This window comes from Pseudomonas sp. C6002, from assembly GCF_013385805.1.
In the GTDB taxonomy this organism is placed as follows: Bacteria; Pseudomonadota; Gammaproteobacteria; order Pseudomonadales; family Pseudomonadaceae; genus Aquipseudomonas.
Map to the genome: position 1 here is coordinate 1 of NZ_JACAPH010000024.1, position 111,456 is coordinate 111,456.

Consider the following 111,456-nt stretch of genomic DNA (forward strand, 5'->3'; position numbering starts at 1 on the left):
GCGGATGCGTCTGCTGACGCTGACGCTGATGCGGATGCGGATGCGGATGCGGATGCTGATGCGGACGCCGATGCTGATGCCGATGCCGATGCCGATGCCGATGCCGATGCTGACGCTGACGCTGACGCTGACGCTGACGCTGACGCTGACGCGGATGCGGATGCGGATGCGGATGCGGACGCCGACGCCGACGCCGACGCCGACGCCGACGCCGACCTCGAAGCCTTCGACGACCTCGCCACCGGCGAAGTAACCATCAAACCCGTAACATCCAACACCGGCCTGGCCGATATGCGCGTGTTCACCCTGTTGGGTGTCGGCGGCATCATTCTGGGCGATCACACCAAGCAGCAGGAGTTCTCGGTTGCCGAGGGTTCCAGCGGAACGCTGAACCTGCAGTTTGCCCAGGCCGACCTGGTCTCGCTGTTGGGCGGTGGCTTCACTGCCACGCTGGAAGTGAGCGACGGTGCCGGTGGATGGTTGCCGGTGCAACAAGGCAGCAACGGTTCGGGCTTGCTCGACCTGTTGGGGCTGTTCGGACAAAGCTCCAGCGCCAAAATCGAAGGCCTGGAAGCCGGGCAGTATCGCTTTACCCTCAAGCTCGACCCCAACCTGGTCAGCGTTGGTGCAGGGGCCACGGCCAAGTTGAGCGTCACCAATGACAGCCTCACCGACTTCATCGGGGAAGCAGGGCCGGATGTCACCGGCAACGTCATCACCGACCCGGGCATTGGCGGTAAACCGGATGAACCGGGAACCGGCGGGCCAGTGAAGGTGCAGGTCGAGGTCAACGGCGAATTCGTCGATGCCGACGCCACCACCGGCACGGTGCTGCAGGGCCAATATGGTCAGCTGACCATCTTCGCCAACGGCGAGTACAAGTACACCCCGAACGGCGATGTCGCCAGCATCGGCAAGGTGGATGCCTTCGAGTATCACCTGGTCAATGGTGCCGGTGCTTCGGCCTCGGCAACCTTGTATGTGCGTATCGACAGCCCGAGTGTCAACGTGGACTGGAGCGCTACCGATCCATCTGCGCCCGGCGTGATCAACACGGTTGCCAATGATGACCTGGGTTCGGCGCAGATCGACATCGTCAACCTGGTCACCCAGGCCGACCTGGCGACCCTGAGCTACAACTTGGCACTGCTCGGCAGCAGTACGGGTACGGGTGCAGCGATCAACGTTGCCACGGGTACGACCGCAGAGCTTGCGATCAACGTCACCGTCACCGGCATTGCGTTGTTGCCAGGCACGACCGTCAATCTGCAGAAGTTCATCGGTAACGAATGGGTCACGCAGCAGACCACTACCCAGGCGAACCACACGTTCCAAGGGTTGGATGCCGGGACCTATCGCGTGACCGGGACGACCGGTGCCGTGCTGTCGCTGAGTGCGCTGCACATTGCGCAGAAGCTCACTACCACCTCCCTCACGGAGTTCGTGACCGGTGCAATGAGCAATGCGACTGGCAACCTGCTGTCCGACAGCTTGTCCGGGCCGGATGTCCTCGGTTCGCCGCTGACGGTACTCAGTGTGCTGGTCAACGGGGTCTATGTGATTCCTGGGCAAACGGGGACGAAAATCAACGGTGACCACGGCACATTGACCGTTTTTGCCGATGGTAAGTACGTCTACACCCCGCATGCCGGGCTGACGCTGGACGAGATTGGCCAGGTGGATAAATTCACCTACAAGCTCACCACGCCAACCGGCCAGGAAGACACCGCCGACCTCTACGTGCGCATCGACTCGCCGGATCGCGACCTGGTCTGGGACGACGCCAACCCGGGTGCGCCAGCCACTGAAGGTGCCGGCATTGCTGCTGCCCACAGTGCGGTGGACCAGGCGGCGGATGACGGCGCCAACGTTGACGGCGATCACCACGATGCCGTGGTGGCCGACGACACCGACTTCACCCATGTCGATGCTGGCGCGGGTGCAGACGGGTTGTTGTGGGAAGGCGGCGATGCAGCCATCAACCTCACCGACCTGATTGGCACAGTCAGCGGGGTGCACAGCATCGACCTGAACGATGTCAGCGCCGTCGACCTGACCCTGAGCCTCGAAGACCTGGTGTCCATCACCGGGCCTGAGTCGGATCGCTTGATGATCCAGGGCGACGATCAGGACAGCGTGCACCTGACAGGTGACTGGAGCGCCGGTGCGACCCAGGTAGAGAACGGTCTTGAGTACGTGATCTACACCAGTCCGGAAGATGAAACCCATCAGCTCTGGGTACAGAGCGGCATCAGCGTGGTGTAACGCCACCCCTGCCGGCCGGGCCGCAAGGCCCGGTTTTCCCTACCAACGGTAATGCAGCGATGGGCCGTGACGTCAGTCACGGTCCGTTGTTGTACTCATCAGGTTTGACAACAGTCAGGTGACTAGCAGTGAGGCAAAAGAGTTTGGCCAAGCAGCTGTCTGCCGTAATTCTGGCAGTCGCAATGATCGCGCCCGAGCGTGCGCCGGTCATGGCAGCGTCGTATATCGACGATGAAGAACGCGTCAACATCATCAGCCCGAGCAACCTGGGCACACATTTACCCGGCGGGCCAACGGGCGTCAGCGCACCGGTGGCACCCGAGCACGTCATACCGAGCAACCTTGACCTGACACGCGCCATTCAACTGGCGGTGGAATGGCACCCGGCAATTTCCGAGGCGATCGGCCAGCTGTACCAACAAAACGAGAACGTGAACATCGCCCGTTCCGGTTATTACCCGCAAGTCAGCGGTGGCTTCAACTCCGGCTACGACAGCGGCCTGAGGGGCAACGGCCAGAGCCGTGCGTTTTCGTTGTCGGCGTCGCAGATGCTCTATGACTTCGGCAAGGTCTCAAGTTCTGTCGACAGTGCGCTGGCGCGGGTCAGTGCCAGCCAGGCGTCGGTGTTGCTGTCGATCGATCAGGTGGCGCGCGATACCTCGTTCGCCGTGATCGAACTGCAGCGCTCGCAGTTGCTGGTGCAACTGGCTCGCGAGCAAATCGACGGCATTTCGGCGATTGCAGAGCTGGCCAAAAAGCGCAGCGACATGGGCGCCAGCACCCGTTCGGACCTGATCCAGGCCCGCTCGCGGGTCGAGGCCTCGGTGGCGACGCAATTGCAATTCACCGCGCAATTCAATCGCTGGCGCAGCACGTTGAGCAGTCTGCTTGGGTCGCAGGCGCCAGTGAGCGTGGCGAATGGTTTTCCGGCAAGCCTGGAGCAATCCTGCGTGGGCGTGGTACCCGATGCGGCAGTCACGCCGACCCTGCTGATCGCCCAGGCGCAGCGTGTCGATGCGCTGGCGCTGATTGCGCAAGCCCGTGCCGAGGCGTTGCCGACCGTGTCGCTGGACCCGTCCATCACGCACTACCTGGACAACAACGACGACAGCAACGTCCCCGGCGGCCGCGACCGTACCCGTTATGGCGTATTTCTCAACGTGAAAATGCCGCTGTACCAGGGCGGCGCAATCACCGCCCGCAAATCCGCCGCGCAACAGGCCCTGCGTTCCGCCGATGCCGCCAACGACGCCGCGCGCCTTGCGGTTCGCCAGGGGTTGCTGGAGGCGCGGGATCAAATCTCAAGCCTCAGCCAGCGGCTATCCACCCTGGATTTTCGTGAGCGCAGCATCTCCGAAACCCGCGACCTGTATCGCCAGCAGTACCTCGAACTGGGCACACGGCCGTTGCTCGACCTGCTGAATGCCGAGCAGGAAATTCACCAGGCACGCATGGACCGGGAAAACACCGCCGCTGACCTGCGCCGCCTGAAAATCGATTGCCTCTACAACACGGGCGCACTGCGCACGGCGTTCCACCTGGACAACAGCACCCTGCAAGGTGTGGAGATTCGGCCATGAATGATGCTGTGATGCTTGCGGACGAAACCAACGCAGTACAAACCCCGCTGAACCCGGCGCCCGCAGTGGATTATGAAGTGTGGCTGGAGGCCGTCCTGAGCGTGGCCCGGCATTACCGCCTGGAATGCTCGGCCCAAAGCGTGCGCATCGCCGCACAATGGACCGAAGGCGCTTCGGTGGAAGAGGTGGTACGGCAGATGGCCCGCCAGGCGGGGTTGAACTGCGTGATTGCCGACTTCAGCGAAACCACGCTGATGCAGCGCCAATTACCGGTGGTGCTGCAATTTGCCGACGGCCAGGTGGGTGTGCTCGAAACCCTTGGCGACGGCGACAACCTGGGCATCGCCTACAGCGGCGACGGCGGCCTGCAAAGCCGGCTCACCCGCCAGGACCTGTTGGAGCAAGCGCGCAAGAGCGTGATTCTGCGACCCATGGCGGCAGTGCGTGACCGGCGTGTCGACGACTACATCAAGCCTTACGAGAAGGCGTGGTTCAAAAACATCGTGCTGCGCGACCTGCGGCCCTATGGCTATGTGATGCTCGCTTCGCTGGTCACCAGCGTGCTGGGGTTGGCCGGGGTACTGTTTTCGATGCAGGTGTACGACCGGGTGATCCCGGCCGAATCCATGCCCACCCTGTATGTGCTGTTTGGCGGGGTGATGCTGGCGCTGGTGTTTGATTTCATCATGCGCATCACCCGTGTGCGCATCACCGACATGCTCGGCAAACGCGCGGATCTGCGCGTTTCCGACCTGGTGTTCGGGCATGCCATTCGCTTGCGTAACAGCGCCCGGCCGAAGTCCACCGGCTCGTTCATTTCGCAGCTCAAGGAACTGGAGCAACTGCGTGAGCTGATCACCTCCAGCACCGCCACGGCGCTGGCCGATCTGCCGTTCTTCCTGCTGTTTCTGGTGATCTACTGGTTGATCGCCGGCCCGCTGGTGGCGGTGCCAATGGTGGCTGTGCTGTTCCTGATAGTGCCCGGGCTGTTGGCGCAGAAAAAACTCGCGGCACTGGCGAATGAGTCGATGCGTGAAAGCTCGTTGCGCAGCGCCATGCTGGTGGAGACCATACAAGGCCTGGACGACATCAAGGCGTTGCAGGCCGAACAGCGCTTCCAGCAACAATGGAATCACTACAACGCCACCTGCGGCGACGCCAGCCTGCGCCTGCGCCTGCTCACCAACAAACTGGTGGCCTGGAGCAACAATGTGCAGGGCTCGGTGTTTGCCGTGGTGGTGGTGTTCGGTGCGCCGATGGTCATGGCCAGCGACATGACCACCGGTAGCCTTGTCGCGGCGTCGATCCTGGCGTCGCGGATGATGGCGCCGATGTCCCAGATCACCCAGGTGCTGACGCGCTGGCAGCAGGCCAAGGTTGCGCTGCAAGGCCTGAACCGGATCATGGAATTGCCGGTGGACCATCCCGAGGGCAGCAAGCGCGTGCACCTGCCGGTGATCAAAGGCCAATACGCGCTGAGCCAGGCCACATTCCAGTATTCCGACGATGCCCCCGTGCCGGCGCTGCGTGTGGCCGACCTGAAGATCCAGCCGGGCGAGCGCATCGCGATTCTGGGGCGTAACGGCGCGGGTAAATCCACGCTGTTGCAGGCATTGGCCGGGATGCTCGACCTCAAGGCTGGCACCATCAGCCTGGATAGCGTTGCCCTCAGCCACATCGACCCCGCCGACGTGCGCCGCGACGTGGGGCTGATGACACAAAACTCGCGGCTGTTTCACGGCACGCTGCGCGACAACCTGATCATGGGGGCGCCGCATGCCAGCGATCAGGAAATCCTCCAGGCCCTGGCGCTGACCGGTGCGGGCGACTTCATCGGCAAGTTCGCCGACGGCCTGGACCACATGATCCTGGAAGGTGGCCTGGGCCTGTCGGGCGGGCAGCGTCAGTCGCTGCTGCTGTCGCGGCTGATGATTCGCCAACCGCATATCGTGTTGCTCGACGAGCCCACCGCGTCCCTGGATGAAGCGACCGAGCGCCAGTTGATCCACAACCTCGACCGCTGGGCGGCCCATCGCACGCTGATTATCGCCACGCACCGCATGAGTGTATTGAGCCTGGTGAATCGGGTGATCGTGGTCGACAACGGCCAGATCATCGTCGATGACAGCAAAGCCAACGCGATTGCGCGCCTGTCCAAACCGAAGGGGAAAACCCAGTGAAAAGCCCTGCGCCGAAAACCATACCCCTGCTCGCCACCGAAGACGAAGGCGCCCGGCATACCCACGACGGCGTGGATGAACGCACCGTGGTGCGCGCCACGCGCGTGGTGGGCTGGGTGTTTGTCATGCTGATTGCATTTGGTGCCTGGGCCTACTTTTTTGAAGTGGACGAAGTCTCGACGGGCAGCGGCAAAGTCATCCCGACCTCGCGTGAGCAAATCATCCAGTCGCTGGAAGGCGGCATCGTCACGGAGTTGAATGTGGGGGAGGGCGATATCGTCAAAAATGGCCAGACGTTGGCCAGGCTTGACCCGACCAAGACCGAATCCAACTTTGATGAAAGTGCCGCCAAGTACCGGGCGTCGCTGGCCAGCGTCGCGCGTTTGCAGGCCGAGGTAGACGGTAAACCGTTACTGTTCCCCCCGGAACTTGAGCGTTACCCCGCACTGGTGCGCGCCGAAACCGACCTGTTCAACACTCGGCGCAAGGGCCTCGAAGAATCGTTGGCCGGCGTGCGATCGTCGCTCGGGCTGGTGCGTAGCGAGCTGGAAATCACCGAAAACCTGGCCAAGGTCGGCGCCGCCAGCAACGTTGAGGTGTTGCGCCTCAAGCGCCAAAAGGCCGAGCTGGAGTTGAAACTGACCCAGGCCCGCTCCGAGTATATGGTGCGGGCCGGTGAGGACCTGGCGAAGGTCAATGCCGACGTCGAGACGCTGTCGTCAGTCATGCGCGGGCGCTCCGACTCGGTGACCCGCCTGACCCTGCGCTCGCCGGTGCGCGGTATTGTCAAGGGGATCGAGGTCACCACCATCGGCGGGGTTATCCCGCCCAACGGGCGCCTGATGCAGATTGTGCCCCTGGATGAGCAGTTGTTGATCGAGGCGCGTATCTCCCCGCGAGACATCGCCTTTATCCATCCCGACCAGGTGGCCAAGGTCAAGATCACCGCCTACGACTACGCCATTTATGGCGGCATGGACGGCAAGGTCGTGACCATTTCTCCGGACACTATCCAGGACGAGGTCAAGCCAGAAGTTTTTTACTACCGAGTGTTCATCCGCACCGACGCTGACACCTTGAAAAACAAGGCCGGCAAGTCGTTTTCGATTGTGCCTGGGATGATTGCCTCGGTGGATATCAAGACCGGCCAGAAAACCGTGCTCGACTATTTGATCAAGCCCATGAACCGTGCGCGGGAGGCCTTGCGCGAGCGTTAGGCGAGGTGGCTGTGGCCAGGTTTGCGTTGTGGTGGATGCTGTTGTGGGCCGGCGTGCCGGGCGCGTGGGCCCTGAGTGAGGGGTCGACACCGTTGCTTTGGAACACCCCGGCCGACCAGTCGACCTGCAACCAGGTCGACTCTGCACTCTGGGTCGAGTTGGCCGGGGGCGATGAGTGCATTCGCTATTTTTCCGGGGCGGTGCTGAGCCGTGCGCCCGTGGTGATCGTGATGTTTCATGGCGACCGCAACGTGGAAATGCACCGCTCGCCCGAGTCGATCCGTGGCAATACCCTGGCCGCCAAGGCCAGGCAGGCCAAGGCCCTGAGCCGGCGTGCGGGCGTACCGGTGGTGATTGTGGCGCGACCTGGCACCTACGGTTCCAGCGGCAACCATGGGCAGCGGCGCCAGGCGCGGGAATTCATTGTGCTGGACGCTGCGCTCAACGAGCTGCGCAAGCGTTACGGCATCGGGCAGTTTGTGTTGCTGGGGCACAGCGGCGGCGCCACGGTGGCCGCGGCGTTGTTGACCTTGGGGCGTACCGATGTGAAGTGTGCAGTGATGACTTCCGGCGCGTTTGCCCTGATGCAGCGCGCGCAGATGTTGCGTCAAAGCAAAGGCCTGCCTTCGCGTCCGGGACGCGACACCAATGGTTTATTGCACCCCTACGATCCCCTGGAGCACATGGCCGGCATTGCCGTTGCGCCTGCGCGGCAGTTGTTCGTGATTGGCAGCGTGGACGACCAGGTAACCCCATTTATGTTGCAGGAGCGTTTTTACCAGGCGTTGATTCGCGCCGGGCATCAGGCGCAGTTGGTCAAGGCGCAGGGTGTGCCTGCGATGTTTCACCAACTGCGCAATGACATTGGCCTGAAGACAGCAGCGGGCTGCGCGGGCTAACCCGCCGGCACCGCCTGTTCGGTCGTGTTCAGCCAATCACAGATCTGCGACAACCCGGTACCACCGGAGCTTTTCACCAGTACCCAATCCCCCGCCTGGAACCACTGGCCGGGGTGGCGCGCCAACGCCTGGCCTAATGCCGTGGCATCCTCGAACCACTGCACTGACAGCTCACTGCGCAGCACCCGGTACACCTCACGCATCAGCGGTCCGCACAGCACCAAATGCCGGGGCGCCGCCGCGCGCAGCGAGTCAGCCAATTCCAGGTGGTAGCGCTGGGCGTCGGGGCCCAGCTCCAGCATGTCGCCCAACACTACTACTCGGTGTCGCGAGGCCACGGGCAGGTCGGCCATCGAGCGCAAGGCCGCAGCCATCGAGCCGGGGTTGGCGTTGTACGCATCGTTGATCAGCTGGAAATGCCCGTCGGTGCATTTGATCGAGCGGATATTGCCGCGACCTTCCACCGGTTGGAAGCCGGTCAGCACTTCCAGTGCCTGGTCGGCGTCAAGCCCGGCGGCGAACAGCGACGCCAGCACCCCCAGTGCGTTGAGCACCATGTGTCGGCCGCGAGCACTCAGGCTGAAATCCAGCCGTTGCGTGTCACGTTGCGCGGTGACGTAGACCCGGTCGGCCTCGCTGCACACGTCGAGCAGGCGCACATCGGCATCAGCGTGTTCGCCATAGCTGGTCACGTGCAAGCGCGCGACTTCGGCGGCCTGGGCGAACACCTCGTAGTGCGGCATATCGCGGCACAGCACCGCGTGCCCACCCGGTGCCATCGAGCGGAAGATCGCGCTCTTTTTACGCGCCAGGTTTTCCAGGGTGCCATGGTATTCCAGGTGCGCCGGAGCCAGCCCGGTCACGATAGCAATGTGTGGGCGCACCAGCTCCGAGTTAATCGGCATGCGGCCCACGGCCATTTCCAGTACCCAGAATTTGGCCGGCCGGGGCATGCTCGCCAGGTTCCAGGCGATCCCATGGGGCAGGTTGGCGTTGGCCTCGGTGTGGCCCACTTCGCCCCAGTGTTTCAGGGCGTGGCCGAGCATGGCGACCACGGTGGTTTTACCGAAGCTGCCGGTGACGCCGAACACCTGGCCAGTGAATTGCTGCCTGGCGTATCGACCCATTTGCAGCATGGCCTCGCTGGTATCGGCGACCTGTAACACCGGCAGGCCGCTGTCCAGGTAGGGCGTCGGGTCTACACACAAGAACGCCGAGGGGCGTCGCTCAGGAATGGCCTGGGCCCAGCGCAGCGCCGACTGCACTTCGTTCGGTCCCACCTTGCTGGGGTGCCGATTGAGCATGCGCCGGGGTTTGAAAAACTGCATGGACGGCGTCAAACCCGACGTGTACCAACCGGGTGGTGGCTGTTTGGCCCAGGTGCCGTGTGTCACCCGAGCCAGGGTGTTGGCGTCCCAGACCCAGCCGAGGGGCGCTGCGTCCTGGGCCAGGCTCACTTGCGGCGCGCCGTCGAGCAGGTAGCGGTGGTAGGCAATCAGCCCCGAGAGGTAATGCTCCACGTCGTCGATGCGCACCCTGAACGCGTGGTGACGGATAAAAAACGAACCGGCAATGCGCGCAGGATTGGCGAAATACATCGCCGTTTCCGGCCAGAAATACCCGTTGAACAGATAGCGCGCACGATGATGCAGGGCGCGGTAAAACGCGTGCAGGTCGATCTCGGTGAGCAGGTGGCGCAATTGCGCTTGCTGGGCGATGCGTTCGAGCATCTGCTGCGCAGCCATCATCAATTCCAGTAGCGTCGGAAAGGTGGTGATGCGCTGTTGCACGAACCCCAGATAACCGGCGACGTTATTCAGGCCGAAGCGGAAATACTTTTCGTCAGGTCGGTAGCGGGTCAGTTCGTTCACGCAATAGCTGAGCCAGTGATCGTGCTCGCGCCAGTGCTGTTTTTCGATGAAGTAGTCGAAGGCTTTTTCCACCACGGTTAACCAGCGCTCATCGCCGGTGAGGCCGTAGAGGCGGATCAACCCGAACGCGGCCTCGCCGTCGTAGTAGATGATCCGGAACGCCTCTTTGACGGTAAGGTCACGGCCATGCAAGACGTGCACGAAGGCGCCGGTGGTCGCGTCCTGCATCCAGGCCATGCCATTGGCCAGGGCTTCCAGCACGGGTAGGTAGTGGCGGGTGCCGGTGACTTCGCTGTATTTGACCAGCGCCAACAAACACACGGCATTGCCGCCCAGTTTGATCTCGTCACCGGTGTCCAGCAGATACGCCGCCACACTGCCGTCGGGCAGCGCGTAGGACTTGATCAGTTCCTGGGTAAGGTAGGCCAGCGAGCGGTCGATGGCGGATTTAAGCGCCTCGTCGCCGGTCAGTGCCCAGGCCTCGATCATCGAATAGGTGGTACTGGCGTGGCGCAGGGTGTTGTAGTTTTTTATCGCCCGGTCAAAGCACGGGAAGTAGCCGTAGACGAACTGGCCGCTGCCCTGCACCTGAGTGCTCAGGTAGCTTGCGGCGCTGATGATGCTCGCCTTTACCATGCCGGGCTCCAGCGCTGCGAGGGTGCGCCAGCCGGTTTCTGTCGGGCCAGGGTTCAGCGGGTGGGGCACGCCGTCTTCGGCACAAAAAACGCCCTTGGTGTCGAACAGGAACACGGGGGTCTCGGGTTCAAGTGTGGCGATCAGGTCGGCTGTATTGAGCCCGGTAAAACGGCGCCTGGCGTACACCGAAAAATTGCCGGCATTGAAGCTCGCGTGATTGATAGCGTTGCCGCCATACAGGATCGCGTTGGCGTTCAGTTCCTGTTCGGTGATCGCGATGTGCAGCGCCGCATCGAAGGCGATGCCGCGCCGGAAGTAATTACGCTTGTGGCGCTTGAAGCGCGCATTGAGTTCGGCCCAGGTGATGGCGGTTACGTTGATCGCGCATTCGACGCGTATCCATGAACGTTCGACGATGTTGCCTGACTGCGCACGGTCTCGTTCGTAGGCTCCCTGCAAGCGCTGCACACCGGTTTGCCAGGCGGCTTCGAAGTTATCTGCCGTGATATGAAAAACATGCGCGCGCTGGGTGCCGTCGCTCATGGAGAAAAACAAGGTACAGGGCTGCGCGGTGTCTGATGATACAGCAGGCCCATTCATTTCTTTGCTTAGATGAGCATAACAAGCAAGCCATTGCTGTTTCACAGGCATAGTTCATCACCAGTTTTTAACTTGGAGAGGGGTGGCGCGCAGTGTTCATGATTAAACTGCGCGCCAGCTGATAAATAAGCAGAAAGTTATGCCGCACAGTTTTATAAAGGCAAATTAACCAGGCTTATATATCAAGAGCAGAGCGATGAATCCTCTTTCTCCGGCTCCAGCACGGAGGGCGGGACTTGGCTCTCGTATTGCTGGAGATGGTCACGAATCAGCTTGCGAATAACCTGAGAAATAGTAAGGTCAACTTCCTCGGACAGCGACTCCAGACGCTGCTTGGTCGGGAAGTCGATGAGAATGGTCAGACGTGTTGTTTTTTCAGGCATTTTCTTGATCCTTTTACAAAAGCGCGGTCTCGACTGCCGCGTGCAGTAAGTGCTGGAAGACGTGTGGAGTCCTTAGAACAAACCAATGGGGTAATCAACTGATTCATTGGAGTCTAATTCAAATCGCTGCGCGTTTTCCATCAATGTGCAGTGAAGGTTGCGATTATGTGAAGTTCTGCACCTTCTCCGTACCTCTTATTATCATCGGGTTATAATGCTATGAGATTCGAGTATAGACCGGTTGCAAGAAAGCTATCTCAAAGTGTAGGGGGTGTCAAAAGTCAATCTTATCTATAACTAAAGTAGTGGTTGTACTGTTTGGTGAGTTTGATTATGTATTTTGCGCATTACGTCATGAGATTTTTTCAAGAACTTGGTGCTCACAATATTCTGTCACAAAATACTAATTGATTGTTTTCGAATATCAAGGGTTGTTGTCACGAATAACAGCGATTGTTATTGGAAGAGGGGCAGGGAGGTGCTGCTTTTATCAGAAGGGCGCGACGGTCGTCGTTGAGGTAAAAGGGGCCAGGGCGACCCCTTTCCAGGAGGTGGGGTCAGGCAAACACAAAATACTTACGCACCGTCTCGACCACTTCCCACGTCCCCTTCATCCCCGGCTCCACCACAAAGATATCCCCAGCCCGCAAATGGATCGGCTCCAGGCCGTCCGGGGTGATCACGCAGTAGCCTTCCTGGAAGTGACAGTATTCCCACTTCACATACTCCACCCGCCATTTGCCCGGGGTGCAGATCCAGGTGCCCATGATCTTGCTGCCGTCCTCGCTGGTGTAGGCGTTGAGGTTGACGGTGTGCGGGTCGCCTTCGAGTTTTTCCCATTTGCAGGCGTCCAGCACCGGCAGTGGATGGGTGTCGCGCAGTACGGTGATTGGCTTGGACATAATGATTCCGAGGCAGTGGAAGGGAAGTCCGAACCCTATCGCCTTGGGCGGCCCGCCAGTGGTCTGGACTCGACATCGGGATGCCCAGAAGCGCAGTCATTTGCACAGCCGTGAGTCACCGCCAACCCCTGTGGGAGCCGGGCTTGCCCGCGATGGCGGAGTGTCAGGCGATGGAAGGGCACGCTGTGCCGACCTCATCGCGGGCAAGCCCGGCTCCCACAGGGAATATTTGTTGTTTGAAGGATTGAGTCGATACGAAATATCTGTGCGCCAATCAGCCATTTCCTCGCAGTAAGTGCGAAAGATTTCCCGCTTTGCGCTGGAATTCGCAAGAATATTTACAGCCGGCCCTCGTATCATTCACCCCAGTAACGACCGAGAGCCTTGAAATGAATCCAATAAAAACGTGGTGGGACATCAGCCCGCCCTTGAGCACCGCGACCCCGACCTGGCCGGGTGATACGCCGTTTCAGGAAGAGCGGGTCTGGCAGTTCGGCCCCGAGTGCCCGGTGAATGTCGGACGCATCACCCTGTCGCCCCACACCGGCGCCCATGTGGACGCGCCGTTGCACTACAGCGCGGACGGCGCGCCGATTGGCGAAGTGTCCCTGGATGTGTACATGGGCCCGTGCCGGGTGCTGCATTGCCTGGGCAGCGGCGCGCTGGTGCAGCCGCATCAGTTGGAAGGCCGCCTGGAAAACCTGCCGGAGCGTGTACTGTTGCGCACTTATCAACAGGCGCCGGTGGATGCCTGGGATTCGAATTTCACCGCCGTCGCCCCGCAAACGGTCGAGTTGCTGTTCAGCCTCGGTGTGCGCCTGATCGGTATCGACACACCGTCCCTGGACCCGCAGCAGTCCAAGACCATGGACTCCCACAACGCCGTCGCCCGGCATGGCATGGCGATTCTCGAAGGCATCGTCCTCGACGACGTGCCGGAGGGCGATTACGAGTTGATCGCGCTGCCGCTGCGTTTTGCCAACCTCGATGCCAGCCCGGTACGAGCCATTCTCCGCCCGCTCAAGGAGCCCACGCGATGAGCCAGTGTCCTTTCTCCCCTGACTACCAGCCGCCGGAAGAATGGCATAACGCCGAGCTGAATTTTTCCGAGTCCATGAGCTACGGCGACTACCTGGACCTGGGCAAAGTGCTCAGCGCCCAGCACCCGCTGTCGCCGGACCACAACGAGATGCTGTTCATCATCCAGCACCAGACCTCGGAGCTGTGGATGAAGTTGATGCTCCACGAACTCAAGGCCGCCCGCGAACACGTGCGCCTGGGTGAGCTGCCGCCGGCGTTCAAGATGCTGGCGCGGGTGTCGCGGATCTTTGACCAGTTGGTGCACGCCTGGGCGGTACTGGCGACCATGACGCCGTCGGAGTACAAGTCGATCCGCCCGTACCTGGGGCAGTCGTCGGGTTTCCAGTCGTTCCAGTACCGGGAAATCGAATTCATCCTCGGCAACAAAAGCGCGGCGCTGTTGCGGCCTCACGCCCACCGGCCGGAGTTGTTGAAGGAGCTGCAGGTGGCGATTGCCACGCCGTCGCTGTATGACGAGGCGATCAACCTGATGACCAAGGCCGGGCTGGCGATCGACCCCAAGCGCGCCGAACGCGACCCGACGGCGCCGACGGTTCACGATGATTCCGTGGAGGCGGCGTGGCGCGAGGTTTATCGCGATCCGAGCCGGTATTGGGACCTGTACCAATTGGCCGAAAAGTTTATCGACCTGGAGGATTCGTTCCGCCAATGGCGCTTCCGCCATGTCACCACGGTGGAGCGAATCATTGGCTTCCAGCCTGGTACGGGCGGCACCGAAGGCGTGGGTTACCTGCGCAAGATGCTCGACACCGTATTGTTCCCCGAGCTGTGGCGAGTGCGTTCCACGCTGTAATCAAGGCCCAACAAAAAGCCCCGGTACTCATCAGTACCGGGGCTTTTCATTTGGAATACGATCAAAATGTGGGAGCGGGCTTGCTCGCGAAAGCGGTGGGTCAGTCAATACATCAGGTGACTGACACGACGCCTTCGCGAGCAAGCCCGCTCCCACACAAGCCCGCTCCCACATGGGTTATTGCGCTGTTACTGCCTTCGCGTTGTTCAACCGCAACCGGTACGCCACATAGATGATCCCGACCCAGACCGGAATCGCATACACCGACGCCCGCACACCCGGAATCGCCAGCATCACGCAGATGATCATCAGCATGAACGCCAGGCACAGGTAGTTGCTGAACGGGAACCAGAAGGTCTTGAACGACGGCACCACGCCTTGCTCGCCCATGGCCTTGCGGAACTTGATGTGGGTCAGGCTGATCAGCGCCCAGTTGATCATCAGCGAGGCAACCACCAGCGCAAACAACAGCTCCAGTGCGTCATGCGGCGCGACGTAGTTGATCACCACACACAGCAGCGTCACCAGGGCCGAGATGCCCAGGGCACGCAGCGGCACGCCTTGCTTGTTCAACTTCATCAGCGCTTTCGGCGCATCGCCTTGCTCGGCCAGGCCGAACAGCATGCGGCTGTTGCAGTACACGCCGCTGTTGTACACCGACAGTGCCGCGGTCAGGACCACGAAGTTGAGGATGTGGGCGGCGGTGTCGTTACCGATCAAGGAAAAGATCTGCACGAACGGACTGCCGCTGTAGGCATCGCCCGACGCGCCGAGGGTTTGCAGCAGTTGGTCCCATGGGTACAACGACAGCAGCACGGTAAGGGCGCCGACGTAGAAAATCAGGATCCGGTACACCACCTGGTTGATCGCCTTCGGGATCACCTTGCGGGGTTCGCTGGCTTCGGCGGCGGTAATACCCACCAGCTCCAGGCCGCCGAACGAGAACATGATGAACGCCATGGACATCAACAGCCCCATGCCGCCATTCGGGAAGAACCCGCCGTGGCTCCACAGGTTGCTCACCGAGGCTTGCGGGCCGCCGGTGCCGCTGAACAGCAGGTAGCAGCCGAGCACGATCATGCCGACAATCGCCACCACCTTGATGATCGCGAACCAGAACTCGGTCTCACCGAAGAACTTCACGTTGAGGGTGTTGATCAGGTTGACCAGCACAAAGAACACCACCGCACTGACCCAGGTCGGAATTTCCGGCCACCAGAACTGGATGTACTTGCCCACCGCTGTCAGCTCGGCCATGCCCACCAGCACGTAGAGTACCCAGTAGTTCCAGCCGGCGAGGAAGCCTGCGTAACCGCCCCAGTACTTGTGGGCGAAGTGGCTGAAGGAGCCGGCCACCGGTTCCTCGACGATCATTTCGCCCAGCTGGCGCATGATCAGGAACGCGATGAACCCGGCTACCGCATAGCCCAGGATCATCGACGGCCCCGCCGACTTGAGCACGCCCGCCGAGCCGAGGAACAGCCCGGTCCCGATCGCCCCTCCCAAGGCAATCAGCTGAATATGCCGGTTCTTCAGGCCACGCTTGAGGCCCACCGGGTTAACCATGTCATCCGCCATTAACATTCCCTTCTACTTGTTTTTTTCAGGGTTGATCGCACACCGAACCAGCCCCTCAAACCGCTGAGGGGTCAGATATTACTCTCGGTAAACTTTTCGTAATACAGCTGAACGCCATCAAGTGCCTGATCCAGCAGCCATTGTTTGATGGATTCGACCATCGGAGGGGGGCCGCAGACGTACATATCTGCCGATTGATCCCGCAATTCGGCCAGGTCGAAATGCTCGGTGAGGTAGCCGCGTTTGCCGGCCCAGTCCGAAGGTGGGTCGCTGAGTACCTCGGTGTAGCGAAACCCCGGGATTGTATCGGCGTAGGCTTTTATGCGTGTTGCCTCGCATAAATCGGCCGCACCCCGCACGCCGTAATACAGGTGCACCGGCTGTTGGCAGCCGCTGGCGGCCAGGTCATCGAGCATGCCCAGCAGCGCCGATAAACCAGTGCCACCGGCCACCAACACCAGCGGTCGGGTGACATGCCGAAGGTAGAAGGCACCCAATGGCGCTTCCAGCAGCAACTCATCACCGACCTGGCAGCGTTCGCGGATGTAGTTGCTCATCACGCCATCGGGCAGCAGGCGGATCAGGAACTGCAACTGATTGCCCGGGCGGTTGGCGAAAGAGTAGGAGCGCCAACTGTCGGTGCCGGGAATCGACAGGCGGGCGTACTGGCCCGGCAGGAAATCCAATGGTGCTTCAAGCTGCAGGTGCAGGATCGCGGTGCTGGCCGAGACCTGTTGCACTTGGCTCACCGTACTGCGGATTTGTACTGGCCCCGGCGCGTTGCACAGGCTGGAATCAAAATCGAAATAAAACGCCGCATCGGATTGGACCCGGGTCTGGCAGCTGAGCATTTTGCGTTGTTGCAGGTCGAGGCTGGAGAGGGCTTCCTCGTCCACGTAGTCCTGGCTGTAGTCGCCGGACTCGCAGCGGCCCTGGCAGGTGCCGCATACGCCTTCGCGGCAGTCGAGCGGGATCTTGATGCCATTGCGCAGGGCTGCATCCAACAGGATCTCATTGGCGCCCACCGGGAAAAACAGGGTCTTGCCGTCGGCAAAACTGAAGGCCACTTTGTGATTCATTCGCAGAACTCCGCGAGTTTGATTTTCTATGCCTGCGATTTACCTGTGGCGAGGGAGCTTGCTCCCGCTGGGCTGCGCAGCAGCCCCAAAAAGCCGGGAGCGCTACGCACTGGAGCGCCAACCCGGTCCAGCGGGAGCAAGCTCCCTCGCCACAGGTGTAATGCATCAGGTCACAGGTGATAGAAATCCAGCACCGAGTTGATGGTGTCGTTGAGCAGCAGCGCATGCTTGCGGGTGATCAACCAACTGTCGCCATCGGGCTTGAGGCTGTAAGTGGCGCTGCCGTAGAACTGCTCCGACGTCGCCAGCCGATAGAACAACGTATGCCAGTTCAACTTCACCTCCAGCAGCCCGTCCGGTTGCTCGGCAATCCGCACGTTGTTGATCAAATGCAGCGTCCTTGGCATCGGCGTGGCCGACGCAGCCTTGCCCGTACGCAGGCGAAACACCCGATCCTCCAGCCCCGAGCGGTTGGCGTAATAGATCAACGACATTTCGCGCTTGGGATCGCGGGTGTAGACATGTTCCGAATCCCACTGCGGCAGGTGGAATTCACTCTGCGGGTCGAACAACTGCACGTAGGCGTCCCAGTCCTGGGCATCGCACAGCTCGGATTTACGGTAAAAAAACTGCTCGATCCGGTACTGCAATTGCGCATTCATCATTCCACCTCCCGCAGTTTCAGGGCTTGCTGGTCGAGCCCGTCCAGCAGGAATTTCTGCCAGTTGCGGTGCTGGTTGACGTACAGCCCTTCGTGGGTGAATTCGGTGCCGGTCATCGCCGGCTGGATACCGATGGATTCGCTATTGGGGGTCGGCCCGGTTTCCCAGCGGTGGCTGCCACGGGAAATATCGCTCCAGCGCTCCAGGCGGCCCTGGAAGCCGCGCTGGGCTTCGCGGAACTCCACCAGGTCATCCGGCGTGCCCATGCCCGAGACGTTGAAGAAATCCTCGAACTGGCGAATACGGTTTTCACGGTCGGCGTCAGACTCGTTCTTCACCCCCAGGCACTGGCTGATGATTTCGGTCTTGTTCCATGCGATAGGGCGGATGATCCGCAGCTGCGAGCTGATCTGGTCGAGGAAGAACAGGCTCGGGTAGATATTCAGGTTGCGTAGGCGGTGCATCATCCATTCGGCTTTTTGCTGGCCGTGTTCTTCGATCAGGCGCGGCATGATGGTGGCGTAGCCCGAACGCACGGTGGGGTTGGGCATGTCGCTGAACAACAGGCTGTGACCATTGTTGAAGGCGAACCAGCCGTCATCGGTGTTCGCGTCGCCGGCGCCGAGTTTGCTGTAGTCCAGTGTCGTGCCCGAGCCGGTGCCGTTTTCCGTATTGACCTGCTGGCGATGCTGCACCGTGGCCACGTAGTTGTAGTGCACGGTGCTGACGTGATAACCGTCCAGGCCGTTCTCGTTTTGCAGTTTCCAGTTGCCGTCGTAGGTGTAGGCGGATTTGCCCGGCAGCACTTCCAGCTCACCGGTGGCCGATTGGGCGACCATCATGTCGAAGAACACTTTGGCGTCGCCGAGGAAATCTTCCAGGCTGTTGGTGCCGTTCACGTCGAGGCTGATGAAGACGAAACCCTTGTAGCTCTCGATCCGCGCTTTTTTCAGGCCGCGAGTGGCCTTGTCGAAGCCTTCCGGGTATTCCCCCGGCGCCTTGACCTTCACCAGCCGGCCATCGCTCTTGTAGCACCAGGCATGGAACGGGCAGGTAAACGTGGACTGGTTGCCCTTGCCAACCCGGGTCAGGGTGGTGCCGCGATGCTGGCAAGCGTTGATCAGCGCGTTGAGCTGGCCTTCGCCGTCGCGGGTGATGATCATCGGCTGGCGCCCGGCGCGCATCGTCACGAAGTCGTGCTTGTTGGCCAGTTCGCTCTCGTGACAGGCATAGATCCAGTTTTTTTCGAAGATCAGCTCCATTTCCAGCTCGAACAACTCCGGCTCGGTGAACATGTCCCGGGCGATGCGGAACACCTCATCCACCGGACGGAAGTCCAGGCAGCCTTCGATAAAGCTTTTCCACTGCTCGACGCTTCTTGCACCACTCATGGGAGGCACCTTTTTGATAATGGCTAGACGGGTAAGCCATTAAGAGGCTGCGGCGGGGCACCGGGCTATCCGGTTAATGGGGGAAGGTGGGCCACTTAGTTGGGCACGAAATACCCACGGCGGTGCAGGGCGGTGGCGGAATGCGCTACTGTCTTGCAAGGCGATTGTCGGAAAAGTCTGCTTGTTATCCACTTAGTCGACGGTTGCTATCCACCCAGTGGCGATCCCGCTGGCGTGGCGCAAAACTTGCTGTCGATCTACCAGGACGCGCCGTCAGAGCGCGCCGGCCACAATTGCCGTGGGTGCCCCGTGATGAGTAGCAATACACGCGATATACGTATCGAGCGCTTCGACCTTGAAGGCGCCTGCAGCTGGATGTCCGGCATTTGCGGGCCGCACCGCCTGCAAACCGCGACGCCGGAGCGCATCCGCTTTCACCACAGCGCCAATGTGTTCAAGTCCCGCGCCACGACGCTGGGGATTATCGAATACGGCACCGATGTCACCATCGACATCGAAGACGCCGAGCACTTCAGCAGCTACAGCCTGACCTTGCCGCTGGTGGGCGAGCAGGAACTGAGCAAGAACGGCGTACGGCTCAGCTCCAACCGTGACCAGGGGGTGATCATTTCGCCCAACGAACATCAGGTGCTGGAGATCTCGGGCGACTGCCGCAAGTTGCAGGTGGTGATCACCCGCGCGGCGATGAGCGAATCCCTGGAAGGCCTGCTGCAGCGGCCGATTGAAGCGCCGCTGCGCTTCGAATCGGCGATGGACGCGGTGGACGGCGCTTCCGCGTCGTGGTGGCGCATGGCGCGGTATTTCATCGCCGAACTGGAGCGCAGCAGCGAGCTGTATGACCAGGTGGCGTTTACCCGGGACCTGGAAAGCTCGCTGATCAAGGGCCTGATCCTGGCCCAGCCGAACAACTATTCCGAAGAGCTGCGGGACGTGCTGGGGGTGAAGCTGCCGCACTATTTGATTCGTGCCCGACAGTACATCCACGACAACGCCCGGGAAGCGGTGCACCTGGAGGATTTGGAGGCGGCGGCGGGCGTGTCGCGCTTCAAGCTGTTCGATGCCTTCCGCAAATACTTCGCCCTGTCGCCCATGGCCTATCTGAAGAAATACCGCCTGGGTGCCGTGCGCCAGCAAATCCTCGAACATGGCTCCACGCGCACCATCTCCGAAATCGCCCTGGGCTGGGGCTTTACTCATCTGGGGCGATTCTCGGCCGAATACCGCAAGCTGTTCGACGAATCCCCCAGCCAGACCCTGCAACGCAACGACGCCCGGCGCATGCGTGGATGAACACCTTACGCAAAAACAACGGAGATCAACTGTGGGAGCGGGCTTGCTCGCGAATGCGGTGCATCAGCCAACTCACTCGGTGACTGACACTGCGCATTCGCGAGCAAGCCCGCTCCCACATTGGATGTGTGGTGTTCTTTTAAATCAACTCTTCCACCAGTTGCAGGCAATGACTGAGCCCCGGCGACTGGTCATTGATCCGCCGGCTGAGAATGATCGGCGACGTGGCGGTGGCCTCCACCACCGGCGTGTAGCCAATGTCTGCGCGGTGCAGCACCTGCACCGAGGCGGGTACCAGGGTCACGCCCATGCCTGCGCCGACCAGACCAATGGCGGTCTGCAATTCGTTGGTCCACTGCGAAACCTTCAGGCTCAAGCCATGGGCATCGAACAGCGCGATCACATGGTCGGCGTAGCTCGGCCGCGGGTTGCCGGGATACAGCACGAAGGGTTCAGCGGCCAATTGCGCCAGGGTGGCCGGGGCGCCCAGCAGGGGATGCCCGGCGGGCAACACCGCCACCAACCGGTCCTCCACCAACACCCGCTGCACAATGGCCGGGTCGTCGATGCGAATCCGCCCGAAGCCCACGTCAATCCGCCCGGCCTTGAGAGCTTCAACCTGTTGCAGCGTGGTCATCTCCGACAGGCCCAACTCCAGCTCCAGGCCATCGTGGCTGCGCAGCCGGCGAATCAACTCCGGCAGCACGCCGTACAGCGTCGACGGCGCAAAACCGATGCCCAGCCAGGTTTTCTGCCCAAGGCCGATGCGCCGGGTGTTGTCACACACCTTGCCCAGTTGCTCCAGCAGCACATTGGCGTGCTCATAGAAAAACCGCCCGGCTTCGGTCAGGCGCAACGGGCGCCCACGCTCCAGCAGGACCACACCCAGTTCGTCCTCCAATTGCTGGATCTGCCGGCTCAACGGCGGCTGGGCAATGTGCAGGCGTTCGGCGGCGCGGGTGAAGTTGAGGGTTTCCCCCAGCACCTGGAAGTAACGCAGATGGCGCAGTTCCATAAAGACTCCATTCATACCTTAAGGGTATTGTTCGAGACTCATTCTATATTGGAAGCCAGCAGAGATCCGGAACAGAATCAGGCCAAATCTATAAAGAACCCAACGGGTATTGCCATGCCGATTTGCGCCATCGAGTCGATCGAGACCATCATCGTCGATCTCCCTACCATCCGCCCGCACAAACTGGCGATGCACACGATGCAGAACCAGACCCTGGTGATCATCCGCGTGCGCTGCGCCGACGGTATCGAAGGCATTGGTGAATCCACCACCATCGGCGGCCTGAGCTACGGCAATGAAAGCCCCGACAGCATCAAGATCAACATCGACCGGCACTTCGCGCCGCTGCTGCTCGGCCAGGACGCGAGCAACATCAATGCCGCCATGTTGCGCCTGGAGCGCAGCATCCGGGGCAACACCTTTGCCAAGTCGGGTATCGAAAGCGCCTTGCTCGACGCCCTCGGCAAACGCCTGAACCTGCCGGTCAGCGAATTGCTCGGCGGCCGTGTGCGGGACGCCTTGCCGGTGGCCTGGACCCTGGCCAGCGGCAACACCGAAAAAGACATCGCCGAGGCCGAGAAGATGCTCGACCTGCGCCGCCACCGCATTTTCAAATTGAAGATCGGCGCCGGTGAAGTCAGCCAGGACCTGGCCCACGTCATCGCGATCAAAAAAGCTCTGGGCGACCGCGCCAGTGTGCGGGTCGACGTCAACCAGGCCTGGGACGAAGCCGTGGCCCTGCGCGCCTGCAAGGTGCTGGGGGACAACGGTATCGACCTGATCGAACAACCGATCTCGCGCAACAACCGCGGCGGCATGGTGCGGCTCAACCTGTCGAGCCCGGCGCCGATCATGGCCGACGAGTCCATCGAATGCGTGGAAGATGCCTTCAACCTGGCCCGCGAAGGCGCGGCCTCGGTGTTCGCCCTGAAGATCGCCAAAAACGGCGGGCCGCGTGCGGTATTGCGCACCGCAGCGATTGCCGAAGCGGCGGGTATCGGCCTGTACGGCGGCACCATGCTTGAAGGCGGTATCGGCACCCTGGCGTCGGCCCACGCGTTCCTCACCTTGAACAAACTGGCGTGGGACACCGAGCTGTTCGGCCCGCTGCTGCTCACCGAAGACATCCTCGCCGAGCCGTTGGTGTACCGCGATTTCCACCTGCATGTCTCCACCGCTCCGGGCCTGGGCCTGGCCATCGATGAAGAGCGCCTGGCGTTCTTCCGTCGCGATAAATAACAAGAGGACACCTGCGATGTTGTTCCACGTAAAAATGACCGTGAACCTGCCCGTCGACATGAACCCCGAGCGCGCTGCCGGCCTCAAGGCTGAAGAAAAAGCCTTCTCCCAGCGGCTGCAGGAGCAAGGCAAATGGCGCCACCTGTGGCGCATCGCCGGGCTGTACGCCAACTACAGCGTGTTCGATGTCGACAGCGTGCAGGAACTGCATGACCTGTTGATGCAACTGCCGCTTTATCCTTACATGGCCATCGAAGTGAATGCCCTGTGCCGGCATCCATCGTCGATCCGTGAGGATGATCGCTGAGTCTGTTTTTTCACCTAATAATTACAAGATGAGGATTGCACCATGTCCATCCGACTTTCCCAGACTGCTCACGCCCAACAGTTTCTCGAAGAAGCCAGCGGCAACCTTAACGACGGCGGCAACCCACGGGCCAAGGCGCTGATCTACCGGATCCTGCGGGACACGGTGAACATCATCGAAGACCTGGAAGTGACTCCGGAAGAGTTCTGGAAGGCGGTCAACTACCTCAACGAACTGGGCAAGAACCAGGAAGCCGGCTTGCTCGCGGCAGGCCTGGGCCTGGAGCATTACCTGGACATGCTGATGGACGCGGCGGACGAGGAAGCCGGCAAGTCCGGCGGCACCCCGCGCACCATCGAAGGCCCGCTGTACGTGGCCGGTGCGCCGCTGTCCAAGTTCGAGGCGCGGCTGGACGACGGGCAGGACCCGGGCGTGCCGCTGTTCATGCAGGGCCAGGTGCGCGACACCAATGGCAAGCCGTTGGCGGGGGCGATTGTCGATGTATGGCAGGCCAATACCGGTGGTACGTATTCGTGGTTTGACAGCACGCAGTCGGAGTTCAACCTGCGTCGGCGAATCGAGACCGATGCCCAGGGCAACTACCGTTTTCGCAGCATCGTGCCGTCGGGGTATGGCTGCCCGCCGACCGGCCCGACCCAGCAGTTGCTGGACCAGTTGGGGCGCCATGGCCAGCGGCCGGCGCATATCCACTTCTTCATCTCGGCGCCGGGCCATCGGCACCTGACCACGCAGATCAACCTGTCGGATGACCCGTACCTGCATGATGATTTTGCCTATGCGACGCGGGATGAGTTGATCGCCGAAATTCGCTTCAGCGAGGACGCAAACCTGGCGAAGGAATTTGGTGTGGAAGGGCCGTTTGCGCAGATTGATTTTGACTTTGAGTTGCAGCCTGCGGCGGCGCCGGTAGAACAAAAGCGTATGCAGCGAGTGCGCGCCCTCGAAGACTGAACGCGGTAAAAAAAATGTGGGAGCGGGCTTGCTCGCGAATGCGGTGGATCAGTCAATATTTCCGGTGACTGACACTCCGCCTTCGCGAGCAAGCCCGCTCCCACATTGGCTCTGTATCGTTTGGCCTACTTGCGAACAACCAGGTCGAGCAGATCATCCCGATCCTTGATCTTCTGCAGCACGATCTCCGACCGAATATCCATCACCCCCGCCGTGCGGTTCAGGTGGTTCACAATGAAATCCGAAAAGTGCTTGAGGTTGCGCGCCTGCACCCGCAGCACATAATTGCTCGCCCCGGTAATCACATACGCACTGGCCACCTCCGGCCACCCTTGCACCTTCTTGATAAACGTCTCGTGCCAATCCTCCACATCCTGGCGTAACGACAGGTGGACGATGGCCTCCAGCTCGATCCCCAGTTGCTCGGCGTTCAACACCGCCCGATAACCACTGATGATTCCCTCGCTTTCCAGCAGGCGCAAACGCCGCAGGCAGGCCGACGGCGACAGGGCGACTTTCTCCGCCAGTTCCTGGTTACTGATACGGCCATCCTGTTGCAGGAAATGCAGAAGGCGCAGGTCGGTGGCGTCGAGAATCATGGTTAGAATAAATCCGCGTGTTTGGGGGTTAAATTCGAATTTCCTACAGCTTAATTAGCCTGTTGCCCACCACTTTGCACGAAAATTCTCTAAAGCTTCGTTCATTATTTGGCTCATTGTTACTACAACAACAGGACTGACCATGACCACCCGCACCCATTGCCTGACCCTCGACGCCCAGGATCCGCTGGCGCCATTGCGCAACCAATTCGCCTTGCCGGCCGGGGTCATCTACCTCGACGGCAACTCCCTCGGTGCGCGCCCGGTAGCGGCACTGGAACGGGCGCAAGCGGTGATCGCCGAGGAGTGGGGCAATGGCCTGATTCGCAGTTGGAACAGTGCCGGCTGGGCCGACCTGTCCCAGCGCCTGGGCAATCGCCTCACACCGCTGATCGGTGCCCGCGACGGTGAAGTGGTGATCACCGATACCACCTCCATCAACCTGTTCAAAGTGCTCAGCGCCGCGCTGACCGTGCAACGCGAACGCGCGCCAAGCCGCAAGGTGATCGTCAGCGAAGCGAGCAATTTCCCCACCGACCTGTACATCGCCGAAGGCCTCACCGAACTGCTGCAACAGGGCTACTCCCTGCGCCTGGTCAACAGCCCGGACGAACTGCCGAAAGCCATCGACCAGGATACGGCCGTGGTGATGCTCACCCACGTCAACTACAAGACCGGCTACATGTACGACATGCAGGCCCAGACTGCCTTGAGCCATGAATGTGGCGCGCTGGCGATCTGGGACCTGGCGCATTCGGCGGGCGCGGTGCCGATCGACCTGCATCAGGCCGGTGCCGATTATGCGATTGGTTGCACTTACAAATACCTCAACGGCGGGCCCGGCTCCCAGGCGTTTGTGTGGGTCAACCCGGCGCTGGTGGATGTGGTTACGCAGCCGCTGTCGGGCTGGTTCGGGCATACCCGACAGTTCGCCATGGAATCGCGTTATGCGCCGAGCCAGGGCATCGCCCGCTACCTGTGCGGCACCCAGCCGATTACCTCGCTGGCGATGGTGGAGTGTGGCCTGGATATTTTCGCCCAGACCGATATGGCCAGCTTGCGCTCTAAATCCCTGGCGTTGACCGACCTGTTTATCGAGTTGGTGGAAAGCCGTTGCGCCGCCCACGACCTGACCCTGATCACCCCGCGTGAGCATGCCCGACGGGGTAGCCACGTCAGCTTCGAACACCCGGAAGGCTATGCGGTTATCCAGGCCTTGATCGCTCGTGGCGTGATTGGTGATTATCGCGAGCCGCGCATCATGCGGTTCGGGTTTACCCCGCTGTACACCAGCTTTGCTGAAGTGTGGGATGCGGTGGAAATCCTGGGTGAGATTCTCGATCAAAAAACCTGGGACCAGCCGCAGTTCAAGGTTCGTCACAGCGTCACCTGAGTAAACGCAGAGCAAAAAATGTGGGAGCGGGCTTGCTCGCGAATGCGGTCTATCAGTCTCTGATGTATTGACTGGCACACCGCATTCGCGAGCAAGCCCGCTCCCACAGGGGACAGTGTTTCAACCAGAAAGCAGTGCAATCACAATAATAAAGGGGCACGCCACGTGACCACGCCAGACCAAGGCTTTGCCGAAATCACCAATCGCGAACTGGGCCTCAGGCGCCAGCTCACTTCCGGCCAGATGAGCATGATCGCCATCGGTGGCGCAATCGGCACCGGGCTGTTCATGGGCAGCGCCTACGCCATCGGCTATGCCGGGCCCAGCGTGCTGGTGAGCTATGCCATCGGCGCGCTGATCACTTTGCTGTTGATGGGCTGCCTGGCGGAGATGACCGTGGCGCATTCCACCTCGGGCTCGTTCGGCGCGTATGCGGAGTTTTACGTCAGCCCGCTGGCCGGTTTCCTGGTGCGCTATGCGTACTGGGCGGCGATTGTGCTGGCGGTGGGCGCCGAGGTCACGGCGGTGGCGATGTACATGAAGTACTGGTTTGCCAACGTGCCGGAATGGGTGTGGATCGTCTCGTTCTCCAGCGTGTTGATCGTGCTCAACGCCATCAGCGTCAAGACCTTCGGCAACTTCGAGTACTGGTTCTCCACGATCAAGATCAGCGCCATCGTTGGCTTCATCATCCTCGCGGTGTACGTGGTGTTCGGCTCCGGCAATCCGGATTACGGTGTGCAGAACTACACGGCCCACGGCGGCTTTTTCCCGAACGGGTTGAGCGGCATGTGGATCGCGGTGATCGTCTCGATCTTCAGTTACTTGAGTGTGGAAATGATCGCGGTGGCCGCCGGTGAAGCGGCCGACCCGGAGCAGGCGGTGAAAAAAGCCTTCCGCGCGACCATCGTGCGGCTGGTGGTGTTCTACCTGCTGACCCTGGCGCTGATGTTGGCCATCGTGCCGTGGAACCAGGCCGGCCACGCCCAGAGCCCGTTCGTCACGGTGATGCAGACCATCGGCATTCCCGGCGCCACCGGGGTGATGAACTTCGTGATCCTGATCGCTGCGCTGTCGGCGATGAACAGCCAGCTCTACATCACCACCCGCATGATGTTCAGCCTGTCCCGCGCCGGTTTTGCGCCCAAGTCCATGGGCGCCTTGAGCAAGAGCGGGATCCCGTTGAACGCCTTGTTGCTGTCCAGCTCGGGCATTGCCCTGGCGACCCTGCTGAACGTGGTGTACCCGGAAAGCTCGTTCACCCTGATGATGGCGATCTCGATGTTTGGCGCGATCTTCACCTGGTTCATGATCTTCCTCACGCACCTGTTTTTCCGCCGCTACCGCAAGCGTCACGGCGGGGCGAAGCTGTCGTTCCAGCTGGCGCTGTTTCCCTACAGCACGCTGCTGGGCCTGGTGCTGATGGGCGCGGTGATGATCACCACGTTTTTCACCGATGCGTTCAAGATGACGCTGGTGTTCGGGGTGCCGTTCCTGCTGATTCTGTCGGCGGTGTACTACGTATTTTTCCGCAAGGGCGCGGCCAAGGCATCGAACAAGGCTTTGGCATAACCTGGCAATTGCTCGAACTCGCGGGCGCATAACAGCAGTTTGCGACAGGCCCAATCCTCGCTCAGGGGTTGGGCCTTGAAGCGCCGCTCAAACGGCCAGCGTTCCAGCGCCGCCAGGGGCACGATCCCCAGCCCGGCGCCCCGGGCGACCATGCGAATCAGCCCGTCAAACCCATCTGCGCGGATGCGTGTCTGCAAGCGAAAGCCTGCGTGCAATGCCTGTTCCTCCAGGTACACCGCCAGCGCGCTGTCGGCGGCCAGGCCCACATAGTCGTGCTGCAGGCTGTCGATAAAACTCACGGTGCGCCCGGCCAGCGGGTGGTCCAGCGGCATGATCAGCACCAGCGGGTCGTCGCGAAAGGGCAGGGTTTGCAGGCCGTGGGTGTCTACTGCGTCGGAAATAATCCCCAGGTCTGCCGCGCCCTGGCGCAAGGCGTGGGTGATGCGCAGGCTTGGCAGTTCCTGCAGGTCGATGTCGAGGTTGGGGTGCTCGTGCAGAAAGTCCGCCAACAGTTCCGGCAGGTATTCGCTCAGGGCGGTGGTGTTGCACAGCAGGCGCACCTGGCCCTTGACGCCGTTGGCGTATTCCGCGAGGTCTTGTTGCAGGTACTCGACTTGCTGCAACAGCAGGCGGGCGTGCTGGGCGAGGGCTTTACCCGCAGCAGTCGGGGTGACGCCACGGCGGCCACGTTCAAGAAACTCGATGCCCAGGGAGGCTTCCATCGCCCGGATCCGTGCACTGGCCGCCGCCAGGGACAAATGGCTGCGGCTGGCGCCGGCGGTGATGTTGCCGGTGTCGAGGATGTGCAGGTACAGGCGCAGGTCGATCAGGTCAAAGTGCATGGGCTGGGGATCTCAGTGTCTGGACGGGCCTCTTCGCGAGCAAGCCCGCTCCCACATTTAGATCTGTGAACCCTTTCAAAATGTGGGAGCGGGCTTGCTCGCGAAGAGGCCATCTGCCTCATGCAAAACAAGAGGCTGCCTCAGTATATGGCGAATTTTCAGACATCACCCAAACCTGCAAAATCGACCCATGAATACCTTACTCGCGTTCTACCAAAACCTCGGCCCGGCCCTGACATGGCTGGTGATCGGCACCTTCCTGTTGGCCGGTACGGTCAAGGGCGTCATCGGCCTGGGCCTGCCCACCGTCGCCATGGGCATGCTCGGCCTGGCTATGTTGCCGGCGCAGGCTGCGGCGTTGCTGATCATCCCGTCCACCGTCACCAACCTCTGGCAACTGGCCTTCGGCGGTCACCTGAGCGCGTTGATCAAACGCCTGTGGCCGATGCTCCTGCTGATTTTCCTCGGCACCGGGCTGGGCTCGGTGTGGCTGGGCATGGATGGCGGGCATTGGGTGGTGCGGGCGTTGGGCGGCGCGCTGCTGGTGTATGCCTTGAGCGGGCTGTTGCTGCCGACGTTCAAGGTAAGCCCGGCCACCGAGCGTTGGCTGGGCCCGCTGTGCGGCGTGCTGACCGGGGTGATCACCTCGGCCACCGGGGTGTTCGTGATACCGGCGGTGCCGTATCTGCAAGCGTTGGGCTTGAACCGCGATCAGCTGGTGCAGGCATTGGGGCTGTCGTTCACCGTGTCGACGCTGGCGCTGGCAGCCGGGCTGTTCTGGCGTGGCAGCCTGGGCGGCGGTGAATTGAACGCCTCGTTGTTGGCGCTGGTTCCCGCGCTGCTCGGGATGTGGCTGGGCCAGGCCCTGCGCCAGCGCATCAGTGCCGTGCTGTTCAAGCGGGTGTTCTTTATCGGCATGGCCGCGCTGGGAGGTCATCTGCTGATCAGTGGTTAACAATATGCCGTTGATTCGTGCGTTTTGGTCAAATGTATTTTGCGGCTGGGACGCTTATTCCAAAGCACCGACCCCGTTACCCTGCCTTCAGACATTTTTAATCTTTAGGCACCCCCTATGAAAAAAGTACTCCTGCTCAACGGCGGTAAGAAATTCGCCCATTCCGACGGTCGCTACAACAGCACCCTGCATGAAGCCGCCCTGGCGGTACTGGACCGTGGCGGCATCGACGTCAAGGAAACCCACATCGACGCCGGCTACGACGTGGCCGAAGAAGTCGCCAAATTCCTCTGGGCCGACGTGATCATCTACCAGATGCCCGGCTGGTGGATGGGCGCTCCGTGGATCGTCAAGAAGTACATTGATGAAGTCTTCACCGAAGGCCATGGCAGCCTGTACGCCAGCGACGGCCGCACCCGCTCCGACTCGTCGCAGAAATACGGCAGCGGCGGCCTGATCCAGGGCAAGCAATACATGCTGTCCCTGACCTGGAACGCTCCCCAGCAAGCGTTCGACGACCCCACCGATTTCTTCGAAGCCAAGGGCGTGGACGCGGTGTATTTCCCGTTCCACAAGGCCAACGAGTTCCTCGGCATGACCGGCCTGCCGACCTTCCTGTGCGTGGACGTGATGAAACGCCCGGCCATCGAAGCCGACGTGGCGCGTTATGAACAGCATCTGGCACAGGTGTTTAACCTGAGTCTGTAATGCGGCTAGTATCCGTGCAGCCGCTATAAAGAGGATTCACGTTGAAAGCCCGATCCGATGAGCTACAGATCTTCGTCTGCGTGATTGAATGCGGGTCGATTTCCGCCGCAGCCGAGCAGGTCGGGCAGACGCCGTCGGCGGTCAGCCGCACCTTGTCGCGCCTCGAAGCCAAGCTCGACACCACCCTGATCAATCGCACCACCCGACGCATGGACCTGACCGAAGAGGGCAAGTATTTCTTCGAGCGGGCCAAGGTGATCCTCGAGCAGATGGACGACCTGGAAGAACGCCTGTCGTCGCGCCAGCAAACCCCGTCGGGGCGCCTGCGGATCAACGCGGCGTCGCCGTTCATGCTGCATGCGATCGTGCCGTACATCGCCGAGTTTCGTGACCTGTACCCGGATATCCAGTTGGAACTGAACAGTAACGACCTGATCATCGACCTGCTGGAACAGAGCACCGACATCGCGATCCGTATCGGTGCCCTGGCCGACTCGACGTTGCACGCCCGCTCACTGGGTTGCAGCCCGCTGCATATCCTCGCCAGCCCGGCGTACCTGGAACAGCACGGCACGCCCACCACCGTTGCCGAACTGGCCGAACACACTTTGCTCGGCTTCACCCAGACCGAAACCCTCAACCACTGGCCGTTGCGCCATGTGCACGGCGATCGCTGGCAAATCCAGCCGGGCGTTGCTGCTTCCAGCGGTGAAACCTTGCGCCAGCTGGCGCTGGAAGGGCAGGGCATCACCTGTCTATCGGACTTCATGACCGCCCAGGACATCAAGACCGGGCGCCTGATACCGGTGCTGGCCGAGTTCAACAGCGGCTATCGTCAACCGATCAATGCGGTGTACTACCGCAACTCGCAATTGGCCTTGCGCATCCAGTGCTTCCTGGACTTTATCCAGGGCAAGCTGGCCAGCTACGCCAGCTGATTCGTGACCTCTGCGCAAGATTGAATTGGGCAATACGGACTTATTCGGAATGGATAGGTCCGCAATACTGAGTCCATCAATTACTCACGCAGGGAGACACCTCCATGAACGTATTCATCACCGGCGCTGCCGGTTATATCGGCGGTTCCATCGCCACTGGCCTGGTCAAGGCCGGCCATAACGTCACCGGCCTGGTGCGCAGCACCGAACAGGCTGCGGAAATGACGGCACTGGGTATCACGCCGGTGATCGGTACGCTGGATGACAGCGCGCTGTTGACCGAGCAGGCGAAGAAAGCTGACGCGGTGATCAACGCCGCCAGCAGCGACCATCGCGGCGCCGTGGAAACCTTGTTGGCCGCGCTGCGCGGCTCCAACAAAACCTTCCTGCACACCAGCGGTTCGAGCATCGTCGGTGATGCGTCGGGCGGTAAGTCCAGCGATGTCATCTACTTTGAAGACAACCTGCCGGCGCCGACTGTCGACAAGGCTGCTCGCGTGGCCATCGACAACCTGATCCTGGCTGCCGCCAAAGATGGCGTGAACTCGGCAGTGATCTGCAACACCCTGATCTACGGTCACAGCCTGGGCGTCAAGCGCGACAGCGTGCAGTTGCCACGCTTGCTCAAGCAGGCACGCAAAAGCGGTGTAGTGCGGCATGTGGGCACCGGGCAGAACATCTGGTCCAACGTGCACATTGAAGACGTGGTTGCGTTGTACCTGCTGGCGCTGGAAAAGAATGTGCCGGGCACTTTCTACTTTGTGGAGAGTGGCGAAGCGGCGTTTGTCGACATGACCACCGCGATTGCCGAAGCGCTGAAGCTGGGTGAACCACAGGATTGGCCATTGGCGGATGCCGAGGCCGAGTGGGGTTATGAAATGGCCAACTATGGCCTGGGCTCCAACAGCCGGGTGCGCGGCAAGCATGCGCGGGAATTGCTGGGGTGGGCGCCGAAGCGGACCTCCGTAGTGGAGTGGATTCGCAACGAGATGGTGTGATGTTCGCTTGAGACCGAGGCGAGCCCTTCGCGAGCAAGCCCGCTCCCACACTTAACCGAGTTCCAACTTTGGAATGCGGTCAAATGTGGGAGCGGGCTTGCTCGCGAAAGGGGCGACTCGGTCCAACGGTCTTACCCAACACTAGCCCCACCCCGCCCAATTCCGTACCATCCCCAGCCTTATCCCCCGCAACTCCCCGGTACTTCAATGAACCTCACCCGTCTGCGCGCCGACGCCCTGGCCGGACTCACCACGTCTTTTGCCTTGCTGCCCGAATGCATCGCCTTTGCCCTGGTGGCTCATCTCAACCCGCTGATGGGCCTTTACGGCGCATTCATCATCTGCACCCTCACCGCGCTGTTCGGCGGCCGGCCTGGCATGGTCTCTGGGGCCGCCGGCTCGATGGCGGTGGTGATCGTCGCGCTGGTGGTGCAGCACGGCGTGCAGTACCTGCTGGCCACGGTGTTGCTGGGCGGGTTGATCATGGTCGCCTTCGGCCTGTTGCGCCTGGGCAAGCTGGTGCGCATGGTGCCGCACCCGGTGATGCTCGGGTTCGTCAACGGCCTGGCGATCATCATTGCCCTGGCGCAGCTGGAGCATTTCAAGAGCGGTGACACCTGGCTCAGCGGCACGCCGCTGTACGTAATGACCGGGCTGGTCGCGGCCACCATGGCCATCGTCTACCTGCTGCCGCGCCTGACCCGCGCCGTACCGCCAGCCCTGGTGGCGATCCTCGGCGTAGGCCTGGCGGTGTACCTGCTCGGCCTGCCGACCCGCACCCTGGGCGACATGGCCCACATCGCCGGCGGCCTGCCGACCTTCGCGCTGCCACAGATTCCCTGGACCCTCGAAACCCTGCACATCATCGCGCCCTACGCGATCCTGATGGCCATGGTCGGCCTGCTGGAAACCCTGCTGACCCTCAACCTCACCGACGAAATCACCGAAACCCGCGGCTACCCGGACCGCGAAAGCGTGGCCTTGGGTGCCGCCAACATGGTCTCGGGCCTGTTCGGCGGCATGGGCGGCTGCGCGATGATCGGGCAAACCGTGATCAACCTCAGCTCCGGCGGGCGCGGGCGTTTCTCCGGGGTATTTGCCGGGGTGATGATCCTGCTGTTCATTCTGTTTCTGTCACCGCTGATCGAGCGCATTCCGCTGGCGGCGCTGGTGGGGGTGATGTTTGTGGTGTCCCAGCAGACGTTTGCCTGGGCTTCGTTGCGGGTGATCAACAAGGTGCCGCTCAACGACGTGCTGGTGATCATGGCGGTGACGGTGATTACCGTGTTCACCGACCTGGCGACGGCGGTGCTGTGCGGGATTGTGATTGCGGCGCTGAACTTCGCCTGGCAGCAGGCGCGCGAGCTGTACGCGGATGAGCACATGGAAGCGGACGGCAGCAAACTCTATCGGGTGCACGGCACGCTGTTTTTTGCCTCGACCACGCCGTTTTTGAATCGCTTCGATCCGGCCAACGACCCGGCCCAGGTGACGCTGGATTGCCGTCACTTGAGCTTCGTCGACTATTCGGCGATTGCAGCGTTGATGACCTTGCGCGAGCGCTACACCAAGGCCGGCAAGCATTTGCGGGTGCTGCACCTGTCCGAGCGCTGCCGCAAACTGCTCAAGCGCGCCCGGGTGCAGCACGACTGACCGTTGTTGAAGTGCGATGATCGTTCCCACGCTCTGCGTGGGAACGTCGCTTTGGACGCTCCGCGTCCGCTCTTAAAATCGTGACGCGGAGCGTCACAGGATGCATTCCCACGCAGAGCGTGGGAACGATCATGGCCCGACCAGGTTTTCCAGTTCCTGGGCGCGGGTCTGGGTCATGTCCAGCACGCAGCCGGAGCCGTTGACCTGATCAATGGTGCCGCCGGTGGCCGAGCCGATGAAGCCGCAATTGGCATCGCGAAACTTGATCCACTGACGCTGTACGTCCTGCAACTGCTGCTTGCGGTTGCCTTCCATCGCCGTCATCGCGGTTTTGTAGGCGGTATTCAGGCGCGCGTCCTGCACCTTGGTTTCCTTGGCGTTGCAATCGACCATGTCGGCGGTGGTGTTGGCGCCGTCCATGCATTTTTTCAGGGCCGGGTTCTCATCGGCCGAGGCCGTGCCGCACAAGGCCAGCAACAGTGCGCCGGCGGCGAAAGGAACAAGCAGGGGGTTACGATTCATTCTGGGTTTTCCTGGTCATGAGTCGGTGTGCAGTCTAAGACTCGGCCTGCGCAGTTGAGTTTCCAGCCCCGGCGATCTTCATGTAAGAACGCCCCCCGAATTTTCATCCACTGACCCTGGGCATATCCCTGCGCGACAGGGCTTGTCTGTGGGCGAAAATTACTTTCATAAAAATTGAAAATGCACCTCGGTAATGATTTATGACTTTCACAACCTATTCGACGTGACCCTTTCCGAGGAGTACCGCATGGCCGCATCACCGGGGTATTGGCTGTTGATCTACGCCGCCATCGCCATCATTGCATTGATCGTATTGATCGCGCGTTACCGGCTCAACCCGTTTATCGTCATCACCCTGGTGTCTATCGGCCTGGCGCTGTTGGCCGGGATGCCGGCGGACACGATCATGGGCTCCTACGAGGCGGGCGTCGGCAAGACGCTGGGGCATATTGCGCTGGTGGTCGCGCTGGGCACCATGCTCGGCAAGATGATGGCCGAGTCCGGTGGCGCCGAGCAGGTGGCGCGCACGCTGATCAACCGGTTCGGCGAGCGTAACGCGCACTGGGCAATGGTGTGTATCGCGTTCCTGGTGGGGCTGCCGCTGTTTTTCGAGGTCGGTTTTGTGTTGCTGGTGCCGATCGCGTTTACCGTGGCGCGGCGGGTGGGCGTGTCGATCCTGATGGTCGGCCTGCCGATGGTGGCCGGCTTGTCGGTGGTGCATGCGCTGGTGCCGCCGCATCCGGCGGCGATGATGGCGGTGCTGGCCTATAACGCCTCGGTCGGGCAGACGGTGCTGTATGCAATTTTGATCGGCATACCCACCGCGATCATTGCCGGCCCGCTGTACGCCAAATTTATCGTGCCGCACATTCACCTGCCCGCGGAAAACCCGCTGGAGCGCCAGTTCATCGACCGCGAGCCGCGCACCCGCCTGCCGAGTTTCGCCCTGACCATGGGCACCATCCTGTTACCGGTGGTGCTGATGATGATCGGCGGCTGGGCCAACCTGATTTCCACGCCGGGCACCGCCTTTAACCAGTTCCTGTTGTTTATCGGTAACTCGGTGATTGCGCTGCTGGTGGCGACCCTGGTGAGCTTCTGGACGCTGGGCCTGGCCCAGGGTTTCAACCGCGAATCGATCCTCAAGTTCACCAACGAGTGCCTGGCACCAACGGCCAGCATCACCTTGCTGGTGGGTGCGGGCGGTGGTTTGAACCGGATTCTGGTGGACGCCGGGATCACCAATGAAATCCTTGGCCTGGCCCACGCTTTCAACCTGTCGCCTTTGGTGATGGGCTGGCTGTTCGCCGCGCTGATGCGCATCGCCACCGGCTCGGCCACCGTGGCCATGACCACGGCCTCAGGCGTGGTCGCACCGGTTGCGATGGGCCTGGGTTATCCACACCCGGAATTGCTGGTGCTGGCCACCGGCGCGGGTTCGGTAATCTTTTCCCACGTGAACGACGGCGGCTTCTGGCTGATCAAGGAATACTTCAATATGACGGTGATCCAGACCTTCAAGACCTGGACCGTGCTGGAGACCCTGATTTCGGTGGTCGCCTTCGGTCTGACTTATGGTTTGTCCTGCATCTTGTAACCCGGAGCCGAACCGATGGACATCCTCTACCAGATCCGCGCCCGCCAGGATTCCTTCAGCGCCGGCGAAGGGCGTATCGCCAAGCTGATGCTCGATGATGTCGGCTTTGCAGCGTCCGCCAGCCTGGAAGAATTGTCCCAACGGGCCGAGGTCAGCACCGCCACCTTGTCGCGTTTTGCCCGCAGCGTCGGCTGCCGCGACCTGCGTGACCTGCGCCTGCAACTGGCCCAGGCCAGCGGTGTCGGCAGCCGTTTCCTCGACCCGGCGGGCCTGCCGGAGCAGTCGGCGTTTCACCGGCAGATTCTCAGCGATATCGAGGCGACGTTGCGCCGGCACCTGTCCGGTTTCAACCAGCGCAGCTTTGTCGACGCCGTGAGCCTGCTGGGCAATGCGCGGATGATCCACGCGTTCGGCATGGGCGGGCCGTCGAGCCTGTGCAGCGACGAGTTGCAAGTGCGCCTGGTGCGCCTGGGCTACGCGATCAACGCCTGCCACGACCCGGTGATGATGCGCGTGACCGCCGCCACCCTGGGCCCGGAGCATGCGCTGATCGTCTGCTCGCTGACCGGCATCACCCCGGAGGTATTGGGCGTGGTGGCGCTGGCACGCAACTACGGCGCAAAAATCATCGCCATCACCCTGCCGGACTCCCCGCTGGCGCAGTTGGCCGACGTGCTGCTGCCGCTGCAACCGGCCGAAACCAGTTTTATCTACAAGCCAACGGCGGCGCGCTACGGAATGCTGTTGGCCATCGACGTGCTCGCTACCGAGCTGGCCTTGGCCATGCCGGATGACAACCAGGAACGCCTGCGACGGATCAAGCTGGCCCTGGACGATTATCGCGGCGGCCCTGACAGCCTGCCGCTTGGAGATTGAAATGAAGTACCACACGCTGATCCGCCAGGCGCTGATCATTGATGGCAGCAACACCCCAGGCTATGTCGCCGATGTGGCGGTGCACGAGGGGCGTATCGAGAAGATCGGCGACCTGTCCCGGGACAGCGCCGAGCATGAAATCGACGCTGCCGGGCGCGTATTGGCGCCGGGGTTTATCGACGTGCACACCCACGACGACACGGTGGTGATCCGTCACCCGCAGATGCTGCCCAAGCTGAGCCAGGGCGTGACCACGGTGATTGTCGGCAACTGCGGCATCAGCGCCTCGCCCGTGAGCTTGCAGGCTGATCCGCCGGACCCGATGAACCTGCTGGGCACCGCCGAGGCCTTTGCCTACCCACGGTTCAGCGATTACCGGGCGGCGGTGGAAAACGCCCACCCGGCCGTCAATGTGGCGGCGCTGATCGGCCACACCGCGCTGCGCAGCAACCATATGGACGACCTGCACCGTACCGCCACGCCGGGTGAAATCACCGCGATGCGCGTGCAGTTGCAGGAGAGTCTGGCGGACGGTGCCCTGGGTTTATCCACCGGGCTTGCATACGCGAGCGCCTTCAACGCCGAGACCGATGAAGTGCTGCAGTTGAGTGAAGAACTGACGGCTTATGGCGCGGTGTACACCACCCATTTGCGCAGCGAATTCGAACCGGTGCTGGAGGCGATGGACGAGGCTTTTCTGATCGGCCGGCATGCCAAGGCGCCGGTGATCATTTCCCACCTCAAGTGCGCGGGCGCCGGTAACTGGGGGCGCAGTCCGCAGTTGTTGGCCTCGCTGGAACACGCGGCGAAGACCCACCCGGTGGGCTGCGATTGCTACCCGTATGCGGCCAGCTCTTCGACCCTGGACCTCAAGCAAGTCACCGATGCGTTTCGCATCACCATCACCTGGTCTGCGCCGCATCCGGAAATGGGCGGGCGGGATCTGCAGGATATCGCCGCCGAGTGGGCGGTGCCGCTGATGGACGCCGCCCGCCGCCTGCAACCCGCCGGGGCGGTGTATTACGGGATGGACGAGACCGACGTGCAGCGCATCCTGGCGCATCCGCTGTCGATGATTGGCTCGGATGGTTTGCCGGAAGATCCGTTTCCTCATCCACGTCTGTGGGGCGCGTTTCCCCGGGTACTGGGGCATTTCAGCCGGGACCTTGGCTTGTTCCCGCTGCACACCGCCGTGCACAAGATGACCGGACTGTCGGCGGCGCGCTTTGGCCTGGCCGGGCGCGGTGAAATCCGTGAAGGACACTGGGCCGATCTGGTGCTGTTTGATCCGTTGCGGGTGCGGGATGTGGCGGACTTCAAAGAGCCGCAGCGCGCGGCGGAAGGGATTGACGGTGTGTGGGTCAATGGCGTGCTCAGCTACAGCGACGGTCAAGCCAACGGGCAGCGTCCCGGACGATTCCTGGCGCGCAGTGGGGATTTGCGAAAGGGGTTTGCGGCCGTATAGTGGCCGCTCTCAAACACGGAGCAATCGCCATGCACTTAGGAAAAGTCACCCCCATCTTGCGTAGTTTCGACGAGGCCAAAACCCTGGAGTTCTACGTCGATTTCCTGGGGTTCAAGGTCGATTGGCAGCACCGGTTTGAAGACAACTTTCCGCTGTACCTGCAGGTGTCGCTGGGGGACTGCGTGCTGCACTTGTCCGAGCACCATGGCGATTGCACGCCGGGTGCGGCGGTGCGGATTCAGGCCCAAGGGCTGGAAGCGTACCAGCAACAGTTGCTGGCCAAGCATTACCGCAACGCCAAGCCCGGTATTGAAGACACGCCGTGGGGCAGTCGCGAAATGAGCATCAGCGACCCGTCTGGGAACCGGTTGGTGTTTGTTGAAGAAGTCAGCAGCTGAGGCTGCGCGCATAAATCGCAGGCAATAAAAAACCGCCTTAGTAGGGCGGTTTTTTATTGCAATCCCAGTTCGCGGCTGGGGTTGCGCCTCACCGGAAGCATTGACCTGCTGACCGGATACTACTGTCGGTTCAGGCATCACGCAAGGCCTGGTGACACTCGGTGTTTTCAGTTCTTTGAGATCTACGCTATTTAAGGACGACTGCAAAAACTGGCAATAAATTCTTGGAGCGTTACCGGTGGATTAGTTCTCCCAGGTCACACCTTTGAGCGGGATGTTGGTTAGTATCGCCCCCGTTCTGTGTATGTCGTTTGTAGGTGGGCTGGGTACGCGCGCGAATTTATGGACCGAACGCCACGGGCTAGTAATCCGTGCCGGATTCATGCGGGAGGACCCAAAGCCCGGCCGCCTCACTGGAAGCATTGACCTGCGTCCGAAGGCTCACGTGTTCCGGTAAGTGCGCTGGAGGTAGGCCCAACTGATGGAGGGCCGAGTATGTCCAAGTTTGCACGACGTACGTGGGACCTCGTAGTGAACTCCCTGCGTGTTTATCACGTGTGGAAATTCCTGCGGGACAGCTTTGATGACCGTTAAGGTCTGAGAAGTGGGCCGCCCCGGCTTCGACCGGGGCGGCTTTTTTGTGCCTGGGATTTACACCCGGAAATGGCTGACCATCTGTTGCAACTGCCCGCCCAAACGCGCCAGTTCCACACTCGACTTGGCCGTCTCATCGCTGGCTGCCGCCGTCTGCTCCGACACGTCCCGCACATTCACGATGCTGCGGCTGATCTCTTCCGCCACGGCACTCTGCTGTTCGGCGGCTGCGGCAATCTGCTGGTTCATCGACTGGATATTCGACACCGTACGGGTGATGTTTTCCAGCGACACACCGGCCTTGCGCGTCAGTTCGACGCTGCTGTCGGTGAGGCTGCGGCTGTTGTTCATCACGGCGGCCACTTGCTGGGTGCCGTTCTGCAAACCGGCCACCAGGCCTTCGATTTCTTCGGTGGATTTCTGGGTGCGCTGGGCCAGGCCGCGAACCTCATCGGCGACCACCGCAAAACCCCGACCGGCTTCACCGGCACGCGCTGCTTCGATGGCGGCGTTGAGCGCCAGCAGGTTGGTCTGCTCGGCCACGGCCTTGATCACGTCCATCACGCTGCCGATCTTGTTGCTCTCTTGTTGCAGGTGCGTCATGGCGTCGGTGGAGCGTGCCACTTCGGCAGCCAGACGTTCGATCTGGGCGATGGCTTCGGCCACCACCTTGTCACCGGCACGGGCTTCACCGTCGGCGGCCGAGGCAGCCTGGGACGCTTGTTCGGCGTTGCGTGCGACTTCCTGCACGGTGGCAGTCATTTCGTGCATGGCGGTGGCCACTTGATCGGTCTCGATCTTCTGGCTGTTGACCCCGGCACTGGTCTGTTCGGTCACGGCCGACAGCTCTTCGGCGGCGCTGGCGATCTGGGTCACGCCGTCGCGGATGCCGCTGATCAGTTCACGCAGGGTGGTGCCCATGCGCTGGATGCCTTGCTGCAACACGCCGAGTTCGTCGCGGCGGGTCACCTGGATGTTGTGGCTCAGGTCGCCGGAAGCGATGCGCTCCACCACGGCGAGGGTCTCGCGCAGTGGGCGGGTGATCTGGCGGGTGATGATCACGGCCGCCACGATGCCCACCAGCAAGGCCAGCAATGTGCTGATCAGTTGCAGGCTGCGGGCCTGGGCGCTTTCGGCGTCACGACGTTGCAGCTGGATGTCGTACAGCTTGTCGCTGATGGTGACAATGTCGGTGCCCTGGGTGGTCATTTCTGCCCGGGCCGAGACGATGTTGGCGTTGGCCGCCTTGTAGTTCTGCACCGCGCTGCGATAAGCACCGAGGGCGGTTTCCAGGGCGGTCAGTGCAGGCTGTTGGCTGGCGCCAAACGCTGCGTGCAGGCCTTTCAGACCGTCGATGGCTTTCTCGATCTGCGCGGCGGCACGGGCTTCAGTCTCGGCGTTGACGTTGCCGGTGTAGCCGCGCACTTCGTAGCGGGCCAACTGGAACTGTTCCTTGGCGCTGGTCACGGCCTCGAACTGGGCAAAGCGCTCGGTGCTCTCGGGCATCTGGCGCACGCTGGCGTCCAGGGCACTGATCTGCGCATTGGCGATGTCAGCCTTGTTGCCCATGACCTGGCGCGCGGCGTTACCGTTGCGGTAGGCCTCGCGCATCTTGTTCAAGGACTGCTGGTAAGCGGTGATGATCGCTTTTTGCTCATTGAGCAGCTTGAGGTTGTCCGGGCTCTTGAAGCTGTCCAGCAGCTTCTGTTGCTGGGCCACAAAACCGTCGAGGTTGGTCTGCACGTTTTGCGCCACGGCTTCGTCGCCGTTGGCCAACATGTATTGCAGGCGCACGATGCGCAGTTTGGTCAGCGAAGCGTTGAGCTGGGTGATGTCGCTCATCCAGTTGCTGCGGTCGATCAGGCCGCCCAGGCTGGTCCAGCCGGTGAGCGCGAGGATCGAGGTGAGGACCAGTACCAGGCCGAAGCCCAGGCCCAGTTTCATGTTGACGCTGATGTTGCCGAACCAACTATTCATCGCATTCCTCCAGGAACAGATTTGCGGGTACATCCGGTTGCTGGAAGTAGCGACCAGCCGATGGGTAGTCAGGAGGTATCGGCAGCCCTGGCGAGAGCTGAAACGGTTTTTTCGTGAGGGCAGGATTTATGGAACGTGAGCGACGAGCGGTCGCACCGCCCTCATGCAGAGGGCGGTGCGAGGATCAGTGGACTTGGCGCATTCTTTTGCTGGTGGTGATGATGTCGATCAACGCTTCCCTGCTGCTGAAACGGCGGTCATCCAGGTTCCAGCGATTGACGAAGTGCCCCCTGGCATCCTGCTGCAACGCGGTGTGGACCAGTACGCCGTCGCGGTTTTTATGGACCATCTCCAACCCGTCGTCCAGGGTGCGCTGAAGCAGGTAGTCGCCTTTGCGCCGCAGGCGTTGTTCGAGGCTGAGGGGTGGTGCGGGCGTGGCAGGTAGCGGCAATGGCGCACCGGCGACTTCGACGTTTTTCTTGAAGTCGTAGCGCACCAGTGGCCATTGCTGCTCGCGCGGCAGCGCCTGGACGCTGGCGGGCTCACGCACAAAGCCGCTGGCCGAGCCGGGAGGCACATCGTCCAGCAGCAGACTGATGCCGTTGTTGAGCTCGGCAATGCCCGGTACGCCGCGATGGGTATTGGCGTGCGTTTCGCCCACCAGCGCGACCCACTTGTGTGGCCCCTGTTGAAGCTGGTCGGCGCGGATCACCTGGGTCGCAAAGTAGTTGAACATTGATGTCCTGGAGGCGGGCATGCCGTCCACCCGCAAGCTGGCGACACAGTCGAGTGCGCGGATCCGCACGTTATGCTTCATCGCCACCTGCACCAGGCTGACAAAACCGTAGGGGCTGTCGGCCGGTACGCCGTGGCCTTTGTCCAATGCGTTGAGGTAGCTCCACAGTTCATCTGGCATAAAGCCCAGGCTGTGGACGATATCCAGGTCGGCCTGATGCAGCTCGGTGGTGAGTTGCTCCATGTAGAGGGTTTTTACTTCGCGCTGGCCTTTCAGGTATTCCATGTGCCGGCTGAGGAAGCCTTTGCTCGACGTACCGGCGTGGGCTTCGCCGACTACCAGGCCATCGGCGGTGTCCAGCAGTTGATCGATAAATTTCGCCTCATCCAGGGCCGGGTCGACCACAGGCAGTGCTCCCCGAGCAGGCGGTGTGTGTTCGGTAAAAAACGCCTGGGCCTGATCCTGAAGTTTTTTGCGGGTCTGGTCGAAGGTGGTTTGCGCTGCGCGACGGCTGCTGGCGGTCTCCCTGTAGGCGGTGGCGAAGAGCGCTTCACGCGTGCCTATCGGCAAGGTGATTTCCTCGCTGATCAGGCCCAGGTGTTCATGGGGCAGGTCAAAGGTGCTGAAGTGGCGCGGCGCCTCAACAGGCAGAGGGCGCGTTGGCCGTAGCGCATGTGAGCGCTCCACCGAGGGGCCCGGGTGCGGCGCCGGTTGGCGTGCCGTGTGCAACGACAGCTTCAGGTCGCCCTTGGCCAGGGCATCGCCGGGAATGCCGCCGGCCACATCCGCGATGACTCGGGTGGGTTGGTCGAAGGCGTCGTCGACCCGCAGGGCAATGCTCTTTTGCAGGTCGGCCAGGCCCGGCGTGCCGCGATAGGTGCTCATGCGTTTTTGATCAACCAACGCTATCCAGCGCTCGCCCGGTTTTTTCGCCTGGTCATCGTTGATGAGGGTGTGGGAGTAAAAGTTGGTCAGCCGGTTGGCGCGAATCGGGGCCGGGCGTGAATCAAACAGGCACAGGGTGTTTTCCAGGTCGTAGGAGCTTGAGGCGTTCAACGGTCTGACCTCAATTCCGTGCTGTTGCGCGGTGTTTACCAGCATCCAGTGGCCGTACAACCCTTCGGGGTCGCGGTAATTTTCCTTGTCGATGGATTTGAGCTGGCCCTCGGCCCGTTTCGAGAAACCACTGGAAAACCGTGAGTGGGTTTTCAGGTGATGAATGTCGCGCCACAGCGGCTCGATATAGAGAACCGTGACGTTCAGTTCGCGCAGGTACTGCATGTTTTCGATCAGCACCTGTTTAGCCGCGGTGGAAAACGGTGCCTCGCCTACCACCAGGTTGTGCGCGTCATCGATCAGCAGCTTGAGCAAGTCACGCAGGGCAATGTCTGGCGCCGGGTTCAGGGTTTCGGCCCGGGGAACCACGGCGGGCAACCGTGCAAAAAACGCGTCGGCGTCATCCGTCAGGGCCCTGACATTGTCCAGGTGCTGTTTGAGTGCCGGGGCGAGTTGCCGACGCGAGATCCAGATGCTGTGGGTATTGAGGTCTCGATCCAGGTAGGCGATTTGCAGGAACAGCGCCGACCGGTCCTCGGGGGCGATGACAGCCGATACGTCCCGGCGAAACTTTTCCGACAACTCATAGGGCTGCCCGAGTCTTTCAGGGCCAGGCATGCCACCGATGACACCGGAGCGCTGCCACTGGCCGTCCACCGTCTGGTTCACCAGCTTGCCGGTGGAGCGCAATTGCCCGCTGGTGTTGTCGTAGCGAAACAACAGGAATCGCCCCAGGCTGTCCGGGGTGTGCGAGGCCCACAGGCTGTCGCCGGCAAACAGCACAGGCTGCATGCCCTGGGGCAATGGGGGCTGCGGTTGCAGTTGCTTGATCAAGCTCATGGCCTGTTGGTCCTTGGTCACCCGGGCAATATGGCGCAACGGCGGACGGGCGAGCTTGACGGGGGCGAACAGCAGGGGCCGCAGGTCGGTCAACAACGTCCCGCCGGCATTGAGCAGCGCGCCCAGATAATGTCCCAGCGCGGCGGCGGTGTCGTTGCGGCTGTAGGCATGCAGGGCGAGCATCGAATCCTTGAACACCAGCAAGCCGCCCAAGGCCAGGCTCAGTGTCGGGAAGGGCGCGGTCAGCACGGCAATGGTGATTTCGCCGATCACGCTGACCAGCTCCATGATCATCTGCAAGCGCCCGGTGGTGGTGCTTTTGACTTCGTCGATACGGTGACGCAGCTTTTTGTCGTAGGTGTGGTAATGCAGGTTCTTCAGCGGCAGTGCGGTGCGAGGCACTTCGTCGAACACCGGCTTGGAATACAGCCCCTTGAGCTGTGCCGGCAGGCCGGCCACCAACGCATGCAACCTCGGCTCGAACGCCGTGCGCTCAACGCTGGCGACCCGGCTGATGTAGTAGGTGTCCATGCCTTCAAGGTTTTTCAGGCGTTCGTTGAATTCCCGTTGCGGCCTGAAGGCGATGCCATCCGGTGCGTGCGGGGTGTAGAGCAGGGGCAGGTCGTTGGCGTGGTGGAACAGGTAGCAGCCATCGATCACTTGCCCGCTGATGTGCAGGGGATAGAGCCGATACCGATTGCGCACGGCATCGCTGTTATCGGCCAGGCTGTCGATGCTTTTTTCCAGCCAGGCCAGGTCGCTTGTTGCCAGGCAGCCTTGCAGGCAGCACTCAAGCGCAGCGACGTGCATGTGCAGTTGGGTAACCTCCAGGGCCATGTTGCGGCGCCATGCATAGTGGGGGCCTTGCGGGTCCAGCAGGGTTTTCTCGACCTCGGCGACATAGCGGTCACCGATCCAGGTGCCTCTGACCGAGTTGCTCACCGTTTGCGCGGTGAGTCGACTCAGGTCGACGCCGGGCGGTCCCTTGAACTGCGCGGTGGTGCTGGCGTCGGGGTTGATAAAGCCCAGGCTGGCGTCGTAGCCATTGCGGTACAGCGTGGTGTAGCTGACGCGTTCGCGCGGGGTGATCACGCCCACGAGGTTTGGGTCTACCGCCGGGATCGGGTTGCCGAGCAGTTGGTTGAGGGCGGCTTTTGCCGCCTTGTGCAAGTAACTGTCGAAGTCGGGAAACTGTTGTGGGCTACCCGGGCTTGCGGCGTAGGCCTGTGCCGCGCCCAGTGCCTGTTCCTTGAGATCGGCGAGTTTCTGTCGGTCGGCTGCCGATGCCTGGCTCAGCCACTTGGGCATCTGATACAGGTATTCATCGGCCTGCATGGCCAGCGTCGTGGTGCTCATTTCCACCAGGCAGGCCTCGTAGGTGGAGGGCGCGCCGAAACTGATCATCAAATACTCAAGGCTGGCCGGGGTAAAACCCAGGGCGGAAAGCATCGCGCTGTATTTGGGCCGGATCCGGCTGACCAACTGTTCAAGCAGGTAGTCTTTCATGCTGCGCGAACCTGGAGCGGACGCTATCTCCTGGCTCCAGCCGAGGATATGCGCCTGCAATTCCCGCTCGCTGCCAAAGGCCTGGAACTGTTCGGCGCGTGGCGCGTGAGGCGTGCACAGCAGCAAGCGTTTGACCGCGCCCGTTGCATCGGTCTGGCGCAGCACCCACAGGTCCTTGAGCGGAGCCTTGTGCAGGAACAGGCAGCAGGCAGTGAGTGTGGGCGAGGGGCCTTCACTCAGGGTTTGCAGCAGTGCGTAGTCGTCCGCGCTGATATGGTTTTGCAACGATGCACTGTAGGCCAGCGCGTGCAGGCGGCTGTCGAGCATCTGCTGCATGGCTTCCTGTACGGCGGGCAAACTGTGGGCGCGCTTTTGTTCTTCGGCGAAGCTCAGGCTTGGTTGAACCTTGGCCAGCAGCTCGGCGAGGTAAGCCGGGGTGACGTCCTGGAACTCGGGCGGCAATGGCTGCTGGCCGTAGGTCAGTTGGGTGTGCTCGAGAAACTCGGAAGCGGCGTGTTCATCGCCACGGTGCAAGCCACGTACCGCCAGTTGCACCAGGTTGTTGTGCTGGTTGTACGAGTTGCCTGACTTCAGGGTGCGCTCGGTGCTGATCTGCAGTTGCTCGGGGATCAGACCCTGGATATCCAGGTCGCCGTCCAGGTGCTCAAGCAATTGCAGGCGCGCCATGGCCTCGGGCGAGGCCGCCGGGCCGAGCAGCGCCAGCACTTGCAGGCTGAGGTGTTCATAGGTGCGCAGGTGCTCGGCGAGGGTTTTGCGCTGGGCCTCATTGGCGCTGCGGTACCAGTCGGGAGCGGATTCGTGCAGCAGTTTTTCCAGTAACTGCTGCGCGCGCAGTTCCAGGCGCGAGGCCAGGTCCCAAGGCGAGCAGCGCAGCGCCTGGTCCAGTTCGAGGGTCATTCTGGCGACGTCTGTCGGCGCTGGATGGCCGTCCAGGCCAAGGGCAAACGCGATGTCCTGATGTTGTTTGTCCTGCAGGGCGTTGTAGGTGTGTTCGTTCAGCGGGAGGCTGTCGATAGGGCCTGGCACCAGCGGCCAGATACTCGCCGCGCGCAAGTGCTGGTAACGGCGCGGCAAGTGTTGCAGCAGCTCCTGGCGCCAGGCCGCCTGCTTCATGCGCTCTTGCAACGTGCGATCCAGGTGTTTGAGTGAGGTGAAAGCCTCCAGGCCTCTGGAAGGGGTGAACAGCAACACATCGCCGTCCTCGATCTCCAGGTGGGTTACCGGTGTTTGGCTGCGGGTGAGTATGAACACCCCGGCGAACTCGATGGCCTGCTGGCGGTAGCGAAACGTCAGGCGATGGATACCCGGGCGCAGCTCGGGGCCGCTGACGATATTCGTCACCAGCAGCTGGTCGGCAGGGCTGAGCAGGCGATCCTTGACCTTCAGCCTGGCCTCGGCCTCCAGCATCGGCTGATGGCTGTCGAGTATCCAGTTCTTGCGTAAGTGGCCGTTGGGACGCCTTTCGATTTCCAGGGCGGCCAGCTTCTTGTGCAATGCCTGGCTGATGCGCGTGCGGTTCAACCGGCCGGGCTCGCCCTGGATCAGCCAGTCGCCGGGGACGGTGTAATGCACTTGTGCGTTCTGCAGGCTCCAGCGGCTTTCTTCTGCCAGGGCGGTGTGCAATGCCTGCACCTCCAGCAACTCGGTAGAGGATTGTGCTGCGGGCGCCTGGCCATTGGGGAAAACCTGCAAGCGATGACCGATTTGCAGCAGGTAGCCGTTCAGTTGTTCCGGGGTAAGTGGTGATGTGTTCGGGGGCTGGGCGGGCATGGCCGGTCCTCAGGGAGTCAATGGTCCCTGAGGGTGCGCAGTCTCGGCGTGTGGATGGCGGTAGTTAGTTACTCAAGGCCTCGACCACGGTCAGTATCAGGCGTGACGGGCAATCGGTACTCAGGTGTAGCGTGTTGCGCGCCACCCTGGGATGTTCTGCCTGGCCGGGTGCTTCGCCGCTGTTGGGGTTGACGTCAAAGCGCGGGAAGTTGCTGCTGGCGACGTCCAGGCGCAACCGGTGGCCGCGCTGGAACAGATTGCAGGTGGCGAAGGGTTCGATCACCACCTTGACCCGCTCACCCGGGGTCAGCAGGGTGGGGTGCTCCCAGGTGTTTCGGTAGCGGGCCCGCAGGATGCCGTCGGTGATGTTCATGGCGTAGCCGTCCGGGTAGACGTCGACCAGTTTGGCGGTGAAGTCGGTGTCGGGCGCATCGCTGTCGATCCACAGTTCCACGCGCAGCGGGCCTGCGACGATCAGGTCGTGGCTGAGTGGCTCGGTCTGGAAGCTTAAGACATCGCTGCGCTCGGCCAGGGGGCGCTGGTCGCCACGGGTACCGAAGAAGTCCGCCCGCTCGCGTTGGTCGAAAGCGCCGCCGACAAAAATCGGCGCGCCGGAGGTCAGGGCGCCACCGATGGTCGGCACCGGATCGGCCGGGTCGGCGCAGTAGCTGAGCTGGCCCTCGGTGGTCGGTGGTTCAGGTTGCAGTTGGCGTTGTGCGGTGAGGTGCAGGGTGAGTTGCCGGCTATCCGGTAGCGGCCATTGATGACTGTCGATCCAGTGCCCGCCATGTTGCAAGCGCCCCTGTTGATCGCGCTCACCGGTGCCACCGCCCATCAAGAACACCTTCACCGCCGCGGGTGCAGGCAGCGGCGAACCCTTGAGGGTGCGTTCAAACCAGTCCAGGCGGCAGCTCAACCAGTCTTTCGCCACCTGCCCGTCGAAGGCCGCTGGCGCACCAAATTGCGCATCGCCACTGTGAGTGATATTGCGATCACCATGCAGCCAGGGGCCCATGATCAACTGATGCTGCGCCGTACTGCCGGCGCAAAACGCCGCGTAGTTGGCGAGGGTCGAACTGACATAGGCGTCGTACCAACTGGACATGAACAGCACCGGGATATCCGGCAGATCGTGGTAATGCCCTTCGGCGTAGATGCCCGGCGCTTGCCAGTACGGGCCGAAGTCGCCCTGGGCCCACTGCTCCAGCAGATAGGCTTCGTACTCCGGCACATGCCGCAGGGGCGATTGCCCGGCGTGCCATGGCATGCGCTTGAACCACTGGTGGATGTCTTCCTGTTCGAGGGCTTCGAGGATCTTCGGATCCGCCAGTGCCGCCGGGCTTTCCTTGGCCTGGCGAAACGCCCAGGTGGCCTGCTTGAGCTCCAGCGCGCCGCCCTGGCGAATCCCGCATTGGTAGGCGTTGGCGAAGCCGCCGCTGTCCAGCACCATGCTGGCGAGGCCCGGCGGATGCAGGCAGGCCATCGCCAGTTGCGTGTGGGCGGCGTAGGACAGGCCCATGCTGCCAATCTTGCCGTTGCACCACGGCTGCTCGACGATCCATGCCAGGGTGTCGCAACCGTCTTCGCCCTCGGCGGTGTATTTGGTGAACACGCCTTCGGAGGCGTAACGCCCGCGGCAATCCTGGAAGATCGCGACAAAGCCCTGGGCCGTGAACCGCGCGGCCATTTGCTCGCGGGAAATATGCTGGCCGTCGAGCTGGATTTCCGAGCGCGATGGTTTGCTCTTGTCGTACGGGGTGCGTTCGATCACCACCGGAAAAGGGCCTGGGCCCTGGGGCAAGTAGATATCGGTGGCCAGGTGGATGCCGTCGCGCATGGCGATCATCTGGTTGTGCAACGTCTGCATGGGAAAAACACTCATGGGGTCAGTACCCGGTGCCTACGGCAATGGCCAACAACACCATCGCCAGCACCGCATAGATCAGAAACAGCGGCAGGATGTAGCGTGCCCACTGGCCCCAGCCGACGTTGGCGGTGGCCAGCAATACCAACAGGCCGCTGGAGGTCGGGGTGATCATGTTGGTCAGGCCGTTGCCCATCAAAAACGCGAACACCGTGGTTTGCGGGCTGACGCCGGAGAGCTGTCCCAGCGGCCCGAAGATCGGCATGGTCACCGCCGCCTGCCCCGAGGTGGACGGGATCAGTACATCCAGGCCCAGTTGTGCGAAGAACATGCCGTAGGCCGAGACCACCGGGCCATGATCGCCCACCAGGTTGGCAAGGCTGTTGACGATGGTGTCGAGCACCTGGCCGGTGCTGAGGATGATTTCCACGGCGGTCGCCAGGCCGATCAACACACCGGCGATCAGCACCTTTTTCATGCCGTCGACAAAGGCGCTGGCGGCGGTGCTGGCACCCAGGCCGGCGATTACGCTGAACGCCACGGTCAGCAGCAGGTAGAACGCCGACAGCTCGTGGTATTTCCACTCCCAGCGGTTCGAGGCGTACACCAGGAAACCTATACCGGCCCCCAGCACGATCAGGTTCAGCAGGTGGCGCAGGGGCAGCGGTTTGCGTTCGAAGGTGATCTGCGCGCTGGCATCAAACCCGTGCTTGCGGATACTCCACAGTACGAACGCGATGCCCACCAGCAGGAACGTGCAGTAGGCCAGGACGCGCATGCTCAGGCCGCTGAAAATCGGCAGCCCCACCATCGGCTGCGCCACGGACAGCGCCACCGGGTTGGAGATGGAGGCCAGGTAGCCGATCTTCACCGAGATGGCCACGATGGCCAGGCCGATCAGGTTCGACAGCCCCAAGCGGTTGGCCATGGCCACCATCAACGGCACGATCAGGATGAATTCCTTGGCCAGGCCCATGAAGGTGCTGCCGGCGGAAAACACCAGCATCAGGCTGGGCACCAGCACGTAGATATTGCCCCGGGTCAGCCCCAGCAGGCGTTCAAGACCGGCATCAATCACACCGGCCTTGTTCAACACGCCGAACATCCCACCGATGAACAGCACCATGAAAATCAGCGCAGCGCGTTTTTCGATGCCTTGGGGAATGGCCATGAAGCCCTCGACCAACGATACCGGCCGAGCGACCGTATCGCTGGCCTTGCGCGGTTCGAGGGAGAACAGTTGGCCCAGGGAGTCGTGCTTTTCCAGCACCTGATAGGAGCCCGGAACCACCAGGCCGTTCTGGCGCTGGAACTTGCCCGAGTTCACCGCGTAGGTGAAGGCGACAGCCAGCAGCACGATGCTCAACAGAATGATGGCCGGGTTGATCTGCTTGCGCTGCGCGGGTTTTTCCACCGGCGTTTCAGTGGGCGAGTGGGTACGGACGATCTGCGGTTCGGTCATGCTGGCTGCCCCGGTGTGCGCTGTTATTGTTGTGTCGGGTGACACTTGTGGAGCGGACACTAGGGCAAAGTTTTAACGGCGACAACGTTATGCGCGGGCTGGGTTGGGCTATGCGTTTTGTGCGGCCAGGCGGTGCTTGAGGTGCTCGGCAAACGCCGTCACCACCTTGGACCTGGGTTCATCCGCGCGAAACGCCAGGCCGAATGCATAGGGCAATGCCGGTCGAAACGGGCGGACCACAATCGGCAAATGCATGAAGTGGCTGGCCAGCAAACCATTGACGATCGACACCCCCAACCCCTCGGCGACAAAGCTGCACGCGGCGCCCACCGAGTGCACTTCCACCCGCACCTGTGGCGTCAGGTTGGCTGCGCGAAACACCTGGTTCAACTCCGCCCGCAGGGCCCGTTGCCGGCCCAGCATTACCAGCGGCACGTCCCGCAAGTGGTGCACTTCGATGCAGGCGTGGCGGGTCAGCGGATGGTCAGCGGGCATCACGCACACGCCTTCGGTTTCCAGCACCGGTTCAATCTCGAAGTCGGGAATCTCGGTAGGCAAGCGCACAAAACCGAGGTCGGCGGAGCGGTCGAGCACGGCCCGTTCGATCATGTCGTAGGAACCGGTCAGCAGCTCGACCACGATGTCTTCCCGGCCCTTGAGAAACTCGGCGACGATCCGCGGCAGCAGCTCCTGGGTCATGCTGGTGGGCACCCCGACCTTGATCAGGCTCTTGCGCGAACGGCCCACGCGCATCTCATCTGCCAGGCGCTGGATACGCTGCATGCCGTCGACCAGGCCGGCCACTTCGGCGAGCAGTTCTTCAGCCTCCGGGGTCGCCATCAAGCGGCCCTTTTTGCGCAGGAACAACGCGAAACCCAATGCCTCTTCCAACTGGCTCAACAAACGGCTGACCGCGGATTGCGACAGGCCCATGCGGGTCGCCGCACCGATGGTCGAACCGGTGGACATGATCGCCTTGAAGGCTTCGAGCTGCTTGAGATTCACCGTGATTTTCCTGTGGTTTGAGGGCTTTGCGCATAGCCTGATGCGCTTCTCGCATAACGTTGCCGGGCGTTCGAGGAGCCGTTAGTGTCCGCCGCAATGCGAGGCGCCGTCCAGCGTATCGCAGGCAGCAACTGCCCATAAAAAATCACAATACGGCATTCGGGAGACGGTTATGCGTGAGCTTTTCACGAGGGGAGGAGTGGTGTGCACGGGCTTGCTGGCGAGCCTGTCACCGGCATTGATGGCCCAGGGTTTCTGGGAGGATTCCCACGGCAAATTGACCTTGCGCAATTACTATTTCAACGACGGTTACCGCGACGGCGGCGAGGACCGCAAGGAGTGGGCCCAGGGCTTTTTGCTCAACCTGCAATCGGGTTATACCGAAGGCACGGTGGGTTTCGGCCTCGATGCGCTGGGGTTGTCGGGGATCCGGCTCGACTCCAGCCGCGCCCATGCTGGCACCGGGCTGTTGCCGGTGCACGACGATGGCCGCGCGGCCAGCGAATTCTCAAGCCTGGGCGTGACCGCGAAGATGCGCATCGGTGAAGCCGTGGTGAAAACCGGCACGCTGCTGCCGAAGATTCCAGTGCTGGTGTACAACGATGGCCGGCTGCTGCCGCAAACATTCCAGGGCACTCAGGTCGAGTACAGCGGCGTCCGTAACCTGTACGTGCACGCCGGGCACCTGGACAAGTTCAAGCTGCGAAACTCGACCGACAGCGTGGACATTTATCCCCAGGGTTACAGCGGCAAAAAGGGCAGCGACTTTGATTTCGCCGGCGCCACCTATGCCTTCACGCCCAAGCTAAGCGGTACCTGGTACTACGGCGAAATGCGTGAATTCTATCGCCAGCAGTTCTTTGGCCTGGTGCATAAACAGCCAGTGGGTGCCGGCAGCCTGACCAGTGACTTGCGTTACTTCATCAGCAACGAAGCGGGCGAGGCACGCAATGGCAAGGTCGACAGCGACATGTTCAGCGGGTTGTTCACCTACCGGCTAGGGCCGCAGGCGCTGGGCGTGGGTTATCAGAAAGTCACCGGCAATACCGCGTTGCCCTACGCCACCGTGTCGACGGTGTATTCCTTCAGCAACGCAGGTGTCGGCAAATTCATCCAGGCCGGTGAGCAAACCTGGATGCTGCGTTATGACTACGACTTTGCCGCCGTGCTGCCAGGCCTGACCTTCATGACCCGTTACTACAAGGGCCAGAACGGTGACTTCAAGGGCCGCGAAGCCCGCGAGTGGGAGTTGGACACCAACCTGCGCTACGTGATCCAGGACCGCACCTTCAAAGGCGTAGGCATCGAGTTGCGCAAGGCCACTTATCGCTCGACCTATGCGAGCGATCGTGACAACTACCGGGTCTACCTCACGTACGACCTGGCGCTGTGGTGACAGGCCCTACTGCTCGACGAAATAGTACGGCTGACGGTTGATCGCCATCTCCTTGACCACCGTCACCGGGACGTTCAGCCGGTCAGTATTGTCCACCAATGCCACGTTGCCGGGCTTGGCGGCGAGGTAACTCTTGAGTTCCTCCGGCGTCTGCAGAATCGTCAAATAGGCCTGCATGTAGAACACCCCGGCGCCGGCGATTCGCTCGTTGGCCTGATACAGCACCACTTCCTTGCCTTGCGCCTGCATCGCCTGGATCTGGCTGATTACCGGCACAAACGACTGGCGCACATCGGCCTTGGGCGCGAACCAGAAAGCGGCAATCAGGTAGCAGGCCACCACCACGGTGAAGATGCCACCTACCAGACCCCGTCGGTTTTCATAAACGTGTTCGGCAACGTGTGAAACCTGCCCACGACTTTTCAGCCAGCCCAGCAGCACGCCGCCATACTCGGCGGCCAGCACTGCCGCGGCGGGCGTCAAGGCCATCAGATAAACCGTGCGCTTGCTGGAGGCGAACGTCAGCAGGGTGAACTGCGCCACCAGCCATACGCTGAAAAACAGCCGGTAGCGGTTGCGCACCAGGCTTTTACGGAAGTGCCACAGCCCCAGGTACACCAGGATATTCCAGGGCAAAAAGGCTTCGGGCAGTTTGACGATGTAGTAATAGAACGGCTCGTAGTGACCGGCTTCGACAAACGAACCGCTGAAGCGCCCGACACTGTTGGTCAGCAGCACTTCACGTACTGCTTGCAGCCCGTCGCGTTGGTACAGGAAACCCAGCCAGATCATCAGCGGCACCAGCGCCAGCAGCGTGAACAGCCCGGGCTTGATCCAGTCGCCCAGCTTGAATTGTTTATCCATCAGGCTGGTACTGGCCAGATAGACGAAGATCACCACACCCGGCATGGCCAGGCCCAGAACCCCTTTGCTCAAGGTGGCGATCACCATCCCGAGGGTGAACAGCAACCAGGTGCCCAGGTTGGAACGGTCGCGCTCCGACTCGGGGCGGTTGGCTTGATAAAACGCCAGCAGGGCCATGGTGACCCCGAGCGTGAGCAGCGAGTCCTCACCCACACCGCGCACGTTGCTCCAGTAACTGGCCATGGTCGCCAGCATCAGGCCCGCGACAAACGCCAGCGTCTTGGGCCGGCCAAACTTGCGCAGCATTCCGTACAGCAGCATCACGCTGAACAGCCCGGCAAAAGCCGACGCCAGACGCACTGCCCAAGTGGTGCCGCCAAACAGGCGAATCGCACCGGCGTCGAGCCACAGGCTCAGCGGCGGTTTCTCCAGGAACGGTTCACGAAACAGTCGCGGCACCACCCAATCGTTATCCAGGTGCATGGCCATGGCGATCCCGGCCACACGGGCCTCGGTCGAGCCTTGCAACTCGTGATTGCCAAGGGCGAAGAAGAACAACAGCGCAGCGAGCAGGAGCAGCAGAGGAGCGGAACGCGTCATGGATTCTGGCTACCGGGGCAGGGGGCCGTTCGGGGGAACAGTCCGGGCGATCGGTGAGTATACGAGGGCGATTCTTAATAATTCGTGAATGAATGTGAGGTTTTTGTAGGGTCAGGATTGTTTCAGCAGTGGCCATTGGGTTAGCCAGCGTTTGGAGGTGATGCGTTGTTGGTAGATGGCGTGTTTTTCCTGGGTGAAGCGGGGCGTGGGTTTGAGTTGGAGATTGAACAGGTCTTCCAGGCCGAGAGGGGCTGAAACTTCACATAGGTCTTCTGCGGTTCTTCTGACGGCTACTGCGGTGGCGGTCTCGGGCCAGAAGCGCATGGCGTCGCTGGCGTTGCGGTAAGGTGCATCGCCGTTTCGCAGGTGCATGCGGGCCTGGTTTTTGACGGACCAGTCGATGGAGGGTTCGGCTGCGTGTAAGAGGGCTTCGAGGCGGCGGTCTTCGTCGGGGCTGGTGCAGGTGGCGTCGAACCACAGTACGTCGACGTCACCGGTCGGTGGTGATAGGGGGCGACCGTGGAGGTGATCCCATACCGCGTTGCGTACGAAGCCGGCGCCGATCCAGCAGTCGGGGAGGGCGAGGGAGCGGACGACGGCCAGTAGGGGCCAGCGTTGGGCATCGCTGCTGATCAGGGTCTGGAGGGCTTTCTCGCTCAAAGGATAACGGCCTCTTTTACAACGATCCCCAGGTCATTACTGACTTTCACCACCCTCACCTCATCGCGATAACCGATCCACGTGGGGCGGCAGATTTTAATCGTATTATTCAGCTCAGCATCGAAGACCGTGATTCCGCTGCAGCTTTTACTGCCGCCTGACGAATATTCGTAGTGAGCCGTATAGCTGCTGCGGGTGCCGCCCGAACATAAAATGGCCAATGAAAACAGCGTCACCGAGAACAGCGTGCATAGGATGAACATCCCGGCAAACGCCTTAAGCAGGGTCCATTTTTTTTCGAGCCGCAGCTGAGGTTTTCTTACCCGCCAGACAATCACGGACGCAGCCAGGGTCAGGACGAGAGATACGGATAAACAGGCTTTCTCCGCGACCGGTTTGAAGTGGATGGCCGGTGAGATGCTGAACTGCCATATAAACAGCACGGCCAACAGAAGCTGTACGCCCAGCACGACAGGTATCAGGTAGGCGTAGGAATTCTTGTTCACTGCGGCACACATCCTTATGTTTCAACAAAGGTGGGGTTTATCTTAAAAGAAAATAGACCCTCACCTTTTCTTACTTTTGGGGCGCTCAAACGGATCGTCATGTTTCCTGTCAGGAAACGGACCTTCCCGTAGCTTCTGAATCTGCCGTTGGCACAAGAATGTCCAGTGCGCGCTTCACCAGCAACTCACCGAGGACGCTCAATTGCTGGGTGGCCAGGAGTTTATGGCGAAACGCGCCATCGAACTCGAAAGCCAGGTCGGTAGTGAGCGCGTTCAGTGAGGCGAGGGTTTCGCAGGCTTGTACGAGCAGGGTTTCGGGGTCGATGTTTTGGGCGATACAGAAGATATCCGTGCCGGATTGGCTCGGGCATGGAGGATTGGGGGTGATTTTTTTCATGGTGAAGCTCCTACACTGATGATGGGAGCTGCCATTCCCCTGCTGTCAAACAGGTTTGGGTGGCAGCTGTACGCGGGTTGACAGACCGGAAGTGTAGGAACCCGGCGCACCCGAAGATGCCCCACGCACAGCCGCCATGAAGGAGCGGAATGCGCGAAGCATGCCGACTTATCAAGGGGAGTGAAAGGTTACACTTTTCGGCCTGTCAAAGCCGGTAGCTGATGAGCAGCAACCAGGGAAGGCTATCTTTGTGGGGGGGCATGCGCCAGTTCATGCAGGGCGCGACGTCTTGAAGGAAAAAATCCGAAGGGCTATTAGGAGGCGTGTTTTCAGGGCCCCAGAAACAACAAAACCCGCACAAGGCGGGTTTTGGTTGGTGCCGGGGGCATTTGAACCTGACTTTATTTTCCCAGTAATCATTGGGCTGTATGTAGGTTTTTGAATCACTGCATACACAGGGGCATACATACTCCTACCTGTTGCCAGGCCTTAGGCAAGGAAACGGCAGCGATGGTTATCCGAAAGATCATAACCTTACGCCTCATTCCTACTCTGGATCTTAATTTGTAACGCTGCCAGTTGGACTCCTCTTCGAACATCTGAACCGATTTGCATCACTCGGGCATCTATCGCAGATGCCACTGGCCATTCAAGTTCACGCGACTCGACCATTCATCTGCATTTGCGCTAACCATCTTTGTATGTGGTGGAAGGCGGTAGTGATGAAACGTCAGGGACGTCAGCCAAACAACGTTGGATTGTATTCGGCGGAAATTAGTCGTTTGTGAGCGAGCGCTTTCAGCCTAATGCGGCTAGTCATTTGTACTGAGGAAATATAAGGGAAACTCTATACAAATGTTGTGTTAGACACGCTCGTCATTTAAGAGGCGCCAAAAAAAAGGAGAAAGGCAGTCTCAACCTTAGTGTGTACGGCTTGCACCGCTCCTACGCGGCTAGCGTCTCATCTACCCATGAGGTGATGAAAAATTCGCTGCGTAGGTATAGAACGCGAACCTTTGAGGGGCTGCGTGGAGGTATATTGACTAGCCTTTCAGTCTACAGGCTAGCACAGGCAAAAATTAGAAAAAAGCCCTGAGTACTCCGATTAATAAACCTGCCTCAGTTCTTTACGCTCTAAAGCGTTTAGTAGATCGACTTCTTTCCAGTTAATAAACCAATATTCAGAGCCGTAAGAGGAAATGAAGTCACTTAATTCTTGCTGGTTGGGCTTGCGGATTTGTAGGGCGGTGCAAAGCCTATTTATATATTTTATTTTTCTTTTTCGGTCAATGTAAGGGCAAGTTAAGCTATCTAAGAGAATGCATGCTTGCTCCGTATTTGAAAGAATTTTCGACATATTTTGAAGCTTGGCGTCTAAGATTTTTAATGTCTTTTCTTTTATGGTGGAGTAATGGTTGTGATCTTTGATGTAGAAGAGGCATGAGACGATATTGAAATATGAGCTATCTCCACCGAAAACTTTCTCTACGATATGTGGAGGGAGTAAATATGCATCTCCGAAATCACTTAGAGAGAGAATGACATTTAAAACTTCAAGGGATATGAAGTTTTCTACGTCTGCTCTCCTATGAAAAGTCTCGCTGTCGAGCAAGGATAGTGATAGGTCAAATGCACGTTGCTTTATAGTGTGCTTATAATGTCCTAAGTGCTGGTCAGCGAAACGACAGATTAAAATTAGCGACGCGCAAAATTTGTATGAAGAGCTAACGGATGGGGCGACTGAATAAAAAAATGCATGACCTCTAAAAATACAATGCAAGCGTCTTTGTAGTTATTAATTCCTGTTTCGCGATTGAAGTCTTTAGGTATGTTTATCAGAAGCTTTGTTCTTTCAAATAAGGCGGATATTATATAGGAAGATACTTCGTCATATTCCATGCTTTCTGCAGAGCAAGTTGCCTTGATCGCATCAATAAAACTACGGACAAGACGATCTATTTTGAATATTTTTTTCGGCTTCAGTGAAGCCCCCTCATCTATTTCCTCTAAAAATCTTTCCGTAAATTCATTTACGTAAAGGTTTACCTCTCTTATAACTTTTGATTTCGGCGTAAAAAAGGGGCGTTGATATATTTGGCTTTTGGAAGAGTTGACGTGGAGCTTATAGGCTAAAAGGCTGTCAGCATATATCTCATAAATTTTGTTTGCCATGTCGGTTGATCTTGCAAATATAAATACATCGTCAACGTAACGTTTTATAGAGTAGTCTACACCTAAAATCCAGTTGAATTTTTCCGAGCGAAGCTTGGTCTCAACTTTGCAATCCACGTCCTGAAATATTATTTCTGAAAATATTCGACTTACTTCGGGACCAATTACAATGCCATTTGTTTCATTGTGATTGGCCATGCGAATTACATCGTCAAAATTGTTTCCGAATATCGATGCGGCATACCTACCATCTTTGATGAAGTTTTTGTCCTTTGTTGCCCAGGCAATCGAGTGCGTGTAAATACTATCAAAGCACTTAGAAACGTCTAGCGTTTTTAAAATCGTAAAATCCTTCTCGAGATCAAGAAAGGCTTTGGAGTTAAACATTTTGTAAAGTCTAGTGTAGCCTTTGTACGAGTAAAAGGATGAGCTGTGCTTAAGCTTGGTCTCTGAAGATTCGTCATCAATAGTGCCTCTTTTATATTGCCCAATATTTTCCCAAGAGCTTTTATAGTAAAAGATACTAGCTGTTTTGAACGGAGTGCGGATTGAGTAGTGGCCTACGGTGCAGTAGTGACAGATGAGATGCTCATAACGCTCGTAGAATAATTTAATTTGCCACTGTGATAGGGGGTGTAGAACTGAAAGGCACCGAAAGTCTGCTGCGCTTTTCCGTATCTTATACTGATAAGGTACAGTGCACCACTTTCCACCTTTGCTTGTTATGAATAAGTCTTCAATTACTCGAGCGAAGCCTGTCCTAGATATACGCTTTTTTGCAATATTGTAGAATCCATCGTTTGAAAATATAAGTGGTGTTTCATACGGGGCTGTTTCAGTTACTAGAACTCGGCAGTAATCGCTCTTTACGATTCGCTCGGCTTTTTTAACATCAGGCATACTCCCAGCACTCCCTGATAGCTTTGAATTGTGTACGATTAAAGTAGAAATAGTTACGCTCGTTGAAACCTCGTTTAAAACTGAAAGTCAATAGTCTGCGGCGTTGTAAGACCGTGGTGTTACAAAAGAAGCGATGGAATACTTTGCCGAAACTGCTCATGGTGGCCAGCCGTAAGTATTCATCGAGAGCATCCAGCGCTAGAGAGCTATCTTTATCTATTCTATGATAATTGTGATAGATTCCAGCCAGTCTATAGCCACCTCTATTGATATCTAAAACACTAAAATTTGAGGTTAGGAATTTCATGCGCATTTCAAGGAGCTCGAAGTTTTTGTTTTTGCAGTAATCTAGGTACGCTTTTGTTAGCCTGGTTTTTATTTTTTTTACCTTAGATTCGGCAATGTCCAAAACTACTTCTCGGCTGCCATTTTTTTCTGGTGGTTCGTAAACAGAGAAGCTATACCCCAAGTATTCAAATGAGAAAAGTAGTGGCATGTCAGGCTGCTGGCTTTTTTTATATCCGGAAGAGTCAGGTGCAGAGCAAAGCTCTTGTTTCTTTTTATTCAAGTAAAGTCCGCTCGGAAGAATTTTGCTCACTTTGGTAATGAACTGTTTTGAGTGTTCCTCACCACTGGTTATAATGATGATGTCATCGACATAGCGACTGTAAAAATAAACGCCCTGCATTGATTTTATAATTGCATCAAAAGAGCTCATCACAATTTCTGATAAGGTGGCACTTAAAGCCAGGCCTCTCGGGAGCCCTAAGCCGCCTCTAGATGTGAAGTGGTCAATTATGCACTGTATATGGTTCTTCGTTTGGGGGCTCAGCCCTTTGATGTTGTATATAGTGCTCAGGACTAGTGATGGTGCGAATGATTCATAAAAGCTTTTAATGTCTAGTCGATATATTTTAAATTGTGCGCTTTCCGCTATTAAAACCCTTAGGTTTGCGATTATAGTATCTCGAGATGGAGAGAATAAGGGTTTAGCCCTCCGTAAGTTTTTATCTATCTTGCGTAGCAATAATTCATGACTGAAAGCAGGGATTCTATAGACGTTTTTTCCGCGAAGGCTTGAGCTATTTAAAAATGAATAAGATTCAAATCCATTTTCCGAGCGCTCTACTGCTGCTTTAATTTCAGTATCCTTTGACTGCGGATTTCTTAGCCACGGCTTAAGGTAGAAATCGTTTTTCCTCAAGACTTTAGAAATTGATATAAAGTTATATGACTGGTCGTACATATGTAATCCCTTGCAAGAAAACACATTGGGGGGCTCTGTATTGCTGTCGAAGAAGCGAGTCGGAAAGTTGGTGCTGCGCGGATCCGTATCGCCCATCGCTACAAACATCTAACGGATCCTTGATCTCAACAGGGGGCCAACATGTAAGCGAGCGAGGCTCCAACGCGGCATAGGCGGTCGGCTCACTCAGTCCCGATTTTAGTCGCGATAGTCCCATCGCCTTGGTGTGTTGCTTTTCTGGGGGCTGAGTGAAACCTTCAGATACGACTGCATCGCGCTGCACAAAGACGTTGCGTGCTGTTGGATCAGGCAGGCAAATAGGGAGCGCTCGTCGCCCATGAGCCAAAGCCGCGGCCGTAAAAAAAGCGATGGCATAGCTGTATGCCACGTGCTCGTTTGAAAGCGACATTACGGTTCACTCCCTGAATCGCGTGGGTAAAGTGACCAGCATACTCGCGAACGCGAGTCCATCAATACACGGATATGGATCAGAGCAGGTTTGAGTTATCCATTGGTGGCCGCAAGCTACCCTTTGGCGAGCACGTTCTCATTTGTCCGACAGCGGCCTGTGGTTGTTAGCGCGGAAAAAGCGTTTAGCGGCTGATGCAGTGGCGCTCGTAGGTCAATCTACATGTCGTAACGAATCCTAGTGTCGAAATGATGGCGCTGGTGAGGATTTTAACTAATGATGTGGAGTTGAATCTTGGCTAGATCCACTCTGCTGGTCAATTAACAGTGCATGCCAGGGAAGCAATCACAAGCAAGGAGGCTCTGATGTGGGCAGATGTCGATACGAATAAGGATTTCCTAAACTACTCAGAGGTAGCAGATCTCGTGGCCGACGTGATCCGTGATCCGACCATGCGGCCGGTCACAGTGGGCGTTTTCGGGTCTTGGGGAACTGGGAAATCTACGCTTTTGAATCTGATTGAGGGCGGATTGAACCCTCACGACGCCACGTCTGATTTCATTATTGTCCGCTTCGATGCTTGGTTATACCAAGGTTTTGACGATTCCCGTGCCGCGCTGATGGAGGTCATTGCATCGACGCTCATCGAAGCTGCTCAAGGGTCTGAGTCCGTTCTTCCAAAGGCCAAAAGGTTGTTTTCACGTGTGAACAAAATGCGTGCGTTGGGGCTTTTGGTTGAAGGCAGTGCATTAGCGATGGGGATGCCGGCCTTTGGTTTTGGCGCAAAAGGTGTGGAGGCACTGAGTAAAGTTTTCTCTGGTGATGTCGACGGCGATGCGCTCGGAACGTTGAGGTCGGAGGGCGTCACCGCTAAAGACCATTTAACTGGAATTTTAGCTGAGGAAAAACAGCAGACCCCGCCCAAGCAAATCGCCGCCTTTCGTTCCGAGTTTTCTGAGGTCCTGACTGGGTTGAACAAGACCCTGGTCGTCTTTGTTGACAACCTGGATCGCTGTTTGCCTAAACAGACAATTCATACCCTGGAAGCGTTGCGGCTTTTCCTGTTCATGAACCATACGGCATTCGTCGTTGCGGCTGACGAGGAGATGGTCCGCCACTCTGTGAGCGAACATTTTAAGGATCCAGGTGACCGACACATTACCGACTACCTGGACAAGCTGATTCAAGTTCCTGTGCGTGTACCTATGCTGGGGGTGCAAGAGGTAAGAGCTTACCTTTTCATGCTCTTTGCATCTGCTGGAGACAAGATATCGCCCAGCAATGTAGAAAACCTTCGAGCTGGCCTTGAGGATAATTTGCGTAAAGCTTGGAAAGAGGAGCCCGTCAGCACTGAAAAAGCGTTAGGGCTACTGGGTGACGACTTACCTATAGAAGTCAAAGAAGCTTTCCCCATCGCCGACCGCATGGCTCCGATGCTTGCTAACTCGGCCTCCGTTCTTGGCAATCCTCGCATAGTCAAACGGATGCTTAACGTTGTTCGTATGCGAGTCCGTGTAGCAAAGCTGCGCGGAATGCCAGTAAATGAAGCTCTGATCGCCAAGGTCGCTTTATTTGAACGCTGTATGGATGAGAAAGCTGTTGCTTACCTTTATTCGGTAATCAATAGCGCCGCCGGCGGTAAGCCGGAAATTCTTGGCACCCTTGAAGGGCTTGTCGAGGATGCTGGCGAGTTTGAGGCCGCCTGTCCGGATGTATGGAAAACAAAGGAAAATCTACTCAAAGACTGGGTTCGCCTTGAACCTTCGCTTTCGACCCAGGACTTGCGGCCCATTGTTTACCTGAGCCGTGAGACGACGCCTATGAGGATTCTTCGTGCCGGTCTGTCTGCCGAAGCTGCGGAAGCTCTCACCGTGCTTAAGCGGATCACTAATACCTCCTCGCCCTCAGCGAAGTTAGCCTTGCAAGCGATACCTTCAAATGAGCATGTCGCGGTCATGGTCCAACTCATTGAGTCGATGCGGTCTCACTCTGATTGGTCCGTCAAAGCGGCAGGCTTTGATGGCGCCCAACTATTGGCTGACAAGTCTCAGGACGCTGGCGAGCTCTTATCCGATTTTATTCACACTGTAATGCCTGACAAGCTCAAGCCTTGGATGAACCCCAGAGTCAGAGACAAGCGCTGGTTTAACTCGCGGGAGCGGAAGTGATGGGGACCTCTACGTCGAGTAAGGGCCCTGGTGGCGGCTCACCCTATGTTCCAGGCTGGATCGACACTGATGGTCAGCCGCCGATCCCTGAAGCTCCACCACAAAGGTTTAAAGACTTTCGCACTAACCTGGGTAAATTCGTTTCCAGTGGAGACGGTTCCTACCTACGAGCGGCGATAGGTAGCTACGCTGGAGGGGCAACTGGCGGCAGCGCGACAGGATCTGCACGTTTTGGCTCGATGGCCGGAGCGGGTGGTGCTCTGTTCGGTGCAATGTCCGCTCTACGAGAGGGTCGATCTCCACCAGGTCTGGATTTAGCACGGCTGAATGGTCAAGACACCGACATTGCAATTGACATGATCGTTCAAGCGTTAACTCCAGAGGATGGCGACTCGGATCGAGTGCGAGTCGCAATGAATGAAGCCCTATCTGAATGTCTTGATGGATATGACGAGTTCGATTTTGAAAGCATATCTGACGAAATGCTGGTGCAGATGATGCTGGTGTACGTCACCAAATGCGTGTTCGGTCAGGTGGTTTTGGACTCAAACGATGCTTTCGCCAAAGCTGACACCCCCATCAAAGTTGAGCAAGCCGAGAAGGATCTTTATTCGCTCGTTGAATCAGTCACAGACAAGCACATGCGACCTCTTCTTTCGGGAAATTTAAAATCGTTTTCTAATGCTCAGATTCAGAATATTCAGCTAGCGGCCATACGGGAAGTGTGGAGCGAATGGGAGATGTATCAAGAGTGACTGACTTAATCTTCAATCATGACGCAAGCTTGCTCCCGTCACCGTCCGATAACACTATTCCTGTATTGATGTACGGGACCCGCCCTCCAGCTTCTGGGACTTGCTCTATTGGTGGCCCGGCCAGAGCCGCAGTCCGTCGGTTGGGAGCACCCGTCCATCGAACGGGATTCGACCTGCTCACTATTGCTATGGCAGTCACCGCAGCGGATACGTTTGTCGACAAGGCTACTGCGGACGATGGCTGGGCTCGCGATCTGCATTTGAGCATCCCAATTGCCGATCCGGAGCTTTGGCAACCGGCCCTACCGTTGTTAACGAAAGCCCTGCATTTTCTCAGCGGAGATATTTGGAATATCACTCTGTTGCCCGACGGGCCTAGGCAGCTCAAGCCACAGAATCGAGGCCATATTACAGTCATGGCAGGTCATGACTGTGTGAGCCTTTTTTCTGGTGGTATGGATAGCGGGATTGGGGCCTTGGACTTGCTTGCGAATGGTCGTCGGCCAATGTTGATTAGTCACTCGTACCGGGGTGACTCTGAAAAACAAATATTCGTGCGTGACCACCTCCCGGTAAAGGTTTCTAGGTTCGCTGCGCTTGCTCATCCGGTGTCGCGTCTTGGTAAATCTACAGATGTGCAAATGCGAACCCGGAGCTTCAACTTTCTTGCGTATGGTGCATTGGTTGGCGCGACACTGGCTCAATTGCGGGTTGCAGGCATACCTGTAGAATTATTTGTTCCCGAAAATGGGTTGATTGCCCTGAATCCGCCGATGACGCCTCGCCGTATAGGCTCCCTGAGCACCAGAACGACTCACCCACACTTTCTGGGCTTATTTCAGCAAGTTCTTGACGTGGTGGGGCTCCCTGTCCAGGTGATCAATCCCTACTCGCTGAAAACCAAAGGCGAAATGCTGGTTGAGTGTGTAGACCAAGCAAATATAAATATCCTCGCTGTAGAAACCGTCTCTTGCGGAAAGTGGAAGCGGTCACATCAGCAATGTGGCAAATGCGTTCCCTGCATTATTAGGCGGGCATCATTCCACGCTGCTGGAATGCCCGATACCACAAATTATCATGTCAAGGGTAAGGACCTCTCGGCCGTCATTAGAGATGCCAAAGGAAGGGATGATCTTATGGCTATGATTCTCGCCGCCCGCAGGCTGCCTGTGGAGAACGTCACTAAGTGGGTGTCCCAAGCTGGGCCGCTGCCGCTCCAGCGCGAAGCTAAGGACCAGCTCATTGGAGTAGCCAAGAGAGGTATGGAGGAGGTGAGGGCGTACCTGGAAAATCAAGGGCTGATTTGACTGGCTGTTTTCTGCCGTTAGCCCCCTCGGCGGTACTGCTGTCAAAAATTGTAGGTGTCATTTGGCAATGCACATACGCGCTTTCGATGCGGTCTTAGGAGAGTAACGAGCAGGAAAATGGACCGCAGGCGCATTTTTTGTCCCAGCAACAGTCGATTTTGTTACCCATGCTGTTACCCAATTCAGGTAAAAAAGCCCGTGCCGGGTAAAAAGATGGAGCCGCGCTACGACCTAGTTGCAAGTCGGAACGCCTAGCGGGCTAGGGCATTGAACTATTATTTAGTACGCCACTGTTGCTCGTCAGTGGGGGCTAATATTTCTGTTACCCAAATTTCAAAAGCTTTAGCTAGAGCCGCAGCTCGGCGCGCAATGCCCACGCTGCAAGAAGAGCCAAGAGGGACCCAACTTACGGGGGGGGGGGCATGCCCTTCAAAAGCTATCGGGTGGCCTTTCAGTTGCAACTGCAAAGGGTCGTACTGAAATCTGACGGGAGTGATATCTACGGCGATAGGGCGGAATGAATTACTGGCGTGTGACTTCGTCACGGCAGCGCTGCACGGGCGCACCGCTAGGTCCTGCATCCAATCCAAGTGTTTTGTGTGCGTGTCGTGCCTACTAGCAACGCCGACCAAAGCAGTCGTTAGGATCGGCGCTGCATGAGTGTGGTGCGGTTTACGCCATGGAGATATTCAGGCCTACATTCCTTAGTTCATCTGCGAGCGCCTGAGTTTCGGGATTGCCGAGCGTCTCGTCACGCAGCCAGGGTAGGTGCGCCAGTAGTGGCGATCAATACCGGGACGCTGACGGACTCGCTCGCAGTAGCGCTTGGGCCAACAGCTACTCTGTGCTGGCTTCGCGCAACGGTGAGCGGTGCCCCTGCACCAGTGAGCGGATTCATTCAGGCGACGGTTGATACGTCTTCTGGTTCTATTCCTGGTTTCCAGCAGATATCGGTTATGTAGGGATTGTGCAGTCGGCAGGACGCAGGGGAAGGGTTTTGCTGAAAAGCTGCTGAGCCGCAGCATGGTCGGCGTCAATCCACAGCTATTTTCAGCAACATTCGGTAGGCCAGATACAGCGAAGCCCGCGCTGGGCGGGCTTCTCTGGTGTCTCAATTGGTGGAGCCGGGGGGATTTGAACCCCCGTCCGCCAGTACTCCGCTGTCGGTACTACATGCGTAGCCGTTTCTATTAAGTTAACCCTCAGCGACCCGAAGGGCAGGGTGCTTTGGGCGAGTTGTGTAAGTTTTAGCCGCTTCGTCCACAACGTACTGCACGGCGATTCTGTTCTATATGACAATCACTTTGGGTTTACAGACATCCCCTGATGATTGCTGGACCCGAAGGTACCAGGAGGGAAGGGCTAAGGCTGCTTACGCAGCGAGAGCGTATTCCCCGTAGGTTTCGTCATTGGCAACTATAAGAAGTTGCAACAGTGGATTTACGAGTTCTGTTACCAACTCGGCATGCACCTAAAGTTTCGCAACCGGCGTCGAATCCTAAACGGCCCCGTGCTTGTAACTCGTTGTTTCTTAGTGAGTGACAAGCCTGTGCAGTGTACGCCAATCGGTCACAGAAGGCCAACCCGAAGGTTGGCCTCGGGCAATCAGCGAGTTACTGATTGCCGCCTTTGTCCGTGTCTTGCAGGCTTTGCAGGGCCTTGGAGGTGATCTCGATGCATTTCTTGTCATCGCCTGCCGCATGGGCTGCCTTGGCTTGGGAAACGGCGGTGTCGATTTCGCCAGATTTGCCGCTGGTGTCGGTGGCGAGCAACGCTTTACCGTTGTTGATTTTGTCCAGGTTGATTTGGCACAGATCGTCTTTTGTTCCGGCCGCAAACGCGGGGGACGCCAGCATCGCAGCGGTAATGAACAAACCAGCAAGAGCGGAACGCTTCATGGGTATCTCCTTGTGCAAATAGGGCTCGATGCTGCCGGTTTTCCGTGCAGCCAGCGAGGTCACTGATGAGCCTCGTTTGTCGAGGCCTATGCAGATGACTACGCCGGCGCGCAGGGGTTCTGTTTTGTCGCTGGATTAGTCGAAAAACCCCGAAATCATTAGGTTTGGCACCAAAAAGGGGCGGCTCTAATGGGCCCGCGCCTGGGTTACTCGGTCCACGAGGTAGACCAGGCCGTGGTAATCAATTCCACCGTGTTGCGTCAGACCAATCTCACACGTACGGCTGGTGGAGATGCCTTCGCTGCAATACTGCACCGCGTCCTTCAGGCTGCGTAGCGAGTGGGCATTCAGTTCGGGCGTGGTGAAGCCTTTGTCGCCGGCAAAACCACAACAATGAATGCCTTCAGGGATCACCACGTTTTTGCTGCAACGCCTGGCCAAGTCGATCAGCGCCTGGCTCTCTCCCAGGTGTTGGGTGCTGCAGGTGACGTGCACGGCGATCGGGGCTTCCTGGGGGGTGAAGTCGAGGCGGTCCATCAGGTGCGTGCGGATAAAGCGTACCGGGTCGTAGAGGTCGAGACGGGTTTCGGCCAGGTCCTGGACCAGGCGCAGGGTGCACGGGCTGGTGTCGCAGTAGATCGGGTCGAGGCCGCCCCGGCTGGCGTGGAGCAGGGCGCCGATCAGTTCCTGGCGTTTGTGTTCGGCTTGTTCGGCGTAGCCCTTGGATGCGAATGGTTGGCCGCAGCAGAGGTTGTCCTGATTGTCGGGGAAGACTACCTGGTAACCGGCTTTTTCCAGCAGGCCGCGGGTTTTGTCGTACAGCGACATCTGTTCGTGGTCGCCGGCTGCTGGGCCCATCGCGCGTGAGACGCAAGCGGCGAGGTACACCACGCGGGGTCGCTCATCGCTCACGGCGGGGCTGAAGCGAATGGCCTTTTCCGGTTGCGGCATGGCGTTGGTCCATTGGGGGATTTGCCCCTTGGACAGCCGGGTCACCGTGGCCGAGAGCTTCGCCAGTCGCGGCGCGCCCAGCAGCATGCGCGCGCCGTTGGCTACGTGCAGGGTGAAGCGCGCACCTTGCAGTGCTGTGGCGAAGTGCGTCGACAGCCATTCGGCGGTTTTCGTACGGTCGGCGTCGCGGCTGCGCAGCTTTTTCACCAAGTCGCCGGTATTGATGCCTACCGGGCAGCGCTGGGCACAAAGCCCGGTCGCCGCGCAGGTGTCGATGCCCTGGTATTGATAGGCCGCTTCCAGTTCGGTGGTATCGATACCGGCGCGTCTCCGGGCCTGGATATCGCGCCAGATCACGATGCGCTGGCGCGGGCTCAGGGTCAGTCCTTTCGACGGGCAAACCGGTTCGCAGAAACCGCACTCGATGCACTTATCCACAAGCTCGTCGGCGGCGGGCAGTGGCTTGAGGTGCTTGAGGTGGATTTGCGGGTCTTCGCTGAGCACCACGTCCGGATTGAGAATGCCGTTGGGGTCAAGCAGGCGCTTGAGCTGCCACATCAATTGGTAGGCATCGCTGCCCCATTCCAGTTCGACAAAGGGCGCCATGTTGCGACCGGTACCGTGCTCGGCCTTCAGCGAGCCGCCAAACTCCACGGCCACTAACTGGGCGACGTCGTCCATGAATGCCTGGTAGCGTGCGACTTCTTGCTCGCTGTTGAAGCCTTGAGTGAACACAAAGTGCAGATTGCCTTCCAGGGCGTGTCCGAAAAGGATCGCTTCGTCGTAGTGATGTTTGTCGAACAACTCGATCAGGCGGTTAACGCCAATAGCCAGTTGTTCCACCGGGAAGGTCACGTCTTCGATGATCACGGTGGTGCCGGTTTTACGCACGGCGCCCACGGCGGGGAAGGTGTCTTTGCGGATCGCCCACAGGCGGGCGTTTTCCACCGGGTCTTCGGTGAAGTCGACTTGTTTCTCCACTGGGAAGCTGGCCAGGGAGGCCATGATCAGCGCCAGTTGCTCATGCAGCAGCGAGGGCGAGGCGGCGCGGGATTCGATCAACAGGGCGCAGGCATTTTCCGATAGCTGCTGTACGAAAGCCGGCATGCCGGGTTTGTCCTGCACCGAACGCATGCTGCGGCGGTCCAGTAGTTCAACCGCTGAAACAGGTTGGGTTTTGAGTACGGTCACCGCGTTGCAGCAGGTTTCCACATCCGGGAACACGATCAGGGCCGAGGCTTTGTTCGGGTGGTCGATCACCGTGTCGTAGGTCACTGCGCTGATAAAACCCAGGGTGCCTTCGGAGCCGACCAGCAAATGGCTGAGGATATCCAGGGGCTCGTCGAAATCCACCAGGGCGTTGAGTGACAACCCGGTGGTATTTTTCAGACGGTATTTGTGGCGGATTTTTGCAGCCAGTTCAGCGTTTGCCCGGGTTTCTCGACCGAGTGCCGCCAGGCGGTCAAGCAGCTCGCCATGGCGTTGGCGAAAGGCCGCGACACTGGCCGGATCTTCCGTGTCCAGGCGGCTGCCGTCGGCCAGTACCAAGCGAATGCCCGCCAGGGTGTGATAGGTATTCTGCGCCGTGCCGCAGCACATGCCGCTGGCATTGTTGGCGACGATGCCGCCAATCTTGCAGGCATTGATCGACGCCGGGTCCGGGCCGATCTTGCGCCCGAACGGTGCCAGCCAGGCGTTGGCCTGCGCCCCGATCACGCCGGGCTGCAAGCGGATTTGTGTGCCCTGGCCGCGAATCTCGCGCCCGTTCCAATTGTCCCCCAGCACGATCAGTACCGAGTCGCTGATGGCCTGTCCCGAAAGGCTGGTGCCCGCCGCACGAAAGGTCACCGGCACGCGATCGCGTTGGGCCAGTTGCAGCAGCGCCACCACCTCATCTTCCGACTCGACACGGATCACCAGTTGTGGGATCAGTCGGTAAAAGCTGGCGTCGGTGCCGAAGGCGAGGGTGGAAAGTGGATCGTCGAAACGACGATCTTTCGGGATCAGTTGTGCGGCGTCGCTCAGAAAAGCAGCAGGCAGGCTCATCGGTCCTCCAGAAATAGCAGACGCCGGAATCGCTGCCCGGCGTCGGTTCTTACCCTATCGCGTGCAGGTCTTAGTGCACCAGCATACCGGTGAACCAGTAAGCCTGGGCCAAGGTGATCAGCCCGACGATCGTCGCGAAAAACAGGCTGTGCTTGAGGGTAAAGCGGAACAGGTCGGATTCCTTGCCCACCAGGCCAGTGGCGGCGCATGCCACGGCGATCGACTGCGGCGAGATCATCTTGCCGGTCACGCCGCCGCTGGTGTTCGCCGCTACCAGCAAGGTGTCGTTGACGCCGATCTGGTGCGCGGTAGTGGCTTGCAGCGAGCTGAACAGCGCGTTGGACGAGGTGTCGGAGCCGGTCAGAAACACTCCGAGCCAGCCAAGGAATGGCGAGAAGAACGGGAATGCTGCGCCGGTAGCCGCCAGCACCAGGGCCATGGTTGATGACATGCCCGAATAGTTGGTGACGAAGGCAAAGGCCAGCACCATGCCGATGGAAAGGATCGGCCAGCGCAGCTCATAAAAGGTTTCTTTCAAGGTGGTCAGACCAGTTTTGAAATCAATCTTCAGCACCAGCATCGATACCAGGGCGGAGAAGAAAATCGCCGTGCCGGTGGCGGAAATCGGATCAAGCTTGAATACCGCGGGGATGGCCGTTGGCGTAGCAACGATGGGCGCAACCTTGATCACCAGTTGATCCAGGTGCGGGATCGCAAAGTTGAATACCGAGCTGTACATCGCGCCGCCGGCGGCGAACATCGCCTTGAACGGCTTGAGGGTCCAGATGGTGACCAGCACGGTCAGGATCAGGAACGGCGACCAGGCCTTGAAAATTTCCCCCAGGCTGTAAGGCGAAGCCAGGGTGTTGCGAGGCAGGCCAAAGCCACCGGCGCTGGCAGTGACGGCAGTGCCGGACGTTGCGCCAGCGATTTGCGCGCCGGCACTGCGCTTGGGCTGCCAGACTTTCAGGAACAGGGTCAGGGAAATCAGGCTGGCCAGGGCCGAGGTGATGTCCGGCAGTTCCGGGCCGATGAAGTTCGAGGTGAAGAACTGGGTAACGGCGAAGCTCAGGCCTGCAACCAGTGCGGCTGGCCAGGTTTCCTTGACGCCGCGCAGGCCGTCCATCATGAACACCAGCCAGAACGGCACGAACAGCGACAGCAGCGGCAGCTGGCGACCGGCCATGGCGCCGATCTTGAACGCGTCGATCCCGGTCACTTGCCCGGCCACGATGATCGGAATCCCCAGTGCGCCGAACGCAACCGGGGCGGTGTTGGCAATCAGGCACAGGCCGGCGGCGTACAGCGGGTTGAAACCCAGGCCTACCAGCAGTGCGGCGGTAATCGCCACCGGTGCGCCGAAACCGGCGGCGCCTTCCAGGAACGCGCCGAAGCAGAAGCCGATCAGCAGCACTTGCAGGCGCTGGTCGTCGGTAATCGACAGCACGGAGCTGCGGATGATTTCGAACTGGCCGCTCTTGACCGTCAGTTTGTACAGGAATACGGCGGCGACGATGATCCAGGCGATTGGCCACAGGCCGTAGGCGAAGCCATAACCGGCGGCGGCGAGCGCCATGTCGACCGGCATCTGGAAGGCAAATATCGCCACCAGGATCGACAGTGCCAGGGTGATGCTGCCCGCAACGTGGCCTTTGAGGCGAAACACCGCCAGGGCCAGGAAGAAAAATACGATAGGAATGACGGCGGCCAGTGCGGACAGGCCGAGGCTGCCGAGCGGGCTGTAGAGCTGTTGCCAGGTTTGCATATGGGGTGGCCCCTAATTGTTGTTGGTCAGGCACTGCTTGGATGATTTGGGTAATTGGTATTACCAATTTACAATCACCGTTGGCTAGGTTAAAAGCCTTCTGGGGGATGTGTCAATTTGCCGCTTGTGAATCTTTGGTCGTAGGTCGGGATTGGTGGGGGCTGATTGGCTTAAACGAGGGCGTTCTGATAGGTGCCGGATACGCGGCGATAGGCCAGAATAGGGGGCCCCGGCGAGTGGTCGGGATGGTGGAGAGTTAGTTATGGGGTTTGATCAGGTGCGTCAGCGCCGTTTGTCTGACGACATCGTCGAGCAGCTTGAGGGCATGATCCTTGAGGGCACGCTGAAGTCGGGCGAGCGCTTGCCGGCCGAGCGCGCACTGGCCGAGCAGTTCGGGGTGTCGCGTCCGTCGTTGCGTGAGGCGATCCAGAAGCTGGTGGCAAAAGGTTTGCTGATCAGTCGCCAGGGTGGTGGCAATTATGTGGTGGAGTCGCTGGGTTCAACCTTCAGTGATCCGCTGCTGCATCTGCTGGAAAATAATCCGGAGGCTCAGCGTGATCTTCTGGAGTTTCGTCAGACCCTGGAGGCCTCGTGCGCGTATTACGCAGCGTTGCGTGCCACTGAGGTGGACCGCGAGCGGCTAACGGCAGCGTTCGAGGAGTTGCAGGATTGCTACACGCGGTCGGATGAAGTGAGCCGGGCGGAAGAGGGCGCGGCGGATGCGAGGTTTCACCTGGCCATCGCCGAGGCCAGCCATAACGCGGTATTGCTGCACACCATTCGCGGCCTGTTCGACCTGCTCAAGCGTAATGTGGTGACCAATATTGGCGGCATGTACCAGCAGCGTACGGAGACCCGCGACATGCTGATCAATCAGCATCGGGACCTGTACCTGGCGATTATCGAGGGGCGCGCCGAGCAGGCACGGGAAGTCTCAACACGTCACCTGCTGTACGTGCAGGAAGTGCTGGAGGAAGTGCGGCAGGAGGTTCAGCGCATGGCCCGGGCGGAGCGGCGCAAAGGGATGTAGCAATTGTGCTGGCTGAGGGAGCGGGCTCCCTCGGCCACATCAAGACACAAGAAAGTCAGTCTTCCTTGCCCTTGTTACGCACGGCACGCTGCAATTCCCGGTTGGAATCGCGCTCGCGCTCGGTATCACGCTTGTCGTATTCCTTCTTGCCCTTGCCCAGTGCGATCTCGCATTTGACCAGGTGCTTGCTCCAGTACCACGACAGGCAGACACAGGCGTAGCCCTTTTGCTGCACGGCGGCGTGGAGCTTTTCCAGCTCGCGGGCATTGAGCAACAGCTTGCGCGTGCGCACCGGGTCGGCGATCACGTGGGTGCTCGCGGTCATCAGCGGCGTGATATGACTGCCGAGCAGCCATGCCTCGCCGTCTTTGAGCAGCACATAACTGTCGACCAGCTGCAGCTTGCTGGCACGCAGACTTTTTACTTCCCAGCCGGCCAGGACCAGACCAGCCTCGAAACGATGTTCGATGAAGTAATCGTGTCGCGCCTTTTTATTTTGCGCGATGGTCCCTGTTGGGTGTTTCTTTTGTTTAGCCATAGGGGCGGCATTATAGGGAGTTGCGAGCGCGTCGGCTACGGTCAACCTGCGTGCTTGAGCGTGTTGAATGAATCCCGGACAATGCAGGCTGGTTTTTGATTTTTTTCTTTCGCGAATCCTGTTGTCCTTTCGCGATGTTTGCCGCTCAGCTGTGGAAATAACGCTCACATGACGACGCATATTCAACGTTCGGCCCTGCTGCCTTATCCGGCACAGGCGCTCTATGACCTGGTCAACGACGTGGCGCGTTACCCGGAGTTCCTGCCTTGGTGTTCGACTGCCGAGGTGTTGGAGAGCAGTGATGAGCACATGGTTGCCAGCGTGGGGGTGGCAAAGGGCGGCTTGAGCCAGCACTTTGTCACGCGCAACACGCTGGTGCCCGGGCAGTCCATCGAGATGAATCTCGAAGAAGGTCCGTTCACTCAGTTGCACGGTGTGTGGGTGTTCAAGGCGTTGAACGAGAAAGCCTGCAAGATCAGCCTGGACCTGTCGTTCGACTATGCCGGCCCTATCGTGCGTGCCACCCTGGGGCCACTGTTCAATCAGGCGGCCAATACTCTGGTGGACGCGTTTTGCCAGCGCGCCAAGCAAATGCATGGCTGAGCCATTGGTTGAAATCGAGGTGGTGTACGCCGCGGTGGATCGCCAGGTGTTGATGAGCCTGGCAGTAGCGCCGGGCTCAACCCTCAGGGTCGCAGTGTTGGGCTCGGGAATGGCTGCGCAATTTCCGGAGCTGAATCTGCAGGATTGCCCCTTGGGGATTTTCGGCAAGGTGGTAGCGGACGCTGACGTGCGTGTGGTGCAGGCTGGAGACCGAATCGAGATCTATCGGCCATTGCTCGCAGATCCGATGGAGATACGTCGTTTGCGCGCAGCCAAGGCTGCCAAGGCAAAACAGCGGAATTCATAGCTTGAGAAACGGCAGACAACAAAAAGCCCGGCATGCCGGGCTTTTTATCGAGCGTTACAAACTTACTGCGGGCTGGCGTCCAGAGGTTCTGGAGTTGGCACCGGCACGGTTTGCACGCCGTCGACGCCTTTCTGGATCTCGTCCAGCAACGAGCCAGGCTTGGCCGGTACCTCGGACTTGGGCTTCTCCTCGTTCTGCGCGGGCGCAGGAGCGGTGGTGCCGTTGTCCTTGCCCAGCAAGGCTTCATCGCGGCTTACGCCCGGTTTGAAGTCCCCCGACAGGCTGACGAGCTGGTCATTGCCATTGAAGATGACACTGACCCGCTCCTGCTGGCGTTCACCGCCACCAGGTTGGATGCTATAGAGATAATCCCAGCGATCGGCATGGAATGTGTCGGTCAGCAGGGGATTGCCCATGATAAACCGTACTTGCCGTCGGGTCATTCCCGGGCGTAACTGGTCTATCATGTCCTGCGTGACGACATTGCCCTGCTGGATGTCGATTTTGTAAACCCCGGGGAATGAACAACCGGCGAGTGCGAGCAGTCCCACAAAGGTGAAACTGGTTAGCAAGAGCTTGGTGTTTTGCATCGGTGGGCGACTTCCACTATCTTGGCTGGGACAACGTAAACGCCGATCATACCCGTATTAAGAGAAGCTGCGAAGCAGCATCCGCGAGAAAGCTAACCATGGTTGAAAATAGCGAACTACGCAAAGCCGGTCTTAAAGTGACTCTGCCACGAGTCAAGATTCTACAAATGCTCGATTCTGCTGAGCAGCGCCACATGAGTGCCGAGGATGTATACAAGGCGCTGATGGAGTCTAACGAGGACGTCGGCCTGGCCACGGTTTACCGTGTTCTGACCCAGTTTGAAGCAGCAGGACTGGTGGTTCGTCATAATTTCGACGGCGGTCATGCAGTGTTCGAATTGGCCGACGGCGGTCATCACGACCACATGGTTGACCTGGATACCAATGAGGTTATCGAGTTCACCAGTCCGGAAATCGAGAAGCTCCAGCACATGATCGCTGAGCAGCATGGATTCGATTTGGTGGACCACAATCTGGTTCTCTACATACGTAAGAAAAAGTAAGAAAGCTACGCAGATTCGCTCTGCGAAACGATCGAAGGCGACCCTAGGGTCGCCTTCGTGCTTTCTATAGAAAGAAAATACTCAGTAAGCCAGGCTTCAGACCTTCGCGGTTACCACCATTTTTTTCGCGTGAGCCAAGGACTCCTTGGTCAGGTCGATGCCGCCGAGCATCCGCGCCACTTCTTCTACCCGTTCGGTCTTGTTCAGCTTGGACACGGCGGTATGGGTCGCATCGCTGCCTCGCACCTTGTGCACGAACAAGTGCTGATGCCCTTGGGCGGCTACTTGTGGCAAGTGGGTAACGGTCAGTACCTGGCCGCGATCGCCCAGCCGGCGCAGCAACTGGCCCACGATCTCGGCAGTCGGGCCGCCGATCCCTACGTCCACTTCATCGAATACCAGTGTTGGCACGCGAGAGGTCTGGGCGGTGATCACCTGAATCGCCAGGCTGATCCGCGACAGCTCGCCGCCGGAAGCTACCTTTGCCAGTGCCTTGAGTGGCTGGCCCGGGTTCGCGCTGACCAGCAGTTCTACCTGTTCAAGGCCGTTGGGCAGCAGTTCATTGCTGGTGTTAGTGTGCAACTCGATGGTGAAGCGCCCGCCGGGCATGCCCAGGCGCTGGATTTCCTGCTCCACCGCGCTGGCCAGGCCGGTCGCTGCCTGATGGCGCAGGTCGCTGAGTTCTCGGGCTTTCTCGTGATAATGGCGAGCGAAGGACGCCAGCTCTTCACCCAGTCGCTCGATGGATTCGTCGTTGGCGTTCAGGGTTTCAATTTCATCCAGCAGCTTTTGCTGCATGGTTGCGACTTCGGTCGGCTGGATCCGGTGTTTGCGCGCCAGGGTGTAGATGGTGTCCAGGCGCTCTTCTATATCCTGCAGGCGGGCTGGGTCGGCATCGAAGTGATCGAGAAAGCGGTTCAGTTCGCCCACGGCTTCTTCTACCTGGATTTGCGCGCTGGTCAGCAAGGTGGTGGCTTCGTTCAGCGAGCCTGATGCGTTATTCACGCTGGATAGTCGGTTCAGGCTTGCAGTCAGGGCGTTGAGCACATTGCCGGAATCACTTTCGCTGCACTGCTCCACCACTTGCCGGCAGATGCCCAGCAGGGTTTCGGCGTTGGTGAGGTTCTTGTGTTCCTGTTCCAGTTGCTCCAGTTCCGTCTCGCCGAGCCCCAGGCTTTCCAGCTCTTCCAGTTGGTAGCTGAGCAATTGGTGGCGGGCACGCTGCTCATCGCCGGAGTTGGAAAGGCGCTCCAGCTCCTGGCGGGTCTGGCGCCAGCGCTGCGCAGCCAATTGCACCTGGCGCGCAAGATCGGTGGCACCGGCGTATTCGTCGAGGAGTCGGCGATGGGTGTCGGTTTTCAGCAGGGACTGGTGTTCATGCTGGCTGTGGATATCGATCAGCAGTTCGCCCAGGGCTTTCAAATCGCCGAGCGGGCAGGGCGTGCCATTTATATAGCCGCGGGAGCGCCCTTCGGCTGTGATCACCCGGCGCAGGATGCACGGGCCTTCATTGTTAAGGTCGCGCTCGGCAAGCCAGGCCTCGGCTTCCGGGATATCGGCCAGGTCAAAGGTGGCGAGGATATCGGCCTTGTCGGCGCCCGGGCGTACCACCCCGCTGTCGGCGCGATCACCCAGGGTCAGGCCCAGGGCGTCGAGCATGATCGACTTGCCGGCGCCGGTTTCGCCTGTGATTACGCTCATCCCGCGATCCAGTTCAAGATCCAGGTGTTCAACGATGGCGTAGTTATGTACGGACAGGTGCACCAGCATGACGGCCGCTCCCAGGCTTTAGGTCTGGTTATTTATACAGTGTTTTGTTTGGAGGTGACAATCCTGATGCTTAGTCCGATTTGCTTGAATAAATCGCTTTTTAAGCGCAACAGGGAATGATTGATAAGAATTGATCCAGGACAAGTGAAAGACTTTTGGTAACGCCTCAACCCTTGAACCTGAAAATTGTGGCCCCATATACCGGAACAGAAGCGCGAGTCGAGTTCGCGCATGATTTTGAAAGGAGAAATCTATGGCTGACGAACAGACGCAGGATACGCAAAATCCAGACGCCAACCAGGCCGCAGGTGAAGACCTGGCCGCTCGTGTGCAAGTGCTCGAAGAGCAATTGGCAGGCGCACAGGATCAATCGTTGCGTGTTGCCGCCGATCTGCAGAACGTCCGCCGCCGCGCCGAGCAGGATGTAGAAAAAGCTCACAAATTCGCCCTGGAAAAATTTGCCGGTGATCTGTTGCCGATCATCGACAGCCTGGAGCGTGGCCTTGAGCTGTCCAATCCGGACGACGAAAACATCCGCCCAATGCGCGAAGGGATCGAACTGACCCTGAAAATGTTCCAGGACACCCTGAAGCGTTATCAGCTGGAAGCCATCGATCCGCAAGGCGGCGAGCCGTTCAATGCCGAGCATCACCAGGCAATGGCGATGCAGGAAAACGCTGATCTTGAGCCGAACAGTGTATTGAAGGTGTTCCAGAAGGGTTACCAGCTCAACGGTCGCTTGCTGCGCCCGGCAATGGTTGTGGTGAGCAAGGCTCCTGCACCGGTTGCACCTTCTATTGATGAGCAGGCTTGAAATAAGTCGTAACGGCCCCATCTATAAGTCAAGCGTTTAAGTACTGCCGCAGTTAGCCACCACTGCTGCGGCAAAAAAATCTAAGTTTCGGGAGAGTAAATCATGGGCAAAATTATCGGTATCGACCTGGGGACTACCAACTCCTGCGTCTCCGTGCTGGAAAACGGCGTATCCAAAGTTATTGAAAACGCCGAAGGCGCACGCACCACTCCGTCCATCGTGGCTTATGCCAACGACGGCGAAATCCTGGTGGGCCAGTCCGCCAAGCGTCAAGCTGTGACCAATCCGCATAACACCCTGTACGCGGTGAAGCGTCTGATCGGTCGTAAGTTCGACGAAGAAGTCGTACAGAAAGACATCAAGATGGTCCCGTACAAAATCGCCAAGGCTGACAACGGTGACGCCTGGGTTGAAGTGAACGGCCAGAAAATGTCGCCGCCACAAATCTCGGCTGAAATCTTGAAAAAGATGAAGAAAACCGCCGAAGACTACCTCGGTGAAGCCGTGACTGAAGCGGTGATCACCGTTCCGGCCTACTTCAACGACAGCCAGCGCCAGGCGACCAAAGACGCCGGCCGTATTGCTGGCCTGGACGTGAAACGTATCATCAACGAACCAACCGCAGCCGCTCTGGCCTACGGTATGGACAAGGCCAAGGGCGACCACACTGTGATCGTTTACGACCTGGGTGGCGGTACCTTCGACGTTTCCGTGATCGAAATCGCTGAAGTCGATGGCGAGCACCAGTTCGAAGTGTTGGCCACCAACGGTGACACGTTCCTGGGCGGTGAAGACTTTGACATTCGTCTGATCGACTACCTCGTTGACGAATTCAAGAAAGAAAGCGGCATGAACCTCAAGGGTGACCCGCTGGCCATGCAGCGCCTGAAAGAAGCCGCTGAGAAAGCCAAGATCGAACTGTCTTCGAGCAATTCGACCGACGTGAACCTGCCGTACATCACTGCAGACGCTACCGGTCCTAAGCACTTGAACGTGAAAATCTCCCGCGCCAAGCTGGAAGCGCTGGTAGAAGACCTGGTTCAACGCACCATCGAGCCTTGCCGCATTGCGCTGAAAGACTCGGGTATCGACGTTGGCGCGATCAACGACGTGATCCTGGTGGGCGGTCAGACCCGTATGCCACTGGTTCAGAAGCTGGTTACCGAGTTCTTCGGTAAAGAAGCGCGTAAAGACGTGAACCCGGACGAAGCAGTTGCCATGGGTGCTGCCATCCAGGGTGCGGTATTGGCCGGCGACGTGAAAGACGTTCTGCTGCTGGACGTAAGCCCGCTGACCCTGGGTATCGAAACCATGGGCGGCGTGATGACTGCGCTGATCGAGAAAAACACCACGATTCCTACCAAGAAATCGCAAGTGTTCTCGACTGCCGACGACAACCAGGGCGCCGTGACCATTCACGTGCTGCAAGGTGAGCGTAAGCAAGCCGGTCAGAACAAGTCCCTGGGCAAGTTCGACCTGGCCGAGATTCCACCAGCACCACGTGGCGTGCCACAAATTGAAGTGACCTTCGACATCGACGCCAACGGCATTCTGCACGTAGGCGCCAAAGACAAGGCCACCGGCAAGACTCAGTCGATCGTGATCAAGGCTAACTCGGGTCTGTCCGAGGAAGAAATCCAGCAGATGATCCGTGACGCTGAAGCCAACGCTGACGAAGACCGCAAGTTCGAAGAGCTGGCCGCTGCCCGTAACCAGGGTGATGCACTGGTTCACTCGACTCGCAAAATGATCGCTGATGCTGGCGACAAAGTGACTGCCGAAGAGAAAACTGCAATCGAAGCCGCAGTAGTTGCCCTGGAAGCCGCCGTTAAAGGCGACGACAAGGCTGCTATCGAAGCCAAGGTTGAAGAGCTGTCGAAAGTCTCTGCGCCAGTGGCTCAGAAAATGTACGCCGAACAAGGCCAGCCGGCTGACGGTGCTGCACACCAGGCAGAACCTGAAGCCAAGCACGACGACGTTGTCGATGCCGAGTTCGAAGAAGTCAAAGACCAGAAGTAACTTGGTCGCCCGGTTGACCGCTCACAAGCGGTGACTGGTAGGATGTCGCCGCGCGGGAGCTTGCTCCCGCGTTGGCGTGTCTGGGGTACGCGAATTTTTACAGCATGCGACAACGCTCGGATGCTGGCGGTGTGATCGGGAATGCTCCTGCTTTCCGGACGACAGTCACCGCGTTTTTGGCCGGTTTCCGGTTGAAAGCAGTAACGACCAGGATCGTTGAATTGACGTGAGTTGGGTCCGGGCCTGTATTGGGGCTCAACGAGTTTGGCAAGGCTCAGGAGGGTTTTGCCGGACGTCCTTAAGAGTGCAAAGACTTATGGCAAAGCGTGACTATTACGAAGTGTTGGGTGTGGAGCGCGGCTCCAGCGAGGCGGACCTGAAAAAGGCTTACCGTCGCCTGGCAATGAAGCACCACCCGGACCGTAATCCGGATAGCAAAGAATCCGAAGAGCTGTTCAAAGAGGCCAATGAGGCCTACGAATGCCTGTGTGATCCGAACAAGCGCGCCGCTTACGACCAGTATGGCCATGCCGGTGTCGACCCAAGCATGGGTGGCGGCGGTGCCGGTTTCGGCGGGCAGAACTTCTCCGATATTTTCGGTGACGTGTTCAGCGACTTCTTTGGCGGCGGCCGCGGTGGCCAGCGTGGCGGTGCCCAGCGTGGCAGCGACCTGCGTTACACCCTGGAACTGAACCTGGAAGAAGCGGTGCGTGGCACCAGCGTCAATATCCGTGTTCCGACGCTGGTCAATTGCAAGCCGTGCGACGGTTCGGGCGCCAAGAAAGGCTCCTCGCCGATCACTTGCCCGACTTGCGGCGGTATCGGCCAGGTACGCATGCAGCAAGGCTTCTTCTCGGTGCAGCAAACCTGCCCGCGCTGCCACGGTCAGGGCAAGATCATTTCCGATCCGTGCGACTCGTGCCACGGCGAAGGGCGTGTCGAAGAGTACAAGACCCTCTCGGTGAAAGTGCCGGCGGGTGTTGATACCGGCGACCGCATTCGTCTGTCGGGCGAAGGCGAGGCGGGCACTCAGGGCGGCCCGACGGGCGACCTGTATGTGGTGATCAATGTGCGCGAGCACTCGATCTTCCAGCGCGACGGCAAGCATCTGTTCTGTGAAGTGCCGATCAGCTTTGTCGATGCGGCCCTGGGAGGCGAGCTTGAGATTCCGACGCTGGACGGTCGGGTCAAGCTGAAGATCCCTGAGGGTACGCAGACCGGCAAGCAATTCCGTATCCGTGGCAAAGGCGTTGCGCCGGTGCGCGGTGGCGGTGCTGGTGACCTGATGTGCCGTGTGGCGGTAGAGACGCCGGTGAACCTGGGGCGTCGTCAGCGCGAACTGCTGGAAGAATTCCGCAGCTCCCTGGCCGGCGATGACACTCATTCGCCAAAAACCACCGGCTGGTTCGAAGGCGTGAAGCGCTTCTTCGGCGACCTGTAAGGAAGTGAGTATGCGACGTATCGCGGTGATGGGCGCTGCCGGGCGCATGGGCAAGACCCTGGTCGAGGCCGTGCAGGCGCGCTCGCCGGCCTCCGGGCTGACGGCGGCGATTGTTCGTCCCGGCAGCACCTTGATTGGTGCGGACGCCGGTGAGTTGGCGTCCCTGGGGCGGATCGGCGTTTCGTTGTCCGGCAATCTGGAGCAGGTTGCCGACGAGTTCGACGTGCTGATCGATTTCACCCTGCCGGACGTGATGCTGAAAAACCTGGCGTTCTGCCGCAAGGCGGGCAAGGCCATGGTGATCGGCACAACGGGCCTGAGCGCCGAGCAAAAGCAGCTGCTGGTGGAGGCGGGCAAGGATATTCCAATCGTGTTCGCGGCCAATTTCAGCGTCGGCGTCAATCTGTCGCTGAAGTTGCTCGACATGGCGGCGCGGGTGATGGGTGATGAGGCTGACATCGAGATCATCGAGACTCATCACCGGCACAAGATCGATGCGCCGTCCGGTACGGCATTGCGTATGGGCGAGGCGATTGCCGATGCCCTGGGTCGTGACCTGTCGAAGGTGGCGGTGTATGGCCGTGAAGGTCATACCGGGGCTCGCGCCCACGACACCATCGGTTTTGCCACCGTTCGCGGCGGTGATGTGGTGGGCGATCACACCGTGCTGTTCGCAACCGAGGGTGAGCGTCTTGAGATCACCCACAAGGCGTCTAGCCGCATGACGTTCGCCAAGGGTGCCGTGCGTGCGGCGCTGTGGCTTGAGGGTCGTGCGCCGGCCCTGTACGACATGCGCGACGTGCTGGACCTGCATTAAGAAGTAGCTAAAACGGGGTCTCAGGAATATGCTGAGGCCCCGTTTTTACCCGCTAGGCGACGTCCTGTCGCATTCCCCTGCCTTTAAGGCTCATTAGCGGTGGACCAAAAAAGCCTTTTTCTGTAAGCTACAGCTTTAGTGTGTCCACTAAAAGCGCGCAGAATAATTCAGTGAAGAAGCGGGGTGACGTGTCCATACGTCACTCCGCTTTTTTACAACCTGCGATCGCCCTTTCAGGCTTTATTTACGGGAGGTCTTCTTGACTAAGCCAGCCATACTCGCCCTTGCTGATGGCAGCATTTTTCGCGGCGAAGCCATTGGAGCCGACGGTCAGACCGTTGGAGAGGTGGTGTTCAACACCGCCATGACCGGCTATCAGGAAATCCTTACTGATCCTTCCTACGCCCAACAGATCGTTACCCTGACCTATCCGCACATCGGCAACACCGGTACTACACCGGAAGACGCCGAGTCTGATCGTGTCTGGTCGGCTGGCCTGGTCATTCGTGACCTGCCACTGGTAGCGAGCAACTGGCGTAACACGATGTCCCTGTCCGATTACCTGAAAGCCAACAACGTTGTGGCGATCGCCGGTATCGATACGCGTCGCCTGACACGCATCCTGCGTGAAAAAGGCTCGCAGAACGGCTGCATCATGGCCGGTGACAACATCTCCGAAGAAGCAGCGATCGCAGCGGCCCAAGGTTTCCCTGGCCTGAAAGGCATGGATCTGGCGAAAGTCGTCAGCACCAAGGAAACGTACGAGTGGCGCTCCACCGTCTGGGACTTGAAGACCGACAGCCACGCGACCATCGACGCTTCCGAACTGCCGTACCACGTCGTGGCCTACGACTACGGTATCAAGCACAACATCCTGCGCATGCTGGTCGAGCGCGGTTGCCGCGTGACCGTGGTGCCTGCGCAGACCCCGGCCAACGACGTATTGGCCCTGCAGCCGGACGGCGTGTTCCTGTCCAACGGCCCGGGTGACCCGGAGCCTTGCGACTACGCCATCAAGGCGATCAAGGAAGTGCTGGAAACCGAGATCCCGGTATTCGGCATCTGCCTCGGCCACCAGCTGCTGGCCCTGGCTTCCGGCGCCAAGACCCTGAAAATGGGTCACGGCCACCACGGTGCCAACCACCCGGTGCAGGACCTGGACACTGGGGTCGTGATGATCACCAGCCAGAACCACGGTTTTGCGGTGGATGAAGCGACGCTGCCGGGCAACGTCCGGGCGATTCACAAGTCGCTGTTCGACGGTTCCCTGCAAGGTATCGAGCGCACCGACAAGAGCGCGTTCAGCTTCCAGGGCCACCCTGAAGCAAGCCCGGGCCCGAACGACGTAGCGCCGCTGTTCGACCGTTTCATCAATGAGATGGCCAAGCGACGCTAACTGAGCGGCCTGAGGGCGGCCCGGGAAACCGGCGGCCCCCTCGGGCTCTTCAAAGATTGTTCAAGACGGCTTGCCGACTGACCTGCGGATTTGAGTGACAAACCCATGCCAAAACGTACAGACATAAAAAGCATCCTGATTCTCGGCGCTGGCCCGATCGTGATCGGCCAGGCCTGCGAATTCGACTACTCCGGCGCCCAGGCCTGTAAAGCCCTGCGCGAAGAGGGCTACCGCGTCATCCTGGTGAACTCCAACCCGGCCACCATCATGACCGACCCGGACATGGCCGACGCCACCTACATCGAGCCGATCAAGTGGCAGACCGTTGCCAAGATCATCGAGAAAGAGCGTCCGGACGCACTGCTGCCAACCATGGGTGGCCAGACCGCCCTGAACTGCGCACTGGACCTGGAGCGCGAAGGCGTCCTGGAGAAGTTCGGCGTAGAGATGATCGGCGCCAATGCCGACACCATCGACAAGGCTGAAGACCGTTCGCGTTTCGACAAGGCCATGAAGTCCATCGGCCTTGATTGCCCGCGTTCCGGTATCGCCCATAGCATGGAAGAGGCCAACGCGGTCCTGGAGCGCCTGGGCTTCCCGTGCATCATCCGTCCGTCCTTCACCATGGGCGGCACCGGCGGCGGTATCGCTTACAACCGTGAAGAGTTCGAAGAAATCTGCGCCCGCGGCCTGGACCTGTCTCCGACCAAAGAGCTGCTGATCGACGAATCCCTGATCGGCTGGAAAGAATATGAGATGGAGGTTGTCCGCGATAAGAAGGACAACTGCATCATCGTCTGCTCGATCGAAAACTTCGACCCGATGGGCGTGCACACCGGTGACTCGATCACCGTTGCGCCGGCACAGACCCTGACGGACAAGGAATACCAGATCATGCGTAACGCCTCTTTGGCGGTGCTGCGTGAGATCGGTGTGGAAACCGGTGGCTCCAACGTCCAGTTCGGCATCTGCCCGGACACTGGCCGCATGGTTGTGATCGAGATGAACCCGCGCGTATCGCGTTCTTCGGCGCTGGCATCGAAAGCTACCGGCTTCCCGATTGCGCGCATCGCCGCCAAGCTGGCGATCGGTTACACCCTGGACGAGCTGCAGAACGAAATCACCGGCGGCGCAACGCCAGCTTCCTTCGAGCCGTCGATCGATTACGTCGTCACCAAGCTGCCACGTTTCGCTTTCGAGAAATTCCCGAAAGCCGACGCCCGCCTGACCACTCAGATGAAGTCGGTCGGTGAAGTCATGGCCATCGGCCGGACCTTCCAGGAGTCCCTGCAGAAAGCCCTGCGCGGCCTGGAAGTGGGCGTTTGCGGTCTGGACGAGAAGCTCGACCTGAGCAACCCGGAAAGCATGAGCGTGCTCAAGCGCGAGCTGACCGTGCCGGGTGCCGAGCGTATCTGGTACGTGGCCGATGCTTTCCGCGCCGGCATGACCGTCGAAGACATCTTCGGCATGAACATGATCGACCCGTGGTTCCTGGTGCAGATCGAAGATCTGATCAAGGAAGAAGAGAAGGTCAAGACCCTCGGTCTGTCCTCCATCGACCGCGACCTGATGTTCCGCCTCAAGCGCAAAGGTTTCTCCGACATGCGTCTGGCCAAGCTGCTGGGCGTGACCGAGAAGAACCTGCGCACCCATCGCCACAAGCTGGACATCTTCCCGGTCTACAAGCGCGTTGATACCTGTGCGGCCGAGTTCGCCACCGACACCGCATACATGTACTCCACCTACGAGGAAGAGTGCGAAGCCGCGCCGTCGGGCCGCGACAAGATCATGATCCTGGGCGGCGGTCCAAACCGTATCGGCCAAGGCATCGAGTTCGATTATTGCTGCGTACACGCCGCTCTCGCCCTGCGCGAAGACGGGTACGAGACCATCATGGTCAACTGCAACCCGGAAACTGTTTCTACTGACTACGACACTTCCGACCGTCTGTACTTCGAGCCGGTAACGCTGGAAGACGTACTGGAAATCTGCCGTGTCGAGAAGCCAAAAGGCGTGATCGTCCAGTACGGCGGCCAAACCCCGTTGAAACTGGCGCGCGCACTTGAAGCTGCTGGCGTGCCGATCATCGGTACCAGCCCTGACGCTATCGACCGCGCCGAAGACCGTGAGCGCTTCCAGCAGATGGTTGAGCGCCTGAACCTGCGTCAGCCGCCAAACGCCACTGTGCGCAGCGAAGACGAAGCGATCCGCGCGGCCAGCAAGATTGGTTACCCGCTGGTGGTGCGTCCGTCCTACGTACTGGGCGGCCGGGCGATGGAAATCGTCTACGAAGAAGACGAACTCAAGCGTTACCTGCGTGATGCGGTGAAAGTGTCCAACGACAGCCCGGTGCTGCTGGACCACTTCCTCAACTGCGCCATCGAGATGGACGTGGATGCGGTCTGCGACGGCACCGACGTGGTGATCGGCGCGATCATGCAGCACATCGAACAGGCTGGCGTTCACTCCGGTGACTCCGCTTGCTCGCTGCCGCCCTACTCGCTGCCTGCACACATCCAGGACGAGATGCGCGAACAGGTCAAGAAAATGGCCCTGGAGCTGGGCGTGGTCGGCCTGATGAACGTACAGTTGGCGCTGCAAGGCGAAGACATCTACGTCATCGAAGTCAACCCGCGCGCCTCGCGTACCGTGCCGTTTGTTTCCAAGTGCATCGGTGTTTCCCTGGCAATGATTGCTGCCCGTGTGATGGCCGGTAAGACCTTGAAGGAAATCGGCTTCACCAAGGAAATCATTCCGAACTTCTACAGTGTGAAAGAGGCGGTGTTCCCATTCGCCAAATTCCCTGGTGTGGACCCGATCCTGGGCCCGGAGATGAAGTCCACCGGTGAAGTGATGGGCGTGGGCGATACCTTCGGTGAAGCATTCGCCAAAGCCCAGATGGGCGCCAGCGAAGTGTTGCCTACCGGCGGTACTGCGTTCATCAGCGTACGCGATGATGACAAGCCACTGGTTGCAGGTGTGGCCCGTGATCTGATCAACTTGGGCTTCGAAGTCGTGGCCACTGCCGGGACCGCCAAGCTGATCGAGGCTGCCGGCCTGAAAGTGCGTCGCGTGAACAAGGTGACGGAAGGCCGTCCACACGTGGTCGACATGATCAAGAATGACGAAGTCACCCTGATCATCAACACCACCGAAGGTCGCCAGTCGATCGCGGACTCCTACTCCATTCGTCGTAACGCCTTGCAGCACAAGATCTACTGCACCACCACCATTGCTGCTGGCGAAGCTATCTGCGAAGCGCTGAAGTTCGGTCCTGAAAAAACCGTGCGTCGCTTGCAGGATCTACACGCAGGATTGAAGGCATGATCAAATACCCAATGACCGTCCAGGGCGCAAAAGCCCTGGAAGAAGAGCACGCCCACCTGACCAAGGTCGTCCGTCCAAAGCTAAGCCAGGACATCGGTACGGCCCGGGAATTGGGTGACCTGAAGGAAAACGCTGAATACCATGCTGCCCGCGAGCAGCAAGGTATGGTCGAGGCACGGATCCGTGACATCGAAGGCCGCTTGCAGAATTCGGTGGTTATCGACGTCACGACCATCCCGCATACCGGCAAGGTGATTTTCGGCACCACCGTGGAAATCGCCAACGTCGAGACTGACGAAAGCGTGGTGTACCACATCGTGGGTGAAGACGAGGCCGACTTCAAACTCGGCAAGATCTCCGTCGGTTCGCCGCTGGCCCGCGCCTTGATTGCCAAGGAGGAGGGTGACGTGGTGGCCGTCAAGACGCCTGGTGGCGTGATCGAGTACGAGATTGTCGAAGTTCGTCACATCTGAAAGACGGCGCCCGCTTCGTGCGGGCGCCATGCTTTGGCAGTTTGCCCAGATGCTTTGGGTTGGCGGCCTATGGCTGTTACATATTGGTGTGCTGCCGGCGCTGGGCCTGATTGGCCTGGCACCGTTGCTGATCGATGAGGTCAGCGGATTATTAAGCGCGTTGCTGGTAGGTTTTGCAGCGGCGTGTGTGACGCTTCAGGCGCTGGTGCTGATCAAGGCCGAAGGCTTGGGGAGTCTGTGGCGGGATATTCGCGGGCAACTGCTGTTGATGGCGCTGTATGCGTGCGCAATGTTTTGCGTGGTGCGCATCTTTCTGCCGGAGGCGTTGCGCTGGCAGCTGTTCAGCTATCTTGTGCTAGGGTTTTCCGGGTTGGTGCTGGTTGTACAGCCGGCGCCAGGATGGAGTGGCAGGGCGTGCGAAGCACGCCCGTGACCCTTGTTTCACTTGAAGCGGTGTACGTTCGACAGTTGCTTGTTGGCGCTGAAGTTCTTGCGATACAGCAGCGCCATCTTGCCGATGACCTGAACCAGGTCCGCTTTGCCAGCCTTGCACAGTTCTGCAATAGCTGCCAGGCGCGCCTCGCGATCAAGGATGCTGACCTTGATCTTGATTAGCTCGTGATCGCCCAATGCGCGTTCAAGTTCGGCTAACACACCTTCAGTCAAACCGTTGTCAGCCACAATCAAAACTGGTTTCAGATGGTGGCCAATGGATTTGTACTGTTTCTTCTGCTCTTGAGTGAGCGGCATAATCTGACCCCTGCGTCTGATCTTGTAAAAAGCGGCGGCCAGTTTACCCGAGCGAGTCCGGGACCGCCCAGTTAATCACGACCCGTTTTACTTTCGAGGTGGCCCGTGGCCCGTTCCAAAACTAGCCTTAAGTGGCTGCAAGAGCATTTCAACGACCCTTACGTCAAAATGGCGCAAAAGGATGGCTACCGTTCCCGGGCCAGCTACAAACTGCTGGAGATCCAGGAAAAGGACAAGCTGATCCGTCCTGGCATGAGCGTTATCGACCTGGGTGCCGCCCCGGGTGGCTGGTCCCAGGTGACCAGTCGTCTGATTGGTGGACAAGGCCGTTTGATCGCTTCCGACATCCTGGAAATGGACAGCATCCCTGACGTGACCTTTGTTCACGGCGATTTTACCCAGGACGAAGTGCTGGCACAGATCCTTGAGGCCGTCGGAAATTCGCAGGTAGACCTTGTGATTTCCGATATGGCCCCCAATATGAGTGGATTACCGGCTGTTGATATGCCGCGAGCCATGTTCCTGTGCGAATTGGCACTGGACCTGGCAGGACGGGTACTGCGTCCGGGTGGTGACTTCCTGGTCAAGGTCTTCCAGGGTGAAGGCTTCGACGAGTATCACAAGAACATCCGCAAACTGTTCGACAAGGTACAGACACGCAAGCCTGACTCTTCCCGGGACAGGTCTCGCGAGCAGTATTTGCTGGGTCGCGGCTTCCGTGGCATTGAAGGCGCTGCCAGTGAAGAGCGTTTTTGAGAAATTTGACGGAGGCGATAGGTTTTTTTATATCGCTTTCGTCACGAAGCTTTACGAATATTGTGTAGTCAAAGTTTCACAAAGGGTTACAGACGGCGCCTGCCAGAGTTGTAGGTAATGTAGTAAGTTAGGCCGGTGAATATCATGCGAAGCACGCGCCAGTAGCGGAGCTTGCTTCAGAGGGTAGTTAATTGAACGATATGGCAAAGAATCTGATCCTGTGGTTGATCATCGCGGCTGTCCTCGTGACGGTGATGAACAACTTCTCCAGCCCTAACGAGCCGCAGACCCTCAACTATTCCGACTTCATCCAGCAAGTTAAGGATGGCAAGGTCGAGCGCGTAGCAGTTGATGGCTACGTGATTACCGGCAAGCGCAACGATGGCGACAGCTTCAAGACCATCCGTCCGGCAATCCAGGACAATGGCCTGATCGGCGACCTGGTGGATAACCACGTGGTTGTCGAAGGCAAGCAGCCTGAGCAGCAGAGCATCTGGACCCAGCTCCTGGTGGCCAGCTTCCCGATACTGGTGATTATCGCCGTGTTCATGTTCTTCATGCGCCAGATGCAAGGTGGTGCGGGAGGCAAGGGCGGGCCGATGAGCTTCGGCAAGAGCAAGGCGCGCCTGCTTTCCGAAGATCAGGTGAAAACCACCCTGGCTGACGTTGCCGGTTGCGACGAAGCCAAGGAAGAAGTGGGCGAACTGGTTGAGTTCCTACGCGATCCGGGCAAGTTCCAGCGCCTGGGTGGCCGTATTCCTCGCGGTGTGCTGATGGTTGGCCCGCCAGGTACCGGTAAAACCCTGTTGGCCAAGGCCATTGCCGGCGAAGCCAAAGTCCCTTTCTTTACCATTTCCGGTTCCGACTTCGTCGAAATGTTCGTCGGTGTAGGTGCCAGCCGTGTTCGCGATATGTTCGAACAGGCCAAGAAGCACGCTCCGTGCATCATCTTCATCGATGAAATCGACGCCGTTGGTCGCCATCGTGGCGCCGGCATGGGCGGCGGTCATGATGAGCGTGAGCAGACGCTTAACCAGTTGCTGGTTGAGATGGACGGCTTTGAAATGAACGACGGCATCATCGTGATCGCTGCAACCAACCGTCCAGACGTACTCGACCCCGCTTTGCTGCGTCCGGGCCGTTTTGACCGTCAGGTCGTTGTCGGGTTGCCAGACATCCGTGGTCGTGAGCAGATCCTGAAAGTACACATGCGCAAAGTGCCAATGGGCGACGACGTGGCTCCGGCCGTGATTGCCCGTGGTACTCCAGGCTTCTCCGGTGCCGACCTTGCCAACCTGGTGAACGAGGCGTCGCTGTTTGCCGCCCGTACCGGCAAGCGCATCGTTGAAATGAAGGAGTTCGAGCTGGCGAAAGACAAGATCATGATGGGCGCCGAGCGCAAATCCATGGTCATGTCCGAGAAAGAGAAGCAGAACACCGCTTATCATGAAGCCGGTCACGCCATTGTTGGTCGCGTTGTGCCTGAGCATGACCCGGTCTATAAGGTATCGATCATTCCTCGTGGCCGGGCGCTGGGCGTCACCATGTTCCTGCCGGAAGAGGATCGCTACAGCCTCTCCAAGCGTGCCTTGATCAGCCAGATCTGCTCGCTGTATGGCGGCCGGATCGCCGAAGAGATGACCCTGGGCTTCGACGGTGTTACCACCGGTGCCTCCAACGACATCATGCGTGCCAGCCAGATTGCGCGGAACATGGTGACCAAGTGGGGTCTGTCGGAGAAACTCGGTCCTTTGATGTATGCCGAGGAAGAAGGCGAAGTATTCCTGGGTCGCGGTGGTGGTGGTCAAGCTGCCAGCTTCTCCGGCGAGACAGCCAAGCTGATCGACTCCGAGGTGCGCAGCATCATTGACCAGTGCTACGGCACGGCCAAGCAGATCCTCACCGACAACCGCGACAAGCTCGACGCCATGGCTGATGCCCTGATGAAGTACGAGACCATTGATGCCGAGCAGATTGACGACATCATGGCCGGTCGTACGCCTCGCGAGCCTCGCGATTGGGAAGGTGGTTCGGGTACTTCGGGCACGCCGCCAGTGGTACAGAACGAACGCCCTGAAGCCCCGATCGGCGGCCCTGCTGCTGACCATTAAGGTTTGAAATGACTTCTGCGTTGTCCTCGACCCGGTTGCCTTGCGGCAGCCGGGTTCTTGATTTGGCCCATACACACGTTATGGGCATTCTTAATGTAACCCCTGATTCCTTTTCCGATGGTGGTCGCTTCAGTCAGCTTGATGTTGCGTTGCGCCATGCGGAAGCGATGGTGGCTGCCGGTGCGACTCTGATTGACGTCGGTGGCGAATCAACCCGGCCCGGCGCGCGCGCAGTTTCTCCCCTGGAGGAGCTGGAACGGGTTGCTCCGATTGTCGAGCGCGTCCATCAAGAGCTGGACGTCATCATCTCTGTCGACACCTCGACCCCTGCCGTTATGCGCGAAACTGCGCGGCTGGGTGCAGGGTTGATCAACGATGTGCGCTCTTTGCAGCGCGATGGCGCTCTGGATGCGGCCGCCGCGACGGGGCTGCCGGTTTGCCTGATGCATATGCTTGGCGAGCCGGGCACGATGCAGGACGACCCGCATTACGACAATCTGGTCGGTGAAGTGAAAGGCTTCCTTGCTGAGCGCATGGCTCAATGCGCGGCGGCGGGGATTGCTCCCGAGCGGATAATCCTCGACCCGGGATTTGGCTTTGCCAAGACCTTGCAGCACAATTTAAGCCTGTTCAAGCATATGGAATCCCTGCATGCCCTTGGTCGCCCCTTGTTGGTCGGGGTTTCGCGCAAGAGCATGATAGGTCTGGCGTTGAATCGTCCCGTGGGTGAGCGGCTGCATGGCGGCCTGGCACTTGCGGCACTTGCCGTGGTCAAGGGGGCGCGCATCTTGCGCGTGCATGACGTGGCCGAGACGATAGATGTAGTGCGGATGATCGCAGCGGTTGAATCAGCCGAATAAGAATGATGGAGCACTTATGACTAAAAAGTATTTTGGCACCGATGGCATTCGCGGTCGGGTCGGCGAATTCCCGATTACTCCCGATTTCATGCTCAAGCTGGGCTGGGCCGCCGGCATGGCGTTCCGCAGCATGGGGGCCTGCCGTATCCTGGTGGGTAAGGACACGCGTATCTCGGGTTATATGTTTGAGTCTGCGCTGGAGGCAGGTCTGTCTGCTGCCGGCGCTGATGTGATGCTGTTGGGGCCGATGCCTACGCCAGCGATCGCTTACCTGACGCGTACCTTTCATGCTGAAGCCGGTATCGTGATCAGCGCTTCGCACAATCCCCACGATGACAACGGCATCAAGTTCTTCTCAGGCCAGGGCACCAAGCTGCCGGATGAGATCGAGCACATGATCGAAGAGTTGCTGGATGCGCCGATGACCGTCGTCGAATCGAGCAAGCTGGGCAAGGTTTCGCGGATTAACGACGCTTCCGGCCGTTACATCGAGTTTTGCAAAAGCAGTGTGCCTAGCAGCACCAATTTTGCCGGGTTGAAGGTCGTCATCGACTGCGCCCACGGCGCGACGTACAAAGTCGCACCGAGTGTGTTCAAGGAGCTTGGCGCAGACGTTACTGTACTGTCGGCGCAGCCGAACGGCCTGAACATCAACGACAACTGCGGCTCAACCCACATGGGGCAGTTGCAGGCGGCTGTCCTGGCTGAGCATGCCGACTTGGGCATCGCGTTCGATGGTGATGGCGACCGCGTATTGATGGTCGACCACACTGGCGCGATCGTCGATGGCGACGACCTGTTGTTCATCATCGCCCGTGACCTGCATGAGCGTAACAAGCTGCAAGGCGGCGTCGTCGGTACCTTGATGAGCAATCTTGGCCTGGAGCTGGCCCTGGCAGATCTGGGGATCCCGTTTGTGCGCGCCAATGTCGGTGACCGCTACGTGATTGCCGACCTGCTGGAGCGTAATTGGCAGGTGGGTGGCGAAAATTCCGGTCATATCGTCTGCTTCCAGCACACGACTACCGGGGATGCGATCATTGCGGCGCTGCAGGTGCTGCTGGCGCTGCGTCGCCGTGAAGAAAGCCTGGCCCAGGCGCGGCAGGCGTTGCGCAAGTGCCCGCAAGTGCTGCTCAACGTGCGCTTTGCAGGCGGTGACAACCCTATCGAGCATCCGGCTGTCAAAGAGGCCAGTGAGCGCGTGACTGCCGCCATGGCGGGGCGTGGTCGGGTCTTGCTGCGCAAGTCGGGTACCGAGCCTTTGGTGCGTGTAATGGTCGAGGGCGAGGACGAAACACAGGTTCGCGGCTATGCCGAAGAGCTGGCAAAACTGGTAACTGAAGTTTGCGCCTGAATTCGGCTTGCCAGTGATGATGTGGTTGGGTAACATCTGCGCCCACTTTGACCGACGAGGTACAGCATGCGTCGCACTATGGTAGCTGGTAACTGGAAGATGCACGGTACCCGCGCCAGTGTCGCTGAGCTGATCAATGGCCTTCGTCATTTGGCCTTGCCTAGCGGTGTTGATGTCGCGGTATTCCCGCCTTGCTTGTATATCAATCAAGTGATTGATGGCTTGAAAGGCAAGTCGATCCAGGTCGGCGCGCAGAACTCTGCGGTGGAATCCATGCAAGGTGCGTTGACCGGTGAGATTGCACCGAGTCAGCTGGTTGATGCGGGTTGCTCCCTGGTGCTTGTTGGGCACTCCGAGCGCCGCCAGATCATGGGCGAGCGTGATGGGACACTCAATCGCAAATTCGCGGCGGCACAGGCTTGCGGCTTGGTTCCGGTGTTGTGCATAGGGGAGACCCTTGAGCAGCGTGAGTCCGGTAAAACTCTTGAGGTTGTCGGGCGTCAGCTGGGCAGCATCATCGAGGAGCTGGGAGTCGGTGCCTTTGCAAATGCAGTAATTGCTTACGAGCCGGTCTGGGCCATTGGCACCGGGCTGACTGCTTCGCCGCAACAGGCGCAGGATGTGCACGCAGCCATCCGCGCGCAGTTGGCGGCAGAGAATTCTGAGGTCGCACGAGGTGTGCGGCTTCTATACGGCGGCAGCGTGAAGGCGGCCAATGCGGTCGAACTGTTCGGCATGCCGGATATCGATGGGGGGCTCATTGGTGGGGCTTCCCTGAATGCAGATGAGTTCGGTGCGATTTGTCGCGCCGCGGGAAACTGAAAAAATGCTGGAAACAGTCATCGTTGTTTTTCATCTGCTGGGTGCACTGGGCGTAGTTGCTCTGGTTTTGCTGCAGCAGGGTAAAGGTGCGGACGCTGGTGCGTCTTTCGGGGCAGGTGCTTCAAATACTGTGTTCGGAAGCCAAGGTTCCTCTACCTTTCTTAGTAAGTTTACTGCTATACTTGCCGCCGGTTTCTTCATAACCAGCTTGGGGTTAGGTTACTTTGCTAAAGAGAAAGCTCATGTGCTGACTCAGGTAGGTCTCCCAAACCCAGCAGTGTTGGAAGTACCAAAAGCAAAACCGGCTTCTGATGATGTCCCGGTGCTTCAAGAGCAAAAGTCGGCTACTCCAGCGACTGACGTACCTCCAGCTCAAGAGCAGAAGTAAGAAGGTTGTAAACGCTGTATTGCCGAGGTGGTGGAATTGGTAGACACGCAACCTTGAGGTGGTTGTGCCCATAGGGTGTAGGGGTTCGAGTCCCCTTCTCGGTACCAATTATCAGGAGAGCCCGCTGTTGCGGGCTTTCTTGTAGGTGGAAGGTTACATTGACCCTGTAAGGGATCGGTCGTATACTTCCGCCCCAGCTTTGTCGCGGGGTGGAGCAGTCTGGTAGCTCGTCGGGCTCATAACCCGAAGGTCGTCGGTTCAAATCCGGCCCCCGCAACCAGTTTTAGCGGAGCCCCTTTTAAGGGGCTTTTTGTTAGCTGGACACTTTCAACGCCGCTGTTCGACGGCGTTTCAAGGATGGGCGTTTCGCCCATTTTTTTATTTTGCACAGCATGCACATACATGCACGAGGGGGTTCAGGTGTCGAGCAAGCTAGAAGAGTTGCAGGCCTTGTTGGCCCCGGTGGTCGTGGCCCTAGGCTATGAATGCTGGGGTATTGAGTTTTCGGCTCAAGGTCGCCACTCAATGTTGCGCGTTTATATCGATAAAGAGGGCGGCGTGCTGGTGGACGATTGTGCCATTGTCAGCCGTCAGATCAGCGGTGTCCTGGATGTTGAAGATCCGATCTCCGTTGAATACACCCTCGAAGTTTCCTCGCCTGGCATGGAACGCCCACTGTTCACTATTGATCAGTTTGCAAAATTTGCCGGTGAACAAGTGAAGATCAAGCTGCGCTCTCCCTTTGAAGGGCGACGCAACTTTCAGGGCCTTCTGCGCGGTGTAGAAGAGCAGGACGTCGTGGTGCAGGTAGAAGACCATGAGTTCCTGTTGCCGATCGATATGATCGACAAGGCCAACATTATTCCCAGTTTTGACTGAGACGCGGATCCCGCGGATCCAATGGCTTGCGAAAGGCGAGGCGTACGATGAGCAAAGAAGTACTGCTGGTTGTTGAGTCGGTATCCAATGAAAAGGGCGTACCGGCAAACGTGATTTTTGAAGCGCTGGAGCTGGCCCTGGCCACTGCTACCAAAAAGCGTTTTGAAGACGAAGTTGATCTGCGTGTGGAAATCAACCGCCACACCGGTGCCTACGAGACTTTCCGTCGCTGGACGGTCGTCGAAGAAGCCGATCTTGATGATCCGGCCATCGAAACCTGGCCGAGCAAGGTTGCTGAAACGCATCCGGGCGCCCAGGTCGGTGATGTCGTCGAAGAAAAGATCGAATCCATCGAGTTCGGCCGCATCGCTGCACAGACTGCCAAGCAAGTCATCGTGCAGAAGGTCCGCGAAGCCGAGCGCGCTCAAGTCGTTGACGCTTATCGCGAGCGTCTGGGGGAAATCATCTCCGGCACCGTGAAAAAAGTCACTCGCGACAACGTGATCGTCGACCTGGGTAACAACGCTGAAGCGTTGCTGGCCCGCGAAGACATCATTTCCCGCGAAACTTTCCGGGTTGGCGTGCGCTTGCGTGCGCTGCTCAAGGAAATCCGCACCGAGAACCGCGGCCCTCAGTTGATCCTGTCGCGTACCGCGCCGGAAATGCTGATCGAGCTGTTCCGCATCGAAGTGCCGGAAATTGCCGAAGGCCTGATCGAAGTCATGGCTGCGTCCCGCGATCCGGGTTCACGCGCCAAGATCGCGGTCCGCTCCAAGGACAAACGCATCGACCCGCAAGGCGCTTGCATTGGTATGCGCGGTTCGCGCGTCCAGGCAGTGTCGGGCGAATTGGGCGGTGAGCGTGTGGACATCGTCCTGTGGGACGATAACCCTGCGCAGTTCGTGATCAACGCAATGTCGCCTGCTGAAGTGGCGGCAATTATCGTTGACGAGGATGCCCATGCAATGGACATCGCCGTTGGCGCAGACAATCTGGCTCAGGCCATCGGTCGCGGTGGTCAGAACGTACGTTTGGCCAGCCAGTTGACCGGCTGGACCCTGAACGTGATGACCGAATCGGACATCCAGGCTAAGCAGCAAGCAGAAACCGGTGACATCCTGCGCAACTTCATCGACGAGCTGGAAGTCGACGAAGACCTGGCACAGGTGCTGGTAGATGAAGGCTTCACCAGCCTGGAAGAGATTGCCTACGTACCGTTGGAAGAAATGCTCAACATCGACGGCTTTGACGAAGACACCGTCAACGAGCTTCGCGCTCGGGCCAAGGATCGTTTGTTGACTAAAGCCATCGCTACTGAGGAAAAGCTGGCAGACGCCCATCCGGCCGAAGACCTGCTCTCGCTTGAGGGTATGGACAAGGATTTGGCGATGGAACTGGCGGTGCGCGGCGTAATTACCCGCGAAGACCTGGCCGAGCAGTCTATTGACGACCTGCTCGACATCGACGGCATTGACGATGATCGTGCCGGCAAGTTGATCATGGCCGCCCGAGCCCATTGGTTCGAGTAATTAGGCGCGGCCTGAGGAGAGAAGTGCATGACGCAAGTCACGGTGAAACAACTGGCCGATGAGGTCAAAACACCGGTAGAGCGCCTGTTGCAGCAGATGCGTGAGGCAGGTCTGCCGCACACCGCCGCCGATGAAGGTGTGAGCGATAGTGAGAAGCAGTCTTTGCTGACTCACTTGAAGAGCAGCCACAAGGCGAAAGTGGAAGAACCGCGCAAGATTACATTGCAGCGCAAAACCACCAGCACCCTGCGTGTTGCTGGCAGCAAGAGCATCAGCGTTGAAGTACGCAAGAAGAAAGTCTTCGTACAGCGCAGCCCGGAAGAAATCGAAGCCGAGCGCAAACGCGAACTGGAAGAACGTCGCGCAGTAGAAAATGCTGCTCGTCAGAAGGCTGAAGAAGAAGCCAAGCGTCGCGCCGAAGAAGAAGCGCGTCGCCAGCCTGCTGCTGCGCAACCTGCTAACGCTGAGGCCGTTGCTGCGCCTAGCGCGCCTGTTGAAGCTGTTCGTGAGGCCGCTCCGGTTGCCGCCGCGCCAGCTCCTGCAGCCGACGCTCGCAAACGCGAAGAACCTCGCCGCCCGGACAAACCACGTGCCGACGATAACAATCGTCGTGGCAGTGGCGATGGTGAGCGCAAAAACGCTCCACATCGTGCTTCGGTCAAAGAGAAGGCGCCAGCGCCACGCGTTGCCCCACGTACTACCGACGAAGAAAGCGACAGCTTCCGTCGCGGTGGTCGCGGCAAGGCCAAGCTGAAGAAGCGCAACGCCCACGGTTTCCAGAGCCCAACCGGCCCTGTCGTGCGTGATGTGCAGATCGGCGAGACCATCACTGTTGGCGACCTCGCCAATCAGATGTCGGTCAAGGCTGCTGAAATCATCAAGTTCATGTTCAAACTGGGTACCCCAGCGACCATCAACCAGGTACTGGACCAGGAAACTGCCCAACTGGTTGCTGAGGAGCTGGGCCACAAAGTGACCCTGGTCAGCGACACCGCCCTGGAAGATTCCCTGGCCGAGTCCCTGAAGTTTGAAGGCGAGACTTTCTCCCGTGCGCCAGTCGTGACCGTAATGGGCCACGTTGACCATGGTAAGACCTCGCTGCTCGACTATATCCGTCGTGCCAAGGTAGCTGCAGGCGAAGCCGGCGGCATCACCCAGCACATCGGTGCATACCACGTTGAAACCGAACGCGGCATGGTCACCTTCCTCGACACCCCTGGTCACGCCGCGTTTACCGCCATGCGTGCCCGTGGTGCCAAGGCGACTGACATCGTGATCCTGGTAGTTGCGGCGGACGACGGCGTAATGCCGCAGACCATTGAAGCTGTCCAGCACGCTAAAGCCGCTGGTGTTCCTCTGGTTGTTGCAGTGAACAAAATCGACAAGCCGGGCGCCGATCTCGATCGCATCCGTAGCGAACTGTCGGTTCACGGCGTGACTTCCGAAGAGTGGGGCGGTGATACGCCATTCGTTTCGGTTTCGGCGAAAGTCGGTACCGGTGTAGACGAACTGCTCGAAGCTGTCCTGCTGCAAGCCGAAGTTCTTGAACTGAAAGCAACTCCATCGGCCCCGGGTCGTGGTGTTGTGGTTGAATCGCGTCTCGACAAGGGGCGTGGCCCGGTTGCAACCGTTCTGGTTCAAGACGGTACCCTGCGCCAAGGCGACATGGTCCTGGTCGGTTCGAACTATGGCCGTGTACGTGCCATGCTCGACGAGAACGGCAAGCCAATCAAGGAAGCCGGTCCTTCCATCCCTGTCGAGATCCTCGGCCTGGACGGTACCCCGGACGCTGGCGACGAGATGAGCGTGCTGTCGGACGAGAAGAAAGCCCGTGAAGTGGCTCTGTTCCGTCAAGGCAAGTTCCGCGAAGTCAAGCTGGCCCGTGCTCACGCCGGCAAGCTGGAAAACATCTTCGAGAACATGGGCCAGGCAGAGAAGAAGACGCTTAACATCGTCCTCAAATCTGACGTTCGTGGTTCCCTCGAAGCGTTGAACGGCGCCTTGAATGGCCTGGGTAACGACGAAGTGCAAGTGCGTGTGGTCGGCGGCGGTGTCGGTGGTATCACCGAATCCGATGCCAACCTGGCGCTGGCCTCCAACGCTGTACTGTTCGGCTTCAACGTGCGTGCCGATGCTGGCGCACGGAAGATCGTCGAGCAGGAAGGCCTGGACATGCGTTACTACAACGTCATCTACGACATCATCGAAGACGTCAAGAAAGCCCTCACCGGCATGCTTGGCAGCGACGTCCGGGAGAACATCCTGGGTGTGGCCGAGGTGCGTGACGTGTTCCGCTCGCCGAAATTCGGCGCGATCGCCGGTTGCATGGTTATCGAAGGTGTTGTGCACCGTAACCGTCCAATCCGTGTACTGCGTGAAGACATCGTTATCTTCGAAGGCGAGCTGGAATCCCTGCGCCGCTTCAAGGATGACGCTTCCGAAGTACGTGCCGGCATGGAATGCGGTATTGGCGTCAAGAGCTACAACGACGTCAAGGCGGGTGACAAGATCGAAGTCTACGAGAAGGTCCAGGTTGCTCGCAGCCTCTAACTCGCGTACTTCAAGGGCCACGCAGCGCCCGGGCATGCAAATGCCCGGCGCTCTGTCCGGACTCTAAACGCAACGCCCGGTCTGGCTTTTGTCAGGCCGGGCGTTTGCCGCTTTCAGACCCCACGGGTTTCACCGTGTGGCAGCAACAGGTAACAAGACATGGCAAAAGAATACAGCCGTACCCAACGTATCGGCGATCAGATGCAGCGTGAGCTGGCACAGCTGATCCGTCGTGAAGTAAAAGACCCACGTGTTGGCCTGGTCACCATCACCGCCGTTGAAGTCAGCCGTGACGTTGGTCACGCCAAGATCTTCATCACCGTGATGGGCCAGGACAACAGCGAAGAAATCGCGCAAAGCATCAAGGTGCTCAACTCCGCCGCAGGTTTCCTGCGTATGCAGTTGGCCCGTGAAATGAAGCTGCGCAGCGTTCCTCAGTTGCACTTCCACTACGACGAAAGCGTCGTGCGTGGCGCGCACCTGTCGGCACTGATCGAGCGGGCCGTGGCTGAAGACAATCAGCACCCGGAATCCGCCACGCCTGAAGACGCCAAGGAGTAATCGGTGGCTCAGGTCAAACGTATCCGTCGTAATGTCAGCGGCATCATTCTGCTCGACAAGCCCATTGGTTTTACCTCCAATGCGGCGTTGCAGAAGGTTCGCTGGCTGCTCAATGCCGAGAAGGCAGGGCACACCGGCAGCCTCGACCCCTTGGCCACCGGCGTGTTGCCGTTGTGCTTCGGCGAGGCCACCAAGTTTTCGCAATACCTGCTCGATTCCGACAAGGGCTACGAGACCCTGATGCAACTGGGCAAGACCACCACCACGGCAGACGCCGAAGGTGATGTTTTGCAGGTTCGCGAGGTGACCGTTGGTCGTGCTGATATCGAAGCTGCCTTACCTGCTTTTCGTGGGCAAATCAGTCAGATACCGCCGATGTACTCGGCTCTCAAGCGTGATGGCCAGCCTCTTTACAAGCTGGCACGTGCAGGGGAAGTGGTGGAGCGCGAACCGCGTTCTGTTACTATTGCGCGCTTGGAATTGCTCGCCGTTGAAGGCGACACTGCCCGGTTGGCGGTGGACTGCAGCAAAGGCACCTATATCCGCACCCTCGTGGAAGATATCGGTGAGCAACTAGGCTGTGGCGCATACGTTGCAGAACTGCGACGCACCCAGGCAGGCCCTTTCACCCTGGCCCAGACGGTCACGCTGGAAGAGCTGGAAGCAGTGCATGCCGAAGGCGGCAACGAAGCGGTTGATCGCTTCCTGATGCCATCGGACAGCGGTTTACTGGATTGGCCATTGCTGCACTTCTCGGAGCACAGCGCGTTCTACTGGCTTAACGGCCAGCCGGTACGTGCACCGGATGCCCCGAAGTTCGGCATGGTGCGGGTACAAGATCACAACGGTCGCTTTATCGGTATCGGTGAAGTGAGCGAAGACGGGCGCATCGCGCCGCGTCGACTGATTCGGTCAGAATGACCGAAACCAGTTTGTGGTAAAAGCGCAGTAGCTTTTACTCAAACTGGAACGAGGGTGGCTGTTAGCAGGCATGGTCACTACTCATTTTTAGATACAGGGATTTGTCCCTGGCCTGTTGAAACTGCCCTTTGGGTGGTTTCCTGAAAAAAAGGATTGCCTCATGGCTCTCGACGTTCAAGAAAAAGCACAAATCGTTGCTGACTATCAGCAAGCTGTTGGTGACACTGGTTCGCCAGAAGTGCAAGTTGCACTGCTGACCCACAACATCAACAAGCTGCAAGGTCACTTCAAGGCCAACGGTAAAGATCACCACTCCCGTCGTGGTCTGATCCGCATGGTAAACCAGCGCCGTAAGCTGCTGGACTACCTGAAAGGCAAGGATCTGGGTCGTTATCAGACTCTGATCGGTCGCCTGGGTCTGCGTCGCTAATAAGCGATTGCGCTAGAGGTTGGTTGGCTGTCGTGTGTCAGTGGGTTTCCCGCTGGCCCATGGCAGGCTTCCAGCCTCAAGTTTTATCTGGATACACGTTTTACCCTGGACAGGCGTTGGGCCGATTCCCGACATTGCCCAAGAATTTCGCAAGAAGACAAGTTCCCCAAGAGCCACAAAGAAGGTAGGACACCGTGAACCCGGTTATCAAAAAATTCCAGTTCGGTCAGTCGACCGTTACCCTCGAGACAGGCCGTATCGCCCGTCAAGCCTCCGGCGCAGTGCTGGTCACCGTTGACGACGACGTCACCGTATTGGTGACCGTTGTAGGCGCCAAGACCGCTGACCCAAGCAAAGGCTTCTTCCCTCTTTCCGTTCACTACCAGGAAAAGACTTACGCTGCAGGTAAGATCCCTGGTGGTTTCTTCAAGCGTGAAGGCCGTCCTTCCGAGAAAGAAACCCTGACTTCCCGACTGATCGACCGTCCGATCCGTCCGCTGTTCCCAGAAGGCTTCATGAACGAAGTGCAGGTTGTCTGCACCGTCGTTTCCACCAGCAAGAAGACCGATCCGGACATCGCTGCGATGATCGGTACCTCGGCGGCCCTGGCCATCTCCGGTATTCCTTTCGATGGCCCGATCGGCGCTGCCCGTGTTGCATTCCACGAAAGCACCGGCTACCTGCTGAACCCGACTTACGAACAACAGAAAGCTTCGAGCCTGGACATGGTCGTTGCCGGTACTTCGGAAGCCGTGTTGATGGTTGAATCGGAAGCCAAAGAGCTGACCGAAGACCAGATGCTGGGCGCTGTACTGTTTGCTCACGACGAGTTCCAGGTTGTGATCAACGCTGTCAAGGAACTGGCCGCTGAAGCTGCCAAGCCAACCTGGACCTGGGCTCCTCAGCCAGAAGCTACCGCACTGCTGGGCGCTATCCGCTCCGAGTTCGGCACCGCTATCTCCGACGCCTACACCATCACCATCAAGGCCGACCGTTACGCTCGCCTGGGTGAGCTGAAGGACCAGGTTGTTGCCAAGCTGTCCGGTGAAGAAGGCCAGCCTTCTTCCAGCGAAGTCAAAGCAGCCTTCGGCGAAATCGAATACCGCACCGTTCGCGAAAACATCGTTAACGGCAAGCCACGTATCGACGGCCGCGACACCCGCACCGTACGTCCGCTGAACATCGAAGTCGGCGTTCTGCCAAAAACCCACGGTTCGGCCCTGTTCACCCGTGGTGAAACCCAGGCCCTGGTTGTTGCAACACTGGGTACTGCCCGTGACGCACAGCTGCTGGACACCCTGGAAGGCGAGAAAAAAGACCCGTTCATGCTGCACTACAACTTCCCTCCGTTCTCGGTAGGTGAGTGTGGTCGCATGGGTGGCGCTGGTCGTCGCGAAATCGGTCACGGCCGTCTGGCCCGTCGTTCGATTGCAGCCATGTTGCCTGCCGCCGACGTGTTCCCGTACACCATTCGTGTTGTGTCGGAAATCACCGAGTCCAACGGTTCCAGCTCCATGGCTTCGGTCTGCGGCGCTTCCCTGGCTCTGATGGATGCCGGCGTTCCGATGAAGGCACCGGTTGCCGGTATCGCCATGGGCCTGGTTAAAGAAGGCGAGAAGTTCGCCATCCTGACCGACATCCTGGGCGACGAAGACCACCTGGGCGACATGGACTTCAAAGTAGCCGGTACCGCCAAAGGTGTTACCGCGCTGCAGATGGACATCAAGATCAAGGGCATCACCGAAGAAATCATGGAAATCGCTCTGGGCCAAGCCCTGGAAGCGCGCCTGAACATCCTCGGTCAGATGAACCAGATCATTGGCCAGTCCCGTACCGAACTGTCGGAAAATGCTCCGACCATGATCGCGATGAAAATCGACACCGACAAAATCCGTGATGTTATCGGTAAAGGCGGCGCGACCATTCGTGCGATCTGTGAAGAGACCAAGGCTTCGATCGACATCGAAGACGACGGCTCGATCAAGATCTTCGGCGAAACCAAGGAAGCGGCTGAAGCGGCACGTCAGCGCGTCCTGGGTATCACTGCTGAAGCCGAGATCGGCAAGATCTACGTCGGTAAGGTTGAGCGCATCGTCGACTTCGGCGCATTCGTCAACATCCTGCCGGGCAAGGACGGTCTGGTTCACATCTCCATGCTGAGCGATGCTCGCGTTGAGAAAGTGACCGACATCCTGAAAGAAGGCCAGGAAGTGGAAGTGCTGGTACTGGACGTGGACAACCGCGGCCGTATCAAGCTGTCCATCAAGGACGTAGCAGCAGCCAAGGCTTCGGGCGTTTAATCACCCCGTCGCTGCAAGCTGAAAAAGGACTCTTCGGAGTCCTTTTTTTATGCCTGCGGGAAAGTGTCGCGAAATCAGGCGTTTAGCCATACCCCAAAAGCCGCAACTTGCATGCAGGCACGTTCGTCTTCATGCAAGTTGCACGATTCCGAAAATCACCTGTTTTCATAACGTGTTGTTTTATAAGGATTTAATTGGCCACGTCGAGTTGGCACACTGTCTGCAATATCCCTGTTAACGCTGCAGCATCAAGGTTTACGTACTGCAGACTTTTAATAAAACAGGAGTTACTCGTATGAAGAAGTTCGCTCTCGCTACTGCTACCGCTCTGACCCTGGCCATGGGTGCTAACGTAGCCTTTGCTCAGACTTCCCAAGCCCCTATGACGCTGGCGGCCGGTGAAGTCACCAAGGCTAAAGAGTCCACTTCGGATACCTGGATCACCACCAAAGTCAAAGCTGACCTGCTGACCGAGAAAGGTATTCCTGGTTCGGACATTAAGGTTGAGACCAACAAAGGTGTGGTTTCCCTGTCCTCGACAGTTGCTATCTCTGACGCTCAGAAAGCTACTGCTGTAGCGATCACCAAGAAAATCAAAGGCGTAACCGCAGTTTCGGCTGACGGCCTGATGGCTGGCGGCGCTACAAAGGCTGATAACGTCGACAAAACCAAAAGCGCAGCTGCTGGTGCCAAAGAGTCCACCTCGGACACTTGGATCACCACCAAAGTGAAAGCTGACCTGGTAACCGAGAAAGGTATTCCTGGCACCGACATCAAAGTCGAAACCAACAAAGGTGTAGTTTCCCTGTCCTCGACCGTCGCAGTGACTGAAGCGCAGAAAACCACCGCGGTGAACATCACCAAGAAAATCAAAGGCGTTAAAGCTGTATCGGCCGACGGCCTGAAAGCAGAGTAACGCTTAACGAATCGCCTGAGCTAGGCGGAGGCGGCCACGAGCGAGTCTAGTTATCCGCTCAATGCACCTCACAGGTTCATGCGACCGACCACACGGATGTGGTCATTACAGGCCCCGGCACTTGTGTCGGGGCCTGTTCTATTGTGGGTAGAAAAGTGGGGAGGTCAGCGAGGCTCTTGTGGCGAGGGGGCTTGCCCCCGTTGGGCTGCGTAGCGGCCCCTTGGTATGACGACGGTGATCCGCCTGAATGACCGCGACGCCCTCATTGGGGCCGCTACGCAGCCCAACGGGGGACAAGCCCCCTCGCCACAGGTGCTCAGCGGGTGCCGGTTTATTCGGCATCCAGATGCATCGGTGTTACCACCCGACCATCTTTCTCCGCTTCCCCAAGGTTTGCATCGATAAAGTAAACCCGCTCATCTTCCAGCTGCGCCTTGTCTACCAGGTAGTCCTTGATCGCGCTGGCGCGGTCCTGGCCCAGTTGGCGCAGCAACACGTCACTGCCACTCCAGAACTTGATCACACCGTCCCGCAGCTTGGCGGTGCGCTCGTCATTGCTCAGGTCTTTCCATTCGGCCGGAGGCTGTTGTTTCAGGCGGGTGCGGTAGATGCCTTCCAGCAGCGGCGCCTTTTCCTTTTCCGGTACTTCAAGCAGCGACGCCTGGGCCGGCACCTTGTCGCCACGGCGCTGGAGGATCTTGTAGTAGTTGTACTGGTATTCGCGTTCCAGCCGTTGTGCGGCCAAAAGCGGGCCGTCACTGCTGGCAGCGGCGGTGCCTTCGATCTCCAGGCGCAGCGCAGGGCGCTCCTTGAGGGCTTTGGCCAGGCTGTCGAGGGCCGACTGGGAATCCTTGCTCAGCTCGCTCGAGCCTGCGGCAAACGACACGTTGCCAAGGTCTTGGGCACCACCACCGCTGATCAGGCCGCCAATGAACTTGAATGGCGCCGTGGCCGCACGTACTACCAGGTTGCGCAGGGTCTGCCAGACAATCGGCATGACGCTGAACTGCGGGTTGTTCAAGTCGCCGGTCACCGGCAGTTCGATCGAGATCTTGCCGTCTGAGTCCTTGAGCAGGGCTATCGCCAGGCGAATCGGCAGGTCCACGGCGTCGGCGCTGTCGACCTTCTCACCCAGTTGCAGTTGCTCGACCACCACCTTGTTTTCGGCCTTCAACTGGCCCTTGGTGATGACGTAATGCAGGTCAAGGTTGAGCCGACCCTTGCGGATGCGGAACCCGGCAAACTTGCCCGAGTATGGCGTCAGGGTGGTCAGTTCGACGCGTTTGAAGCTGGTGGCGATATCCAGTGCGGCCATCGGGTCAAACGGATTCACGCTGCCCTTGATGGTGACCGGTGCATAACGGTCAACCTTGCCCTTGACGTCGACGCTCGCCGGTTTGGCCTGGCGACTGTCAATGGTGCCGATCTGGCCGTTGAGCTGCTGGATGGCCGTGGCGAAGTTCGGGGTCAGGCTGAAGTCGGCGAAGTTGGCCGAGCCGTCGTTGATCGCAATTTGACCAATATGAATGCCCAGGGGCTTCTCTTTGCTGGCCGCAGGTTTCGCCGCGGACTTGCCGGGGCTGTTGGCCGGCTGCGGGATCAGCAGGTCATCGATGTTGGTGGTGCGGTCATCGTTGATCATGAAGCGCGCATAGGGCTGCAACAGGTTGACCTTGTCGATCGACAGGCTGTCGCCATGTTGATAATTCACGCCTTCCAGCACCAGGCGCTGCCACTTGAGGAAGTCGCGGGTCTTCATGGTGTCCAGGGTGTGCAACTGGTCGACCTGGGCCCGGCCGGTCACCTGGAATGCCAGGGGGTCGGTGCTTTTCAGGTTCACGTCGAGGTTGCTGCCGAGCATGCCGCTACGCAGTTCCAGGCGGATAAATGGGCTGATATAGGACTGGGCGACGCGCAGGTCGATGTCTTTGGTGTCCACTTTCAGCTTGGCGCTGACCGGGCTCAGGTTGACCTGGCCGGTCGCCTCGAGCTTGCCTTGTTTGCCTACGCCGGTATCGAGCTTGAGGGTAAAAGGGCTTTGGTTAAGGCTGTCGAAACCCTGCAGGTCAAGGTTCAGCGGCCCGACTTCCAGGGCGACTGCCGGTTTGGCCGAGCGGTCAGCCAGATGCACTTGATAGTCGCGCAGTTGCACGTCCTTGAGCAGCACTTGCCAAGGCTTGCTCGGCGCTGCCGGTGCAGGTTTTGGCGAGTCGGCGGTAGCGGGTGCGGTGGCTGGCTCGGCTGCGGGTGCAGTTGCAGGTTTGCTCGGTTGGCTGGCAAACAGCTTCTGCCAGTCCAGCTGGCCGTCGGCTTCAAGGGCGGCCCAGGTTTCGAGTTTATTACTGCGGATCTTGCCGACGATCACTTGCTGTTTGGCCAGGTCCACGGTGGTTTCGCTGACGTCCAGCTTCTGCAGGCGCGCGAGCGGCCGGCCATCCGGTGCCTTGATCGCAAACGGCGCGACACTCAGGGCGACGTTGGTCAGGTTCAGCTCGGTTTCCTTGGCCAAGCTCAGCTTGTAGTCGGTGCTGAAGTTGAGGATGCCGTCTTCCAGAACCAGCGGCACCGCGTCACGCACATACGGCCACCAGACTTTCATCTTGCCGTCGGTAACCTTGAGTTTGCCCTCGGAGGCGATCGGGATCAGGCTGAAGTTACCGGTCCAGTCGATCTGGCCGCCTTCAGGGCCGGCTGCCACCAGGGTCATGTCGGCGTTGTCATCGGGCAGCGTGCTGAGGTTTTTCAGCTCGAAATCGAGTTTGTCGTAGAGAAACTCGATCGGCTCGCTCGGGCGCAAATCCTGGAAGTGCACATAGCCGCCTGCCAGCTTGATGTTATCGATGCGCAGCGGGAATGGCTTGGCGTTCGGATCGGTTGGTGTCGGTTCGCTGGCCGGGAGTTTGAACAGCTGCGCCAGGTTGAGCTGGCCGGATTTGTCGAACAGCAGCTCGGTCTTGGGCTTGTCGAGTTGTACGTCGGCCAGGTGCAGGGCGCGGGTCCACAGGCTGTCGATCTGCAGGTTGGCATAGAGGCGTTCAAAGGCCACTTGCTCCTTGCCCGGCTCACCGATATTCAGGCCCCACACGGTCAGTTCGAGGCTGAACGGGTTGAGCTCGATACGCTCGACACGCGCCGGCACCGTGGCGTAGTTGGCCAACTGTTGGTTGGCCACGCGAAGGGCAATACCGGGGAGAATCAGGAAGCCCAGCAAGCTGTACAGGGCAAGGGCGGTCAGCAAGGCGCCAGCGGCGCGAATCAATCCTTTGGGCATATGTGACGCCATCTATGTCAATCAAGAGTGCCTTGGAGTATGGCACGGGTTTACGGTTCCGAAGAGCCGGGCCTTTATTACTGCGCCCTGACCCTTTTGGGACAAGTCCTACAGTTGCAGGATCAGGGTCTTCAGCGGTGGTTGCTGGTCGTGGGACGGGAAGTCTGCGCCGGGTGTCATGACCTGCCAGTCGCGCACCGGGCGCCCGGCCTTTTCCGCACAGCGCAGGACCTGGTCACGCCAGTCGTCCATGCCGACTTTCGCCAGGTTGTTGCAGCAGATCAGCACGCCGTTGTCGGCCGTGGCCAGCAGCGCCGGCTTGAGCAGGCTCTGGTAGTCGCGCAGCAGGTCGACGGTGCCGAAGGCGCTCTTGGCCCAGGCGGGCGGGTCGAGCAGTACCAGATCGTATTGACGCTGCTCCAGGCGCGGGTAACTCGGCAGCTTCTGCCCCCGACGCTGGCTGATGGGCAGGCCGGCCAGTTGGCGGATTGCCGGGAAGTAGTCGGACTGGATGAATTCCATCGTCGGCAATTGCGGGTTGAGTTGACCGTTTTCGCGACCGACCGCCAGGTTGCCCTCGGCAAAGTCCAGGTTGCACACCTCACGAGCGCCACCGGCAGCGGCACTCAGGCCTACGCCGCAGGTGTAGGCAAACAGGTTCAGCACGCTTTTGCCGGCGCTGTGTGCCTTGACCCAGCCGCGAGTGTTGCGCAGGTCCAGGAATAACAGCGGGTCTTGCCCGGCATGGCGGCCGCGCACGCGGTAATTGAGGCCCCATTCGTGGCCGACCAGGTCTTCCAGGGCTGCGGGCTCGGCGCGGTACACCGTGTCTTCACGGTCGATGCGCGAGTTGCCCCGGGAGCGGTCGTTGTAGACCAGCAGCAGTTCAAGCCCCAGGTGCTGGTTGATTGCTTGATGCAGGTGCAACAGGTCGTCGCTTTCCAGCGACTGGTGAAAACTCTGCACCAGCAGTTGCGGGCCGTAGCGGTCGATTGTCAGGCCGCCGGCGCCTTCCTGGCTGCCGTGGAACAGGCGATAGCAATCGGTACCTTGTGCATGCAACTCGGCGAGCAGGTCCTGGCGATGATCGAGGGCGGCGCGCAGCGCCTGATTCAAGGAAGACATAGTGCGCGCCTTGCAGAGTAATTGGGGCGCGGGAGTTTAACAGTTATGGCTCCAGCAGGCCCATTCGCCTGTGGGCCCGCTGCACCGAACCATTGCGCATGGCCCAGCGCAACAACGGCGCGCTGCGCCTGACCCCGGCACGAATCATCTGGCGCTGGATCGGGCTTTGCTTCTGCCCGAGCATGTCGCTGGCCCAGTCCGGCAGCAGGTCGATACCGGCCTGCATCATCAGCGAGCCAAACGGCTTGGCCAGGGTGCTCGGAGACGGCGCATTGAGCAGCAGGCGCAGGACTTCGTCGCTGCGCTGGTCACACAGCAGTTGCGGGCGGATACGCTCAAGGTAATCGGAAATTTCCTGGCGCGAACGCGGCACATGGCGCGCGCCCAATTGCTCGGCCACCAGGGCGATTTCGCTGTAGTACCGGTCTTGATCCCTCGCAGATAAATCCGGGTTGCGATAACGCAGGTGGGCCGCGAGAAAGTTGCTGACCTCCGCCACATGCACCCAGGTCAGCAACTCGGGATCACTGGCGGCATACGGTCGGCCGTCCGGTGCATGGCCGACCACTTGCAGGTGGATGGTGCGCACTTTCTCGATCAGCCATTCGGCGTCACGCCGCGAACCAAACGTGGTGCCGGAAATGAACTGCGAGGTGCGTCGTAACCGCCCCAGCATGTCCTGCCGAAAGTTCGAGTGGTCCCACACGCCGGCCAACGCCAGCGGGTGCAATGCCTGCAACATCAACGCGCTGATGCCGCCGATCAACATGCTGCTGAAGTCGCCATGGACCTTCCAGCTCACCGAGTTCGGCCCAAAGAGACCCGGATCGCCCTTGGGGTTCTCCAGGTCGAGTTGGCCCAGCGACAAGCCGGTCAGGCTCATCAGCTGGTTTTCGATGCGGCTGCGAATGAATTCCATGGGTTCCTAGCGGTTGAGGCGCTTGTCGATCAGGCCGTCCACCACGCTCGGGTCGGCCAGTGTGGATGTATCTCCCAGGCTGTCCAGCTCGTTGCAGGCAATCTTGCGCAGGATCCGCCGCATGATCTTGCCTGAGCGGGTTTTCGGCAAGGCCGGCGCCCATTGAATCAGCTCGGGCTTGGCGAAGCTGCCGATTTCCTTGCTGACCAGGTCCAGCAGGTACTTTTTCAGCGCGTCGTCGGGCTCGACGCCATTCATGGGCGTGACGAAGGCATAGATGCCCTGGCCTTTTACGTCGTGTGGATAACCGACCACCGCGGCTTCTGCGACCTGATCATGCAGCACCAGGGCGCTTTCGACTTCGGCGGTGCCGATGCGGTGCCCGGAAACATTGATCACATCGTCGATGCGGCCGGTGATCCAGTAGTCACCATCCTCGTCGCGCCGCGCGCCGTCGCCGGTAAAGTAGTAGCCGGGGTAGGGTTTGAAATAGGTGTCGATCATCCGCTGAGGGTCGCCGTACACGCTGCGGATCTGCCCTGGCCAGCTGGATTTGATCGCCAGCACGCCGCTGCCGGCGCCACTGATTTCCTTGCCTTGCTCATCAAGCAGCACCGGCACCACGCCAAACATCGGCTGGGTGGCGCAGCCGGGCTTGATCCGCTGGGCGCTGACCAGCGGGCTGAGCATGATGCCGCCGGTTTCGGTCTGCCACCAGGTGTCGACAATCGGGCAACGTTGTTCGCCCACGGCATTGAAGTACCAGTCCCACGCTTCCGGGTTGATTGGCTCGCCGACACTGCCCAGCAGGCGCAGGCTGGCGCGGGAAGTGTTTTCCAGTGGGCCGTGGCCTTCCCGCATCAGCGCGCGTAACGCGGTCGGCGCGGTGTAGAAGATGTTGACCTTGTGTTTGTCGATCACCTGCCAGAACCGCGAGCTGTCCGGGTAGCTCGGCACGCCTTCGAACATCAGCGAGGTCGCACCATTGGCCAGTGGCCCGTACACGATATAGCTGTGGCCGGTGACCCAGCCGACATCGGCGGTGCACCAGAACACTTCGCCTTCGCGGTAATCGAGCACGTACTTGAAGGTCATCGCAGCCTGCAGCAGGTAACCGCCGGTGGTGTGCAACACACCTTTGGGTTTGCCGGTGCTGCCGGAGGTGTAGAGGATAAACAGCGGGTCTTCCGCATCCATCGGCTCGGGCGGGCAGTCGTCGCTGGCTGCATTCAGGGCCTGTTGATACTTGAGGTCGCGCCCTTCAGTCCAATTGACTGCCGCGCCAGTGCGCTGCACCACCAGTACCGTGCTGACACCCGGGCAACTGGCCAGGGCCTTGTCGACATTCTGTTTCAGCGCCACCGGCTTGCCGCCGCGCACGCCTTCATCGGCGGTGATCACCGTGCGGCAATCGGCGTCGAGAATGCGGTCGCGCAGGGCGTCCGGCGAGAATCCGCCAAACACCACCGAATGCACCGCACCGATCCGCGTACAGGCCAGCATCGCGTAGGCCGCCTCGGGAATCATCGGCATGTAGATGCACACCCGGTCGCCTTTCTTCACGCCACGGCTTTTCAGCACGTTGGCCAGGCGGCTGACGTTTTGGTGGAGCTGGCGGTAGGTAATTTTGGAAGACGTCGCAGGATCATCGCCCTCCCAGATGAAGGCCGGCTGATCAGCGCGTTGCGCGAGGTGACGGTCGATGCAGTTGTAACTGACGTTCAGTTGGCCTCCGGCAAACCATTGCGCGGCGCCGGTCTTGATGTCGGATTTCTGGACGGTCTGCCAAGGCGTGCTCCAGTCGAGAAAACGCTTGGCCTGTTCGGCCCAGAACGTATCGGGTTGTTCGACGGATTGGCGGTAGAGGCGCTGGTATTCCTCTTGACTGAGTTGCGCAGCCCGGCGGACGGCATCGGCGGTGGGGAACGTGCTGATATCGAACATGAGGGATCCTTATTCTTGTTTTTTGCGACAAGAGGGGAGCTTTGCGACCCTCGTAGGAGCTGGCTTGCCAGCGA

General features: G+C 59.2%; 86 protein-coding genes, 2 tRNA genes, 1 other RNA gene and 1 pseudogene. 54 read left to right on the forward strand and 36 right to left on the reverse strand.

Annotation, left to right across the window (positions count from 1 at the left end; translation table 11 throughout):
* On the reverse strand, nt 1-342 hold a 342-nt coding region (locus tag HX817_RS31210; RefSeq protein WP_218182616.1), incomplete at its 3' end, for a hypothetical protein.
* On the opposite strand from HX817_RS31210, the gene HX817_RS16410 reads away from it, so the two are divergent.
* From HX817_RS16410 to HX817_RS16430, 5 genes are all read left to right on the forward strand, one after another.
* Entirely contained in the window at nt 292-2,265 is a 1,974-nt protein-coding gene (locus HX817_RS16410; RefSeq protein WP_256348765.1) for a BapA/Bap/LapF family large adhesin, read from the forward strand. The two genes, HX817_RS31210 and HX817_RS16410, sit on opposite strands and share 51 nt — an antisense overlap.
* 182 nt (nt 2,266-2,447) lie before the next feature.
* Nucleotides 2,448-3,845: a TolC family outer membrane protein gene (locus tag HX817_RS16415; RefSeq protein WP_173883061.1), complete on the forward strand. Its 1,398-nt coding sequence runs from the start codon at nt 2,448-2,450 to the stop codon at nt 3,843-3,845.
* A complete protein-coding gene (locus tag HX817_RS16420; protein WP_102368029.1) occupies nt 3,842-6,025 on the forward strand; it encodes a type I secretion system permease/ATPase in 2,184 nt (727 codons plus the stop codon). Before HX817_RS16415 ends, HX817_RS16420 begins: the two co-directional genes overlap by 4 nt.
* Before the next feature lie 26 nt (nt 6,026-6,051).
* On the forward strand, nt 6,052-7,242 hold the full coding sequence (locus tag HX817_RS16425; protein WP_087693464.1) for an HlyD family efflux transporter periplasmic adaptor subunit: 1,191 nt from the start codon (nt 6,052-6,054) through the stop codon (nt 7,240-7,242).
* A 35-nt stretch (nt 7,243-7,277) separates the two neighbouring features.
* A complete protein-coding gene (locus tag HX817_RS16430; RefSeq protein ID WP_177040630.1) occupies nt 7,278-8,141 on the forward strand; it encodes a S9 family peptidase in 864 nt (287 codons plus the stop codon).
* On the opposite strand, the gene HX817_RS16435 is transcribed toward HX817_RS16430, so the two are convergent.
* The 3 genes from HX817_RS16435 to HX817_RS16445 all read right to left on the reverse strand — a co-directional run bounded on the left by HX817_RS16435 (nt 8,138) and on the right by HX817_RS16445 (nt 12,533).
* Nucleotides 8,138-11,191: a UDP-N-acetylmuramoyl-tripeptide--D-alanyl-D-alanine ligase gene (locus tag HX817_RS16435; protein WP_177040597.1), complete on the reverse strand. Its 3,054-nt coding sequence runs from the start codon at nt 11,189-11,191 to the stop codon at nt 8,138-8,140. The two genes, HX817_RS16430 and HX817_RS16435, sit on opposite strands and share 4 nt — an antisense overlap.
* Before the next feature lie 239 nt (nt 11,192-11,430).
* Nucleotides 11,431-11,631, reverse strand: coding sequence for a hypothetical protein (locus HX817_RS16440; RefSeq protein WP_003212332.1), 201 nt, complete (start codon nt 11,629-11,631; stop codon nt 11,431-11,433).
* Nucleotides 11,632-12,188: 557 nt separating this feature from the next.
* Nucleotides 12,189-12,533, reverse strand: a complete 345-nt coding sequence (locus HX817_RS16445; RefSeq protein ID WP_003212331.1) for a cupin domain-containing protein — start codon at nt 12,531-12,533, stop codon at nt 12,189-12,191.
* A 389-nt stretch (nt 12,534-12,922) separates the two neighbouring features.
* On the opposite strand from HX817_RS16445, the gene kynB reads away from it, so the two are divergent.
* Both kynB and kynA read left to right on the forward strand, forming a co-directional pair.
* Nucleotides 12,923-13,573, forward strand: a complete 651-nt coding sequence (kynB, locus tag HX817_RS16450) for an arylformamidase (protein ID WP_134325684.1) — start codon at nt 12,923-12,925, stop codon at nt 13,571-13,573.
* On the forward strand, nt 13,570-14,427 hold the full coding sequence (gene kynA / locus HX817_RS16455; RefSeq protein ID WP_008436669.1) for a tryptophan 2,3-dioxygenase: 858 nt from the start codon (nt 13,570-13,572) through the stop codon (nt 14,425-14,427). Before kynB ends, kynA begins: the two co-directional genes overlap by 4 nt.
* 177 nt (nt 14,428-14,604) lie before the next feature.
* On the opposite strand, the gene HX817_RS16460 is transcribed toward kynA, so the two are convergent.
* The 4 genes from HX817_RS16460 to antA all read right to left on the reverse strand — a co-directional run bounded on the left by HX817_RS16460 (nt 14,605) and on the right by antA (nt 19,137).
* Nucleotides 14,605-16,005 carry an amino acid permease gene (locus tag HX817_RS16460; protein ID WP_003212324.1) on the reverse strand — a complete coding sequence of 467 codons (1,401 nt, stop codon included), beginning with the start codon at nt 16,003-16,005 and terminating at the stop codon, nt 14,605-14,607.
* 71 nt (nt 16,006-16,076) lie between these two features.
* Complete coding sequence (antC, locus tag HX817_RS16465) at nt 16,077-17,084, reverse strand: anthranilate 1,2-dioxygenase electron transfer component AntC (RefSeq protein ID WP_177040598.1); 1,008 nt, start codon at nt 17,082-17,084, stop codon at nt 16,077-16,079.
* A gap of 170 nt (nt 17,085-17,254) precedes the next feature.
* On the reverse strand, nt 17,255-17,746 hold the full coding sequence (gene antB, locus HX817_RS16470; RefSeq protein WP_003212320.1) for an anthranilate 1,2-dioxygenase small subunit: 492 nt from the start codon (nt 17,744-17,746) through the stop codon (nt 17,255-17,257).
* Entirely contained in the window at nt 17,746-19,137 is a 1,392-nt protein-coding gene (antA, locus tag HX817_RS16475) for an anthranilate 1,2-dioxygenase large subunit (protein WP_003212318.1), read from the reverse strand. Before antA ends, antB begins: the two co-directional genes overlap by 1 nt.
* A 312-nt stretch (nt 19,138-19,449) precedes the next feature.
* Between antA and HX817_RS16480 the strand changes: the two genes are divergently transcribed.
* Nucleotides 19,450-20,448: a helix-turn-helix domain-containing protein gene (locus tag HX817_RS16480; RefSeq protein WP_008436676.1), complete on the forward strand. Its 999-nt coding sequence runs from the start codon at nt 19,450-19,452 to the stop codon at nt 20,446-20,448.
* Between the two features lie 139 nt (nt 20,449-20,587).
* Here HX817_RS16480 and HX817_RS16485 read toward each other — a convergent pair whose 3' ends face one another.
* Entirely contained in the window at nt 20,588-21,463 is an 876-nt protein-coding gene (locus HX817_RS16485; protein ID WP_003212314.1) for a LysR family transcriptional regulator, read from the reverse strand.
* 114 nt (nt 21,464-21,577) lie between these two features.
* Between HX817_RS16485 and HX817_RS16490 the strand changes: the two genes are divergently transcribed.
* From HX817_RS16490 to catA, 3 genes are read left to right on the forward strand one after another with little or no spacing between them, the layout of a single operon-like run.
* The gene (locus tag HX817_RS16490) at nt 21,578-22,702 is read left to right on the forward strand and encodes a muconate cycloisomerase family protein (RefSeq protein WP_008436677.1); all 1,125 of its coding nucleotides are present in this window, start codon (nt 21,578-21,580) and stop codon (nt 22,700-22,702) included.
* 16 nt (nt 22,703-22,718) lie between these two features.
* Nucleotides 22,719-23,009: a muconolactone Delta-isomerase gene (catC, locus tag HX817_RS16495; protein WP_003212310.1), complete on the forward strand. Its 291-nt coding sequence runs from the start codon at nt 22,719-22,721 to the stop codon at nt 23,007-23,009.
* Nucleotides 23,010-23,051: 42 nt separating this feature from the next.
* Nucleotides 23,052-23,981, forward strand: coding sequence for a catechol 1,2-dioxygenase (catA, locus tag HX817_RS16500; RefSeq protein WP_177040599.1), 930 nt, complete (start codon nt 23,052-23,054; stop codon nt 23,979-23,981).
* A 125-nt stretch (nt 23,982-24,106) separates the two neighbouring features.
* Here catA and HX817_RS16505 read toward each other — a convergent pair whose 3' ends face one another.
* A complete protein-coding gene (locus HX817_RS16505) occupies nt 24,107-24,580 on the reverse strand; it encodes an Lrp/AsnC family transcriptional regulator (protein ID WP_003212305.1) in 474 nt (157 codons plus the stop codon).
* 142 nt (nt 24,581-24,722) lie between these two features.
* Here HX817_RS16505 and kynU point away from each other — a divergent pair, with 142 nt between their 5' ends.
* A complete protein-coding gene (gene kynU / locus HX817_RS16510; protein WP_177040600.1) occupies nt 24,723-25,973 on the forward strand; it encodes a kynureninase in 1,251 nt (416 codons plus the stop codon).
* A gap of 165 nt (nt 25,974-26,138) precedes the next feature.
* Nucleotides 26,139-27,545, forward strand: a complete 1,407-nt coding sequence (locus HX817_RS16515) for an amino acid permease (protein ID WP_177009241.1) — start codon at nt 26,139-26,141, stop codon at nt 27,543-27,545.
* Here HX817_RS16515 and HX817_RS16520 read toward each other — a convergent pair.
* The gene (locus tag HX817_RS16520) at nt 27,491-28,387 is read right to left on the reverse strand and encodes a LysR substrate-binding domain-containing protein (RefSeq protein WP_177040601.1); all 897 of its coding nucleotides are present in this window, start codon (nt 28,385-28,387) and stop codon (nt 27,491-27,493) included. The genes HX817_RS16515 and HX817_RS16520 overlap by 55 nt on opposite strands.
* Before the next feature lie 190 nt (nt 28,388-28,577).
* Here HX817_RS16520 and HX817_RS16525 point away from each other — a divergent pair, with 190 nt between their 5' ends.
* The 5 genes from HX817_RS16525 to HX817_RS16545 all read left to right on the forward strand — a co-directional run bounded on the left by HX817_RS16525 (nt 28,578) and on the right by HX817_RS16545 (nt 33,639).
* On the forward strand, nt 28,578-29,342 hold the full coding sequence (locus tag HX817_RS16525; RefSeq protein WP_177040602.1) for a sulfite exporter TauE/SafE family protein: 765 nt from the start codon (nt 28,578-28,580) through the stop codon (nt 29,340-29,342).
* Between the two features lie 117 nt (nt 29,343-29,459).
* Entirely contained in the window at nt 29,460-30,050 is a 591-nt protein-coding gene (locus tag HX817_RS16530; RefSeq protein ID WP_008436691.1) for an NAD(P)H-dependent oxidoreductase, read from the forward strand.
* A gap of 41 nt (nt 30,051-30,091) precedes the next feature.
* Nucleotides 30,092-30,988 (forward strand): LysR family transcriptional regulator, encoded by an 897-nt coding sequence (locus HX817_RS16535; RefSeq protein WP_177040603.1) that lies wholly within the window; start codon nt 30,092-30,094, stop codon nt 30,986-30,988.
* Nucleotides 30,989-31,092: 104 nt separating this feature from the next.
* Complete coding sequence (locus tag HX817_RS16540; RefSeq protein WP_177040604.1) at nt 31,093-31,986, forward strand: NAD-dependent epimerase/dehydratase family protein; 894 nt, start codon at nt 31,093-31,095, stop codon at nt 31,984-31,986.
* 207 nt (nt 31,987-32,193) lie between these two features.
* On the forward strand, nt 32,194-33,639 hold the full coding sequence (locus HX817_RS16545; RefSeq protein ID WP_087693438.1) for a SulP family inorganic anion transporter: 1,446 nt from the start codon (nt 32,194-32,196) through the stop codon (nt 33,637-33,639).
* Between the two features lie 129 nt (nt 33,640-33,768).
* On the opposite strand, the gene HX817_RS16550 is transcribed toward HX817_RS16545, so the two are convergent.
* Nucleotides 33,769-34,161 (reverse strand): lysozyme inhibitor LprI family protein, encoded by a 393-nt coding sequence (locus tag HX817_RS16550; protein WP_177040605.1) that lies wholly within the window; start codon nt 34,159-34,161, stop codon nt 33,769-33,771.
* Nucleotides 34,162-34,354: 193 nt separating this feature from the next.
* Here HX817_RS16550 and HX817_RS16555 point away from each other — a divergent pair, with 193 nt between their 5' ends.
* From HX817_RS16555 to HX817_RS16570, 4 genes are read left to right on the forward strand one after another with little or no spacing between them, the layout of a single operon-like run.
* A complete protein-coding gene (locus tag HX817_RS16555; protein WP_177040606.1) occupies nt 34,355-35,758 on the forward strand; it encodes a gluconate:H+ symporter in 1,404 nt (467 codons plus the stop codon).
* Between the two features lie 15 nt (nt 35,759-35,773).
* Nucleotides 35,774-36,634, forward strand: a complete 861-nt coding sequence (locus HX817_RS16560) for a MurR/RpiR family transcriptional regulator (protein WP_003212283.1) — start codon at nt 35,774-35,776, stop codon at nt 36,632-36,634.
* A 1-nt stretch (nt 36,635) separates the two neighbouring features.
* Nucleotides 36,636-38,099 carry an amidohydrolase family protein gene (locus tag HX817_RS16565; RefSeq protein WP_177040607.1) on the forward strand — a complete coding sequence of 488 codons (1,464 nt, stop codon included), beginning with the start codon at nt 36,636-36,638 and terminating at the stop codon, nt 38,097-38,099.
* 29 nt (nt 38,100-38,128) lie between these two features.
* Nucleotides 38,129-38,497, forward strand: coding sequence for a glyoxalase superfamily protein (locus HX817_RS16570; protein ID WP_003212279.1), 369 nt, complete (start codon nt 38,129-38,131; stop codon nt 38,495-38,497).
* A 651-nt stretch (nt 38,498-39,148) separates the two neighbouring features.
* Here HX817_RS16570 and HX817_RS31635 read toward each other — a convergent pair.
* The 6 genes and pseudogenes from HX817_RS31635 to HX817_RS16595 form a co-directional block, all read right to left on the reverse strand.
* Nucleotides 39,149-40,012 carry a methyl-accepting chemotaxis protein gene (locus tag HX817_RS31635; protein WP_371132985.1) on the reverse strand — a complete coding sequence of 288 codons (864 nt, stop codon included), beginning with the start codon at nt 40,010-40,012 and terminating at the stop codon, nt 39,149-39,151.
* Nucleotides 40,004-41,101 (reverse strand): annotated as a pseudogene (locus tag HX817_RS31640) (methyl-accepting chemotaxis protein); the annotation flags it as partial. The pseudogene HX817_RS31640 and the gene HX817_RS31635, both read right to left, overlap by 9 nt.
* Nucleotides 41,102-41,252: 151 nt before the next feature.
* Nucleotides 41,253-46,997, reverse strand: a complete 5,745-nt coding sequence (locus HX817_RS16580) for a membrane-targeted effector domain-containing toxin (protein WP_177040609.1) — start codon at nt 46,995-46,997, stop codon at nt 41,253-41,255.
* A gap of 64 nt (nt 46,998-47,061) precedes the next feature.
* Nucleotides 47,062-48,864 (reverse strand): CocE/NonD family hydrolase, encoded by a 1,803-nt coding sequence (locus HX817_RS16585; RefSeq protein ID WP_177040631.1) that lies wholly within the window; start codon nt 48,862-48,864, stop codon nt 47,062-47,064.
* Nucleotides 48,865-48,883: 19 nt separating this feature from the next.
* Nucleotides 48,884-50,323: a YfcC family protein gene (locus tag HX817_RS16590; protein WP_087693429.1), complete on the reverse strand. Its 1,440-nt coding sequence runs from the start codon at nt 50,321-50,323 to the stop codon at nt 48,884-48,886.
* A 108-nt stretch (nt 50,324-50,431) separates the two neighbouring features.
* Nucleotides 50,432-51,328, reverse strand: a complete 897-nt coding sequence (locus HX817_RS16595; protein WP_177040610.1) for a LysR family transcriptional regulator — start codon at nt 51,326-51,328, stop codon at nt 50,432-50,434.
* A 172-nt stretch (nt 51,329-51,500) separates the two neighbouring features.
* On the opposite strand from HX817_RS16595, the gene HX817_RS16600 reads away from it, so the two are divergent.
* The gene (locus tag HX817_RS16600; RefSeq protein ID WP_177040611.1) at nt 51,501-52,724 is read left to right on the forward strand and encodes an OprD family porin; all 1,224 of its coding nucleotides are present in this window, start codon (nt 51,501-51,503) and stop codon (nt 52,722-52,724) included.
* Between the two features lie 6 nt (nt 52,725-52,730).
* Here HX817_RS16600 and HX817_RS16605 read toward each other — a convergent pair whose 3' ends face one another.
* The 6 genes from HX817_RS16605 to drt3a all read right to left on the reverse strand — a co-directional run bounded on the left by HX817_RS16605 (nt 52,731) and on the right by drt3a (nt 60,177).
* A complete protein-coding gene (locus tag HX817_RS16605) occupies nt 52,731-54,188 on the reverse strand; it encodes a glycosyltransferase family 39 protein (protein WP_177040612.1) in 1,458 nt (485 codons plus the stop codon).
* A 111-nt stretch (nt 54,189-54,299) separates the two neighbouring features.
* A complete protein-coding gene (locus HX817_RS16610; RefSeq protein WP_177040613.1) occupies nt 54,300-54,848 on the reverse strand; it encodes a nucleotidyltransferase family protein in 549 nt (182 codons plus the stop codon).
* Nucleotides 54,845-55,354: a hypothetical protein gene (locus HX817_RS16615; RefSeq protein ID WP_102370220.1), complete on the reverse strand. Its 510-nt coding sequence runs from the start codon at nt 55,352-55,354 to the stop codon at nt 54,845-54,847. The genes HX817_RS16610 and HX817_RS16615 overlap by 4 nt, the downstream gene beginning before the upstream one ends.
* Before the next feature lie 109 nt (nt 55,355-55,463).
* Nucleotides 55,464-55,751 carry a DUF6124 family protein gene (locus tag HX817_RS16620; protein ID WP_177040614.1) on the reverse strand — a complete coding sequence of 96 codons (288 nt, stop codon included), beginning with the start codon at nt 55,749-55,751 and terminating at the stop codon, nt 55,464-55,466.
* 1,695 nt (nt 55,752-57,446) lie between these two features.
* Nucleotides 57,447-58,823 carry an antiviral reverse transcriptase Drt3b gene (gene drt3b, locus HX817_RS16630; RefSeq protein ID WP_177040616.1) on the reverse strand — a complete coding sequence of 459 codons (1,377 nt, stop codon included), beginning with the start codon at nt 58,821-58,823 and terminating at the stop codon, nt 57,447-57,449.
* Nucleotides 58,816-60,177, reverse strand: a complete 1,362-nt coding sequence (gene drt3a / locus HX817_RS16635) for an antiviral reverse transcriptase Drt3a (protein WP_177040617.1) — start codon at nt 60,175-60,177, stop codon at nt 58,816-58,818. The genes drt3b and drt3a overlap by 8 nt, the downstream gene beginning before the upstream one ends.
* A 666-nt stretch (nt 60,178-60,843) precedes the next feature.
* Between drt3a and HX817_RS16640 the strand changes: the two genes are divergently transcribed.
* From HX817_RS16640 to qatC, 3 genes are read left to right on the forward strand one after another with little or no spacing between them, the layout of a single operon-like run.
* Nucleotides 60,844-62,646: a P-loop NTPase fold protein gene (locus HX817_RS16640; protein WP_177040618.1), complete on the forward strand. Its 1,803-nt coding sequence runs from the start codon at nt 60,844-60,846 to the stop codon at nt 62,644-62,646.
* On the forward strand, nt 62,646-63,401 hold the full coding sequence (locus HX817_RS16645; RefSeq protein WP_256345497.1) for a hypothetical protein: 756 nt from the start codon (nt 62,646-62,648) through the stop codon (nt 63,399-63,401). Before HX817_RS16640 ends, HX817_RS16645 begins: the two co-directional genes overlap by 1 nt.
* Complete coding sequence (gene qatC, locus HX817_RS16650; RefSeq protein ID WP_371317780.1) at nt 63,398-64,708, forward strand: Qat anti-phage system QueC-like protein QatC; 1,311 nt, start codon at nt 63,398-63,400, stop codon at nt 64,706-64,708. Before HX817_RS16645 ends, qatC begins: the two co-directional genes overlap by 4 nt.
* A 1,116-nt stretch (nt 64,709-65,824) precedes the next feature.
* Here qatC and ssrA read toward each other — a convergent pair.
* The 4 genes from ssrA to HX817_RS16670 all read right to left on the reverse strand — a co-directional run bounded on the left by ssrA (nt 65,825) and on the right by HX817_RS16670 (nt 71,368).
* Nucleotides 65,825-66,218, reverse strand: a transfer-messenger RNA (tmRNA) gene (gene ssrA, locus HX817_RS16655).
* Between the two features lie 103 nt (nt 66,219-66,321).
* Nucleotides 66,322-66,606: a hypothetical protein gene (locus HX817_RS16660; protein ID WP_003212250.1), complete on the reverse strand. Its 285-nt coding sequence runs from the start codon at nt 66,604-66,606 to the stop codon at nt 66,322-66,324.
* Nucleotides 66,607-66,792: 186 nt separating this feature from the next.
* Nucleotides 66,793-69,603, reverse strand: coding sequence for an FAD-binding and (Fe-S)-binding domain-containing protein (locus tag HX817_RS16665; protein ID WP_177040619.1), 2,811 nt, complete (start codon nt 69,601-69,603; stop codon nt 66,793-66,795).
* 70 nt (nt 69,604-69,673) lie between these two features.
* Complete coding sequence (locus HX817_RS16670; protein ID WP_177040620.1) at nt 69,674-71,368, reverse strand: lactate permease LctP family transporter; 1,695 nt, start codon at nt 71,366-71,368, stop codon at nt 69,674-69,676.
* A gap of 262 nt (nt 71,369-71,630) precedes the next feature.
* Here HX817_RS16670 and HX817_RS16675 point away from each other — a divergent pair, with 262 nt between their 5' ends.
* On the forward strand, nt 71,631-72,398 hold the full coding sequence (locus HX817_RS16675; protein WP_003212240.1) for an FCD domain-containing protein: 768 nt from the start codon (nt 71,631-71,633) through the stop codon (nt 72,396-72,398).
* A gap of 55 nt (nt 72,399-72,453) precedes the next feature.
* On the opposite strand, the gene smpB is transcribed toward HX817_RS16675, so the two are convergent.
* The gene (gene smpB / locus HX817_RS16680) at nt 72,454-72,936 is read right to left on the reverse strand and encodes an SsrA-binding protein SmpB (protein WP_003212238.1); all 483 of its coding nucleotides are present in this window, start codon (nt 72,934-72,936) and stop codon (nt 72,454-72,456) included.
* Between the two features lie 168 nt (nt 72,937-73,104).
* On the opposite strand from smpB, the gene HX817_RS16685 reads away from it, so the two are divergent.
* Complete coding sequence (locus HX817_RS16685; RefSeq protein ID WP_003212236.1) at nt 73,105-73,539, forward strand: type II toxin-antitoxin system RatA family toxin; 435 nt, start codon at nt 73,105-73,107, stop codon at nt 73,537-73,539.
* Nucleotides 73,532-73,846 carry an RnfH family protein gene (locus HX817_RS16690; RefSeq protein WP_177040621.1) on the forward strand — a complete coding sequence of 105 codons (315 nt, stop codon included), beginning with the start codon at nt 73,532-73,534 and terminating at the stop codon, nt 73,844-73,846. The genes HX817_RS16685 and HX817_RS16690 overlap by 8 nt, the downstream gene beginning before the upstream one ends.
* A gap of 62 nt (nt 73,847-73,908) precedes the next feature.
* On the opposite strand, the gene HX817_RS16695 is transcribed toward HX817_RS16690, so the two are convergent.
* A complete protein-coding gene (locus tag HX817_RS16695) occupies nt 73,909-74,436 on the reverse strand; it encodes an outer membrane protein assembly factor BamE (protein ID WP_003212232.1) in 528 nt (175 codons plus the stop codon).
* 98 nt (nt 74,437-74,534) lie between these two features.
* Between HX817_RS16695 and fur the strand changes: the two genes are divergently transcribed.
* Nucleotides 74,535-74,939, forward strand: a complete 405-nt coding sequence (gene fur, locus HX817_RS16700) for a ferric iron uptake transcriptional regulator (protein ID WP_003212228.1) — start codon at nt 74,535-74,537, stop codon at nt 74,937-74,939.
* Nucleotides 74,940-75,035: 96 nt separating this feature from the next.
* Here the strand turns inward: fur and recN are convergent, their stop codons facing one another.
* On the reverse strand, nt 75,036-76,709 hold the full coding sequence (gene recN / locus HX817_RS16705) for a DNA repair protein RecN (protein WP_087693402.1): 1,674 nt from the start codon (nt 76,707-76,709) through the stop codon (nt 75,036-75,038).
* 253 nt (nt 76,710-76,962) lie between these two features.
* Between recN and grpE the strand changes: the two genes are divergently transcribed.
* The 8 genes from grpE (at nt 76,963) to HX817_RS16745 (ending at nt 87,429) form a co-directional block, all read left to right on the forward strand.
* Nucleotides 76,963-77,523: a nucleotide exchange factor GrpE gene (grpE, locus tag HX817_RS16710; protein ID WP_003212224.1), complete on the forward strand. Its 561-nt coding sequence runs from the start codon at nt 76,963-76,965 to the stop codon at nt 77,521-77,523.
* A gap of 102 nt (nt 77,524-77,625) precedes the next feature.
* On the forward strand, nt 77,626-79,542 hold the full coding sequence (dnaK, locus tag HX817_RS16715) for a molecular chaperone DnaK (protein ID WP_003212222.1): 1,917 nt from the start codon (nt 77,626-77,628) through the stop codon (nt 79,540-79,542).
* 316 nt (nt 79,543-79,858) lie between these two features.
* The gene (gene dnaJ, locus HX817_RS16720; RefSeq protein ID WP_003212219.1) at nt 79,859-80,983 is read left to right on the forward strand and encodes a molecular chaperone DnaJ; all 1,125 of its coding nucleotides are present in this window, start codon (nt 79,859-79,861) and stop codon (nt 80,981-80,983) included.
* 10 nt (nt 80,984-80,993) lie between these two features.
* Nucleotides 80,994-81,800, forward strand: coding sequence for a 4-hydroxy-tetrahydrodipicolinate reductase (dapB, locus tag HX817_RS16725; RefSeq protein ID WP_003212216.1), 807 nt, complete (start codon nt 80,994-80,996; stop codon nt 81,798-81,800).
* 259 nt (nt 81,801-82,059) lie between these two features.
* Nucleotides 82,060-83,196 carry a glutamine-hydrolyzing carbamoyl-phosphate synthase small subunit gene (gene carA, locus HX817_RS16730; protein ID WP_177040622.1) on the forward strand — a complete coding sequence of 379 codons (1,137 nt, stop codon included), beginning with the start codon at nt 82,060-82,062 and terminating at the stop codon, nt 83,194-83,196.
* Between the two features lie 105 nt (nt 83,197-83,301).
* Nucleotides 83,302-86,523 (forward strand): carbamoyl-phosphate synthase large subunit, encoded by a 3,222-nt coding sequence (gene carB / locus HX817_RS16735; protein WP_003212212.1) that lies wholly within the window; start codon nt 83,302-83,304, stop codon nt 86,521-86,523.
* A complete protein-coding gene (gene greA / locus HX817_RS16740) occupies nt 86,520-86,996 on the forward strand; it encodes a transcription elongation factor GreA (RefSeq protein ID WP_003212209.1) in 477 nt (158 codons plus the stop codon). The genes carB and greA overlap by 4 nt, the downstream gene beginning before the upstream one ends.
* A 28-nt stretch (nt 86,997-87,024) precedes the next feature.
* Complete coding sequence (locus tag HX817_RS16745) at nt 87,025-87,429, forward strand: hypothetical protein (RefSeq protein ID WP_003212207.1); 405 nt, start codon at nt 87,025-87,027, stop codon at nt 87,427-87,429.
* A gap of 8 nt (nt 87,430-87,437) precedes the next feature.
* Here the strand turns inward: HX817_RS16745 and yhbY are convergent, their stop codons facing one another.
* Nucleotides 87,438-87,746, reverse strand: a complete 309-nt coding sequence (yhbY, locus tag HX817_RS16750; protein ID WP_003212205.1) for a ribosome assembly RNA-binding protein YhbY — start codon at nt 87,744-87,746, stop codon at nt 87,438-87,440.
* A gap of 105 nt (nt 87,747-87,851) precedes the next feature.
* Here yhbY and rlmE point away from each other — a divergent pair, with 105 nt between their 5' ends.
* From rlmE to HX817_RS16830, 16 genes are all read left to right on the forward strand, one after another.
* Entirely contained in the window at nt 87,852-88,502 is a 651-nt protein-coding gene (rlmE, locus tag HX817_RS16755) for a 23S rRNA (uridine(2552)-2'-O)-methyltransferase RlmE (RefSeq protein WP_003212203.1), read from the forward strand.
* A 200-nt stretch (nt 88,503-88,702) separates the two neighbouring features.
* Nucleotides 88,703-90,613 (forward strand): ATP-dependent zinc metalloprotease FtsH, encoded by a 1,911-nt coding sequence (ftsH, locus tag HX817_RS16760; protein WP_008436840.1) that lies wholly within the window; start codon nt 88,703-88,705, stop codon nt 90,611-90,613.
* A gap of 8 nt (nt 90,614-90,621) precedes the next feature.
* Complete coding sequence (gene folP / locus HX817_RS16765) at nt 90,622-91,473, forward strand: dihydropteroate synthase (protein WP_177019337.1); 852 nt, start codon at nt 90,622-90,624, stop codon at nt 91,471-91,473.
* Between the two features lie 16 nt (nt 91,474-91,489).
* Nucleotides 91,490-92,827, forward strand: a complete 1,338-nt coding sequence (gene glmM, locus HX817_RS16770; RefSeq protein ID WP_003212196.1) for a phosphoglucosamine mutase — start codon at nt 91,490-91,492, stop codon at nt 92,825-92,827.
* Between the two features lie 66 nt (nt 92,828-92,893).
* Entirely contained in the window at nt 92,894-93,649 is a 756-nt protein-coding gene (gene tpiA / locus HX817_RS16775; RefSeq protein ID WP_003212194.1) for a triose-phosphate isomerase, read from the forward strand.
* 4 nt (nt 93,650-93,653) lie between these two features.
* The gene (gene secG / locus HX817_RS16780) at nt 93,654-94,037 is read left to right on the forward strand and encodes a preprotein translocase subunit SecG (protein WP_026078118.1); all 384 of its coding nucleotides are present in this window, start codon (nt 93,654-93,656) and stop codon (nt 94,035-94,037) included.
* A gap of 21 nt (nt 94,038-94,058) precedes the next feature.
* Nucleotides 94,059-94,144 (forward strand) — tRNA-Leu (locus HX817_RS16785).
* 96 nt (nt 94,145-94,240) lie between these two features.
* Nucleotides 94,241-94,317, forward strand: a tRNA-Met gene (locus HX817_RS16790).
* Between the two features lie 140 nt (nt 94,318-94,457).
* Nucleotides 94,458-94,916 carry a ribosome maturation factor RimP gene (rimP, locus tag HX817_RS16795; protein ID WP_003235029.1) on the forward strand — a complete coding sequence of 153 codons (459 nt, stop codon included), beginning with the start codon at nt 94,458-94,460 and terminating at the stop codon, nt 94,914-94,916.
* Nucleotides 94,917-94,963: 47 nt separating this feature from the next.
* A complete protein-coding gene (nusA, locus tag HX817_RS16800; RefSeq protein ID WP_003212187.1) occupies nt 94,964-96,445 on the forward strand; it encodes a transcription termination factor NusA in 1,482 nt (493 codons plus the stop codon).
* 27 nt (nt 96,446-96,472) lie between these two features.
* Nucleotides 96,473-98,995 carry a translation initiation factor IF-2 gene (gene infB / locus HX817_RS16805; protein ID WP_177040623.1) on the forward strand — a complete coding sequence of 841 codons (2,523 nt, stop codon included), beginning with the start codon at nt 96,473-96,475 and terminating at the stop codon, nt 98,993-98,995.
* Nucleotides 98,996-99,154: 159 nt separating this feature from the next.
* Nucleotides 99,155-99,556 carry a 30S ribosome-binding factor RbfA gene (gene rbfA, locus HX817_RS16810; protein ID WP_003212184.1) on the forward strand — a complete coding sequence of 134 codons (402 nt, stop codon included), beginning with the start codon at nt 99,155-99,157 and terminating at the stop codon, nt 99,554-99,556.
* A 3-nt stretch (nt 99,557-99,559) separates the two neighbouring features.
* Nucleotides 99,560-100,477 carry a tRNA pseudouridine(55) synthase TruB gene (truB, locus tag HX817_RS16815; RefSeq protein ID WP_102368080.1) on the forward strand — a complete coding sequence of 306 codons (918 nt, stop codon included), beginning with the start codon at nt 99,560-99,562 and terminating at the stop codon, nt 100,475-100,477.
* Between the two features lie 160 nt (nt 100,478-100,637).
* Nucleotides 100,638-100,907 (forward strand): 30S ribosomal protein S15, encoded by a 270-nt coding sequence (rpsO, locus tag HX817_RS16820; RefSeq protein ID WP_003177875.1) that lies wholly within the window; start codon nt 100,638-100,640, stop codon nt 100,905-100,907.
* Nucleotides 100,908-101,101: 194 nt separating this feature from the next.
* Nucleotides 101,102-103,207 carry a polyribonucleotide nucleotidyltransferase gene (pnp, locus tag HX817_RS16825; RefSeq protein WP_003212180.1) on the forward strand — a complete coding sequence of 702 codons (2,106 nt, stop codon included), beginning with the start codon at nt 101,102-101,104 and terminating at the stop codon, nt 103,205-103,207.
* 295 nt (nt 103,208-103,502) lie between these two features.
* Entirely contained in the window at nt 103,503-104,123 is a 621-nt protein-coding gene (locus HX817_RS16830) for a BON domain-containing protein (RefSeq protein ID WP_003212178.1), read from the forward strand.
* A gap of 331 nt (nt 104,124-104,454) precedes the next feature.
* On the opposite strand, the gene HX817_RS16835 is transcribed toward HX817_RS16830, so the two are convergent.
* From HX817_RS16835 to acs, 4 genes are all read right to left on the reverse strand, one after another.
* A complete protein-coding gene (locus HX817_RS16835; RefSeq protein ID WP_008436847.1) occupies nt 104,455-107,394 on the reverse strand; it encodes a DUF748 domain-containing protein in 2,940 nt (979 codons plus the stop codon).
* Nucleotides 107,395-107,502: 108 nt separating this feature from the next.
* Nucleotides 107,503-108,519 (reverse strand): class I SAM-dependent rRNA methyltransferase, encoded by a 1,017-nt coding sequence (locus tag HX817_RS16840; RefSeq protein ID WP_102368082.1) that lies wholly within the window; start codon nt 108,517-108,519, stop codon nt 107,503-107,505.
* Between the two features lie 43 nt (nt 108,520-108,562).
* The gene (locus HX817_RS16845; RefSeq protein ID WP_177009214.1) at nt 108,563-109,438 is read right to left on the reverse strand and encodes an oxygenase MpaB family protein; all 876 of its coding nucleotides are present in this window, start codon (nt 109,436-109,438) and stop codon (nt 108,563-108,565) included.
* Nucleotides 109,439-109,444: 6 nt separating this feature from the next.
* Nucleotides 109,445-111,382, reverse strand: a complete 1,938-nt coding sequence (gene acs, locus HX817_RS16850) for an acetate--CoA ligase (protein ID WP_177040624.1) — start codon at nt 111,380-111,382, stop codon at nt 109,445-109,447.
* Nucleotides 111,383-111,456 lie beyond the last annotated feature (74 nt).

What these genes read in the sequence shown, in the direction of transcription:
- HX817_RS16410 (WP_256348765.1), top strand. Translation starts at nt 292, where the DNA reads ATGCGCGTGTTCACCCTGTTGGGTGTCGGCGGCATCATTCTGGGCGAT.
- HX817_RS16415 (WP_173883061.1), top strand. Translation starts at nt 2,448, where the DNA reads ATGATCGCGCCCGAGCGTGCGCCGGTCATGGCAGCGTCGTATATCGAC.
- HX817_RS16420 (WP_102368029.1), top strand. Translation starts at nt 3,842, where the DNA reads ATGAATGATGCTGTGATGCTTGCGGACGAAACCAACGCAGTACAAACC.
- HX817_RS16430 (WP_177040630.1), top strand. Translation starts at nt 7,278, where the DNA reads ATGCTGTTGTGGGCCGGCGTGCCGGGCGCGTGGGCCCTGAGTGAGGGG.
- HX817_RS16435 (WP_177040597.1), bottom strand. Translation starts at nt 11,191, where the DNA reads ATGAGCGACGGCACCCAGCGCGCGCATGTTTTTCATATCACGGCAGAT.
- HX817_RS16440 (WP_003212332.1), bottom strand. Translation starts at nt 11,631, where the DNA reads ATGCCTGAAAAAACAACACGTCTGACCATTCTCATCGACTTCCCGACC.
- HX817_RS16445 (WP_003212331.1), bottom strand. Translation starts at nt 12,533, where the DNA reads ATGTCCAAGCCAATCACCGTACTGCGCGACACCCATCCACTGCCGGTG.
- kynB (WP_134325684.1), top strand. Translation starts at nt 12,923, where the DNA reads ATGAATCCAATAAAAACGTGGTGGGACATCAGCCCGCCCTTGAGCACC.
- kynA (WP_008436669.1), top strand. Translation starts at nt 13,570, where the DNA reads ATGAGCCAGTGTCCTTTCTCCCCTGACTACCAGCCGCCGGAAGAATGG.
- HX817_RS16460 (WP_003212324.1), bottom strand. Translation starts at nt 16,005, where the DNA reads ATGGCGGATGACATGGTTAACCCGGTGGGCCTCAAGCGTGGCCTGAAG.
- antC (WP_177040598.1), bottom strand. Translation starts at nt 17,084, where the DNA reads ATGAATCACAAAGTGGCCTTCAGTTTTGCCGACGGCAAGACCCTGTTT.
- antB (WP_003212320.1), bottom strand. Translation starts at nt 17,746, where the DNA reads ATGAATGCGCAATTGCAGTACCGGATCGAGCAGTTTTTTTACCGTAAA.
- antA (WP_003212318.1), bottom strand. Translation starts at nt 19,137, where the DNA reads ATGAGTGGTGCAAGAAGCGTCGAGCAGTGGAAAAGCTTTATCGAAGGC.
- HX817_RS16480 (WP_008436676.1), top strand. Translation starts at nt 19,450, where the DNA reads ATGAGTAGCAATACACGCGATATACGTATCGAGCGCTTCGACCTTGAA.
- HX817_RS16485 (WP_003212314.1), bottom strand. Translation starts at nt 21,463, where the DNA reads ATGGAACTGCGCCATCTGCGTTACTTCCAGGTGCTGGGGGAAACCCTC.
- HX817_RS16490 (WP_008436677.1), top strand. Translation starts at nt 21,578, where the DNA reads ATGCCGATTTGCGCCATCGAGTCGATCGAGACCATCATCGTCGATCTC.
- catC (WP_003212310.1), top strand. Translation starts at nt 22,719, where the DNA reads ATGTTGTTCCACGTAAAAATGACCGTGAACCTGCCCGTCGACATGAAC.
- catA (WP_177040599.1), top strand. Translation starts at nt 23,052, where the DNA reads ATGTCCATCCGACTTTCCCAGACTGCTCACGCCCAACAGTTTCTCGAA.
- HX817_RS16505 (WP_003212305.1), bottom strand. Translation starts at nt 24,580, where the DNA reads ATGATTCTCGACGCCACCGACCTGCGCCTTCTGCATTTCCTGCAACAG.
- kynU (WP_177040600.1), top strand. Translation starts at nt 24,723, where the DNA reads ATGACCACCCGCACCCATTGCCTGACCCTCGACGCCCAGGATCCGCTG.
- HX817_RS16520 (WP_177040601.1), bottom strand. Translation starts at nt 28,387, where the DNA reads ATGCACTTTGACCTGATCGACCTGCGCCTGTACCTGCACATCCTCGAC.
- HX817_RS16525 (WP_177040602.1), top strand. Translation starts at nt 28,578, where the DNA reads ATGAATACCTTACTCGCGTTCTACCAAAACCTCGGCCCGGCCCTGACA.
- HX817_RS16530 (WP_008436691.1), top strand. Translation starts at nt 29,460, where the DNA reads ATGAAAAAAGTACTCCTGCTCAACGGCGGTAAGAAATTCGCCCATTCC.
- HX817_RS16540 (WP_177040604.1), top strand. Translation starts at nt 31,093, where the DNA reads ATGAACGTATTCATCACCGGCGCTGCCGGTTATATCGGCGGTTCCATC.
- HX817_RS16545 (WP_087693438.1), top strand. Translation starts at nt 32,194, where the DNA reads ATGAACCTCACCCGTCTGCGCGCCGACGCCCTGGCCGGACTCACCACG.
- HX817_RS16550 (WP_177040605.1), bottom strand. Translation starts at nt 34,161, where the DNA reads ATGAATCGTAACCCCCTGCTTGTTCCTTTCGCCGCCGGCGCACTGTTG.
- HX817_RS16555 (WP_177040606.1), top strand. Translation starts at nt 34,355, where the DNA reads ATGATTTATGACTTTCACAACCTATTCGACGTGACCCTTTCCGAGGAG.
- HX817_RS16560 (WP_003212283.1), top strand. Translation starts at nt 35,774, where the DNA reads ATGGACATCCTCTACCAGATCCGCGCCCGCCAGGATTCCTTCAGCGCC.
- HX817_RS16565 (WP_177040607.1), top strand. Translation starts at nt 36,636, where the DNA reads ATGAAGTACCACACGCTGATCCGCCAGGCGCTGATCATTGATGGCAGC.
- HX817_RS16570 (WP_003212279.1), top strand. Translation starts at nt 38,129, where the DNA reads ATGCACTTAGGAAAAGTCACCCCCATCTTGCGTAGTTTCGACGAGGCC.
- HX817_RS31635 (WP_371132985.1), bottom strand. Translation starts at nt 40,012, where the DNA reads ATGGGCACCACCCTGCGTGAACTGATCAGCGGCATCCGCGACGGCGTG.
- HX817_RS16580 (WP_177040609.1), bottom strand. Translation starts at nt 46,997, where the DNA reads ATGCCCGCCCAGCCCCCGAACACATCACCACTTACCCCGGAACAACTG.
- HX817_RS16585 (WP_177040631.1), bottom strand. Translation starts at nt 48,864, where the DNA reads ATGCAGACGTTGCACAACCAGATGATCGCCATGCGCGACGGCATCCAC.
- HX817_RS16590 (WP_087693429.1), bottom strand. Translation starts at nt 50,323, where the DNA reads ATGACCGAACCGCAGATCGTCCGTACCCACTCGCCCACTGAAACGCCG.
- HX817_RS16600 (WP_177040611.1), top strand. Translation starts at nt 51,501, where the DNA reads ATGCGTGAGCTTTTCACGAGGGGAGGAGTGGTGTGCACGGGCTTGCTG.
- HX817_RS16605 (WP_177040612.1), bottom strand. Translation starts at nt 54,188, where the DNA reads ATGACGCGTTCCGCTCCTCTGCTGCTCCTGCTCGCTGCGCTGTTGTTC.
- HX817_RS16620 (WP_177040614.1), bottom strand. Translation starts at nt 55,751, where the DNA reads ATGAAAAAAATCACCCCCAATCCTCCATGCCCGAGCCAATCCGGCACG.
- drt3b (WP_177040616.1), bottom strand. Translation starts at nt 58,823, where the DNA reads ATGCCTGATGTTAAAAAAGCCGAGCGAATCGTAAAGAGCGATTACTGC.
- drt3a (WP_177040617.1), bottom strand. Translation starts at nt 60,177, where the DNA reads ATGTTTGTAGCGATGGGCGATACGGATCCGCGCAGCACCAACTTTCCG.
- HX817_RS16640 (WP_177040618.1), top strand. Translation starts at nt 60,844, where the DNA reads ATGTGGGCAGATGTCGATACGAATAAGGATTTCCTAAACTACTCAGAG.
- HX817_RS16645 (WP_256345497.1), top strand. Translation starts at nt 62,646, where the DNA reads ATGGGGACCTCTACGTCGAGTAAGGGCCCTGGTGGCGGCTCACCCTAT.
- HX817_RS16660 (WP_003212250.1), bottom strand. Translation starts at nt 66,606, where the DNA reads ATGAAGCGTTCCGCTCTTGCTGGTTTGTTCATTACCGCTGCGATGCTG.
- HX817_RS16665 (WP_177040619.1), bottom strand. Translation starts at nt 69,603, where the DNA reads ATGAGCCTGCCTGCTGCTTTTCTGAGCGACGCCGCACAACTGATCCCG.
- HX817_RS16670 (WP_177040620.1), bottom strand. Translation starts at nt 71,368, where the DNA reads ATGCAAACCTGGCAACAGCTCTACAGCCCGCTCGGCAGCCTCGGCCTG.
- HX817_RS16675 (WP_003212240.1), top strand. Translation starts at nt 71,631, where the DNA reads ATGGGGTTTGATCAGGTGCGTCAGCGCCGTTTGTCTGACGACATCGTC.
- smpB (WP_003212238.1), bottom strand. Translation starts at nt 72,936, where the DNA reads ATGGCTAAACAAAAGAAACACCCAACAGGGACCATCGCGCAAAATAAA.
- HX817_RS16685 (WP_003212236.1), top strand. Translation starts at nt 73,105, where the DNA reads ATGACGACGCATATTCAACGTTCGGCCCTGCTGCCTTATCCGGCACAG.
- HX817_RS16690 (WP_177040621.1), top strand. Translation starts at nt 73,532, where the DNA reads ATGGCTGAGCCATTGGTTGAAATCGAGGTGGTGTACGCCGCGGTGGAT.
- HX817_RS16695 (WP_003212232.1), bottom strand. Translation starts at nt 74,436, where the DNA reads ATGCAAAACACCAAGCTCTTGCTAACCAGTTTCACCTTTGTGGGACTG.
- fur (WP_003212228.1), top strand. Translation starts at nt 74,535, where the DNA reads ATGGTTGAAAATAGCGAACTACGCAAAGCCGGTCTTAAAGTGACTCTG.
- recN (WP_087693402.1), bottom strand. Translation starts at nt 76,709, where the DNA reads ATGCTGGTGCACCTGTCCGTACATAACTACGCCATCGTTGAACACCTG.
- grpE (WP_003212224.1), top strand. Translation starts at nt 76,963, where the DNA reads ATGGCTGACGAACAGACGCAGGATACGCAAAATCCAGACGCCAACCAG.
- dnaK (WP_003212222.1), top strand. Translation starts at nt 77,626, where the DNA reads ATGGGCAAAATTATCGGTATCGACCTGGGGACTACCAACTCCTGCGTC.
- dnaJ (WP_003212219.1), top strand. Translation starts at nt 79,859, where the DNA reads ATGGCAAAGCGTGACTATTACGAAGTGTTGGGTGTGGAGCGCGGCTCC.
- dapB (WP_003212216.1), top strand. Translation starts at nt 80,994, where the DNA reads ATGCGACGTATCGCGGTGATGGGCGCTGCCGGGCGCATGGGCAAGACC.
- carB (WP_003212212.1), top strand. Translation starts at nt 83,302, where the DNA reads ATGCCAAAACGTACAGACATAAAAAGCATCCTGATTCTCGGCGCTGGC.
- greA (WP_003212209.1), top strand. Translation starts at nt 86,520, where the DNA reads ATGATCAAATACCCAATGACCGTCCAGGGCGCAAAAGCCCTGGAAGAA.
- HX817_RS16745 (WP_003212207.1), top strand. Translation starts at nt 87,025, where the DNA reads ATGCTTTGGCAGTTTGCCCAGATGCTTTGGGTTGGCGGCCTATGGCTG.
- yhbY (WP_003212205.1), bottom strand. Translation starts at nt 87,746, where the DNA reads ATGCCGCTCACTCAAGAGCAGAAGAAACAGTACAAATCCATTGGCCAC.
- ftsH (WP_008436840.1), top strand. Translation starts at nt 88,703, where the DNA reads ATGGCAAAGAATCTGATCCTGTGGTTGATCATCGCGGCTGTCCTCGTG.
- folP (WP_177019337.1), top strand. Translation starts at nt 90,622, where the DNA reads ATGACTTCTGCGTTGTCCTCGACCCGGTTGCCTTGCGGCAGCCGGGTT.
- glmM (WP_003212196.1), top strand. Translation starts at nt 91,490, where the DNA reads ATGACTAAAAAGTATTTTGGCACCGATGGCATTCGCGGTCGGGTCGGC.
- tpiA (WP_003212194.1), top strand. Translation starts at nt 92,894, where the DNA reads ATGCGTCGCACTATGGTAGCTGGTAACTGGAAGATGCACGGTACCCGC.
- secG (WP_026078118.1), top strand. Translation starts at nt 93,654, where the DNA reads ATGCTGGAAACAGTCATCGTTGTTTTTCATCTGCTGGGTGCACTGGGC.
- nusA (WP_003212187.1), top strand. Translation starts at nt 94,964, where the DNA reads ATGAGCAAAGAAGTACTGCTGGTTGTTGAGTCGGTATCCAATGAAAAG.
- infB (WP_177040623.1), top strand. Translation starts at nt 96,473, where the DNA reads ATGACGCAAGTCACGGTGAAACAACTGGCCGATGAGGTCAAAACACCG.
- rbfA (WP_003212184.1), top strand. Translation starts at nt 99,155, where the DNA reads ATGGCAAAAGAATACAGCCGTACCCAACGTATCGGCGATCAGATGCAG.
- rpsO (WP_003177875.1), top strand. Translation starts at nt 100,638, where the DNA reads ATGGCTCTCGACGTTCAAGAAAAAGCACAAATCGTTGCTGACTATCAG.
- HX817_RS16830 (WP_003212178.1), top strand. Translation starts at nt 103,503, where the DNA reads ATGAAGAAGTTCGCTCTCGCTACTGCTACCGCTCTGACCCTGGCCATG.
- HX817_RS16835 (WP_008436847.1), bottom strand. Translation starts at nt 107,394, where the DNA reads ATGCCCAAAGGATTGATTCGCGCCGCTGGCGCCTTGCTGACCGCCCTT.
- HX817_RS16840 (WP_102368082.1), bottom strand. Translation starts at nt 108,519, where the DNA reads ATGTCTTCCTTGAATCAGGCGCTGCGCGCCGCCCTCGATCATCGCCAG.
- HX817_RS16845 (WP_177009214.1), bottom strand. Translation starts at nt 109,438, where the DNA reads ATGGAATTCATTCGCAGCCGCATCGAAAACCAGCTGATGAGCCTGACC.
- acs (WP_177040624.1), bottom strand. Translation starts at nt 111,382, where the DNA reads ATGTTCGATATCAGCACGTTCCCCACCGCCGATGCCGTCCGCCGGGCT.